Genomic DNA, 113046 nt, shown 5'->3' with positions numbered 1-113046 from the left:
GGCACGACGAGAAGATCACGGTCTATGTCTCGGCCGAGGAGCTGATGGACCTCGAGCACGCGCGTCTGGTGCTGCGGGGCGAGCACGGGCTCGCGGTCGACCGCGGGCGGATCGTGCGCGAGGCCGTCGCCGTGGTCCTTGCCGACCTGGAGTCGCGGGGCGACGCGAGCATTCTCGTACGGCGGCTGCGCGGGCGCTGAGGCGTACCTCCGTACCCTGGACCGCGATGCCTCCGACGACCGACGAACCCGCGCAGCCCCGCCGCCGCTCCCTGGGGCGCGGTCCCGGGGCTGCGGCGGGCCCGGAGACGGAGATCTCCGCAGCGCCGCCTCCCGCTGTTCTTGATGCGCCGGAGCCTGGGCCTGGGCCGGAGCCCGAACCCGCCCCTGAGCCCGACGACGGGCGGTTCAAGGTGCGGCTGGCCAACTTCGAGGGCCCCTTCGATCTGCTGCTGCAGCTGATCTCCAAGCACAAGCTCGATGTGACCGAGGTGGCGCTCTCCAAGGTCACCGACGAGTTCATGGTCCACATCAGGGCCATGGGCAGCGACTGGGACCTCGATCAGATGACCGAGTTCCTGGTGGTCGCGGCCACCCTGCTCGATCTCAAGGCCGCCCGGCTGCTGCCGGCAGCCGAGGTCGAGGACGAGGCCGACCTGGCGCTCCTGGAGGCGCGGGACCTGCTCTTCGCGCGGCTGCTGCAGTACCGCGCGTACAAGAAGATCGCGGACATCTTCAGCGGGCGTCTCGAGTCGGAGGCCCGGCGGTATCCGCGGACCGTGGGGCTCGAGGCACATCTGGCGGAGCTGCTGCCCGAGGTCGTCATCAGCATCGGCGCCGAGGGCTTCGCGAAGCTGGCCGTGAAGGCGATGCAGCCCAGGGCCAAGCCTCAGGTGTACATCGACCACATCCATGCGCCGCTGGTGAGTGTGCAGGAGCAGGCCGGGATCGTCATGGCGCGGCTGCGGGAGCTGGGCGAGGCGAGTTTCCAGGATCTGGTGGCCGACACCGACGACACACTCACCGTCGTCGCACGGTTCCTGGCGCTCCTGGAGCTGTACCGCGAGAAGGCCGTCACCCTCGACCAGGAGACGGCACTGGGCGAGCTGCTCGTGCGCTGGACCGGCGGCGACGGTGCGGCGGAGCCGGTGGTGACGGACGAGTTCGACCGGGCCCCCGAGGTGCCCGACCGCAACAGCGAGCGGAAAGAGGGAGCGGTATGAGCACCGAGACGGACAGTGCGGTGAGCGGTGTGGCCGCGCTCGAGCTCAGGCCCGCGCTGGAGGCCGTACTGATGGTCGTGGACGAGCCGGCCACCGAGGAGCACCTCGCGAAGATCCTGCAGCGGCCCCGGCGGGCCGTGGCCGACGCCCTGCGGGCCCTTGCCGACGAGTACACCGTCCAGGGGCGGGGCTTCGAGCTGCGGCTGGTGGCCGGGGGATGGCGGTTCTACAGCCGGGCGCAGTACGCGGAGGCCGTGGAGGGCTTCGTGCTCGACGGTCAGCAGGCCCGTCTCACCCAGGCGGCGCTGGAGACCCTGGCCGTCGTCGCGTACCGCCAGCCGGTCAGCAGGTCGCGGGTCTCGGCGGTACGCGGAGTCAACTGTGACGGGGTCATGCGGACCCTCCTGCAGAGGGGCCTGGTCGAGGAAGTGGGCGCGGAACCCGAAACAGGTGCGATCCTGTACAGGACGACGAACTACTTTCTGGAGCGGATGGGCCTGCGAGGCCTGGACGAGCTCCCGGAGCTCGCACCCTTCCTCCCCGAGGCGGATGCGATCGAGGCCGAGACACAAGAGGGTGTGCCGTCGTTCGATCCGGATGCACCGGACGGTCCGGACACCGACGCAGACGACGACAAGACGGAATTTTGATGCGAAGCAACGACAGGAACAGCGGTAGCGGCAACCGGGACAACCGGGGTGCGGGCGGCAGGTCACAGTCCCCCCGGCCGAAGTCCCAGGGTGCGCGAGGCGACCAGCGCGGAGACCAGCGACCCGGTCCGCGCGGGGACAAGCAGGAGGAGCGCCCGCGCAAGCCCCGCCCCGAGGAGCGCCGCTACGACGTCGGCAACGACGCCCCCGGTGCGGGCCAGGGACGCCAGGGCGGCGCGAAGTCCGGCCGCGGCGCCTCGGCGCGCGGCGGTGCCAAGGGCGGTCCCAAGAGCCCGCAGGGCGGCACTCCCGTGCGCCGTGGTCCGCACGGGCAGCGGATCGGCCAGGCCCAGTCGCGCGAGCTCGACGCCAAGATCGAGCAGCGCAACCGGGACAGGTACGAGAACCGGCCGCCGCAGGTCAAGACCCCCAAGACCCACCCCGGCGCGGAGGAGGAGGGCGAGCGCCTGCAGAAGGTCCTCGCCCGCGCGGGCATGGGTTCGCGGCGTGCCTGCGAGGAGCTCATCGACCAGGCGCGCGTGGAGATCAACGGCGAGATCGTCATGGAGCAGGGCCGCCGTGTCCTGCCCAAGGACGAGATCAAGGTGGACGGCCTGACCGTCGCCACCCAGTCGTACCTCTTCTTCGCACTGAACAAGCCGGCCGGTGTCGTCTCCTCCATGGAGGACCCGGACGGACGCCAGAACCTCGGCGACTACGTCAACAACCGGGAGACCCGCCTCTTCCACGTGGGGCGTCTGGACACCGAGACCGAGGGCATCATCCTCCTCACCAACCACGGCGAGCTGGCCCACCGGCTGACGCACCCGCGGTACGGCGTGAAGAAGGTCTACCTCGCGGCGATCCAGGGACCGCTCCCGCGCGACCTGGGCAAGCGGCTCAAGGACGGCATCGAGCTGGAGGACGGGTACGCCCGCGCCGACCACTTCCGCGTCGTCGAGAACACCGGCAAGAACTACCTGGTCGAGGTGACCCTCCACGAGGGCCGCAAGCACATCGTCCGCCGGATGCTGGCCGAGGCCGGCTTCCCGGTCGAGAAGCTGGTGCGTGTCTCCTTCGGACCGATCGGTCTCGGAGACCAGAAGTCCGGCTGGCTGCGCCGTCTGACGAACACCGAGGTCGGCATGCTGATGAAGGAAGTCGGCATGTAGGCGTCGCCTGTCACGCTTCGTGACCCGGTTCCCGCGTTTTCGCGGGGACCGGGTTTTTTGCTTGTCGGGCTCCGCTTCCCGCTTTATAGTCAGAGTGACCATTAAAGCGGAGGCGTGCAGATGACCAACCCGGCGAAGGACTACGACCCTTATGCCTTCGAACCCTTTGCCGTGACCGTCGACCTTGCCGTCTTCACCGTGCGGGACGGGCAGTTGCATGTGCTGCTGATCCGGCGCGGGCAGGAGCCGTACGCCGGATCCTGGGCGCTGCCCGGGGGATTCGTACTGCCGAGGGAGTCCGCCGAGGAGGCCGCCCGGCGCGAACTGGCCGAAGAGACCGGGCTGTCGGAGGCAGTTGTGGACGCGCTCCACCTGGAGCAGCTGCGCACCTACAGCGGACCCGACCGCGACCCCAGGATGCGGGTCGTGTCGGTGGCGTACACCGCGCTCGTGCCCGATCTTCCGGAACCGCACGGGGGTGGCGACGCGGCGCACGCGGAGTGGGTGGCCGCGGGCGCGCCGGGTGAACTCGCCTTCGACCACGGGCAGATCGTTGCCGACGCGCACGAGCGGATCGGCGCCAAGATCGAGTACAGCTGCCTCGCCACGACCTTCTGCCCGCCCGCTTTCACGCTGGGCGAGCTTCAGCAGGTGTACGAGACCGTCTGGGGCACCGTCCTGGACCGGCCCAACTTCCGGCGCAAGGTCCTGGCCACACCCGGCTTCGTCGAGCCGGTCGCCGGGGCCTCGCGCCTCACCGGGGGACGGGGGAAGCCGGCCTCGCTCTATCGGGCGGGGCCGGCCACCGCCCTCCACCCACCTCTTCTGCGCCCCGAAGGACGGACGGCATGAGCACTGGCATGAGTACGAAATGGGCGGCCACCGGATCGCTGATCGGCCTCGCGCTCGGGGACGCCCTCGGCTTCCCGACCGAGTTCAACACCGTCCCCCAGATCCTCGCCAAGTGCGGGCCGTGGCGCGAGATGGAGCTGATCAAGCCCGCGATCGTCAGCGACGACACCCAGATGACGCTGGCGCTGGGGCGTGGGATGCGCACCGCCATGGACCGGGGGCTGCTGGCGCCGCTGCGGATGGCGCGGCCGGTGCGCGAGGAGTTCGTGAACTGGTACCACTCGCCGGAGAACAACCGGGCGCCGGGGCGGACCTGTCTGAAGGCCTGTGGCCTTCTGGACAGTGACATGCCCTGGCAGGAGGCCAGCCAGATCGGGTCCAAGGGGTGCGGGGCCAATATGCGGGTCGCGCCGGTGGGTCTCGTGCCGGGGCTGAGCGTGGAACAGCGGGCGGGGGCGGCGCAGTTGCAGGCGGCGCTCACGCATGGGCATCCGACGGCGCTGGCCGCGAGTGACCTGACGGCGCGGGCGGTCTATCTGCTGGCGCACGGTGCCGATCCGACGGGGCTGGTCGGCCAGCTCCGCTCGTACGCCTTCGAGAACCGCAGCCACTACAACGCGCGCTGGCTGGGGGAGCTGTGGCGGCACTCCCAGGACCCGTCGCCCGAGGCCTTCATCTCCCGGGGCTGGGACGACTGCCTCACCGCGCTCGACCGGGTCGTCAAGGCGATGCGGTCGCCGTCCCCGGAGACGGATCCGTGCCTGGAGACGGGGGAGGGGTGGATCGCGGAGGAGGCGCTGGCCACCGGGCTGCTGTGCTTCCTGCTCTTTCCCGATGAGCCTGTGCTGGCTTTGCGCCGGGCGGCGTGCACGGAGGGGGACTCCGACTCGATCGCCTGTCTTACGGGGGCCTTTGCGGGGGCGCATCTGGGGGCGCGGGCCTGGCCTCAGGAGTGGGAGGAGCGCATCGAGTACCGGAGCGAGCTGCTGACGCTGGGGGCGCTCTGGGATGCTTGATCCATGATGGACATATCCGGTCTCGACCTGGGCGACGTGGTCACGGAGCAGCCTGATCCGCTGCTCTTCGCGACCGTCTCCGGCGCACACCTGTACGGCTTCCCCTCGCAGGACTCCGACGTGGACCTGCGCGGCGTCCATCTGCTGCCCGTGGAGGCCCTGGTGGGGCTGCGGGAACCGGAGGAGACCCGGTCGCTCATGTGGGACCGCGAGGGTGTCGAAATGGATCTCGTCACGCACGACCTGCGGAAGTTCGTGAGGCTGATGCTCAAGCGCAACGGCTACGTGCTGGAGCAGCTGCTCTCCCCGCTCGTCGTGCACGCGTCGGACGCGCACGCCGAGCTGATCGCCCTCGTGCCCGGGGTGCTGACCAGCAACCACGCTCACCACTACCGGGGCTTCGCCACCACACAGTGGCGGCTCTTCGAGAAGACCGGCGAACTCAAGCCGTTGCTGTACACCTTCCGGGTGCTGCTCACCGGTATCCACCTGATGCGCAGCGGCGAGGTGCAGGCGGATCTGCGCGCGCTGGCGCGGGAGGTGGACGAGGGGCCGGCGTATCTGGCGGAGCTGATCGCGGTGAAGGCCGAGGCCGAGCACGGGAGAGCGCCGGTCGAAACGGGGCGGGTGCGGGCCGACGTCGAGGCACTGCACGGTGTCCTCGACGAGGCGCAGGCCGCGTCCGCGCTGCCGGAAACAGCCTCAGCGCACGACGCCCTGCACGATTTCGTCGTACGGACCCGACTCCAGCGCTGAGGCGCGGCGGACCCGGTACAGGAACTCCTCCACTCGCGCACGGTCCGGGGCCGCCGGGAGCGGGGTCGTGGCCGCCGCGCGGTCGCACTCCTCGGCCAGGCGGGTCATCCGGGTCTCGAACTCCGGCCACGAGACCTCGCCTCGTTTGACCGCCAGCAGGGACTCGCGGTCCTCGCCCACGTCGATCACCAGCTCGCCCGTGCGGAGCAGGTCGCGGCAGGCTGCGAGGAGGCGCAGCAGGTGCATCGCGTGCTTCCAGCGCGGGGCGCCGTGCAGTCGTACGTCCGCGTCCAGCTTCTTGCGCTGGCCGAACGCGTAGTTCGCGAACGTCCGGTGCACTTCGCGGGAGAGGAACGCGCCGCGCAGCGCGAGGAGTTCGCGGCCCGTTGTGGTGATGTGGTCGACGAGCGGGGAATGCAGGCACTCCAGGATGTTGGGGTTGGCGCGCAGGGCGAGTTCGCAGAAGCGCTCCAGCTCCCAGGAGAACTGCTCCTCGGCCGGGCCGTCGACGTGGGTGACCGGCTTGTCGAAGTGCCAGAACAGGGGTGTGGGGGCGAGGAAGACGCCCCGGCGGTCCGTGTCGCTGGTGTCGGTGGCCAGGCCGAAGGCGCGTGAGCCCATCACGCAGGAGTAGACGGTGTGGTCGCGTACCAGCTCTTCGGGAGTGACGTGCATGGACCGGGACGTTACGCCAGGGTGATCGAATCGCCGGTGACTTTTATCGCCTGGGGGGCGAGCGGGCGGGGTGCCGGGCCGCCCGCCACCGACGCGTCCGCGATGCGGTATTTGGAGCCGTGGCAGGGGCAGTTGATGGTGCCGCCCGAGACGCTGCTGACCGTACAGCCCTGGTGGGTGCAGACCGCGGAGAAGGCCTTGAAGTCGCCCGCTTCGGGCTGGGTGACCACGACCTTCTTGTCGGCGAAGATCTTTCCGCCGCCGACCGGGATCGCGGAGGTCTTGGCCAGCTCCGGAGCACCGCCACCGCCACCGCCGCCCCCGGAAGGCTTCGCGCTGCCCGCGTCGGACGTGGGCGGGGCCTCCGGCTGCGGCGACTCGTCCCCGTACTTCGTGCAGCCCGCCAGGGCCGCCAGTGCGGCGCCCGTCGCGAGGACGGTGCGGCGGCTCGTCGGGCTGCTCATGTCGTGACTCCGAACGTACGGAAGAACCAGAGCGCCGAGGTCAGCCAGATGACGGTGAGCACGACGAGGACGAGGCCGCCGACGACCGGGATCAGCCAGCCGGGCAGCCGCTGGGCACGGAGCAGCAGCATTTTGGCGCTGAACGCACCGAAGAAGAAGCAGCCGAGGAGCGAATGCCACATCACGCGGGTGTTGTACGTCTGGTAGCCCAGCGCATAGAGGCAGTGGACCGCGACGGGCACCGCCAGCAGGAAGGCGATCCTGCCCGACCAGCGGTGCAGGGGTGCGGTCCAGGTGGTGCCGCCCAGGCCCGGCAGCCGGCCGTACATCGCCAGTGCCGAGAGGAGCTGGACGAGCGCGAAGGCGACGGCGGTGGTGGCCAGCCAGGACTTGACCGCGCCCGTGCTGTTGAAGCCCGCGATGTTGAAGGCGGTGCCCGCGGGGTCGTGCTCCTTGCCGTACACACCGAGTCCGACGGCGACCGCCGCGGCCACGAGCGCGGGCACCAGGTAGCGGGCGGCGCCAGGGCGGGCGTGGCCGTCCGGCTGGGCGGGGAACGAGGCGGTGGGGGCGTTGGGGTCGACGCTCATGGCGTACTCACTCCCTGCACTCAGGGGACGGCGGGGGCAGCGGTGATCTCGGTGCCGTTCACGGTCACGGCGCCGGTCTGCGGGTCGATCGGGGGTGCGGCAGCGGGCTCGCCGTCGCTGTCGACGATGCCGACCTGACGGCCGTCCTGCAGGACGATCCAGCCGCCGTCGATCTTCGCGCCGCGCACCTCGGTGGTGGCGCGGTAGAGACCGGAGGGCTTGACCGCCTTCGCCGCGGTGAACTGCCAGGCCTGCTTGCGGACGGTGACCGTGCCGTCGACCTTGTTCCCGCGCAGGGTGCCGTCGAGCTTCGCGCCGTCGCTGCCGGTCAGCCGCATGGTGCCGTCATCCTTGACGTCGCCCTTCAGCCAGGCCTCCTTGGTGCGGCCGTCGCAGAAGTACGCGATGGCTTTGCCGCCCTTGAGCGAGATGGCGACGGAGGCCTTGTCGTCCTTGGTGCGGCCCGCGTACGAGGCGTCCGGCGGCGGGGTCGCGGTCCGCGACGGTTTCGGCGCCGCGGTGGTCGCGGCGGGAGAGGGCTTCTCCGTGTTCGGCACGGCGCTGGGCGCTGGGGCCGGGCTGTTTCCGTACGAGGACGTGCCCTTCCCCGTCGCGGCGTTCAGCGACAGCATCACGAGGGCCAGGAGCAGGCCGGCGAGGAGTGTGAACAGGGGTCCTGAACGCTTCATGGAAGGCCTCCCCCGAGGCGCCGAGTGGTGCAGAACCACCATGAGAGCGGACCTGGACCCCCGGCGTCCATAGCGCGAACAGGTCTGTGTCGCCCAAGTGGCGGCATAGGGATGTTTACGCCAGATTGTCTGGTACTGGTGTCGGGCATTCCGCGTACCGCGGACCCGGCTGTCCTTCCTCGAAAGGCAGAACCATGGCGGGAAATGACCTCGGCAGTCTGCTCGGCGGCCTCCTGGGCGGCGGCGGCAAGAGCGCCGAAGGGGGAACCGCGGCCGGCGGCGGAGCCGGAGACATCCTCGGCTCGCTGCTCGGCGCGTTCAGCGGCAAGGGTGGCAGCAGCGGGAGCAACCCCCTCGAAGGTCTGATGGGGATGCTGACTAAGTCCGGGCTGATGGACCAGGCGCAGTCCTGGGTCGGCGGCGGCGACAACAAGCAGGTCAGCGGCGAGCAGATCGCCCAGGCGCTGCCGGACGAGACCCTGCAGAAAGTCGCCGACGAGGCGGGCGTCTCCACGCAGCAGGCGGCCGACCAGATCGCCCAGTCGCTTCCGCAGGCGGTCGACAAGCTGACCCCGGGGGGCGAGGTCCCGCACGGCGGCTCCATGGAGGACCTCATCAAGCAGCAGCAGCTCTGACGCTGCTGCACCACCGCGGCGGCTGCTCCCGGGACGTGTCTCGGAGGGCGGTCGCCGCAGTGGTGTGCCGGTGCGGCTGACTACTCTTGACGGAGCAGCCGAACCTGAGCAGCCGAACCTTTTGCGATCAAGGAGCATCACGTGGCGGTACGAGCGGTCCGCGGAGCCGTCCAGCTGGAGCGGGACGACGCCGGACACATGGACGAGCAGGTCAGCGAGCTGCTCACCGCCGTCCTCGAGCGCAACGGGCTTGTCGCCGACGACCTGATCAGCATCTGGTTCACGGCCACCCCTGACCTGCACAGCGACTTCCCGGCGGCTGCCGCCCGCAAGCTCGGCATCGTGGACGTACCGCTGATCTGCGCCCAGGAGCTCGACATCACGGGCGCCATGCCCAGGGTCGTACGGGTCCTGGCGCACGTGGAGACGTACCTGCCCAGGTCGGAGATCGCCCACGTCTACCTCGGTGCCGCGGGCGCCCTGCGCAAGGACATCGCCCAGTGAGAACCGCCCTCGTCATCGGCACCGGCCTGATCGGCACCTCCGCCGCGCTCGCTCTCGCGAGCCGGGGCGTCACGGTCCACCTCGTCGACCACGATCCCGGGCAGGCGCGTACGGCCGCAGCCCTCGGGGCCGGTACGGACGATCCGCCCGAGGGGCGCGTGGACCTGGCGATCGTCGCCGTACCGCCCGCACACGTGGCCAGGAGCCTGGCCGACGCGATGGGGCGCGGGGCGGCGCGCGCCTACATAGACGTCGCGAGTGTCAAGGGCGGTCCGCGGCGCGAGCTGGAGGCGCTGGGCTGCGACCTCACCGCGTACATCGGCACGCACCCGATGTCGGGCAAGGAGCGCTCGGGTCCGCTGGCCGCGACCGCCGACCTCTTCGAGGGGCGGCCCTGGGTGCTCACGCCGACCAGGGACACCGACACCGAGGTCCTCAACCTGGCCCTGGAGCTGGTCGCGCTCTGCCGTGCCGTGCCGGTCGTCATGGACGCCGACGCGCACGACCGGGCCGTGGCGCTGGTCTCCCACACCCCGCAGCTGATCTCCTCCATGGTCGCGGCCCGTCTCGAGGAGGCGGACGACACCGCGGTACGGCTGTGCGGCCAGGGCATCAGGGACGTGACCCGGATCGCCGCGTCCGACCCGCGGATGTGGGTGGAGATCCTGTCCGCCAACCCGGGGCCCGTGGCCGATGTGCTGGCCGGGGTCGCCGCCGACCTGGACGAGACCGTCCTGGCCCTGCGCGCGCTGCAGTCCTCGGACGAGGAGAAGCGGCGGGGCGGCGCCGAAGGCATCGAGGACGTACTGCGGCGGGGCAACGCGGGGCGGGTGCGGGTGCCGGGCAAACACGGTGCGGCCCCGGCGACGTACGAGATCGTGGCGGTGCTCATCAGCGACCAGCCGGGCGAGCTCGCCCGGATCTTCGCCGATGCGGGCCGGGCCGGGGTCAACATCGAGGACGTACGGATCGAGCACGCGACCGGGCAGCAGGCGGGTCTGGTCCAGCTCATGGTCGAGCCGGGGGCGGTGCCGGGGCTCTCGGCGTCGCTGCGGGAGCGGGGCTGGGCGCTGCGGCAGTAGGGCCGTGGCACGGGCGGCGTAACCAGGGTGCCCGGGCGGCCGGTAACCTGGTGCGGGGCACTTCTGCGCCCTGATGTCTTTTCCCGTGAACCAGGAAGGTGTCCGTCACCGTGGAAACCGCCGCCCGGACCGCTCCGGCAGCAGTGATCGTCGCCATCGACGGCCCCTCCGGCACGGGCAAGTCCAGCACCTCCAAGGCCGTCGCCGCCAAGCTCGGCCTCAGTTACCTGGACACCGGCGCCCAGTACCGCGCCATCACCTGGTGGATGCTGAACAACGGCATCGACGTCGACGACGCCGCCGCCGTGGCCGACGCCTCGGCCAAGCCCTCCATCGAGTCCGGCACCGACCCGTCCGCCCCGACCATCACGGTAGACGGACAGGACGCCTCCGGGCCGATCCGTACGCAGGAGGTCACCTCCAAGGTCAGCGCGGTCAGCGCGGTCCCCGAGGTGCGTGCGCTCATCACCGAGCTGCAGCGGGCCACCGCCGCGGGCGCCGAGCTGGGCATCGTCGTCGAGGGGCGGGACATCGGCACCACGGTGCTGCCCGCAGCCGACCTCAAGATCTTCCTGACGGCCTCGCCCGAGGCACGCGCCGCCCGGCGCAGCGGCGAGGTCAAGGGAGCCGATGTCGCGGCCACCCGGGAGGCGCTCGTCAAGCGGGACGCGGCCGACTCCAGCCGTAAGACCTCGCCGCTCGCCAAGGCGGACGACGCGGTCGAGGTGGACACCACGGATCTGACCCTTGACCAGGTCATCGAGTGTGTCGTCACCCTCATCGAGGAGAAGCGGGCAGCCAAGTGACCGCTGGCGCCCAGCGCGGTGCGGCGGTCGGCCGGTCCATCGGCATCGGGCTCATGTACGGGTTGTGGAAGCCCCGGGTGCTCGGCTCCTGGCGGGTTCCGGCGAGTGGCCCCGTGATTCTCGCCGTCAACCACTCGCACAACATCGACGGTCCCATGGTGATGGGGACCGCTCCGAGGCCGGTGCGCTTCCTGATCAAGAAGGAAGCGTTCGTGGGGCCGCTCGATCCGTTTCTGCGCGGAATCGGTCAGGTCAAGGTGGACCGGACGAGCGTGGACCGCAATGCGATCGGCGATGCGCTCGGAGTGCTGGATGATGGAGGGGTGCTGGGGATTTTCCCCGAGGGCACCAGGGGCGAAGGAGACTTCGCCTCACTGCGCGCCGGGCTCGCGTACTTCGCGGTACGCGGCGGGGCGCCGATCGTGCCGGTGGCGGTGCTGGGAAGTACGGAGCGCCGCGGCCGGTTGATAGGTGGGCTGCCGCCGCTGCGCAGCCGCGTCGATGTCGTCTTCGGTGACGCCTTCGACGCGGGAGACGGAAGCGGACGGCGTACGCGCAAGGCCTTGGACGAGGCCACCGTACGGATCCAGGCGCGGCTGACCGCCCACCTGGACAGCGCCAGGCGCCTCACCGGGCGCTGAGCGAGACTTGAACTTGAGTAGTGGGCTGTGGGATCACGGGCCACCGATGATGAGCAACACAGAGGAACGGACTTCATGAACGACCAGCTGGATCCCGAGTATGCAGAGTTCATGGAGCTCGCCGCGGAAGAGGGCTTCGACGTCTCGGACGTCGAAGGCGCGATCGACGAAGCGGTCGGACCGCCGCTTCCCGTCCTCGCCGTCGTCGGCCGTCCGAACGTGGGCAAGTCGACCCTGGTGAACCGCATCATCGGCCGCCGTGAAGCCGTCGTCCAGGACAAGCCGGGCGTCACCCGCGACCGGGTGCGGTACGAGGCCGAGTGGGCGGGCCGCCGCTTCATGGTCGTCGACACCGGCGGCTGGGAGCAGGACGTGCTGGGGCTCGACGCCTCCGTCGCCGCCCAGGCCGAGTACGCCATCGAGACCGCCGACGCCGTGGTCTTCGTCGTCGACTCCACAGTCGGCGCCACCGACACCGACGAGGCCGTCGTCAGGCTGCTCCGCAAGGCGGGCAAGCCCGTCGTGCTCTGCGCCAACAAGGTCGACGGCCTGAGCGGCGAGGCGGACGCCACCGCCCTGTGGTCGCTCGGTCTCGGCCTGCCGCACCCCGTCTCCTCGCTGCACGGCCGCGGTACGGGCGACATGCTCGACGCCGTCCTCGAAGCGCTGCCGGAGGCACCCGCGCAGACCTTCGGCACCGCGATCGGCGGGCCGCGCCGTATCGCCCTCATCGGGCGCCCCAACGTCGGCAAGTCCTCGCTGCTGAACCAGGTCGCGAAGGAGGACCGTGTCGTCGTCAACGAGCAGGCCGGCACCACCCGCGACCCGGTCGACGAGCTGATCACCCTCGGCGGCATCACCTGGAAGTTCATCGACACCGCGGGCATCCGCCGCAAGGTGCACCTCCAGGAGGGTGCGGACTACTACGCCTCGCTGCGTACCGCCGCCGCCCTGGAGAAGGCCGAGGTCGCGGTCGTACTGATTGACACCAGCGAGTCCATCAGCGTGCAGGACCAGCGCATCGTGACGATGGCCGTGGAGGCGGGGCGCGCGCTCGTCATCGCGTACAACAAGTGGGACACGCTCGACGAGGAGCGCCGCTACTACCTCGAGCGCGAGATCGAGACCGAATTCGGGCAGATCGCCTGGGCGCCGCGGGTGAACGTCTCCGCGCTCACCGGCCGCCACATGGAAAAGCTGGTCCCGGCGATCGAGACGGCCATCGCGGGCTGGGAGACGCGCGTGCCGACCGGCCGGCTCAACGCCTTCCTCGGCGAGATCGTCGCCTCGCACCCGCACCCGGTCCGCGGTGGCAAGCAGCCGCGCATCCTCTTCGGTACGCAGGCGGGCACCAAGCCGCCGCGTTTCGTCCTCTTCGCCTCGGGGTTCCTGGAGGCCGGCTACCGGCGCTTCGTCGAGCGTCGGCTGCGCGAGGAGTTCGGCTTCGAGGGCACCCCGATCCACATTTCCGTGCGGGTGCGCGAGAAGCGCGGGCGGAACAAGTAGGCCCCAGCGGACCTACAGCCCCCTTCGGGGGCCGGGCGGCAGCGCTGCCGGGAGATGGTTCCCGGTGTGCTGCCGCCCTGTTGTGTGTCCGGGTGTGTGACCGGGCGTGTGCCAGGACCCGGTGTGCCCCGGGTAGTGGCCGGTGCGGCCTCCGGGGTGGGCTCCGTTGCCGAAGGCCGTGAACCCCAGGTTCTCCTCACCGCTGCGGTCGCCCGGGAGCGCCCGGAAGGATCTGAGGTACTCGGAGTACAGGGCGTCGTAGATCGGGGTGGGGGACGGGGCGTGCGATGGGTCCTGGGACGGGCGCATCGCTGGGATCTGGTTCTGATACGGCTGGCGGCTGGAGTCGTATGAGTGCACGTATCTGCCAACGACACCATCGCCGGTCGGATGCGGGCTCGGCGAAGAAATCGCTGATCGGCAGGGGTGCGAGCGGGGTGCGCGGGGCGTGAGCGGGGTGCGGATCAGGTGCCGGCCAGCGGGAGCGCCGCCGCGACCAGGTAGCCGCCCGCCGCGGCCTTTTCCAGGGCGCCGCGGAGCAGGTCCTCGCGGGGCTGCTGGCCGATCGATCCTGCGGGGGCCGCGAACAGCAGGACCGTGTGCGACTTGTTCGCCGCCGCGCGCCAGGCGTCGGTGACCTGGAGCGGCTGATGGGCCTGCCACCAGGAGACCGGGCTGCCGCCGCCGGTGCCCGGCTGGAGGATCGCGTGCAGCTGGCCCATGGCGAGGAGTACGGACCAGCCCGCGAGCGGGGCGGGCGGGCGGTTCACGTCGCCCGCCGGCTGGAACCCCTGCTCGATGAGGAGCGGAAGGAATTCGTCGACGCCGGCGATGGAGCCGGGGCGGGCGATCGGGCCGGTCGGCTCGACGACCAGCGCCGGCCGGAGCTCGCCCTCGACGAGGACAAGACCGCTGGTGATGCCGAGGACGGCCTGCTCGGGGGCCGAAGAAGCCGTGTCGCTGTCGCCGGTGATCGACCGTACGGCGCCCTGGAGCTGGTCCTCGGAGACCTGGACCACCTGGGACGGGATGCAGGTCGCGTGGGCGAAGGCGAGCACGGCGGTCTCGTCGCCGACGAACAGCACCGTGCTGGTGCGCTCCTGGTCGGAGTCGCCTGGGGTGCGACAGGAGGTGCAGTCGTAGCTGCCCGCGGCGTTCTCGCCGGCGAGCAGCAGGTCGGCCTCTTCATCGCCGATCTCGGCGCGTACGTCCTGGCTGACGTCGAGCATGCGCGGCACGGGTGGCTCCTCGAACTCGGTTCGTGGGCCGGGCAGTTCCCGGCTCATAAAGAGAACAACGGATGATCTGTGTCCGGGGTCACGCGCAAAGGCGAACGGAATCGAACCATCCTCAGCACACCGTGAGAGGGCCGCCGGAATCTCTCACTCCCTGTCAACTCATGCTGAGTGCATGGAAGTTGAAGGGGTGAGGTGGGTCACAGATCACTTCGTTCGCAGGTCGACAAATGACGAAATCTCCGAATCAAGTGGGCGGCCGAAATTCGCTGATACTCCGGGTAACGGTCAACTGGCCTGGAATGACAAGCAATTGGTTGATACCACCGGCCCGCCCTCCATAGATTCCATCGCCGTGTGCACCGAGCACCCCTGGGGCGACCGCAGCCGGCGGCCGGACCCGGGTCCTGCGAGAGGGAATCCATGTCCGAATGTTCCAGTTCCATACGCAGTCGTGAGAAAGCAGCGCTCGTAGCGGTCACCCTGGTGGCGCCGCTGGCACTGCTCGCCGCCACCGCCGGACAGGCACAGGCGGCGGACACCGGGGTGTGGGACCGCATCGCCAAGTGCGAGAGCGGCGGCAACTGGCACATCAACACCGGCAACGGCTACTACGGCGGACTGCAGTTCTCCGCCGGTACGTGGCGGGCGCACGGCGGCGGGGCGTACGCGTCCACCGCCGACCGGGCCAGCCGTGCCGAGCAGATCGCCGTCGCCACCAAGGTGCAGCGGGCCCAGGGCTGGGGGGCCTGGCCCACCTGTTCCGCGAGGGCGGGGGCGTACGGAAGCGCGCCGGCCTCGGGTACGCCCAAGGCCCACAAGGCCCATAAGGCGGCCAAGGTCCACAAGGCCGCCAAGGCGCCGAAGGTCGTCAAGGCGCCCGAGGCGCCCGTGACCACCAGGTCCGCGCCGTCCACCACCCCGTCCGCCCCGGCAACGACGCCGGACCGCGGAAACGGCACGTACAAGGTCAGGAGCGGCGACACCCTGAGTGCCATCGCCGCCGTCCACGGCACCACCTGGGGTGCGCTCTACGCCGCCAACAAGGCCGTCATCGGCAGTGATCCGGACCTCATCCTGCCCGGCCAGCGGCTCGCACTCTGACACTCCGAGCAAGCGGGGAGGTCCCACCCGGTCACCCGACCGGGTGGGACCTCCCTCCGCACCGCGCGGCATGATCGCCGCAGGCTCCGCCGCTGCTTAGCGTGACCCGATGCATAGCCCCCGTTCCCGTCTGTGGCCCGCCGCACTGCTGGCCCTCCTGCTCGCCCTCGTGCCGATCGGCGCGCAGGCCGCGGCCCCGCCCCCGCCCGCCCCCGGATCGCGCGCCACCGACGCGGGCTTCGGCCCGTACGGCTGCGCAGCCACTCAGTGGCCCTGGAGCTGCCTCGCCGAGTGTGAGAGCAGCGGCCGCTGGGACGTGAACACCGGCAACGCCTACTACGGCGGGCTGCAGTTCTGGCAGCCCACCTGGGAGGAGCACGGCGGCCTCGCGTACGCCCCGCGCGCCGACCTCGCCACCCGCGCCGAACAGATCGCGGTCGCGCAGCGGGTGCTGGCCGACCAGGGCTGGGAGGCCTGGCCCGTCTGCTCCAAGAAGTACCGGCTCGAAGGACGCATCCACACGGTGCGGTCCGGAGAGACGCTCACCTCGATCGCCCGCAAGTACGGGATCAAGGGCGGCTGGCAGGCGCTCTACCGGGCCAACGCCCAGATGATCGGCTCCCACCCGGACCGGCTGAACGTCGGGACGCTGCTGGTCATTCCGCCGGGATCTCAGCAGGCTCGCCGCTGAACACCACGGCTCCGCGCCGGAGTTGATGCACCACCACCGTCACCGCTGCTGCCGTCCGGCCGTCCAGGCCGGGCGGCAGTCTCTGTTCCGCGATCACCACGGCCGCCGAGCGGGCGGCGAGAGCGGTGAGTATCGTGTACGTGGCCGCCGCGACCGGCGGCGACATGCCGAGGGCGGGTTCGTCCACCAGCACGACCCGGGCGTGCGCCAGGACCGCGCGGGAGAGGGCGAGCATGCGCTGCTCGCCTCCGGAGAGGGTGCCGGCGCGGCGGGCGAGAAGCGGGCGCAGGGCCGGATAGACGGTCAGGGCCGGGGTGACATCCCCTTTCGCGGCCGCCAGCCGGAGGTTCTCGGCGACCGTGAGGGTGGGGTGGACCGCCTGCTGGTCCGGTACGGAGCACAGGCCGCGGCGGGCGCGGAGATGGGCGGGGGTGCGGGTGATGTCCTCGCCGCGGCGCAGGACGCGGCCCGAGGTGAGGGGCACGGTTCCGGCGAGGGCGCGCAGGGCGGTCGTACGGCCGGAGCCGTTGCGGCCGAGCAGGACGGTGACGGCGCCTGCCGGGGCGGGGAGGTGCACTCCGTGCAGGGCTTCGAGAGGGCCGTAGTGCACGCGGGCGTCGCGCAGTTCGATCTCGACGTTCATGGGGTGATCCGTCCCGCCTCCATGGTGTGCACCCGGTCGGCGATCCCGGCGACCAGGTCGAGGTCGTGCTCGACGACGAGTACGGCCGTGCCGTGCGCGGCGAGGGCGGCGAGCGTCGCTGCCAGGGCCCGGGCCTCGTCGGCGTCCAGGCCTGCGGCGGGCTCGTCCAGGAGGAGGGCGTAGGGCTGTCCGGCCAGGGCTCTGGCGAGCTCCACGCGGCGCAGGATGCCGGTGGGGAGCCCGGCGGTGTGCCGGTTTCGGACCGGACCGTCCAGGTCGAGGAGGCGCAGTACGGAATCGACCGTGCGGCCGGGGTCGCGGACCCGGCCCTGCTCGGCTCCGATCCGTACCTGCTCGGCGATCGTCAACGAGGAGAAGACGGCGAGCTGTTGGAACGTCCGGGCCACGCCGAGCCGGGTGCGCGCGTGGGCGCTTCTGCGGGTGATGTCGGATCCTGCGAGGGTGACGCGGCCCGATGCGGGGCGGAGCGTGCCGCAGAGGCAGTGGAACAGGGTGCTCTTGCCGGCGCCGTTGGAGCCGATCAGGGCCGTGATGCGGCCGGGCTCGACGGTGATGTCGACGCCGTCGAGGACGGTGAACGCCCCGTAGGAGAGACGGAGTTGGTGGGCGACCAGGGGGCCCGGGGGAGTGACGGCGCGTATCCGGGGGGCCGGGGACCGGGTGGGGGCGGGCGGGGTCGGCTGTGCCGGTTGCGCCGGGGGGCTCAGGCGGGCTCGTGCGCGCTCGCCCAGCGGGGTCAGCGTGCGGCTGCGGCGGGGCGGGCGCAGGGCCGGGCGGAAACGGGTGAGCAGCAGGGCCAGGGCGCCGACCGCGGTGGCCGCCAGGCCGGTGCGGGACCCGGAGTCCAGGGCGGTGAGCAGCGCCGCTGCCGCCGGGGCGGCGAGCAGGATGTCCGCGCCCAGGATCATCAGCGCCGCGAACCACAGGAGGCCGCGCACCGGATCGTACGCCGTCGGGTCGAAGGCGCCCGCCCCCATCGACAGCAGCCCGCCGCCGAGCGCCGCGAGGGCGGCGCCCAGGGTGAAGGCCAGGAGCTTGAGGCGGGGCACGGGGACCCCGGACGCCGCAGCGCCCTGTTCGTGGTCGCGCATCGCTGCGAGCGCGCGTCCCGAGCGGCCGCGGCGCAGCGCCGCTACGGCGAGCAACGCGCCGATGAGGACGGCGAGTTCGAGGGAGTAGAAGGCGCGGTCCGATGTGAATCCGGCCGGCCGGGAAAGCGTCACGCCGGACGTCGCGTACGGCTGGTCGAGGACGAAGCGGCTCACCGCGGTCCCCACGGCGAGTGTGGTGAGGGCCAGCGCGAGACCGCGCCGACGGATCGCCGGCCAGCCGGTGAGGAGGCCGAACGGGGCCACGAGGACGACGGCCGCGGCGAGTGCGGCGAGCTCGGGCAGGCGGACGCCGAGCCGGGCCGTGAAGAGCGCGCCGAGACCCGCGTACGCGGCCTGCCCCAGGGCGAGTTGACCACTGCGGCCCGTCACGACGACGAGGGAGAGCAGGACGACGGCGAGCGCGGGAACGGGGAGGGCGGCGTGCGGTCCGAAGACGAGGGGGAACGACAGGAGCGCCCCGGCGGGCACCCAGAGGGCGTCCCGGATCCGCGGGGACGCAGGTGGCCGGCCGGCGCGGGCGGTGTGGGCGGTCCGGGCTCGGAGGGCCCGAAGGCGCCGGCGAGCGCCCGGCGCGAGGGCGAGGCGTGTCGCTGCGGAGGGTGAGGGCGATGGTTCCGGGGCGCCCGGTGCCGGTGCTTGCGTGGCGCCGTCCGTGGTCGAACAGGGGGTGCCAGGGCCCGCGACGACCGTCGGTTGCGCGGTGTCGGCGGACCGGGCCTGGCCTGTCCTGGTGGCGTGCGGGTTCGGTTCGGCGGTTGTGGTGGGCCGCTCGGCGGCGGTCGGTGGGGAATGGGGGGCCTTCTGCGCAGCGGCAGGGCGCCGGGCCCTGCTCTCGGTCCTTGAGGGCGGCGTGAGGTCGACCATCGGCTCCGGTCCGGACATGGCGGCTCGCCGTTCCGGCTTGGCTATGGAGTCGGGTTCCGGTGGCTGGGGTGTGGTCCGTCGGTCCGTGGCCTCCGGCGCGGGGGCTTGCCCGGTCCGGCCGGTGGCGGCTGTCCGGCGGGCCGGCTCGTCCGTGGTCGGACGTGCGTGGGATGTACGGGTCGCAGGGCCGCCGCTCTCCGCGGCCGGTGGACCAGGGTGCTTCGCCGGAGCCGGTACGGGCGGCCCCTCCCGAGGCCCCGTCGGCGAGAGGCGTGGTGTGCGGACAGTACGGGGGCCTCCGTGCCTCGTCCGGGCGCGGACAATGTGCCATGCACGTAAGGGAGTTGGCTCCCCGGCCCCGCCCCATCGCACCGTCAGCGCCGCGATCAGCAGCGCTACCACGAACAGGTTCGAGCCCACTGCCTGAAGCAGCGGGTCGAGGCGGCCCGGTGGGTGCAGGCGCGTCAGCTGGGCCTGGGCCACTCCCAGTGCGAGCGCCGTGGCCACCGCGACCGGCAGGCTCCGCATCCGGGCCGCCACCGCCACCGCCATCACCTCCATGACCAGCAGCGGGAGACCGTACGGGTCCAGGCGTACGTACGGAGCCAGCAGCACCCCCGTCAGGCCTGCCGTGAACGACCCGAACGCCCACCCCGCCGCCGCCACCCGGCCCGCGTCGATGCCGCCCAGCTCGGCCAGGGCGCGGTTGTCGACCACCGCCCGCAGCTCCTGTCCGAAGCGGGTCCAGCGCGTCACCGCCGTCACCGCGCCCGCCAGCACGCCCACCGCGGCGAGCTGGATCCACGGGTTGTCGGGGAGCAGGGCCGGTGCGTCCGCCCGGGCCCCGGGACCCCAGACCAGACCCGCGACACCGATCAGCAGCACGAAGACCCCGATCGACGCGACCAGCGCGCGCGTGGGGTCGCCGCCCAGGAGCGACATCAGCAGCCCGAGGCCCGGTGCGGCGACCAGCAGGGTCAGACAGGCCGCGAGGGGCAGCGGCCAGCCCCAGCCCACCGCCAGCTGCCGGAGCAGGAAGGCGCAGATCATCGCGATCGCACCGTGCGCGAGGTTGAGCACGCCCGTCGCCCGGTAGGTGACGATCAGGCCGATTCCCGTGAGGGCGGCGGCACTTCCGACGGCCAGTCCCGCCAGGACGAGGTCGTACGTCAGGGAGTCCACGGCGTCAGGGTTCGCACACCGGGCAGGGCGCCAGCTCCCGGCCGTCCACCGGCACCGCATCGGGTTTGCCCGCGACGAGCAGACAGCCCGGCCGGTGGGCCAGGGTCCCGCCCGGCAGGCACAGCAGTACGCCGCCTTCCTCAACCGGCCCCGGGGGCAAGGGAGTCGGGTCATCGGCGACCAGCAGCCCGTACACCTCGGCGAGCGCGAGCAGCACCGCGCCCGCCACGATCAGCGCCGCGCCCGGCACCGTACAGGAGGCGAGGTAGGGGACCTGGCGTGCGGTGAAGCGCTCGCCCGAGACCCCGTACCAGCCGGCCGCGCAGAGCAGCACGCCGCCGCCGAGGGCCGCAAGGCCCGCCCAGAGCAGTCGGGAGGTGCGCATCAGGCCCCCGTAGGTCTGTGCAAGGACGCCAATCCCTTGCACTATGCCCCCTATGGACCTCTTCAGGTACCCACGCGCCGCACTCGGTGTGGCCGTCGCGGCACTCCTGCTCGCCGGGTGCTCGGACAACTCGCCGTCCAAGTCCCCGCCGAGCACCAGCAGTTCGGGCACCGCCACCACAGTTCCCGCCACGAGCGCACCCGCAGGCGGAGCTCCCGCCGACCAGGCCGCCGCCAAGCAGCAGATCGAGAAGAACTGGGCCGTCTTCTTCGATCCCGCGACGTCCACGGAGGACAAGGTCAAGGTCCTCGAGAACGGCAGCACCCTGCGCCCCCTGCTCGCCCTCTTCAGCGGTGACAAGAACGCCTCGCAGGCCAAGGCCAAGGTCACCGCCGTGCAGTTCACCTCGGCGACGTCCGCCGACGTCACGTACAACCTGCTCGTCGGCAACGCGACCGCGCTGCCGGACAGCAAGGGCACCTCGGTCCTCCAGGACCAGACCTGGAAGGTCTCGGTCAAGTCCCTCTGCGCGCTGGTCGCCCTGAGCGGCAATGCGGCGGCACCGGGCTGCTGAGCGGGTTCTCGCGGCGGCGCTCCTCCTGCTGAGCGCCGCCTGCGGCAGCCGCTTGCCCGAGCGCGACTTCGAGCAGGGCCCTTCGCCGACGGCCGCCTCGGCTCCCTTGCGTATCGGCATCATCACCAGCATCACCAGCCCCGTCGGGGGAGCCGCCTTCACCGGCACGAGGGACGGCGCACAGGCCTATTTCCGGCAGGTCGATGCGCAGGGCGGCATCGCGGGCCGCCCGGTCGAGGTCCTCACCTGCGACGACGGCGGCAGCCCTCTCGGCAACACCGAGTGCGTGCACCGACTCGTGGCGGAGAAGAAGGTCTTCGCGCTGGTCGCCACGACCGCGCTGGCCTACGCCGGGGCACCGCAGGTCTCCCGGGCCGGCGTTCCCGACATCGGCGGACAGCCCATCGGCCCCGCGTACGACACCTATCCGCACCTCTACGGGATCTACGGCAGCCAGGCGCCCCGCACCGGCACCCCCGGCTGGGACGGCGAGCTCTACGGCGGCACCGAGATCTACCGCTACTTCAAGCAGACCCAGGGCGCCCGCACCGCGGCTGTCGTCTCCTACAACCAGGCCGCGTCCGCCGCGTACGCCAGGCTCATCACCCAGGGACTGCGCAAGGAGGGGTACGAAGTGGTCCCCGAGCAGGTCGACTTCGCGCTCCCCAACTTCCGCGCGGTCGCCGCCGACCTGCGGGAGCGCGGCGCCGATCTGGTCTTCGACGCCCTGGACACGCACGGCAACGCCCAGCTGTGCGAGGCGATGGACGCGGTCGGGGCCCGCGTCACCGCCAAGGTCACCAACGTCCAGAACTGGACCGACTCCGTCCCCGCGGACTACCGCGACTCCCCGCACTGCCGCAACGCGCTCTGGGTGACCGGCTCCAGCCGCAACTACGACGAGACCACCGACCCCCAGGTCCGCGCCTTCCGCGCCGCCCTGCACGGCAAGCCGCTCTCCCAGTGGCAGCTGGAGGGCTGGGCGGCCGCCATGTGGTTCACGGATGCCGCCCGCTCCTGCGCCGCCGACCTCACCCGCGCCTGCGTCGAGCGCTTCGTCGGGCGCCCTGAGCCGTATACGGCCCGCGGGCTCCTGCTCCCCGTGCGCTACGAACAGCTGGCGCGGCCCCCGGCGACCCGGCGCACCTGTCTGTCGGTGGCCCGCTGGCGGGACGGCACCGGGTGGGTCACCCGGAGTGGCCCCATGGACACGAACTGTTTCACCGTGCCTCAGCTGCCCTATCGTCCGTGAACCGTCGTGAACCGTCCGTGACGACCGCCCGGAGCGGGCCCTAGTAAAGTTCACAGCAGACGCACAAGCAGACCGGCATGCCGACCACATGCAGGCCTGCGGACCAGTGTGGAGACCCAGGGGGATCGGCCGGCTCATGCACATATCGTTTCTGCTGCACAACGGGTACGGGATCGGCGGCACGATCCGTACGACGTTCAATCTCGCCGAGACTCTCGCCGAACAGCACGACGTCGAGATCGTCTCCGTCTTCCGCCACCGCGACCTGCCGGCCCTGGGCGCCCCCGCCGGCGTGACGCTGCGCCATCTCGTCGACATGCGCAAGACGAGCGCGACCTTCGACGGGGACGCTCCCGAGCACGCCCGCCCGGCGACGGTCTTTCCGCGCGGGGACGGGCGCCACACGCAGTACAGCCGCCTCACCGACGCCCGGATCGGCGCCCACCTGAAGGCGCTGCGGGCGGACGTCGTGGTCGGCACCCGGCCCGGGCTCAATGTGCAGATCACCCGGCAGACCCGGCAGGGTCCCGTCCGCGTCGGCCAGGAGCACCTCACCCTGGACAGCCACAGCTACCGGCTGCGCCGCGAGATCGCCCACCGCTACCGGCTCCTCGATGCGGTCACCACCGTCACCGAGGCCGACGCGCGCGCGTATCGCACCCGGCTGAAGCTGCCCGGCGTACGGATCGAGGCCGTCCCCAACAGCGTCCCCGCGCCGGTGCTCCCGCCCGCCGACTCCACCGGCAAGTGGGTCATCGCGGCGGGCCGCCTCACCGACGTCAAGCGCTACGACCTGCTCGTGCGGGCCTTCGCCAAGGTCGTCGCCGCCCGCCCCGACTGGCGCCTTCGTATCTACGGAAGCGGGGACGCCAGCGGGAACGAGAAGGACGCCCTGCGCGCCCTCATCGACGAACTCGGCCTCTACAACCACGTGTTCCTGATGGGCTCGGCCAACCCCATCGAGCCCGAGTGGACCAAGGGCTCCGTCGCCGCGGTCACCTCACGCCTCGAGTCCTTCGGCATGACCATCGTCGAGGCCATGCGCTCCGGGCTCCCCGTCGTCTCCACCGACTGCCCGCACGGCCCCGGCGAGATCATCACCGACGGTGTCGACGGCCTTCTCGTACCGGTCGGCGACGTGGACGCGATCGCCGGCGGGCTGCTCTCCCTGATCGACGACGACGAACTCCGGCGCAGGATGGGGCAGTCGGCACAGGAGAACGCCGCGCGGTTCGACCCGTCCCGTATCGCCGAGCGGCACGAGTCGCTCTTCACCGAGCTCGTCGCCGGAGCGGGTTCGGGGCATTGCCGCGGCGGTCTGCGCGATTCCGTGCACCGCGCCCGCTCGACGGTTCTCGACGGGGCGTACGGGCTCCGCTACAGAGCAAGTGCCGCGCTCCGGAAGGGCAAGTCCTCATGACGATCATTCCCGCGCCGCGCGCCGACTGCACTACTGCCGCAGACGGTTCGATCACCTTCGTGGTCGACGACACCCGCGCCACGGCCCTCGTGCTCCAGAACCGCAGGACCGGCGAGCGTCTCCGTCTCGAACTCGCCCCGCACGCCGTGCTGGCCACGGCGACCGGCCTCGCCCAGGGACGCTGGGACGTCCTCGCCGACTGCGGCGACGACGGCGAACAGAGCGTCGAATCCGGCATCAGGGACCTGCGCACGCTCCTCGACCGCGTCCCCGAGCCGCCGGCCGCGGCCGTCGCGGTCCGTATCCCGTACCAGGCCAAGGGCGGCGCGCTGGCCGTCCGCAGCTGGCTGCGCGCCCCGCACGCCGAGGTCGGCGAGATCGGCTTCGTGCAGGGCGCGATGACGGTCGAGGGCCGGCTGTACGGGGCCGGGCTCGGCCCCGGCGCGGTCGTCGAGGCCCGGCTGCGCGGGACGCCGGGCGAAGTGCACCGCGAGCCCGTCACCGGGGAGTCCGGGGCCTTCGCCTTCACGCTGCCGTACGCCCCGCTGGCCGCCGCGGGCATCGTGAAGGAGACGTTCCGGGACCTGTGGCTGCTGCCCTCGGGCGAGGGCGGCGGGGCGGTACGCATCGCGCGCATCCTCGACGACATCGCGGACCGCAAGGGCATCTACGTCTACCCGGCCCGTCCCGCCGACGCCCAGGGGCGTGCCACGGCGGTCCCGTACTACACCGTCGAGAACGACCTCAGCGTCCGGCTGGACCCGGTGGCGGGCTGAGCGGTGCTGGACACCTCGGCCCGGCTGCTGCGCCTCCTCTCCCTGCTGCAGGCCCACAGGGAGTGGTCGGGGGCGGACCTCGCGGACCGGCTCGGCATCACGCCCCGTACGGTGCGGCGCGACGTCGACCGGCTGCGCGAGCTCGGCTATCCCGTCGACGCCAGCCCGGGCACCGGCGGCGGCTACCGGCTCGGTGCGGGCGCGGAACTGCCGCCGCTGCTCCTGGACGACGACGAGGCGGTGGCCGTCGCCGTAGGCCTGCGCACGGCTGCGGGCAACGGCGTCGAGGGGATCGGCGAGACGTCCGTACGGGCCCTGGCCAAGCTGGAGCAGGTGCTGCCGCACCGGCTGCGCCGCCGCATCGGCGCGCTCAACGCCTTCACCGTCCCGATGCTGCGCGGCAACGGCTCGGCGACCGTCGAGCCGGAGGTCCTCACCGAACTCGCCAATGCCTGCAGGGACATGGAGCGGATGCGGTTCGAGTACCGCGACCACGGCGGGACTTCGAGCAGGCGCACCGTGGAGCCGCACCGGCTGGTCTGCACCGAGCGCCTCTGGTATCTGGTCGCCTGGGACGTGGACAGGGGCGACTGGCGCACCTTCCGGGCCGACCGGATCACCCCGAAGCCGCCGCACGGACCGCGCTTCGAGCCGCGTACGCCCCCGGCCGACGACCTCGCCGCGTACGTCTCCCGTGGCGTGTCCACGACCGCGTACGCCAGCAGCGCCGTGGTGCGGCTGCTGGTGCCGATGGAGGCGGCAGCGGAACGGATCTCGCCCACCGCCGGGGTCCTGGAGGCCGTCGACGCGCAGAGCTGTCTGCTGCGCTGCGGGGCGGCGAGCCTCGATGTGATGGTGATCCATCTGATGCTCCTGGGCGTCGACTTCGAGGTGATCGAGCCGCAGGAGCTGAAGACGCGGATCAGGACGGCTCGGGACCGGCTTTCGAGGGCTCTGGAGCCTCCGGAGTCCCCGTCTCCGCAAGCGCACTGAGCGCCGCGAACTCCGGATGGTGCAGGTCGAAGGCGGGTGACTCGGAGCGGATCCTGGGCAGCGTCAGGAAGTTGTGGCGCGGTGGCGGGCACGAGGTCGCCCACTCCAGTGAACGCCCGTACCCCCAGGGGTCGTCGACGTCGACCTTCTTGCCGTACTTCGTGGTCTTCCAGACGTTGTAGAGGAACGGCAGCGTGGACAGGCCCAGCAGGAAGGCGCCGATCGACGAGATGGTGTTGAGCAGCGTGAAGCCGTCGGCCGCCAGATAGTCCGCGTACCGCCGTGGCATGCCCTCCGCGCCCAGCCAGTGCTGGACCAGGAAGGTGGTGTGGAAGCCGACGAAGAGCGTCCAGAAGTGCAGCTTGCCCAGCTTCTCGTCGAGCATCTTGCCGGTCAGCTTGGGCCACCAGAAGTAGAAGCCGCCGAAGGTGGCGAAGACGACCGTGCCGAAGACGACGTAGTGGAAGTGGGCGACCACGAAGTACGAGTCGGTGACATGGAAGTCCAGCGGTGGCGAGGCCAGGAGCACGCCGGTGAGACCGCCGAAGAGGAAGGAGACCAGGAAGCCCACCGACCAGAGCATCGGTGTCTCGAAGGACAGCGAGCCCTTGAGCATCGTGCCCGTCCAGTTGAAGAACTTCACCCCGGTCGGGATCGCGATCAGGAAGGACATGAAGGAGAAGAAGGGCAGCAGCACCCCGCCGGTGGCGAACATGTGGTGTGCCCAGACGACCACGGAGAGCCCGGTGATGGACATCGTCGCGGCGACCAGCGTGGTGTAGCCGAAGATCGGCTTGCGCGAGAAGACCGGGATGATCTCGCTGATGATGCCGAAGAACGGCAGCGCGATGATGTAGACCTCGGGATGGCCGAAGAACCAGAAGAGGTGCTGCCAGAGCAGCGCACCGCCCGACTGGGGCTCGAAGACGACCGAGCCGAACCGCCGGTCGGCCTCCAGGACCAGGAGCGCCGCGGCCAGCACGGGGAAGGCGATCAGCACCAGGATCGAGGTGAAGAGCACGTTCCAGGTGAAGATCGGCATACGGAACATGGTCATGCCGGGGGCGCGCATCCCGATGATGGTGGTGATGAAGTTGACCGCGCCCAGGATGGTGCCGAAGCCCGCCAGCGCCAGGCCCATGATCCACAGGTCCGCGCCGATGCCGGGGGAGTGGTTGAGCGAGTTGAGCGGGGCGTAGGCGAACCAGCCGAAGTCGGCAGGGCCCTCCGGAGTGATCTCCGAGCCGAGGACGATCAGTCCGCCGAAGAGGAACAGCCAGTACGAGAACATGTTCAGCCGCGGGAAGGCGACGTCGGGCGAACCGATCTGCAGCGGCATGATCTCGTTGGCGAATCCCGCGAAGGTCGGGGTCGCGAAGAGCAGCAGCATGATCGTGCCGTGCATCGTGAACATCTGGTTGTACTCGGTGTTCGACATGATCTGCAGGCCCGGTCGGGCCAGCTCGGCCCGCATGAGCATGGCCATGAGCCCGGCGATCAGGAAGAAGACGAACGACGTGATCAGGTAGAGATGCCCGATCTTCTTGTGGTCCGTGGTCGTCAGCCAGTCCACGAGCACCCGGCCCGGCCGGCGCACCCGTGCCGGGCCGTCGGCCGTCGCCTCCGCGGTCGTCGTACCCATCACGTGCCCCCTCGATGGCCGGGTGTCGGGCAGGAGACATGATGCGCGCGTTGGGGCCCACTCCAACAGGGGGCGTACGCAACGGGATCAGCGCGCGGGGCCGTGGAACCGGTCGGCCAGGGGTGCGAATGATGTAAGGAATCCGTGAATCCCCTATGCGCCGTCAACTCATGTGCGGCGGCCTGGACGTGTGAATTCAAACGCCGCTCGGAGGGCGTTGTCCCGGAATTCACCGTGGATATGGATGACGTCCCCGGGGGCGGCGGAATTCCTGGGCGAAGAACGCCTTGACTCCACGAACGGGTGAAGGAGTTCGATACAAACACTCGTCGTGATCTTGTGACACAAGTGTGACCGATGGGGTACGGAACCCGGCCTTCCCTCTGAGTGGCCCGCCGCCTACGGTGACTGTCATGGCACCTGTACCGACCCCTCCCGCACAGCCCGACGACGCCCCCGCCTCCTATGTGGGCCTCGATGCCGCAGGCGCGGAGCAGCTGGCCCGTGAGCGCGGCTGGTCCACCGTGAGGTCGCTGCCGCCGGGCGCGATCATCACCATGGAGTACCGCCAGGGACGGCTCAACTTCGAGGTCGAGGACGGCAGGGTCAACCGCTGCTGGCAGGGCTGACGGCGCGCGTCCGCGCCGGCGGCACGGCAAAGGCCCCGACCACAGGGTGGTCGGGGCCTTCTGGCGTACTAGTTGACCGGGCGCGCCTGCGGATTGCGCGGCGCGCGGTCCGCGTGGGGCGGTCGCCGGCTGCCCACCGGGGTGACCGGCGTACGTTCCGAACGGGCCCCGTGCGGGCGCTGCACGGTGGTCCTGAGGGCCGTCGCGGTGCGCCCCGAAACAGCGCCCACCGGCTCACGCAGCGGGTCCGTGTCCGCTGCCGGACGGCGCGGCGGGAACAGTGCGGGACTGGTGGGAACGGGCGAGGGCAGTACGGGTGCGAGCCTGCGCCGGGCGCGCCAGCGTTCCCGTACGGCGAAGATCATCGCTTCGGCACGGGCGATCAGCGGCTCGAACCAGGGCAGGGCCAGCAGGATGAGCAGGCCCGCTGCCCAGCCGAGCAGAACATCGCTCAGCCAGTGCGTACCGAGGTAGACCGTGGTCGCACCCACACCGAGCGCGATGACCGACGACACCACTGACAGATAACGCCTGGTCAGCGGCGTGGAGGCGAGGTAGGCGAGGATTCCCCAGGTCACGACCGCGTTCGCGGTGTGCCCGGACGGAAATATGTCCCCGCCCTGGTAGAGCTCGGCGGAGCCGATGCTCGTGGCGTAGTGCGGGCCGAGCCGGCCGAGGCCGATCTTGACCGCGCCGACCGTGACGTTCAACAGCAGCAGTGAGGCGCCGAGCGTGAGCAGCGGGCGCAGTGTGTGCTGGCGCCAGGAGCGCCAGCCGAGCCAGGCGGCGACCATCACGGCGGTGGGGCCGCGCTGGCCGAGCACCACGAAGTAGTCCAGGAAAGCGTGCAGTTCCGGCCACTGCTGGAAGGGCCGGAACATGAAGACCTTCCAGTCCAGATCCACCAGCCAGGACGTGGACAGTACGGCGACGACGATGGCCACGTAGAAGGCCAGCGTCGCGCTGAAGAGGACCGCGCGGGTACGGGTCATCCGCGGGGTCTCTATCTTCGGCGGCTCCGGTTCCCGGTCCAGACGGGCGAAGAGCCGCTCCAGTCGGGTGATGGATCGGTCGGTACGCACCCAATCGACGTTACAGCGGGTGAGATGCGGACTAGGCCGATCCGGTGTCTTTGTGATGACGATGTGATGTGGAGTATGTCTCACACGAGAGTTTGTTCCCGCTTATTCGCACGTCATGTAGGACTTTTGGCACTGGTGGTGTTGATCGTTTTTATCGGAGCCTTACGGTCATTGAATTCATTCACCAAAAGGAAGTGTTGAATTCTCGGCCCCTTCATGGGGGACCCGATCCGTTCAGCCAGAACGCCCCGTACGCAGCCGAGGCCAGCGCCACCGAACCGAGCACCAGCACCGCCCGCGACCTGCGCAGACGCGCCAGGGCCAGGGCGATGGGGAACAGCAGCGGGAAGGCGGGGAGCAGCAGGCGCGGCTTGGAGCCGAAGTAGCCGGAGGCGCAGAGGGCCAGCGCGACGACGATGCCGCAGTAGACGAGCAGGGGCGGCGGCTGGCGCTGTCGTACGCACTTCACGTACAGCCAGATCACCAGGGCCACCCCGACGATCAGCCCGATCCCGGCCAGGATGCCCGGGCCGCCGTCGCCCAGCTTGTCCCCGACGAAGCGGGCGAAGGCCAGGCCGCCGTCGAAGCCGTTGCCCCAGCCGGCCTGGACGTCGAGATAGCCGAGCAGCCCGCCCCCCGTGCGTCCGCCCACCCAGAGCACGTACGCCGCCGCACCGAGCGGTGCGAGCACCGCGCCGGCCACCATCCGGGCGCGCGGCCCGTCGCCCCGGCGCAGTGCCAGGGCCGCCGCGACCCAGACCGCCGCGACGACCGCGGCCCCCACCGGGCGGGTCAGTCCCGCCAGCGACGCCAGCAGACCGGCCGCGATCCAGCGCTCGCCGAGCACCGCGTACAGCGCCCAGGCGGCCAGCGCCGTGAACAGCGATTCGCTGTACGCCATCGACTCCACGATGCCCACCGGCAGCACCGCCCAGAGCACGGCCGCCGCCGTGCCCGCCGCCCGTCCGTAGAGCCGGTCGGCGACCGCGAAGATGCCCCAGGCCGCGAAGAGCGAGGCGATCCAGCTCACGGCGAGCCCGGCGTCCGCGTACCCGAGCGGGGTCACGGCCGACACCAGCCGCTCCAGCCAGGGCAGCAGCGGGAAGAACGCCAGGTTGGAGTGGAGGTCGCCATTGGGCAGGTGGACCTCGTAGCCATAGCCGAGGTCTGCGACGCGGGTGTACCAGAGCGAGTCCCAGCGGGCCGAGAGCAGCGTGTGCCAGCTCTTGTCGTTCGCCGCCGACCAGATGGCCAGCACGGCGATTCCGGTCAGCCGCACCGCCGTGAAGGCGAGCAGCGCGGGCCCCGCGCGGCGCAGCGCGGACCGGGCCGGAGCGGGGGGTCGTGCAAGATCAGTCACGGCCACGATTATCGGGGTGCGGAGCGCAGGAGGGCGGACAGGGTGTGGCGTACGACACGACACCACCTGACGCCTACATGAACTCGCGTACGCTGGCTGCTCACTCGCCCATCGATGCCGGGCCCAGGGGTACTGCCCCTCAGACCTGCCGAACGCGAGGGATTTCCACCGGGAGGTAGTTGCATGTCCAGGACGTCCATGGCCGGTGCGCGCCTTCGCGCCGCCTCCAGCGGTGGAAACCGCTGGGTCGTCCTGATCGTCCTGTGCATCAGCCTCCTGCTCGTCGCGCTGGACGCGACCGTGCTGCACGTGGCCGTGCCCTCCGTCACCCAGGACCTGAACCCCGGTGCCGTCCAACTGCTCTGGATCGTCGACGCCTATCCGCTGGTCTGCGCCTCGCTCCTGATCCTCTTCGGCACGCTCGGGGACCGCGTCGGCCGCCGCCGCGTCCTGCTGTTCGGCTACGCGCTCTTCGGCCTGGCCTCCGCCGTCGCGGCCCTGGCGACCACCCCGGAGATACTGATCGGGGCCCGCGCCCTGCTCGGCGTCGGCGGCGCGATGATCATGCCCGCGACGCTCTCGCTGCTGCGCGCGGTCTTCCCCGACCGGCGTGAGCGGGCCGTCGCGATAGGGATCTGGACGGCGGTCGCTGCCGTCGGCGCGGCCGTGGGCCCTGTGCTCGGCGGTTTCCTGGTCGAGCACTTCTGGTGGGGCTCGGTCTTCCTGATCAACATCCCGCTGATGGCGGTGATACTCCCGCTCGGCCGCTGGCTGCTGCCCGAGTCCAAGGGGAGCGCCGAAGGGCCCTGGGACGTGCTCGGTGCGCTGATGGCCGCGGCCGGCGTGCTCGGTGTCGTCCTCGGAGTCAAGCGGCTGGGCGCCGGCGAAGGTGTGGTCGGACCGGGAACGCTGGGTCCGCTGTGCATCGGCGCCGCGCTGCTGGTCGTCTTCGTACGGCGGCAGAAGCGGCGCGAACACCCCCTCATCGACATGCGGATGTTCTCCCGCCCCACCTTCACCACTGCCGTCGGGTGCATCGTCCTGGCCATGCTGGCCCTGGTCGGTCTCGAGCTGATCGCCGTGCAGTACCTGCAGCTGGTGCTCGGCCTGAGCCCGCTCGAAACCGGCCTGCGGCTGCTGCCGCTCACCTTCGCCGCCATGGCGGCGGGCGCGACGGGGTCGTACACCCTGCGCCGGATCGGGCCGCGCCGGATGGTGAGTTACGGCTTCGTGCTGACGGCTGCCGCCGTGCTGTGCCTGGTCGCGATGGGCCAGCACGACAAGCCGTGGCTGCTGACGGGCGCCTTCGTCCTGCTCGGCCTCGGGCTGCAGACCACGCTCTTCGGGGCGTACGAATCGATGCTCAGCGAGGCCCCGGCCGAAAGCGCCGGCGGGGCGGCGGCTATCGGCGAGACCTCGTACCAGCTGGGTGCGGGGATGGGGATCGCGCTGCTCGGCAGCGTCATGAACGCGGCGTACGCGCCCGCGCTCGCTTCGGTGCAGGGGGTTCCCTCGGGGGCCAGCGCCCATGCGGCGAACTCGCTCGGCGAGGCGTACGAGGTGGCCGCCGGTCTGGGCGGGCCCGCCGGTGCGGCGCTGCGCAGTGCGGCGCGGCACGCGTTTGTGCACGGGCTGCATGTGACGCTGGTCGTCAGTGCGGGTTTGCTGCTGCTGGGGGCTCTGGCCGCGCTGCGGCTGCCACGGGTGATGGAGTGCGGGGCGCCTGCGGCGTGCGCCGCGGAGGTGCCGGCGCCTCGGGACCGGACGCGGGTCGAGGCGGAGTCGCCGGCCTGACCCCCGCCCCGGGCGTTCCTGGTGGACTCTTGGGCGGGCTCGGTCGTACGCTCGGCCCAGCTATTAATTAGCAGCGCTAGTTTTGCTTGAGCCGCCGGAGGTCCTGCCATGTCCGCTTCCTCGAAACTGCCGCCTTTCGACCCCGCCGACCCCATCGGCATCGACGATCTCCTCAGCCCTGAAGACCTTGCGATCCGGGCCACCGTGCGTGCCTGGGCCGATGACCGTGTCGTGCCGTACGTCGCCGAGTGGTACGAGAAGGGCGAGCTGCCCGGCATCCGTGAACTGGCCCGTGAGCTCGGCTCCATCGGGGCGCTCGGGATGTCCCTGGAGGGCTATGGCTGCGCCGGCGCGAGCGCCGTGCAGTACGGGCTGGCCTGCCTGGAGCTGGAGGCCGCCGACTCGGGAATCAGGTCGCTCGTCTCGGTGCAGGGGTCGCTCGCCATGTACGCGATCCACCGCTTCGGCTCCGAGGAGCAGAAGCAGCAGTGGCTGCCCGGCATGGCGGCCGGCGAGATCATCGGGTGCTTCGGGCTGACCGAGCCCGACCGCGGCTCCGACCCCGGCGACATGCAGACCCGCGCCAAGCGGGACGGCGGCGACTGGGTGCTCAACGGGCGCAAGATGTGGATCACCAACGGCTCGGTGGCGGGCGTGGCCGTGGTCTGGGCGCAGACCGACGAGGGGATCCGGGGCTTTGTCGTACCGACCGATGCACCCGGCTTCTCGGCTCCAGAGATCAAGCACAAGTGGTCCTTGCGCGCCTCCGTCACCAGTGAGCTCGTTCTGGATGACGTGCGGCTGCCCGCCGACGCCGTACTGCCGGAGGTCGTCGGGCTGAAGGGGCCGCTCGGCTGCCTCAGCCATGCCCGGTACGGCATCGTGTGGGGCGCGATGGGCGCCGCCCGCTCCAGCTTCGAGACAGCGGTGGCGTACGCGAAAACCCGCGAGCAGTTCGGGAAGCCCATCGGCGGCTTCCAGCTCACCCAGGCCAAGCTCGCCGACATGGCCGTCGAACTGCACAAGGGGATCCTGCTCGCCCATCACCTGGGCATGCGCCTCGACGCGGGCAAGCTCCGTCCCGAGCAGGTCAGCTTCGGCAAGCTCAACAATGTGCGCGAGGCGATCGAGATCTGCCGCACGTCGCGGACGATCCTCGGCGCCAACGGGATCTCGCTGGAGTACCCGATCATGCGGCACGCCACGAACCTCGAGTCGGTGCTCACCTACGAGGGCACCGTCGAGATGCACCAGCTGGTGCTGGGCAAGGCGCTCACCGGTCTGGATGCCTTCCGGTAAGCCGCCTTGCCCAGATCAGCTCTGGTTGAAGAAGCCGCTGTTGGCCCGGCCCGCGGACTCCCCGCTGACGATTCGAGTGTCGGCGGGGGTCAGCAGGAAGACCCTCGTCGCCACGCGCTCGATGGAACCGCGCAGACCGAAGGTCAGACCCGCGGCGAAGTCCACCACGCGCTTGGCGTCGGCGGCGTCCATGGTCGTGAGGTTCATGATCACCGGGACGCCGTCCCGGAACATCTCACCGATGCCGCGCGCATCCCGGAAACCGTCCGGGGTGATCGTGGCGATCCTGCGCCCCTTCTCCTCGGCCGCCTCGGCGACGACCCGTACGCGCGGGTCGGTCACCCACGCCTCGCCACCGGAGGTCTCGGTCCCCTCCGGGTATTCGTCGTCGTAGTAGCGGTCGTCACTGTCCTCGACGAGCCCCAGCCAAGCACTCGCCTTGCGCACCGAACCCATGGACGCCTCCTTTCACCGCGGTCTGTCTGCGTTCCGCACCCCTATGGTCGTCCATGATGCGGATACCGCGCCAAGTGGATAGTCGCCGCGCAGGTGATTCGTGACGGTACTGGTGCAGAACTTGTGGTGGTTCGTCAGGGATCTTCCTGAGTACGGCTGGTGTGAGGATGAAAATAAGATTCTCGGGCCAAGTGGGTGACGTGGGGGACGTACGGGTGAACGGGTCACTCGATACGATGCGTGCCGCACTGTTGAACGAGGCTCGGGGGAGCGCTGTGTTCGGAATCGTCAGGCCCTGTACGCACCGGCTCGGTGAAGGTCTCAAGGCCGAGTGGATGGCCCATCTCTGCGGACTCTGTCTGGCACTTCGCGGAGACCACGGGCAGTTCGCCCGCATCGTCACCAACTACGACGGCCTGATCGTCTCGGTTCTGACGGAGGCTCAGGCCGAGCGGTCGACGGGATGGCGCAGGACCGCGGGCCCTTGTCCGCTGCGCGGAATGCGCACCGCACCGGTGGCCCAGGGCGAGGGGGCGCGGCTCGCGGCCGCCGTCTCCCTGGTGCTGGCCTCGGCGAAGGTACGGGACCACGTGGCCGACCGGGACGGCCTGTTGGCCCGCCGGCCGGTGGCCGCCGCCGCCCGCCGGGTCGCCGCCGGCTGGGATCGCGCCGGTGCCCGTACCGGCGCCGCACTCGGCTTCGACACGTCGGTGCTCGTCGACGCCGTCGACCGGCAGACCGGCATCGAGGAGCTCGCGGGCCCCGGCACCTCGCTGCTGTACGTCACCGAGCCGACCGAGACGGCCACCGCGGCCGCCTTCGCGCACACCGCCGTTCTCGCCGGGCGGCCCGGCAACGCGGCGCCCCTCGCCGAGGCGGGGCGGCTCTTCGGGCGGCTCGCGCATCTGCTGGATGCCGTGGAGGACCGGGAAACCGACGCCTTGTCGGGTGCCTGGAACCCGCTGGCGGTCACCGGTACCGATCTGGCGGAAGCGCGGCGGCTCTGCGACGACGCGCTGCACGGGATCCGTCTTGCGCTGCGCGAGGTGGAGTTCACCGAAGGACGGCTGGCGCATGTGCTGCTCTCGCATGAGTTGCGGCGCTCCGTCGACCGGGCGTTCGGCGCGAGCTGCGCGCACCAGACGCCGACGCCCAGTCCGTTCGGACCGCCTCCGCCCCCGTTCGGCGGAGAGCCGCCGGAGCCCACCAAGGGGAAGCGCGGGCTGCTGGCCGGATGTGCGGTGGCCCTCGGGCTGTGCTGCACCTGCAAGGTGTGCTGTGCCGACGAGTTCGAAGGGCCCTGGTCGCGCAAGAAGCGCAAGGGCTGCTGCGACGACTGCGGCAACTGCGACTGCGGCGGCTGTGACTGCGACGGGTGCGACTGCTGCTGCCCCTGCGACGGATGCTGACCGGAGGCCTCGGCCATCGGTCGTATGCAATGCGGTCCGCGTCCGCGGTCCGCAGCGCACGGACCTGGGGCGGCCGGGGGAGTGTGTTTCGGCGCGGTAAAACAATTCGATGATCGGGTGACCCCTGGATCGTGAACCTCGTTGGCCTGGACGCAGAACCATTTCTGCCCAACCATCACTTGGCTCCCTCCTAAGGGTTATCAGTGGAAGCAGACACCTCGACGGCGGTCCTCCGCCGTCTCCCAGGCATGCGCCGCGCGACGCTCTCCGGTCCCCGGACCATTCGCGCCAGGCTCGTCCGGATCCTCGTACTCTCCCTCGTCCTGCTGCTGACGCTGCTCGGCATCTCGGCGGGGCAGCAGATCGGCGGGTACCGGAACGCCGCAGCCACCGCGCAGAACGCACGGCTCGAAGTGACCCTGCAGGGTCTGATCCACGAGCTGCAGAAGGAACGTGGACTGACCACCGGTTACGTCGGCGGGGTCGACCAGTTCCGGGTGAAGTTCCCTGCCCAGCGGGCGGCCACCGACACCGCGCGCACCGTGCTGGAGCAGGCACTCGCCGGACGGGACGATCCAGCCGCTCGTTCCGTACGCGACGAGATGAGCCGGCTCGACGGACTCGCCGGCATCCGCAGCGCCGCCGACAACGGCAGCGGCAAGGTCACCGAGACCTTCGACTACTTCACCTCCACCATCACCGTGCTCAACCGGCTCGGCCTCGGGCTCGACGACGTACGCGACGGGCGGCTCCGCAAGGACTATCAGGCGCTCCAAGTGCTCGGTAATTCAAAGGAGTTCATGGGAGAGGAGCGCGCCATCGTCCTCGGCTCCGTGCGCGCGGGGCGGTTCCGCGGTGACGACTACAGCCGCTTCATGGAGATCCGTTCCGGACGGCTCGCCGCCCTGGAGGCCTTCCCGCAGTCGGCGACAGGGGCTCAGCAGCACCGGCTCACCGGGGCGCTCTCCACTCCCGACGCCGTACGCGCGCTGGGCTACGAGTCGGCCGCCGTGCGCGGCGGCGGCAAGCTCGCGCAGCGCGACATCGCGGCCATGGGCTGGTGGGACGCGATGACCTCGACCATCAACGGGCTGCGTACGGTGCAGATCTCGATCGGCACCGACATCAAGAACCGTGCGGACGAGCTGGAGAGCGATGCCCTCCGGCAGCTGCTGATCTTCGCGCTGGTCGCGATCGGTGCCGTCGTGGCACTCGGCGGGCTCGCGCTCGGTTGCGTACGGTCCGTGTCCGGGCCGCTCGACAGCCTGGCCAGGCAGGCGCGCGAAGTGGCGGGCAGCCGTCTTCCCCAGGCCGTCGCACAGGTGCAGTCGGCGGGTGGCAAGCAGCCGAAGCCGCCCGCACCGCTGGCCCTTCCCGTCCACACGGGCGAGGAGGTCAAGCTTGTCGCCGACGCCTTCGACCAGGTCCAGCGGGCCGCCTTCGACCTCGCCACCGAGCAGGCCGTACTGCGCCGCAACGCCACCGACTCGCTCGTGAGTCTCGGTCGGCGCAACCAGAACCTGGTGCGCCGTCAGATCAGCTTCATCAACAAGCTGGAGCACGAGGACGCCGACCCGGCGACGCTGGCCAACCTCTTCGAGCTGGACCACCTCGCGACCCGTATGCGACGCAACGCGGAGAGCCTGCTGGTCCTCGCCGGGGAGTCCTCGCCGCGCACCTGGGCCACTCCGCTCTCGGTCACCGACGTCCTGCGCGCCTCGCTCTCCGAGGTGGAGGAGTACCGGCGCGTCACGCTGCGCCGGGTCGAGCCCGCTCACCTCAGCGGGTCCGTCGTCTCCGAGATCGCGCACCTCCTCGCCGAACTGGTGGAGAACGCGCTGAGCTTCTCGCCGCCCGACTCGGAGGTCGAGATCGAGGGGCGCCGTACGAGCGCCGGATACCTCATCGCGATCGTCGACCACGGCTTCGGTATGGACGCCCAGCAGATCGCCGAAGCGAACGTACGGCTCTCGGGCACGGCCAGTTTCATGGCCGAACCCACCCGATTCCTCGGCCACTTCGTGGTCGGCGCGCTCGCCAGGAAGTGCGGGATCGAAGTCCGGCTGGGCGAGGCGCCCGCCGCCGGGGTCGTCGCCCGCGTACTGATCCCGGCCGCCCTCCTGACGGAGGAAGCGATCGCGGCGGTGCCGGGGCCGCGCACCGGGGACTCGGTGGATCCGGCGGCAGCCCCCGTGGCCGTGACCGGCGCAACCGAAAAGGCGGTGAAGCCGGTGAAGCCGGCCAAGGAGGAGCGGACCGGGGCATCCAACGGTGCGGCCCGTACCCGCAACGGGCTCGTCAAGCGGCCCCAGCGCAGCGGCATTCCGTCGGCGGTCAGCGAGGGCGGCGCACCGCGCTGGCAGCAGGAGGCCGAGCCGACGCCGGACCGCAGTCCGGAGGAGATCTCCGGGATGCTCTCGACGCTCCGCAGCTCGCATCTGCGCGGCGGCATCAGCGTCGAGAAGGAGAAAGAGAAAGCGGAGAAGGCGGAGCAGGCGGAGAACGCCGTGAAGGCCGACCTGGCCGAGAAGGACAGTGCCAAGTGACCGTCGACCTGCACAACGACTCGCAGACCTTCAACTGGCTGCTCGCCCAGTTCGTACGGCACACCGACGGTGTGCGCGACGCGGTCGCGGTCTCCTCCGACGGGCTGCTGATCGCGGTCTCCGAAGGACTCGGACGCACGGACGCCGACCATCTCTCGGCGATCGTCTCCGGACTCTCCAGCCTGGCGCGCAGTGCGTCGCGGCGCTACGAGTTCGACGGCGTGAAGCTCATCATGATCGAGATGGGGCGGGGCTTCCTCCTCGTCTCGGCGATCCGGGACGGCAGCTGTCTGGGCGTACTGGCCGACAGCAGCGGTGAACTCGGTCTGGTCGGCTACGAGATGGCCGTCCTCTCCGAGCGTGCCGGGGACCTGCTCAACCCGACGCTCATCGCCGATCTGCGGACGGCGCTGCCACGATGAGCGAAGGTTCCGCCGAGGATGCGCTGTTCGTACGGCCGTTCATCATGACCGGCGGCCGGTCGGAGCCCGTACAGACGGGGCTACGGCTCGAGACGCTGGTTGTCGCGGTCGACGATGCTCAAGTGCGGGGCGCGGGCCTGGAGTTCGAGCGACAGCGGATCGTGGCGCTGTGCGCACAGCCGAAGACGGTCGCCGAGGTCGCCGACGGCATCGGAGTGCCGCTCGGTGTCGCCAAGGTACTCATCGCCGACCTGATGGTCGGCGGACTGCTGGCCGGCCGGCAGCCGACGGAGCTTCCGCTCCATATGCTCGAGAGGATCAGGGACCATGTCCGGGCGCTCTGACAAGTCCGTGCCCTTCGCCGTCAAAATCGTGGTCAGCGGCGGTCTGGGAGTCGGCAAGACGACATTCATCGGTGCGGTCTCGGAGATCGAGCCGCTGGACACCGAGGCGGCGATCACCCAGGTTTCGGTGGGAGTCGACTCCCTCGCGGGAGTGGAGGGCAAGACGACGACCACCGTCGCCCTCGACTTCGGGCGGATCTCGCTCGATTCGTCGATCGTGCTCTATCTCTTCGGCACCCCGGGGCAGGACCGGTTCTCCTTCCTCTGGGACGACCTGGTGGAGGGCGCGCTCGGCACGGTGATCCTCGCGGACACCCGGCGGATCGAGGACTCGTTCCCCGCGCTGGACTTCTTCGAGGAGCGCGACGAGCCGTTCGTCCTGGCCATCAACCGCTTCGACGGAGCCCAGCACTTCGACCTCGAAGAGGTGCGCGAAGCCCTCGGCCTCGGTGACCGGGTCCCGGTCGTCGCCTGCGACGCCCGGGACCGCAACTCCGTACGCGATGTGCTCGCCGCCCTGATGGATCAGGTCATCGGCAAGCACCTCGCGGCACGGTCCGGCGGGGGGCGGGCCAGGGCGCTGGCCCGCTGACCTCGTCGTCGGGGAGGGAGGCCGGTCCGTCAGTGGGTGCGGACCGGCCTCCCTGCACGTCCCTTACTTGGCCTCGGGCGGCGAGATCTGCGACTCCTTGATCGCCGACTCGCTGGTGCGCCACTTCTTCAGGATGCGGTCGTACGTGCCGTCCTTGATGAGCTGGTTCACCGCGGCCTGGAACGCCGGGGCCAGCTTGCTGCCCTTCTTGAGCGCGAAGCCCACGTCGAGCCGGTGGAACTCATTGAGGAACTTCAGTCCCTGCTGCTGCTCCACCGCGAACCGCAGCCCGTTGATGGTCGACATCACCACATCGCTGCGGCCCTGCTGGAGCGAGATCCACAGGGCCCCCGAGTCGGAGTACGTCTGGACCTTGTACGCCTTCTTGCCGGAGGTCGCGCATACCTTCTTGTTCTTCTCCAGCGTCGCCTCGAAGGTGGTCCCCGCGCCGGTCGCCACATTCAGCCCGCACAGCTGCGACAGCTCTGTGATCTTGTCGAGCTTGCTGTCCTTGCGGGTGGCGAAGCCCTGGCCGTCGTTGATGTACGTCACGAAGTCGATCACCTTGCGGCGCTCGTCCGTCACACCGAAGTTGCCGGTGCCCAGGTCGTACTTGCCGCTGCCGAGCGCCGGGAGGATCACCTCGAAGGCCGCCGCCTCACGCTTGAGCTTCAGGCCGAGCACCTTGGCCGCCGCGTCGGCGAAGTCGATGTCCTGGCCGACGATCGTCTTCCCGTCGGGAAGATAGAGGGCGCCGGGAGGGGTGCCCCCGACGGCCGAGGCGATCCGGAGCGTGCCGTCCTTGCGTACGTCCGCAGGCAGCAGGGCCGCCGCGGCCTCGTTCTTCTTGACCGACGAGACCACATCGGTGGTGGGGATCTTGGCTGTGTTCGCCGCCGGTGCGGCGTCGGTTCCGGTGGTCGCGGGATCGCCCGAGCCGCAGGCCGTCAGGGTGAGGGCGGCCGCAGTGATCAGGGCGAAGGCTGCGCCGATTCGGGTGGTGCTCATGGCTGCGGGGTCTCCAGGTGTTTCTCGAACGGCAGAGGGCCGATCGACTCCGGATCTGCGGACAGATCGAAGAGCGGACGGTAACCGGCAGCCAGATAGAGGCCCTTGGCCTCGGGCTGTCGCGGGCCGGTGGTCAGATAGATGCGCCCGTAGCCGCGGTCCGCCGCATCTCTTTCGAGTACGTGCAGAACACGCCGGGCCAGTCCCCGGCGCCGGTGGGCGGAGTGCGTCCAGATCCGCTTCAGCTCGGCGGTCGAGGCGTCGTACTGGCGGTACGCGCCTCCGGCGATCGCTTCCCCGCGCTCCAGGAGCAGCAGGAACGCGCCGCCGGGCGGGGCGAATTCGACCGGTGGATACCGCTCCAGGTCGAAGGCGGATCCGTAACGGCTGATGTATTCACGGGCCAGCTCCTCCAGGAGCGGGCGGGCCAGGGGGTCTTCGACCGTGGTCCGGTGCACGGACAGCGCGGATCCACGGCTCGGGGTGAGCGTCATGTGCGCCCTTCTTCGGGCAGGCGGAAGGAAGGCAGGTCAGGGCAGAGCGAGGGGAGGGCGGAGCTCAGGCGTGTGAAGGCAGGGGAAATCGGCGCGAATGCGCGGAAAAGAGGCGGAGCAGGGAGTCAGCTCAACAGGAAGAGGACCACACTCGACCGAAGTCGATGTGGGAGCGCGTGACCAGCCACTGCTGCGAATGCATGGGCTCAGTGGAACAGGCGATCCGCTCCCCGTCAACTGTGCTGAGACGCGGTGCTCACCATCCGGACGCCCTTGACAGCGGCCCGAAGTGGGGACGTACTCTCGGATCCGGATCGTGCTGAGGGGCTCGGTCCACGTTGCGTTTCGTGTGTGTGAAGGCATCACCGTGTTCGATCTCAGCATCCACGGAGCCTTCCTATGTCCGCGTCGCCGGATACCCTCGCCAAACCTTCCCCCGCACCGCCGCCCGACGCGCTCGACGCGGGCCGGCTGCGCATCGTCCCCGTACGCCGAACAGGCCAGTGGGCGGCGGCAGTCGTCGTCCTTGCGCTGCTCGCGCTGGCAGCCAATTCGGTCGTACGCAACGACGCCTTCCAGTGGGGAGTCGTCGGCGACTACTTCGCCACCACCGCCGTCCTGCGCGGCCTCGGCCTCACCCTGTGGCTCACCGCACTCGTCATGGCGCTCGGCTTCGCGCTCGGCACTCTGCTCGCGATCATGCGGCTCTCCGACAACCCCGTGCTGCGCAGCGTGAGTTGGGGCTATGTCTGGCTCTTCAGGTCCACGCCGATCCTCGTCCAGCTGCTCTTCTGGTTCAACATCGGGGCGCTCTACCCGCAGATCCTGGGCGTGAAGACGGTCAATCTGCTCTCCCCGGTCGCCGTGGCCGTGATCGGACTCACCCTGCACGAAGCCGCGTACGCCGCCGAGGTGGTGCGCGGCGGCATCCTCTCCGTCGAGCGCGGGCAGATCGAGGCCGCACAGTCGCTGGGGCTCGGCCGATGGCGCCGGCTGCGCAGGATCGTGCTGCCGCAGGCCATGCGCTCCATCGTGCCGCCGGCCGGAAACATGCTGATCGGCACCCTCAAGGGCACCTCGATCGTCTCCATCATCGCCGTCCAGGACCTGCTCTACTCCGTGCAGCTCGTCTATCACCGCACGTACCAGGTCGTCCCGTTGCTGCTCGTCGCCACCCTCTGGTACGTCGTGGTGACCTCGCTGCTCTCCGTCGGCCAGTACTACCTGGAGCGGCACTACGGGCGCGGTGCCCGATGAAGCCCTCCATAGTCGTCATCGGAGCCGGTCCGCGGGGGACCGGCTTCCTGGAGCGGCTCGCCGCCAACGCGCCCGAGCTGTACGGGGACCGCGAACTCGACATCCATCTGGTGGACCCCTTTCCGCCGGGCGGCGGCCGGATCTGGCGCGAAGAGCAGTCGCCGCTGCTCTGGATGAACTCCATGGCCGAGGACGTCACGATGTTCACCGACGCCTCGGTGACCCCCCTCGAAGGGCCGGTGCGCCCCGGTCCGACGCTCGCCGAATGGGCGGGGCTCGACGGCCAGCACTTTCCCGGACGACGGGCCCAGGGCGCCTATCTGCGCTGGGTCTTCGAGCAGGCGGTCGCCGCGCTCCCGCCCACCGTGACCGTGCACGAACACCGGACCAGGGCGCTGCGGATCGACGGCGGGCGTGACGGCGGCCAGCAGGTCCGGCTGGAAGGGCGCCCCGAACCGCTCGATGCCGACCTGGTGCTGGTGACCATCGGGCACCTGGACGCCGAACTCGACGACGAGCAGGCCGAGTTGGAGCGTTTCGCCGACCGGCACGGCCTCGTTCATCTGCCACCCGACTTCACGGCGGACTCCGACCTCTCCGCCCTCCCGGCCGGTGAGCCGGTCCTCGTACGCGGCTTCGGGCTCGCTTTCATCGACCTGATGGTCCTGCTCACCGAGGGGCGCGGGGGAAGCCACGGCGAGGACGGCGAGTACCGCCCGTCCGGACAGGAGCCGGTCCTGTACGTCGGCTCACGGCGCGGCGTCCCCTACCACTCCAAGATCGGCTACACCTGGCAGGGCGAACGCCCGCCGCTGCCACGCCACTTCGGGCTCCAGCAGATCGACGCACTCCTCGCCGGCCCTGTCCCGCCCGACTTCCGCCGCGACATCTGGCCCCTCATCGAGAAGGAGCTGGGCTTCGCCCACTACCACCGGCTGTTCACCGCACACGCGGACCGCACCACCGTCGGCTGGCCGGATTTCGAGGAGAAGTACGCCGCCGCCGAACCCGGCAGTGCCGCCCTCGACGCCCTCGTATCCGCCTCCGTCCCCGACCCCGCGGACCGCCTCGACCTGGACGCCTTCGACCACCCCCTGCAGGGGGTGCGCTTCGACTCGTACGACGCACTCCAGGACGGTCTGCGCAGCTACATCACCGCCGATCTCGACCGCCGCCACGACCCCGCGCACAGCCAGGACCTCGCCGTCTTCCTCGGCGCGCTCTCGGTCTACGGCCAGGTGTCGCGGCTCGGCGACATCGGCACCTGGTGGCACGGCTTCTTCAGCTATCTGGCCTCGGGCCCGCCGGGACCGCGACTGCGCCAACTCCTCGCGCTCTCCCGGGCCGGAGTCGTCCGCTTCCTCGGTGCGGAGATGGCCGTGGAGGCCGACGAGACGGCAGGAGTGTTCCGGGCCTCGGGCGCCAGTGTGCCCGGGGAGCGGATCGAGGCCCGCGCCCTCGTCGAGGCGAGGCTGCCCGATCCGACCCTGGAACGCACCCGCAGCCCCCTGCTGCTCGCCCTCCACCGGGACGGAGCCGAGGCCACCGCGGCCGGACTCCTGGTCGTCGACCCCGCCGACGGACGCATCGTCGAACACGGCCGGGGCCCGCACCCGCGCCGTTTCGCGCTCGGCCCGCACACCATCGCCCGGGCCGGCGGAGCCTTCGCCCGCCCCGGCACCAACGCCCCCGCCTTCCGGCAGAACGACGCCACCGCGCGCGCCGCGCTCACCTTCCTGCGCGACCTCTCTCTCGTACGTACCTGACTGCCGCGCACCTGATCCCCGAGGACCCCCATGACGCTCACCAGCGCCACCGATCCACCCATCGACACAACGACCTCGCCACCACCGGAGCCCCTCGACTACAGCACCCTCAAAGTCGTCCCGCTGCGCCATCCCTGGCGCTGGGCGGCCGTCGTCGTCACCGCGGTCCTGCTCGCCCAGTTCACCCACGGACTCATCACCAACCCCGGCTGGGACTGGGAGGTCTTCGCCCGCTTCTTCACCGCGGAGACCATCCTCAAGGCGGTCTGGGTCACCCTCCAACTGACCTTCTACGGCACGGCATTGGGCTTTGCGCTCGGCATCGTGCTGGCCTTCATGCGGCTCTCCGCCAGCCCCTTCCTGAAGTCCGTCGCCTTCGCCTACATCTGGGCCTTCCGCTCCATCCCGCTCATCGTGCAGCTGCTCTTCTGGTTCAACCTCGCCTACCTCTACAAGGAGCTGCAGTTCGGGATCCCCTTCGGTCCCGGCTTCTTCACCTTCGACACGATGGGCCTGGTCGGCGCGATGAGCGCGGCCGTCCTCGGGCTCGCACTGCACCAGGCGGCGTACGCGGCGGAGATCGTGCGCGGCGGTGTACTGGCCGTGGACAGCGGCCAGCTGGAGGCCGCGGCCGCCCTCGGCATCCCCCGGCTGCGCCAGCTGAGGCGGATCGTGCTGCCGCAGGCGATGCGCTCGATCCTCCCGAATGCGGCCAACGAGATCATCTCGCTCTTCAAGGGCACCTCGATCGTCTCCGTGATGGCGATCGGCGAGCTCTTCTACCAGGTCCAGGTCGTCTACGGACGCAACGGCCGGGTCGTCCCGCTGCTGATGGTCGCCACGGTCTGGTACATCCTCCTGACCACCGCGCTCTCCGTCCTCCAGCACTACGTCGAACGTCACTACGCCAAGGGGGCCGCGCGATGAGCGCCATGGTCGAAGTCAGGTCCGTACACAAGAGCTTCGGCTCGCTCGAAGTCCTGCGCGGCATCGATCTGGAAGTCCGTACGGGCGAGGTCACCGTGATCCTCGGCCCCTCCGGATCCGGCAAGTCCACACTCCTGCGCACCATCAACCACCTGGAGAAGGTCGACCAGGGCTGGATCAGCGTCGACGGCACACTGGTCGGCTACCGGCGCTCCGGCGACAAGCTCTACGAACTGCGCGAGCGCGACGTCCTCAAGCAGCGCACCCACATCGGCTTCGTCTTCCAGAACTTCAACCTCTTTCCGCACCTGACCGTGCTGGAGAACGTCGTCGAGGCGCCCGTCGCCGCCCTCGGCCGGCCGAAGAAGGAGGCCGTCGCCGCGGCCGGGGACCTCCTGGCGCGGGTCGGTCTCGCCGACAAGGCCGCCTCGTACCCCAAGCAGCTCTCCGGCGGCCAGCAGCAGCGCGTGGCCATCGCCAGGGCGCTCGCCCTGCAGCCCAAGCTGCTCCTCTTCGACGAGCCGACCTCGGCGCTCGACCCCGAGCTCGTCGGTGAAGTCCTCGATGTCATCAAGGACTTGGCGCTCCAGGGCACCACCATGATCGTCGTCACCCATGAGATCGGCTTCGCCCGTGAGGTCGCCGACACCGTCGTCTTCATGGACGAGGGCCGGATCGTCGAGCAGGGCCCGCCCGCCGACGTACTCGACGCCCCGCAGCACGAGCGCACCCGCGCCTTCCTCTCCAAAGTCCTCTGAAGGAGTCCGTACGTGAAGACAGTCCGCCCCCTCGCCGCCACCGCCCTCGCCGCAGTCCTGCTCAGCGGCTGCTCCACCGCCGACGCCACCACCGACACGGTGAAGCCCGCGGGGAACAAGGGCGCCGGTGTGAACATCGGTCCCGACCAGCACCGCATCCGAGAGAAGAAGGTCGACGCGATCGCCGCCCAGGTCCCTGAGGCGATCCGCAAACGCGGCACGCTGCGCCTCGGTGCCAGCGCGGGTGCTTCGCCGCCGCTCGGTTTCTACGCCACCGACGACAAGACCCGTATCGGCTCCGAGATCGACCTGGCGACCCTGATCGCGGACACGCTCGGGCTCGAGCCGGACTTCGACGAGGTCTCCTGGGAGAACCTCTTCGTCGGCCTGGACAGCTCGAAGTTCGACGGCGTCCTCTCCAACGTCACCGTCACCGAGGAGCGCAAGGAGAAGTACGACTTCGCCACCTACCGCCTCGACAACATCGCCTTCGAGGCCAAGAAGGGCAGCGGCTGGAAGGTGAAGAGCGCGGCCGACGTGGCGGGCCGAACGATCGCGGTCTCCTCCGGAACCAACCAGGAGAAGATCCTGGTCGACTGGAGCGAACAGAACGAGCGGGCCGGCCGCAAGCCCGTGAACATCAAGTACTTCCAGAAGGACACCGACTACTACCTGGCCCTGCAGTCCGGCCGGATCGACGCCTACCTCGGCCCGAACCCCTCGGTCGCCTACCACGTCGCCTCCGCGGGCCAGAGCGAGGTCATCGGCACGCTGTCGGGGGCCGGTGCCGGGATCCAGGGCAAGATCGCCGCCACGACCAAGAAGGACAGCGGCCTGGTGGACGCGTACGCGGCCGCGATCGACCACATCATCGAGGACGGCTCCTACGCCAAGGTCCTCAAGCGGTGGGGCCTGTCCGGTGAGGCAGTGACGAAGTCGGAGGTCAACCCGCCGGGTCTGCCCAAGGTGTGACGACCCGTCAAACCGCTCTCCCTGACCACCGAAAGGCCGCAGGCCTCATGTCAGCCACCCGATCGCTCCATCTCTCCGCCGAGATCGGCGGACCGGCCCACTACGACGCCGACCATTACGTCACCCTCGCCCGGCTCGCCGAGCGCGGCACCCTGGACTTCGTCACGCTCTCCGACACCTTCGCCCGCCCCGGACCCGACGCGCTCGCCGTGCTCTCCCGGGTCGCTCCCGCCACCGAGCGGATCGGGCTCGTGCCGACCGTCACCACCACCCACACCGAGCCGTTCCATGTCTCGGCCGCCGTGGCCACCCTGGACTGGGTGAGCCGCGGACGCGCCGGGTGGGCCGTCGACGTGTCGTCCACCGAGGCCGAGGCCCGGCTCTTCGGGCGCAGGCCCGCCGCCCACGACGCGGAGCTGTGGCACGAGGCCCGTGAAGTCGCCGATGTGGCCGTCAAGTTGTGGGACAGCTGGGAGGACGACGCCGAGATACGCGACTCCTCGACAGGTCGCTTCATCGACCGCGACAAGCTGCACTACGTCGACTTCGAGGGGCGCACCTTCTCCGTACGCGGCCCCTCCATCGTCCCCAGGCCCCCGCAGGGCCACCCCGTCACGGTGATCGACGCGACCGCGGACGCGGCACGCGCGGCAGCGGTCCGCCGCGCCGACGTCGCGCTCGTACGCACCGGGGACCAGGCCGTCGCGCGCGCGGCCCGCGAGGAGATACGCGACCGGGCGCGCGCCCACGGCCGCGACCCCGACCGGGTGCGCGTCCTGGCCGCACTCCCCGTCGAACTCCACACCACAGCAGATGCGGTGGACCTCGCCGGGCTCATCGGGGACTGGTACGAGCAGGGGTCCGTCGACGGACTCCACCTCCTGCCGGGCGACGTGGAACGTGACCTGGCGTACGTCGTCGACGGGACGGTCCCGCTGCTGCAGCACCGAGGTCTGCTGCGGCGCTTCTATCCGGGCGCGACGCTCCGCGAACACCTGGGGTTCGCCCGGCCCGCCAACCAGTACGCACGCGCAGGGGACCTCTCATGACCGGAGCCAGAAGGCAGATGCATCTCGCCGCCCACTTCCCCGGCGTCAACAGCACCACCGTCTGGACCGATCCCCGATCCCGCAGCCAGATCGACTTCTCCTCCTTCGAACAGCTCGCCCGCACCGCCGAGCGGGGCAAGTTCGACTTCTTCTTCCTCGCCGAGGGGCTGCGGCTGCGCGAGCACAAGGGGCGGATCCATGACCTCGACGTGGTCGGCAGGCCCGAATCGATCACCGTGCTCAACGCCCTGGCCGCCGTCACCGACCGTCTCGGCCTGGCCGCCACGGTGAACGCGACCTTCAACGAGCCCTTCGAGCTGGCGCGCAGGCTCGCCACCCTCGATCACCTCAGCGCCGGCCGCGCCGCCTGGAACGTCGTCACCTCGTCCGACGCCTTCACGGGCGAGAACTTCCGTCGCGGCGGCTATCTCGACCGGGCCGACCGCTACACGCGTGCGGCCGAATTCGTCGCCACAGCAAGGGAGTTGTGGGACTCCTGGACCCCTGACGGCGCCCCGCGCCCCTTCTCCCACCACGGCCGGCACTTCGCGATCGAGGGCGAGTTCACCGTCCCGCGCTCCCCGCAGGGCCACCCCGTCGTCATCCAGGCCGGGGACTCCGACGAAGGCCGCGAGTTCGCGGCCGCCTCCGCCGACGTCATCTTCACCCGCCACGGCACCCTGGAGGCGGGCCGCACCTTCTACGCCGACGTCAAGGCGCGGCTCGCCGCGTACGGCCGCGAGCCCTCGGACCTGAAGATCATGCCCGGCGTCACGTTCGTCCTGGGCGACACCGCGGCCGACGCCCAGGAACGGGCAGCCGAGATCCGCAAGCAGCAGGTCTCCCCGCAGAACGCGATCCTCGCCCTGGAACAGGTCTGGGGCCGCGACCTCTCCGCGTACGACCCGGAAGGACCCCTCCCCGACATCGACCCCGACCCGGACTCCGGGCTGGTCCAGGGCCGGGTGAAGATCGCCGACCCCCTTGCCGTCGCCGCGAAATGGCGGGCGCTCTCCGAGGAGAAGGGCCTCTCCATCCGGCAGACGGTCATCGAGACGACGACCAGGCAGTCCTTCGTGGGGACCCCTCAATCGGTCGCGGACGAGCTGGACATCTTCGTCCGGGCCGGGGCGGCCGACGGCTTCATCCTCGTCCCCCACCTCACACCCGGCGGCCTCGACGACTTCGTCGACCAGGTCGTCCCGCTCCTCCAGGAACGCGGCGCGTTCCGCAGCGAATACACCGGCTCGACGCTGCGTTCCCACCTCGGGCTGCCCGAGACCGTATGGAAAGGCTGACCGACATGAGCACCACCACCGACGCAGTGCAGGACTGGAAGATCTGGCACGAGCACCGCACCGAAACGGTCTCCGCCCCCTACGGACCCCTCGCTCTCACCGGTACGCACTGGCTCGACGACGCGGTGGAAGGGCGAATTCCGGACGTCCCCGGGCAGTGGACCGCGGACGGCGACGAGATCGTCCTGACCGCCGTCGCCGAGGACGCACTCAGCCTCGACGGCGCGCCCTTCACCGGCAGGACCCGCCTCGCCGCGGACGGCGGCCCGGTCGCCACCGCACGCCTCTCACAAGGGGAAACGCGTCTGGTCGTCCTGCGCCGCGAGGGGCTGTGGGCGGTCCGTGTCTGGGACCCCCGGTCGGAGGCGCGCCGCTCCTTCGCGGGCATCGAGGCCACGCCGTACGACGAGAGGTGGGTGCTGCCGGGCCTCTTCCGGCCGTACGCGCAAAGCCGCACGGTCCAGGTCCCCAACGCGGACGGCCGCGACCGGGGCCTGGCCCTCGGCGGTGAACTCGCCTTCCACCGGGACGGGGATGAGCACACCCTCCAGGTGGCCGTCGAGGAGGACGGTTCGCTCTGGGCCGTCTTCGCCGATGCCACCAGCGGAAGCACCAGTTTTCGCTTCCGTTTCCTGCGGCCCTCCGCTCCGGCCCCCGACGGGCGGGTCCAGGTCGACTTCAACCGGTCCCTGCTGCCGCCCTGCGCGTTCGCCGCGCACTTCATCTGCCCCTTCCCTCCCCCCGGCAACACCCTTCCGTTCGACATCGCCGCGGGCGAGCGAGCGGTCCGTACGCGCTGAGCAGCAGTTCAGTACAGAGTGATCGGCGGCCCGGCCGAAAGGCGCCCTTGCGCCCCACGGCCGGGCCGCGCTTGACTCCCGAACAGCGCTTGTCAGGGGCACGGAGGATGCGGAATCCTCCTTGCCCTTTGGCTGCGCCTCACGGGTCCCCCCACCTTGCGGACCCTCGATTCCTTTCGGGAGGAACTGAAGTGAGGATCAAGCGCACCACCCCCCGCAGCGGTCTTGCGAGACGTGCACGGCTGATCGCCGTGACTTCCGGCATGGCAGCGGCAGTTGCCCTCACCGTGCCGAACGCGAACGCTGACCAGAACCACGCGTACAGCGCCAACCAGCTCTCCGCGGCGAGCGAAGCCGTGCAGGGCGCAGATGTGGCAGGCACCGCCTGGTACGTCGACCCGGCGACCAAGAAGCTGGTCGTCACCGCCGACTCCACGGTCTCCCAGGCGGAGATATCCCAGATCAAGCAGGAGGCAGGGGCCAACTCGGGCGCCATACGCGTCGAGCGCACCTCGGGCCGGATCAACAAGCTCATCGCCGGCGGAGACGCCATCTACACCTCCCAGTGGCGCTGCTCGGCAGGCTTCAACGTCCGCAGCGGCTCCACCTACTACTTCGTGACCGCCGGCCACTGCACCGAGGGGCGTCCGGCCTGGTACACGAGCTCCTCGCGCACCACGAGCATCGGTCCGACCACCGGCACCAGCTTCCCGGGCAACGACTACGGCATCGTGCAGTACACGAACACCTCGCTCGCCCACCCGGGCACCGTGGGCAGCCAGGACATCACCAGCGCGGCCAACCCCACCGTGGGCCAGACCGTCACCCGGCGCGGCTCCACCACCGGCATCCACAGCGGCCGGGTCACCGCGCTCAACGCGACCGTCAACTACGGCGGCGGTGACATCGTCTACGGCCTGATCCAGACCACCGTGTGCGCCGAACCCGGCGACAGCGGCGGCCCGCTCTACGCCGGCAGCACCGCACTCGGACTCACCTCGGGCGGCAGCGGCAACTGCTCGTCCGGTGGCACGACCTTCTTCCAGCCCGTGGTCGAGGCGCTCAACGCCTATGGCGTGAGCGTCTACTGACCGACCCTGCGGCCCAGAAGTGAGGAGCCCTCGCCCGGAACGCCGGGCGAGGGCTCTTGCGTCCTTTGAGAAGATGGCAGGGGAGCTGTGCCCGCACGGAGGCAGGAGGCGTATGAAGCGCATCGGAGTGACCGGTCACCGCAGCATTCCGTACGAGGCACTTCCCCATGTCCGCGACCGCATGCGCGAGGTGCTGCGCGGCAACGGCGGTTCCATGCAGGCGCTCTCCAGCCTGGCGACCGGCGCGGACCAGATGTTCGCCGACATCGCCCTCGAGTGCGGCGCCGAACTCATCGCGGTCATCCCCAGCGACGACTACGAACTGGGCTTCGACACCCCCGACGAGCTGGACAGCTACCACCGGCTCAAGGCCCGTGCCTCCCAGGAGATCTGGCTGGACCACGCGCACGCCACCGACGAGGCGTACTACGCGGCGGGCGCGTACATCGCCGACAACTGCGACCGTCTCCTCGCCGTCTGGGACGGCCTGCCCGCCCGCGGCCTGGGCGGCACGGGAGACATCGTCAACTACGCGCTCGACGTAGGCAAACCCGTAACGGTGATCTGGCGCGAGGGCGTCCACCGTACGTAATCGGACCGCTCAACCCCCGTGCCGGGCAAGCCAGTCGGTGTGCTGGGGCGAGACGATCCGCTCGGTTTCGTAGACCGCCGACGACCATTGCGCCTCGGTGATCCTGCTCTCCAGCGCGGTGTGCATGGCCTTCAGCTCCTCCTCCACCAGTGCGTGGGCGGAGATCAGGGGCTGGTGGCGGCGGAACTCGGTCCAGGCGACACACGCGGCGGCCGCGGCCGAGAACACCCCGGCGATTCCGGCGCTCTCCGCGACCGAGAAGGCCCGCAGTGTCCCGAAGACCAGGGCGGTCAGCGTCAGGAGCGTGAAGGTGGCCGACCAGAGCAGCGTGCCGCGCCGGGAGGCCTCCTGTTTGCGCCGGTACCAGTTGCGCTGCTCGATGAGACGGTCCCGTACGTACGTCTCCCTGCGGACGCCGAAGGACTTGGCCCGCAGGGCGCGCATGGCCGGCGTGATGAGGCCGTCGGGCGGCGTCCTGGGCTCCCAGCCCACCTTGCGCAGCTCGTGCAGCCCCTCCTCCAGACGCGTGGTGAACTCCTCGTCCACGTCGGGGGATTGGGCGTCGAAGGGGGCGCCGTGCACGGCGTAGCGCCAGCACATCGACTTGATGAAGTCCGCTGCGGAGCGGTTCAGTTGCCAGTGCGACTTCGCTTTGCGGCGCGAAGCGAGAAAGGTGAGAAGGAGCACACCGGCGTACGCCAACACGCTGAGCGCGCCGATGACTTGGAGCGAGCCCCCGACCTTCCCGTGCCAGGGCAGCGCGGCCACCGCCGCACCCGCCACCAGCAGCAGAAGCTGGGCACGGGTGGCGGTGACGGCTTCGCGCTGCCGGGAGATGGCGACGGTGTCCGCGCGGTGGAACAGTTCGGGCAGATCGGCATTCCGGAAGACCATGCTCCGCACCGGGCCGGGAATCGCCGCCACGTGTACCCCCGTCTGCGATTTTGACGTTCACTCTTTCGATGGAACGCGTCACTCCGAATTTCCCGAGCACACCCCGTGCAACGCTCGTGTTTCATGCGACCGAGTTCAGTTGCCATCAGTGTGCATGAGAGTAAAGTCGACCCGCCGACACTGCAACGGTGCAAGTGTCTGCTTTCCTGACCATGTCCAGAAAACACCCATCAAGGACTCAAGGACGGCCGTGAAGACCTCCGTAAATTCCGCCTCCTTCGCGATTGCGAAGAAGAGCCGTGTGCCGCTGACCGAGATCGACGTACGCGGTGCCGAGGCCGCACAACAGCTCGGCCGCATTCTCCCCGCGTCAACCGGCCGCTCCCTGCGTGCCTCGACCTTCAACTCGGCGCTCTAGACTGGCGGAATGACTGGACCCCTGGTCCCATTCCGCGAGATCGTTCTGAAAGTTCACAGCAGATGCGATCTTGCCTGCGATCATTGCTATATCTACGAATCCGCAGATCAGAGTTGGAGCACCCGCCCCAAAACGATCTCTGATGAAGCGATTCGCCAGACTGCTCTGCGACTGGCGGAGCATGCCAGGACCCATGCACTGCCCTCCGTGTCAGTGATCCTGCACGGAGGGGAGCCTCTTCTTGCCGGCCCCGCGCGTCTGCGCCGCGTCTGCGAAGAGCTCACCGAGGCGCTGGGTCCCGTGGCCGAACTGGATCTGCGCATCCACACCAACGGCCTGCAGCTGAGCCCCCGCTATCTCGACCTCTTCGACGAGTTCAACGTGCGGGTCGGTATCTCCCTCGACGGCGATCAGGCCTCCAACGACCGCCACCGCCGCTTCGCCGACGGCCGCAGCAGCCACCCGCTGGTGCTCAGAGCCGTCGACCTGCTGCGCCAGGACCGGTACGCGCATCTCAATCTCGGGCTGCTCTGCACCATCGACGTGGAGAACGATCCGGTCGCGGTCTACGACGCCCTGCTCGAACTCGACCCGCCGCGCATCGACTTCCTGCTGCCGCACGCCACCTGGGACGAGCCTCCGCACCGCCCGACGGGATCGCCCACCGCGTACGCCGACTGGATCCTGGCGGCGTACGACCGCTGGGACGGCCAGGGCCGCCCGGTGCCTGTGCGGCTCTTCGAATCGGTGATCTCCACCCTCAACGGCGGCCCCAGCCTGACCGAATCGCTCGGTCTGGCCCCCACCGATCTGGTGGTCGTGGAGACCGACGGAACCCTGGAGCAGGTCGACTCGCTGAAGACCGCCTATGAGGGCGCCGCCGCCACCGGATTCGACGTGTTCCGCAACGCCTTCGACGAGGTCGCCGCCCACCCCGGCGTCCAGGCCAGGCAGCTGGGGCTCGACGGGGTGAGCGAGACCTGCCGTGCGTGCCCGGTCGTGCGCTCCTGCGGCGGAGGTCTGTACACCCACCGCTACCGCGACGGCTCTTTTGATCATGAATCGGTCTACTGCACCGATCTGGAAGCTCTGGTACGCGGCATCGAGGAGCGCACCCCGTCGGCCCTCCCGGACAACGAGGAGCTCGCCGCGGCTCAGCTGGAGCTGACCCGCACCCTGCTCGCCCGGCTGAACGCCGATCTCGCCGGACGCGGAGGCGCACGCTGGGACGAGGCGTGGGCGCTCGCCTGCCTCGTCGAGGAGCGCTCGCCGGAGGGGCTCGACCCGGTCCTCTCCCGCCCGTACGCGCGCAGCTGGCTGCTCGGCGCCCTGGACGCCCTGCGCGAGGGACGCGCCCCGGAGCTGGACGCGCTGGACGGCCTCGTCGCGGCGGCGCGCGGAGACGGCGGCCTGCCGCCCCTGCGCACCATCGGCCGCGACGGCGCGCCCGCTCTCGTCATCGACGACCTCGATCCGTACCGCGACTGCTTCGGTACGCCGCCGGCCGGGCGGCTGGGCGAGGCCGCGTCCGAGGAGTGGGGCCGCGCCTTCGCCGGAGTCTGGGCCGCGCTGCGCCGGGAACTGCCCGCGGTCGCGGAGGACGCCGAGCAGTGGCTGACCACGCTCACGCCGCTGGCCGCGGGGGAGCCCGCGGCCGGGCGGCACGCTCTCGGCGCCCTCGGTCTCGCGGTCGAGGGTCTGAGCGTGGACGGGCTGGCACGGGGCCTGCGGCGGGCGAAGCTGCGGGCGCTGGTGGAGGTGGCCGATCTCTATGCGCAGGACGGGGCCTGGTTGTACGCGGCGGGCTGGGCGACGGAGCCGCTCACCGTTTCGGAGTTGCTGGCCGGGGCGTACGAAAGGGTGGTGCTCGGTGCGTACAGCGGCGAAATCCGGCAGGCTCTCGAGCTGCTCGACCGGGCTCCCGAGCTGACCGTCGACGGCAAGAGCCTGGTCGCGGACCTCTGGAAGGAATGGGGAGCCGCTTCGAGGTTGACCGAAAAGCGGCGCTGATTGACCGAACGTCTAGGGGATGGAGCAGGGTCTGCTCCGGAATGATGTCTTCATTGGAGGACGGGGGGCGTGTGGCAGGAACAGCGCAACCGCGATCAGCGGATCATCGGCCGTACTTCTTTCTCAGTTATGCGCACACACCGAAGCACGGAGCCGGTGGTCCCGACCCGGATATGTGGGTCGAGAGGCTCTTCCGCGATCTCTGTGGCCATGTGATGGCCATGACCGACCTCCCGGCCGGAGCCCCCGCGGGCTTCATGGACCGGGAGATACGCTCCGGCGAGGGCTGGTCGGAGCGGCTCGGGGACGTTCTGGCCAATTGCCGCGTTTTCGTCCCGCTCTTCTCGCCGCGCTATTTCGCCAGCGAAATGTGCGGCAAGGAGTGGTATGCCTTCGCCCAGCGGGCCATTCAGCACCAGGCCCGCTCCAACCGGCCCACCGAGGCGATCGTCCCCGCACTCTGGGTCCCGGTGCCGCCACACCAACTCCCCGGCCCTGCCGAGCGGTTGCAGTTCAACCACGGTGACTTCGGGGAGCGGTACGTCACCGACGGGCTCTACGGGCTGATCAAGCTCAAGATATTCAACGAGCAGTACGAGCACGCCGTCTACGAACTGGCCAAGCGGATCGTGAGCGTCGCCGACGACACGGCGGTCCGCCCGGGGCGCCCCGTCGACTACCGCGTGGCCCCCAGCGCCTTCGGCCCGCCCAGCGCGGGACCGCGCCCCATGCAGCTGACCGTCGCGGCCCCCACCCGGCACGAACTGCCCGAGGGCAGGATCGCCGACTACTACGGAGACAGCCCGCTGGACTGGAACCCGTACCACCCGATAGCCGTCCGGCCGCTGGTCAACATGGCCGAGGACCTGGTACGCGCCCTCAACTACCAGGCGAGCACCGTCTCCTTCGACGAGGCCGTGCTCCATCTCGACGGGAAACAGCCCCCGTCCCACCCCGAGGTCCTGATCGTGGACCGCTGGGCCCTGCACGACGAGGACCGGCGCGCCCGGCTCGCCGCCTTCGACTCCGAACAGCGGCCCTGGGTCAGCGTGATCGTCCCGTGGAACCGCGAGGACCACCAGTCCAGAGCCGCCGAGAACGACCTGGCGGCCAAGCTCGAGGACACCATGCCCGCCAAGCTCCGTGAGGGCCGGGCCACTTCGCGGGCCGCGGCCAAGGGCGTACCGAGCATGGAGGCCTTCGGGCAGATCCTGCCGCAGGTCGTCGAGGCCGCCGCCCAGCAGTACCTGAGACACGCCGCGGTCTACCCGCCCGCACCACCCGCCGGAGGCGGACGATCCGAACGGCCCCGGCTCGAAGGGCCGATGGCGGGCGGCTACGGCACCACGCATTACAGCCCCGGCATGCACGATTTCGCTCCCGACACGGAGGACACGGATGACAGCCAGTCGTGACGCAGCCGCTCCTGAGGGCCGCATCATCACCTTCTACTCGTACAAGGGCGGTACGGGACGGACGATGGCCCTGGCCAACACCGCCTGGATCCTCGCCGCCAACGGCAAGCGGGTGCTCGCCGTCGACTGGGACCTGGAAGCGCCCGGCCTGCACCGCTTCTTCCACCCCTTTCTGGATCCCTCGACCCTCGGCGCCACGACCGGCGTCATCGATCTGATCACCGAGTACGCCTGGGCCGCGACCAGCCCCGTGCCCCGCCCCGACGACTGGCACCGCGACTACGCGCGCATCCAGCAGCACGCCGTCTCGCTCACCCCCGAAGCCCTCGGCTGGGAGTTCCCCGACGGCGGCACCCTCGACTTCGTCTCGGCGGGACGGCAGAACCGTGAATACTCCGCCACCGTCTCCACCTTCGACTGGGACAACTTCTACGACCGGCTCGGCGGCGGCCACTTCTTCGACGCCCTGCGCGACGACATGAAGGCCAACTACGACTACGTCCTCATCGACAGCCGCACCGGCCTCAGCGACATCGCCGACATCTGCACCGTCCACCTCCCCGACGTCCTGGTCGACTGCTTCACCCTCTCCGACCAGTCCATCGACGGCGCGGCCTCCGTCGCCCGCCAGATCGACGAGCGCTACAGCTCCATCCGCTCCATCCAGATCCTCCCCGTCCCCATGCGCATCGACGAGGGCGAGAAGGAGAAGGCCGACGCCGGACGGGCCCTGGCGCGGCTGAAGTTCGACCGGCTGCCCCGCGGCCTGTCCGCCGAGGAATCGACGGCCTACTGGGGTGCGGTGGAAATCCCTTATCGCCCGTATTACGCCTATGAGGAAACCCTGGCCACCTTCGGCGACGAGGCAGGGCTCACCAACTCGCTCCTCTCCGCCTTCGAACGGCTCGTGGCCGAGGTCACCGGCCGGGCGATCACCTCCATGCCCGCGATACCCGAAGAGGCCAGGCTGCGCATCAGGGACGCCTTCACCCGGCGCAGGCCCGCGCTCCCCGCCGATCTGCTGCTCAGTTACGTGGCCGAGAACCGGATGTGGGCCGACTGGGTCGAGTCGGTCCTCAGCCGTGCCGGCTTCCGCGTCGTATCGCGCGACGTCTCGGTCGAAGAAGGAGCCGCCGACGCCGAGCCGGCGTCCCACGAGGCCGCGGCCCGTACCGTCGTCATCCTCTCCAGCGCCTACCTCAAGTCGGCGCGCGCCATGGAGTTCTGGGAGCGTACGGCCGCCGAGGACCCCACCGGGGCCCGCCGGCAGCTGCTGCCGCTGCGCGTCGGTGACGTACGGCTGACGACGCCCTACATCGACCGCAACCCCGTCGACCTCTTCCGGCTCGACGAAGTGCACGCCACCAATGCGCTCCTGCGTGCGCTGGAGAGGCCCGCACAGCTCGCCGACCCGGTCGCGCCCGGCCCGCGCTTCCCCGGCACCGTGCCGAAGATCTGGAACGCGCCCGCCCGCAACTCCGGCTTCACCGGACGCTCCATGGTCCTGGAGAAGATGCGCGACCAGCTGGGCGGCGGCATGGCCGTCGTGCTGCCCCAGCCGCAGACCCTCTACGGCCTCGGCGGCGTCGGCAAGACGCAGGTGGCGCTCGAGTACGTACACCGCTTCATGGCCGACTACGACCTGGTCTGGTGGATCTCCTCCGAGCAGACCGACGACGTGGTCGCGGGCCTCGCCGAACTCGCCACCCGCATCGGTGCGCAGGGCGGCGAGGATATGGCCGCCGCCTCGCAGGAAGCCGTCGATCTGCTGCGGCGCGGGGTGCCCACCTCGCGCTGGCTGCTCGTCTTCGACAATGCGGACGACCCCGAAATGCTCAAGCGGTTCTTCCCGCCGGGCGGCCCGGGACACATCCTGGTGACCTCCAGGAACCAGAGCTGGTCGCAGTACGGCGACGCGCTGCCCGTCGACGTCTTCCTGCGCGAGGAGTCCATCGAGCACCTGCGGCGCAGGGCGCCGGGACTCACCGTCGAGGACGCCGACCAGGTGGCCACGGCGGTCGGCGACCTGCCGCTCGCCGTCGAACAGGCGGCGGCGTGGATCGCCGAGACCGCGACGCCCGTCGGCGCCTATCTGGAGCAGCTCAGCGAGCAGGCGACGGGCGTCCTGGCACTCAACCAGCCCGCGGGCTACCCCGAGCCGGTCGCCGCCACCTGGAACGTCTCGATCCGGCGCCTCAAGGAGCGCTCACCCGCCGCGGTGCGCCTCCTGCAGCTCTGCGCCTTCTTCGCACCCGAGCCGATCCACGCCAATCTCCTCTACAGCAAGGAGATGATCGAGGCGCTCAAGCCGTACGACGCCACCCTCCAGGAGAAGCTGGTGCTCGGCCGCGTCATCCGGGAGATCGGCCGCTTCGCGCTCGCCAAGGTGGACCCCGTCGGCGGTTCCATCCAGGTGCACCGCCTCGTGCAGGCCGTCATCCGCGCCCAGCTGACCGAGGAGGAACAGCGCGACGCCCGACACGCCGTGCACCGCATCCTCGCCGGCGCCAGGCCCGATGCGGACGAGCCGATAGACAACCCCGAGACCTGGCCCAGGTTCGCCACCATCTGGCCGCACCTGGGCCCCTCGGAGGCCAGGCTCTGCAGGGAGCCCGAGACCCGCCGGCTGATGATCGACCGGGTGCGCTACCTCTGGAAGCGCGGCGACTTCGTGGCGGCCTCGACCCTGGCGGGCGAGCTGCGCGACACCTGGCGCGAGACGCTGGGCGACGACGACCTCCAGTACCTCTATCTGCGCTTCCATCTCTCCAACATCCTTCGCTCGCGCGGGCGTTACGTGGAGGCGAGGGATCTGGACGAGGAGACGCTGCGCAGGCAGCAGGAGGTCCTGGGGGAGTCCCACCCGCACACGTACATGACGACGAGCTCCCTCGCGATGGACCTCGGGGCACTCGGCTTCTACGGCCGGGCGATGGAGCTCGCCACCGAGGCGCACGAAGGGTTCCGGCAGATCTTCGACGAGTCGCACCCGAGGACGCTGGCCGCGGCCAACAACCTGGCCCTCAACCTGCGGATGGCCGGGCAGTACGCACGGGCCCGCGAGATCGACCAGGACGTGTACGACCGGCGCACCGAAGTCCTCGGCCCGGAGCACCCGTACACCCTGTCCTCCGCCCAGAACCTGGCGCGCGACCTGCGCGAGGTCGGACGGTACGAGGACTCCGTCGCCCTGCTCAGCCGGACCTACGACATCTTCAAGGACCAGCTGGGCCGCGCCTTCCCGGGCACGCTCGCCGCCGCCAAGTCCCTTGCCGTGTCGCTGCGCAGGGCCGGCAGGCTGGAGGACGCACGGCGCCTGACCATCGCCACCCGGGGCCGCTACCGCGCCAAGTACACGACGGCCAACCCCGACTGGATCGCCTGCGACCTGAACCTGGCGGCGGACCTCTTCGCCGCCGGGGACGCGGTCGGGGCGCGGGACACCGCCCAGGAGGTCGTCGACCAGTACATGAAGGTGCCGGGCGAACACCACCCGTACACCCTCGCCGCCATCAACAACCTCGGTATCTACCAGTGGGGTTGCGGGTCGCTGGACACCGCGGAGACGCTCCTGCGCGGCACCATCCTCGGCATGGAGGACGTCCTGGGGGAGACCCATCCGCACACGGTCTTCGCCACCGTCAACCTCGCCAACGTCACGGCGGACCTGGGCGATCTGGACGGCGCCCTGGAGATCGAACGCCGGGCCGTCGCCACCCTGCGCACCGTGCTCGGCGCGCACCATCCCGAGACGCTGGCCTGCGCCTCCAACCTGTCGGTGACGCTGGACGCGATCGGCCGCAAGGAGGAGGCACAGCAGATCCGTTACGAGGTCGTCGACGAGCTGCAGAGACTGCTCGGCGACGACCACGCGTACGTACGGATCGCCCGCGACGAGCGGCGGGTCAACCGCGACCTGGAGCCGCTCGCCGTGTGAGGATCCACCCGCTCACGCCGCCAGCCAGGTGAGGACCCCGGGCAGCGCGTGCAGCGCGTCGAAGTGCGCGGCGGCCGGTTCCAGAACGGCCGTCGCGCCAGGGATCCGCCGCGCCAGCCAGCGTGAGTGGCCCACCGGCGAGAAGACGTCCTGCACCCCGTGCCAGAGCATCACAGGGCCCGGGATGTCCGCCGGGTCGAAGCCCCAGGGCGAGGAGAGCGCCAGGGCGTCGTCGATCCAGCCGTATGCCGAAGTACGCAACGCCTCCTGGTAGTTGCGCAGCAGCATGGACCGCACCCCGGCATCGGAGACGATCCGCCGGTCGGAGACGGTGAGGTCCCTGCGCAGCTGGTCCAGCAGCCGGATCGGATCCTTGCGGATCTCGTCCGAGCGCGGGATCAGCCGTGCGGCGAGCTCTTTCGGGTCGTCGGTGGCGATGGTGTACTCCGTGACGTTGTACTCCGCCATCCCCTCGAACCAGTCGAGCCCCTCCGCGTCCCGTGGCGCGAGCGCCACCAGCGCGGCCGCCTTGGTGACACGCCCGGGCAACAGCGCCGCGCAGGCCAGCGCGTGCGGCGCACCGCCCGAGCGGCCCACCACCGCGAACTTCTCCAGCCCCATGGCATCCGCGATGGCCGCCACGTCCGCCGCCGCATCGGCGACGGTGCGGCCCTCCATCCGGTCGCTCCGGCCGTAGCCGGGACGGTCGTACGCGATGACCTGCATCCCCCGCTGATAGAGGACCATCCCGCGCGGAGCAGGACCCAGCCTGCTGCCGGGCGTCCCGTGCAGCAGGAAGACCGGCGCTCCTTGCGGATCACCGAGCCGCTCCACCATCAGAATGCGTCCGTCCGGGGTGCGGACACTGCCGCGGATCCCCGATATCCCCTTGTCGTGCGCCTGCATGGTCTGCACCGGCACTCCCCCTTCGGCTCGATGATTGCTCATCGCGGCTCCCAGGCCCATAGGGCCACGACCGGTACTCCCCACGGCGGGGCGAGCGGGGTTACGGTCAATGGGCACGTCCAATTCGGACCCTGGGGGGCCGTGATGGTCGAGGAACTGGTGTCGGCGGGGGCGGCCGTGGTGGCCGTGGGCGCTGTCTATGTGATGGCTGGGGCCCGTGTCATCAAACAGTACGAGCGCGGTGTGGTCTTCCGGTTGGGACGGCTCAAAGATTCCGTGCGGGGTCCCGGATTCACGATGGTCGTCCCCTTCGTGGACCGCCTGCGCAAGGTCAACATGCAGATCGTGACCATGCCCGTGCCGGCGCAGGACGGCATCACCCGCGACAACGTCACCGTCCGGGTGGACGCCGTCATCTATTTCAAGGTGGTGGACGCGGCGGAGGCGCTGGTGGCCGTGGAGGACTACCGCTTCGCGGTGTCGCAGATGGCGCAGACCTCGCTCCGCTCCATCATCGGCAAGAGCGACCTCGACGATCTGCTGTCGAATCGCGAAAAGCTGAACCAGGGGCTGGAGTTGATGATCGACAGCCCGTCGATCGGCTGGGGCGTTCAGATCGACCGGGTGGAGATCAAGGACGTGTCGCTGCCCGAGACCATGAAGCGGTCGATGGCACGCCAGGCCGAGGCGGACCGCGAGCGGCGCGCGCGGGTCATCAACGCGGACGGCGAACTCCAGGCCTCGAAGAAGCTGGCCGAGGCGGCGGAGGTCATGTCCGACCAGCCCGCGGCACTCCAACTGCGACTGCTGCAGACGGTGGTGGCGGTGGCGGCGGAGAAGAACTCCACCCTCGTGCTGCCCTTCCCGGTGGAGCTGCTGCGCTTCCTGGAGCGTGCGGCACCGCAGCCGACCGTTCAGGCCGCACCCGCGAAAGAACAACTCCCGCCGGAATCCGGTCGGGGAGAGTCGATATCCGGACAGGACTAGTCCTCACCCGCTGCCCGCACACGGACGCGGTCAGTGTTCGCAGAGGTAACCGACAAGGTCCGAGCCGCGTTCGTGAACGCGCTGAGGTTGCTTTGGTGTTGTCGTGTGCGCGTCCGGAAGTCGGTCTTGTGTGTTCCCTGTGCGTGTCGGAATAGTGGGCGGCCCATCCTCCGTGTCCGGACACCCCACTTGCCCGGATACGGCCCCCACAGGAAGGCGACGAGTTGAAGCACCGACGCATACCCAAGCGCCGTGCGGCCCTGGCGGCTGCCGGCGTGACCGCACTGATAGCCGCGGGAGTGACGTTCCAGACTGCGAACGCCAGCGAGTCCCCCGCCGCTCCCACGCTCAAAATCCTGTCCGCGACGGCGGCCGGAAACCTGGCCTCGACGCTGGAGGGGAAGCTGGGCGGAGACGCGGCAGGTTCGTACTACGACGCGAAGTCCCGTGCCCTGGTGGTCAATGTCCTCGACGAGGCCGCGGCCGACGGGGTCCGTGCGGCGGGCGGCCGGGCGAGAGTCGTCCAGAACTCCCTGACGGAGCTCAAGAGCGCCCGGCAGACCCTCACCGACAAGGCATCCATCGGCGGTACGTCGTGGGCGCTCGACCCGGTGAGCAACAAGATGGTCGTCACCGCGGACCGCACCGTCTCCGGCGCCGAGTGGACCAAGCTCGGCTCCATCGTGAAGGGCCTCGGCTCCACGGCCGAACTCCACAAGAGCGCGGGGGAGTTCAAGCCGCTGATCGCGGGCGGCGACGCCATCTGGGGCTCGGGCGGGCGCTGCTCGCTCGGCTTCAACGTGGTCAAGGACGGTGCGCCGTACTTCATCACGGCGGGCCACTGCACCGAGGCCATCACCAGCTGGTCCGACTCCCAGGGCGGCGCGGAGATCGGCGCCAACGCCGCCTCCGACTTCCCCGGGCACGACTACGGCCTGGTGAAGTACACCTCGGACACGGCACACCCGAGCGAGGTGGACCTCTACAACGGCTCCACGCAGAAGATCACCAAGGCGGGCGAGGCCACGGTCGGCATGGCGGTGCAGCGCAGCGGCTCCACCACCCAGGTGCACGGCGGTACGGTCACCGGGCTCGACGCCACCGTGAACTACGGCAACGGTGACGTCGTCAACGGGCTCATCCAGACCGATGTCTGCGCCGAGCCCGGCGACAGCGGTGGCTCGCTCTTCGCGGGCGACACCGCGATCGGGCTGACCTCGGGCGGCAGCGGCGACTGCACCTCGGGCGGGGAGACCTTCTTCCAGCCGGTGCCGGCGGCACTGGCGGCCTTCGGGGCGACGATCGGCTGAAATCAAGGGGTCCGGAGCGCCTTTCCAGGCGGTCCGGACCCCTTTTTTCGCATTTCTTGTGAAAGTTTTCACAAGCGCGCACAGGTCTTTGGTCCTCTCATATCCGTGCAGGTCGAAGCGGCTTTTGGTGAGGGGCTGCGATGCGTCGAAGGACCTTCGGCCCTGCTATTGGGGCCCTTTTCGTCCGTATCGGCCGGGCGATCAGGTGTCGAATTGAGGCATCAGCGAACAGGTCGTACCGAAGGAGAACCTGCCATGGAGGCCAACGCGATGGTGGACGGACTGGTCGAGGGGGCGCTGGAGGCGCTCGACCGGTTCGAGTCGTTCACCCAGGAGCAGGTCGACCACATCGTCAAGAAGGCCTCGCTGGCCGCGCTCAGCCACCACGGGGAGCTCGCCAAGCTCGCCGTCGAGGAGACCGGCCGCGGCATCTTCGAGGACAAGGCGGTCAAGAACCTCTTCGCCTGCGAGCACGTCACCAACTCCATGGCCGGGCTGAAGACCGTCGGCGTCATCAACCGCGACGAGCTCAACGGCATCACCGAGATCGCCGAGCCGGTCGGCGTCATCTGCGCCATGACCCCGGTGACCAACCCGACGTCGACCACCGTCTTCAAGGCGCTGATCGCGCTGAAGACCCGTAACCCGATCGTCTTCGCCTTCCACCCCTCCGCGCAGAAGTGCTCCTCCGAAGCCGCCCGCATCGTCCGCGACGCCGCGATCGCCGCCGGTGCCCCGGCCGGCTGTGTGCAGTGGGTCGAGGAGCCCTCGATGGAGGCGACCGGGCTGCTGATGAACCACGAGGGCGTCTCCACCATCCTCGCCACCGGCGGCAACGCCATGGTCAAGGCCGCCTACTCGTGCGGAAAGCCGGCCCTCGGCGTAGGCGCGGGAAATGTCCCCGCTTACGTCACCAAGAGCGGCAAGCTGCAGCGCGCCGTCCACGACATCGTGCTCTCCAAGGCCTTCGACAACGGCATGATCTGCGCCTCCGAGCAGGCCGTCATCTTCGACACCGAGGTCTACGAGCAGGGCATCGCGGAGCTGCGGCGGCTCGGCGCACATGTCGTCACCGCCGCCGAGAAGACCAAGCTGGAGGAGTTCGTCTTCGGTACGACGGCCTTCGCCGCGGACTGTGCGGGCGGCAAGCTGAACGCCGCCGTCGTCGGCAAGTCCCCCCAGTGGATTGCCGAGCAGGCCGGATTCGAGGTCCCCTCGGACACCGCGATCCTCGTCGCCGAATGCGCGGAGGTCGGCACCGGTGAGCCGCTGACCCGCGAAAAGCTCTCCCCGATCCTCGCCGCCCTGCGCGCGGGCTCCACCGAGCACGGGATCGAACTGTCCGCGCAGATGGTCGAGTTCAACGGGCTCGGGCACAGCGCGGCCATCCACACCGAGGACGAGGAGCTGGCCGAGGAGTTCGGCAAGCGCGTCAAGGCGATCCGCGTCATCGTCAACGCCCCCTCCACCTTCGGCGGCATCGGCGACGTCTACAACTCCTTCCTCCCCTCGCTGACCCTCGGCTGCGGCTCCTACGGCCACAACTCGGTCTCCAACAACGTCACCGCGGTCAACCTGGTCAACATCAAGCGGATCGGACGGCGCAACACGAACATGCAGTGGTTCAAGGTCCCGCCGAAGATCTACTTCGAGCGCAACTCCATCCGCTACCTCGGCGAGATGGACGGCCTCAAGCGCGTCACGCTGGTCACCGACAAGACCATGGGCAGGCTCGGCTTCGTCCAGAAGGTCACCGACATCCTCAACTCCCGCGAGAGCAAGGTCGTCCTGCAGGTCATCGACAATGTCGAGCCCAACCCGGAGCTGTCGACCGTGCAGAGCGGCGCCGCGATGATGCGGGACTTCGAGCCCGACACGATCATCGCGCTCGGCGGCGGCTCGGCGATGGACGCGGCCAAGATCATGTGGCTGATGTACGAGCACCCCGAGATCGAGTTCGCGGACACCAAGGAGAAGTTCTTCGACATCCGCAAGCGCGCCTACAAGTTCCCCTCGCTGGGCGCGAAGGCACAGCTGGTGGCCATCCCGACCACCTCGGGCACCGGCTCGGAAGTCACCCCCTTCGCGGTCATCTCCGACCCGGCGGCCGCCCAGAAGTACCCCCTCGCGGACTACGCGCTGACCCCGAACGTCGCGATCGTCGACCCGGTCCTCCCGATGGGGCTGCCGGCCACCGTCACCGCCGACTCCGGCTTCGACGCCCTGACGCACGCCACCGAGGCGTATGTCTCGGTCTACGCCAACGACTACACCGACGGCCTCTGCCTCCAGGCCATCAAGCTCATCTTCGAGAACCTGGAGCGCTGCGTCGTCGACGGCGCCCACGACGCCGAGGCCCGCGAGAAGATGCACAACGCCTCGACCGTGGCCGGCATGGCCTTCGCCAACGCCTTCCTCGGCCTGGTGCACGCCATGGCGCACACCCTCGGCAACACCTTCCACGTCGCCCACGGCCGCACGAACGCGCTGCTCCTGCCGCACGTCGTACGCCACAACGGCCAGGTCAGCGGCAAGGCCACCCCGTGGCCGAAGGCCGAGGTCTACCGGGCCCCGGAGCGCTTCCAGGAGATCGCCAAGATGCTCGGCCTGCCGGCGTCGACCCCCGAGGAGGGCGTCGAGTCCTACGCCCGCGCCATCGAGGAACTGCGCGTCAAGTGCGGCATCCCCGCCTCCTTCCAGGAGGAGGGCGTCGACGAGGCGGCCTTCATCGAGGCCCTCCCGCAGCAGGCGATGAACGCCTACGCCGACCAGTGCGCGCCCGCCAACCCGCGGATGCCGATGATCGACGACATGACGCGGCTGATGACGCAGGCCTACTACGGCAAGTAGGCCCGAAGCCGACCAGCGACAAGGGCCGCCCGGCACTCCGGGCGGCCCTTTCGCGTACGTACCGGCTTCTAGGTCTCCGGCAACTCCGGTGCCACGAACCGGCCCATCGGCAGCACCGGCCGGCCCCACGTCGACGCCATGATCTGACCCGCGAGCAGATACAGCGCACCGGCCGCCGCACACAGGCCCGCCCAGCCCGCGATCCGGTTCCAGATCACCTCACCGGTGAAGCCGTTGCAGGTCATCGCGATGAACACCACCAGCACACACGTGAAGGTGGACAACAGCGCCAGATGGATCCGCAGACTGCCCAGCCACAGGACGAACACCACGAACACCCAGGGCAGCGTGAACAGCCCCATCGTGTCGCCGCGCAGCGCGGGGTCGACCGTCGGCAGTACGAACTGGATCATCAGCCCCTTCGCCATCCAGAAGAGCCCGAACCCGCCGAAGACCGTGGCGTGCCAGGTGTCACCGCGCTGTGCCTGGAAGAGCCCGGCGAGCAGCTGCGCGAGACCGCCGATGAAGAAGCCCACCATCGGGAGCTCCGAGCCCGCCAGTTTCTCGGGGAAGATGCCCGCGTCGATGCCGGTCGCGATGGTGGTCACCACGATGAAGCCGGTCAGTCCGAGCGGCCCCAGCTGGGCCTGCGCGGTGGGCTCCATCCGCTTGACGGAGACCGCCTGTTCGGCGGGTCCCCAACGGTGCAGGATGTTCATTCGGCGACCTCGGCAGGCGTCCTGTCCTTACGGAGCGAGGACATGACCAGCGTGATGACGGTACCCACCACCGCCCACGCGGAGAGCACGAGCAGCGGCCCGGTGACCGCATTGCCCTTGAAGTACGCGATGGAGCGCGCGACCCAGGTGCCCGCCCCCGGTGGCAGCGCGGGCCCGATCGCCTGCCAGAACGGCGGGAGCATCGGCAGCGGGAAGGCGCCGCCCGCGCTCGGGTTGCCCGCGACCACGATGATCAGCACGGCGAGTCCGATGCCCACGATTCCGGTGAGCGCCTGCAGGGCGAGCGTGATGGCGCCGACCGCGAAGACCACCAGCGCCCCGAGCCCCCACAGCGCCAGGATGGAGCCGGGCAGCGCGCCCAGGACCGGGCCGACGATCACGGCGCCGCCCAGACCGCTGACGATCGAGTAGAGCGCCATCGAGCCGAGCCGGATCGCCGCACGATCGCGGTTGGCGGCACGCGAACCCGCGCTGATCGCGAGGATCGAGGCGCAGAGATAGCCGCCGACGCACCAGCCGACGACCAGGTAGAAGGCGGAGAGGCCGTCGAAGTCCTGGCCGGAGGCCGGAGCGACGTCCACGGTCTTCACGGTGCGGTGCTGGGCCGCGTCGACCGTGGTGGCGATCTTGGTGAGCGTCGTCGCGAGCACGGTGCCGCCGCCGGACGCGACGAGCAGGGTGTCGGTCGTCGAGGCGGGGTCGACGACGAGCGCGCCGTCGATGTCGCGGTTCATGATCTGCTTGCGGGCCTCCGCCTCGCTGCCGACCGCGCGCGGGTCGAGCGGCTTGCCGGGGAGCTGCCCCAGTTCGGCGACGAGCTTCGGTGCGGCCTGTGCGGGCGCGACCACACCGAAGGCGACGTCCTTCGGCTTGGGATTGTGCAGCGCGCCCACGTAGGACGTGATGAACAACAGCTGCAGTACGAGCACACCGATCACGAGCAGCGCGGCTCGCGGGGTGACGGCGCTCTTCATCTCGTCGACGAAAGTCATGCCCCCACGCTCAAGGGCTCCCGGTGATCGTGCAGGCCGGGTGGACCGAATGGCTGATCCTCCATCAGTTCTTTACCGACGCGTAGCTTCCCCCGCCGCGTTACCGGCGCGTAATTTAGCGTGTGCACATCAATCTTGTGGTCCGGGCCGCAGGTCGTACAGACATCGCAACTCCCTTGAGCCGCAAGGAGATCACTCGATGCTGGCCTGGAAACGTGCCCTGAGACCGCTGTCCGCACTGCTGCTGGGCGTGGCGGCCGCCGCTCTGCCCGCCGCCCCCGCGACCGCTGCCACCGCCCCGTCCGCGGGGTGGAACAACTACTCCTGCCGTCCGTCCGCCGCCCATCCGCGTCCCGTCGTCCTCGTCCACGGCACCTTCGGGAACAGCGTCGACAACTGGGTCGCCCTCGCCCCGTACCTGGTCAACCGCGGGTACTGCGTCTTCTCTCTCGACTACGGCCAGCTCCCCGGCGTACCGCTCTTCAACGGTCTGGGTCCCATCGACCGGTCGGCCGGGCAGCTGAGCACCTTCGTCGACACGGTCCTGGCCGCGACCGGCACCGCCAAGGCCGACCTGGTCGGCCACTCGCAGGGCGGCATGATGCCCCGCTACTACCTCAAATTCCTCGGCGGCGCCGCCAAGGTGAACTCCCTGACGGGCCTGGCCCCCGACAATCACGGCACCACCCTGGACGGCCTCGCCAATCTGCTGCCCTACTTCCCCGGGGCGGCCGACATCCTGCGCAAGGGTGCGCCGGGTCTCTCCGACCAGGTGGCGGGCTCCCCGTTCGTCACCAAGCTCAACGCGGGCGGCGACACCGTCCCCGGGGTGCGCTACACGGTCATCGCCACGCGCTACGACGAGGTGGTCACCCCGTACCGCAGCCAGTTCCTGTCGGGCCCTGACGTCACCAACGTCCTGCTCCAGGACAAGTGCGGGGCCGATGTCTCCGAGCACGTGACCATCGGGACCGTCGACCGGATCGCCTTCCACGAGGTGGCGAACTCTCTCGACCCGGCGCACTCGTCCCCGACGACCTGCGCTTCGGTCGTCGGCTGAGCCGCGGGTCAGCGGCTGTGACGGCCGCCCGAAGGAACCGCCCTGCGGCGCAGGGTGGAGAAGAGCACGGCCGCACCGATCGCGAGGGCGGCAGAACCGCCGATCGTGAGATATGAGGTCGCGGAACTGCCGCCGGTCTCGGCGAGGTTCTCGGCGCCGGCGGTGCCCGCACCCGGGGCCGCCGCCGTCGGGGACGAAGCGCCGTTCGCCTCGGGCTGGTTGGCCGCCTCGGTGGGCGTCGCGGTGGGCGCCGCCGAGTGGTTGTGGTGCACGGTGGACTTGCCCGCACCCGCCGCGATCTCCTTCTCGGAGGGGGCGGAGGCCGAAGGCTCGGCGGTGCCGGCGCCGGCACCGCCCGCGGAGCCGGTGTCCTGGCCGAAGACCACGTCGGAGCAGGTGTAGAAGGCCTCCGGGGAGTCCGAGCGCTGCCAGACCGAGTAGATGAGGTGGCGGCCCGACTTCTTCGGAACGGTGCCGTTGAAGACGTAGTCGCCGTTCTCCATCTTCGGGTCGGTGACCTTGAGGAAGGGGGAGGCCTCCAGGTCCGACCACTTGAGCGGCTTCGAGGGGTCGTAGCCGTCCTTGGTGACGTACAGCTCGAAGGACCCCTTGTGCGGGGCGGTGCCCTTGTAGCGGAAGGTGTGGCTGCCCGAGGAGAGCTTGCTGGCCGGCCAGTCCGCGCGGGCCAGGTCCAGGCCCTTGTACTTGTCGTTGCCGGCGCTGCACAGCTTGCCGTCGGGGATGAGCTGCTTCGAATTGCCCGCGGCGTTGGCGATGTTGACCGCGTTCCAGTCGTAGAAGGCCTGGACGCCGCTGGCGGCGACCGCTGCCTTGCAGGCCGCCGACTTCGGGCTCTCGGGGCCCTCCGCGTAGCAGCCCGCGACCCGGCTGACCGGGTCCGTCATCGACCCGTGGGCGGCGGCCGGGGACGCGACCAGGGCGGTCAGCGCGAGCGGCGCGACACCGAGAGCTGTGAATGCGGCGGCCTTGCGACGAACGGTCATCGTGTCGATCTCCTCGAGAGGGTGTGGGGGGATACGAGGCAGGGTTCGATCCGGCGGCGCGGCCCCCCGAGCCATGCGGCGCCGACAGGCTGAACCCCGCCCCGGCGATGAGCACGCTAGCCGCCCGGAATGGCGAAATCGGCTGCTGGGACGGGGTGATGGAGATCCTTACGGTCCGCTTAAGGAAGCACTCAGCGATCGTTAATGTGGGCGCATGAATGACGACATCCGTCCCGCCGTGGACAGCGACACGGCAGCGGTGAAGGCAGTGACCGACGCGGCCTACCACCACTACATCGCGCGCATCGGCGTCGTCCCCGCGCCCATGCAGGCCGACCACGCGGCGAACGTGGCGGCGGGGCGGGTCTTCGTCACCGGCGATCCGGTGCACGGTGTCCTGGTGCTCGTCCCCGAGGCCGACCACCTCTACCTGGACTCGATCTCGGTGAGCCCGGAGGCGAAGGGCACCGGTGTGGGGCGGCGGCTCCTGGAATTCGTCGAGGAGCGTGCGCGGGAGCTGGGGCTGCCGGAGGTGCGGCTGCTCACGAACGCGATGATGTGGGAGAACCAGAAGCTGTACGTCCACTTCGGCTACGAGCTCGTCGAGCGGACCGTGACCGGTGTCTATGACCGGTTCCACTACCGCAAGCGGGTCTGAGGGCAGGACGTGCGTTATGCGGTGGTGCGGAGCGACTGGGTCAACGTGCCTTTCTCGGCGAGGAGTTCGAGCTCGTCGAGGGCCTGGACCGCGCGCGCCGCCGACTGCGGGTCGCGCTCGGTCAGACCGCTGTCGGCGAACTCGTCCTCGTCGAGACGGATGATCTCGGAGTGGTCGGCCGACACCCAGAGGTCGAGATCCAGGTCCTCTACGGTGAGTTGATCGCCGTCGAGTACGGCCGGGCGCGTCACGTCGCAGTACCAGCCCTTGAGCACCCCGGTGGCGGTGCGGACCTCCTTGACCGAATACCAGCGGTCGCGCCAGTAGTGCTCGGTGAAGACGTCGCCCGGCTCGAAGCGTACGAAACCGAAGTCGCGGACCCCGGTGCCCGCCCACGCGGCGCGGACCGCGAGATGGGTGCCGTCGTCGGTGAGCAGCTCTGCCGGGTAACCGACCTTGATACGACCGGCCTTGGTGAGGGTGACCTCAACCGAGCTCGCGGACATGGCGTACCTCCGTTGCGCAGATCTGGTATCCGAACCACGTGTTGATCGCCAGCATCGGGCCGTTGCCGGCGTCGTTGCCGGTGTACGCGTCCGTGTAACCGGCCGCCCGGGCGCGGTGCAGGGAGTCGTTCTTGACCAGCTTCGCCAGCCCTCTGCCGCGGTGCGCACGACGGGTGCCGGTCATGCCAGACCAGTAGCGGGTCAGGCCGTCGGTCTGCGCGGCGCTGAACGCGGCCACTTCGCCGCCCACCACTGCGACCGAGGTCAGGTCGTGGTCCAGGGCCGGATTGCGCCAGGTGTGGTCGAGCCAGTCGTCGTAGTCGGAGAGGACCGTGGAGACGTCGCTCGGCTCGTCGGCGGTGACCTCCGCGTCCGCCTCGAAGAGGGGGCGCGGGTCGTCGGCGAAGTCCGCCGCGGTGCACAACTCGACGCCCTCGGGCGCACGTCGGGGTGTGGGCAGCGGAGTACCGGCCAGGTCGAAATGGAGGAAATGGGCCGCCCTGCTCGGGCGGTAACCCCTGCGCTCGGCGAAGGTGCGGTTGGCCGGCTCGTCCAGGACCCAGGTGTAGACGGCCGTGGCGCCCGCCTCGGCGAGATGGGCCTCGCCCGCCTGGGTGATGAGCGTTCCCACGCCCCGGCCCTGATGGCCGGGATGCACATACGGGTTGAGGAACCCCTGGCCCGGTTCGTCAGCGTCGTAGGCGATGCCGACCTGGGCCGTGCCGATCACCTCGCCGTCCTCCTCGGCGACGAGCAGGCGAAAGCGCTTGTCGGGGTGGGCGTGGGCCAGGTCGAAGGCGACCTGTTCGGGGGTGGTCACCATGAAGGGGAGCGCGGCCCGTCGGACCCGTACCCACCCCTCGCCGTCGGCCGGGCGGAAGTCGCGGACGATCACAGTCATGGGCGGGAACGTTACGCAGGGGGCGGCCGGGTCGCCTCTCATTTTCCGGTGGAGGAGAATCGGGACGTGACCTTGAGGATCGTTGTGGATACGAATGCCGGAGACGCCCCCTTCGAGCAGGTGCGGGCCCAGATCTCGGAACAGGCCCGCTCGGGCCGGCTCCCGGTGGGCTACCGGCTGCCGACCGTACGAGGGCTGGCCGAGGAACTGGGGCTCGCCGCGAACACGGTGGCGAAGGCGTACCGGGCGCTGGAGGGCGACGGGGTGATCGAGACGCGGGGCCGCAACGGCACGTTCGTGGCGGCGGCGGGCGATGCGGCCGAGCGGGCGGCGGCGTCCGCCGCCCAGGTCTTCGCGGAACAGGCGGTCCGGCTCGGCCTGAGCCGGAGCGCGGCGGCCGCGGCGGCGGAGCATGCGATTCGCGCGGTGTACGCGAAGTAGGGCGTCCGGGGCGGAGCCCCCCCGGGCGGGGCTAGAGGTACATGCCCTCGTTCGTGCCCAGGGGCTGTGACGGCACCGAGCGCGGCGTCGTGCCGCGGCGCAGTGCGTACAGCTCCGCCAGCGTCGCGCCCTCGCGGCCGATCCCGTCCTCCGTACCCAGCCAGGCCACCGACTCCTTGCGGGTCAGTGAGCCGACCTCGATGCGCGCCAGGCAGCGGCCAGGGCGGACCACCGCGGGGTGGAGGCGTTCCAGGTCCTCGTTGGTGGTGACGCCCACGAGGACGTTGCGGCCCTGGCCGAGGAGGCCGTCCGTGAGGTTCAGGAGGCGGGAGAGCGCCTGGCCCGCCGTGTGCTTCGCCTCGCCGCGGATCAGTTCGTCGCAGTCCTCCAGGAGCAGCAGACGCCAGCGGCCCTTCGCCGTGCCGTCGTCCTCGCCGATCGCGATGTCCATGAGGTAGCCGACATCGTTGAAGAGACGCTCGGGGTCCAGTACGCAGTCGACCTGGCACCAGTCGCGCCACGACCGGGCCAGGGTGCGCAGCGCGGACGTCTTGCCGGTGCCCGGCGGCCCGTGCAGGAGGAGCAGCCGGCCCGAGATGTCGTCGGGCGTCACCTTCATCAGGCTGTCCATCGCCCCGGCCACCGGCTCCGTGTAGTTGGAGCGCACCTCGTCCCACGTGCCGGCGGCGATCTGCCGGCTGGTGCGGTGCGGGCCGCGGCGCGGGGAGACGTACCAGAAGCCCATGGCGACGTTCTCCGGCTGCGGTTCGGGCTCGTCCTGGGCGCCCTCGGTGACCTCCTTGAGCACGGAGGCGGCCAGGTCCTCGGAGACCGCGGTGACCGTCACGTCCGCGCCCCGGTTCCAGCGGGAGATCAGCATCGTCCAGCCTTCGCCCTCGGCGAGCGTCGCGCTGCGGTCGTCGTCGCGGGCGGCCCGCAGCACCTTCGCGCCGGACGGCAGCAGGGTGAGGCCCTTCTTCACCCGGTCGATGGACGAACTGTGCGAGTACGGCTGTTCACCCGTCGCGAAGCGGCCGAGGAACAGCGCGTCGACGACATCGGACGGCGAGTCGCTGTCGTCGACGTTGAGCCGGATCGGCAGGGCGTCCTCAGGGGTGGCTGACATGGCGCCCATGATCCGCCAACGGGCCCTCCCGTGCACCCGCTTTGTGCGTCGCGGCGCTGCGTACCTTTTCCGGAGAACCTGTCGCCATCGCTACGAGGTGAAGTGGATGACGCGCTGAACGAGCGCGCCCAGCAGGACCAGCACCAGCGGCAGCGAGATCCGGTGGAGGGTACGCATCCGGTACAGGGCCCGCGGCCCTGGCACCGCGTACACGCGCAGCAGCTCCCGGGCAAGGAGCAGGGCGATCAGGGCGAGTGCCGACTCGGCGCCCATGAGGGGCCAGCCGCTCCAGGTGAAGTGCGGCCAGCCGGGCCCCGGCGAAGCCGACGCGGCAGCCGCCAACGGCGCGGGCCGCCCGGTCAGTTCGTAGAGCGTCACATCGTCGTTGGTCAGGGCGCGCCGCAGTTCGGGGCGCGCGTCCAGGGTGCGCTGCAGTCGTGGCTGCCAGGTCGACGAGTAGCCGTCGGCGACCCGGAGATACTCCACCTGGCTGCGGTTGACGACGAGGTACGCGCGGGGGCCCGCACCGCGCAGCGCCCCGATCAGGCCGTCGACGAGGACCGGATCGTGCGGTGCGCGCGTCGGTACGTAGCTCACCTTCTCCAGGTCCTTCGCGCCGCCGGGCAGCGTCGGCCTGGAATCCCCGGGCGTGTCGACGAGCAGGATCAGCCGGACCGAAGGCGTGTCGTGGGCGTAGACGTACTCCATCGCGGCGACCTCGCCGGGCGGCACGCGCTCGTACGACTCGCCGCCCCAGCGCGCCACCAGGAAACCGCCGACCAGGAGCAGCCCGGCCAGCAGAGCGGCGAGCGGTGCCAGGCTGGCCCGGTCGCGTTCCCGTTCGTCTGCGGTGATCCCGGCGCGCGGGAAGAGGGCGAGCGCGGCGAGTATCGCGAGGCCGGGCAGGGCGAACGTCCAGATGCGCAGGTCCAGTTGACCGCCGTACGACTGGAGCAGGAGCCCCGGCAGCGGTACGAAGGCCAGCACGAGGAGCGACCGCTCGGCGTACCCGGCGAAGCGCCGCCGCCACCAGCCCCAGACGGCGAGTGCCAGAATCCCGCCGGCGAGGAACAGGCGGGCTCCGAGCACCAGTTGGTGGCCCGAATCGCCGGCCGAACCCCAGAGGGAGTCCGGCACGGGTGAGCCCGGGCCCGCGAAGAGCTTCGCGGGGGCGCCGGACCAGTACGGCTCGGAGAGCAGGACGGTCCAGGCGGCGGCCAGGACGCCGATGAGCAGCGGCAGTCCGCGCAGCTCGCAGCGGCGTACCAGGACCAGGCCGGTCACCACGGCGCACAGCACCACCGGCGCCAGCGGATGGACGGTGACGAGCGCCAGCAGGACGGCGAGCAGCACGCCGAGCAGCACGGTCTTCTCGCGTCGGCCCGCCGGCAGCGCCTCACTCTCGCCGGAGCCGCGCCGCAGGGCCCAGGTGCGCGGTGAGCGGAACCAGGTCAAGAGCACGGCCAGGAAGGCCGGATACAGCAGCAGGGACAGGCTCAGCGGCGAGAAGTAGTCCTGGCCCGCCCAGCCGCTCAGGGCGAAGAACCAGGCCCCGGTCCACTTCGCCTTCCAGCCCGCGCGCACCATGCGGAGCAGCAGGAACAGCGGTATCAGGCACAGGAGTTGGAAGACGGTGGGCCACCAGCGCAGCACGGCCGACAGGTCGGAGACGCCGCAGGCCTCGGCGAGGAAAGCGGCAGCGGAGTAGAAGCCCGGCCAGCTGCTGTGGGTGTCCAGGTGGGGCGAGACGGAGCCGGTCCTGCCGATGTGATCGAGGAGGCCGAGGTGCTGCCAGGCGCCCCCGAGGCGCGGCTGCGACTCCAGTACCGCGGGGAGTGCGTGCAGCGACACCACCGTGGCCAGCAGCGACGAGGTCAGCAGTGCGGTGCGCGGCCGGTCGAGCCACAGCAGCGAGGCGAAGGAGAGGACGAGCAGACCGGCGCCGATGAGGGTCGCGGCCGGGAGTACGGAGATCAGCCCGAGGCCGGTCATCCGGTCGAGGTCACTCGCGCCGACGGTCGTCGCGGGCACCCAGTAGAGCGCGAGTGCGGCGAGCAGCAGCAGCCCCACGCCGAGTTCGGGGATGTGCTCGGTGAGGGCGAACGGGCGCGCGGGAGGTCTGCTGTTGCTCGCCGGTCTCTCCGGTTCGGGCGGCTCCGCAGGCCCGTCCGTTCCCGTGTGCCGGCGGCTGCGGGGGTACGGCGAGGAGACCCGCGGGCCGTCCCCGGGTGCGGGGCGGGAGCCCCGTCCGGTGGGCAGTTCGCGCTGGGCCCAGGTGGGCCGCCGGTCGTCGACGTCCGGGCGCCGCTCGAGGTGGTCGAAGTCGAGTCGTACGCCGCCCGCAGGCGTGCCGTTGACCAGCACCTCGGAGCGCACGGATGCCTGCTCGCCGCTCTCCTTCCCCGGCTCCGGCTCCGGCTGCCCGTCGGCCGCCTCACCGGCCGGCGCGAGCCTCAGCACCCCGTACAGCCGGAAGGCCGCGATCGAGGTGATCACCGCCAGGCTGGCCACCTCGGCGACCCCCACGCCCGTGAGTCCCATCGGTCCGAGAAGTGCCAGCGTCGAGCCGAGCACCAGCACGCAGAGCCCGCCCTGCAGATAGGCGAGCGGAGCGGTACGGCTCTGGGCGCGCAGCACCGCGAAGTACAGCTCGATGACGACCCGCAGCAGCGCACCGACCACCAGCCAGCGCAGCAGCGGCGTCGCGCGGCTGGAGTACCCCTCGCCGAAGACATGCAGGATGTGCGGGGCCAGCACGAAGAGGAACAGGACGATCGGCACCACGATCTTGACCATCCGCAGCAGTGCAGCGCGCGCGTTGCGCCCCAGCCGTGCCGGGTCGTGCGCGCCCTCGACGGTCAGCGACGCGCCCATGTTGATCGCGAGGAGTTCGACCGTCCCGCCGATGGTCGCGGCGATGTAGAAGTACGCGTTGTCGGCGGAGCTGATCTGCGATGCGACGATCACCGGGATCAGATAGACGACCGCGAGAGCGAAGAGCGACCCCGTGTAGTCCCCGGCCAGGAAGCGCCCCAACTCCCGGTAGGACGGCGGGTCGGCGGTCTCCGCGGTCAGTTCCACATGGCGTGGCACCAGCCTGCGGAAGACCAGCCAGCCGAGCGGCAGCACCGAGGCCGCGATGGCCGCCACCCAGGAGACGAAGACGCCCGTGGTCGGGAGCGCCACGGCGATCGCGACCAGCAGGAGGAGCTTCACCGCGGAGAAGACCGTGTTGCCGACCGGCACCCAGAAGGCGCTGCGCAGCCCGGTCAGCACGCCGTCCTGGAGGGTGAGCAGCGACCAGGCGACGACCGCCACGACGAAGCCGAGCTTGTTCACCGGTTCGTGCAGGAAGCGGTACGAGGGACCCCATACGTCCAGCGTCAGCAGGAAGATCACCGCGGCGACCCCGACGACCGCCGAACTCCCGGCATACGTACGGAAGATGAGCGCGCCCGTGCTCTTCCCCGCCACCGGGATGAACCGGGCGAGCGCCCCCGTCAGCGTCACGGCCGTGATGCCCGCCAGGAACTTCATCGCGGCGATGGCGGCCGAGCCCTGGCCGACGGCGGACGCGGAGTAGTAATGGGCGGCGGCCAGCCAGAAGCCGAGTCCCAGTACCGCGCTGACGCCCGTATTGATCATCAGGGCGTAGGCGTTGCGGAAGAGCGGGAGCCCGCCGCGTTTCTCCTTCACCTCCGCCTGAGGTGGCTGGGGAGGGGCCTCTACCTGGGTGGCTCGCGTGTCAGACACGACTCCTGGTGACCTTCCGGCTGGCCGACGTGGCTCTGCGGACCAGGGCGTACCCCTTGGTCAGGGCACGGTCCCTGGCGAAGTTGCGGGCGATCGAGCGGCCTTCGACCAGCCGCTCGAACTCCTCGATACCGGTGCTGCGCCGTACGGTGACCCGCTCCAGGGCGTACGGTCCCTGCCCGCGCACGGCGAGCGAGTTGCCCACGGCGAGGGCCTGGGCGAAGCCCGCCTCGCGGACCGTGCGGCGCACGCCGCGGCTGGAGTAGCCGTACGGGTAAGCGAACGAAGCGGGCTCCGTGCCGAGTTCGTCGGTGATCAGCTGCCGGCAGCGCAGCGTCTCGAACCACACCTGCTCGCCGCTGAGCTGGTCCATCTGCGGATGGCTGTGGGTGTGCCCGCCGATCTCCGTTCCTGCCGCGGCGAGGTCGCGCACCTGGTCCCAGTCGAGCATGGTGTCCAGGGCGCCGCCGCTCTCGTACGGTCCGCGCAGCCAACCGGTCGAGACGAACAGCGTGGAGGCGAAGCCGTGTTCGGCGAGAGCGGGAAGGGCGTGGCGGTGCACGCCTTCGTAGCCGTCGTCGAAGGTGATGAGGACCGGGCGCTGGGGGAGCGCTCCCCCCGAGCGCCAGGCCGCGGCCAGCTCCGCCGTGGTGAGCGGGGTGAAGCCGCGTTCGGCGAGCAGGTCGAGCTGCTCGCCGAACGCCTCGGGGGAGACCGAGAGCCCGTGCACCGCCTTGGCCGGGCGGTGACCGACCGCGTGGTACATCAGGATCGGGACGGGCCCGCTCACGCGGCCTCCTCCCGCGCCGCGTCCTCCTCGGCCGCCGCGGACCCGGGCGCGCCGGCGATCGGCGCGACCTGGAAGACGGCGGCACCCCGGCGGGCGCGCAGCGACCCCAGGACGTAACCGCCCGCGGCCACCGCGACCCCCGTCACGATGGCGCCCGCCCGGCCCGCGCCCCCCGGGCGTCCGAGCGTGAAGTCGCGCAGCCCGCGCACCACTCCGCCCGGCAGGACCCGGGTGGTGTAGCGGCGCTCGGACTCAAGTCCCTTGTCCGCGCCGACACTTCGCGCGACGAGCGCCTTGGAGAGACCCTCCGCATAGGCCCGGGTCCTGAAGTACCCGAACCGCATCCGTGCGTGCGGCACCTTGTGGTGGATGACCGCGCGGTCGTCGATCAGGAGGACCGCGTCGGGCAGCGCCCTGGCGAGCCGGATGCAGAGTTCGGTCTCCTCGCAGCCCAGCGGCCGCTTGTCGCCGTCCCGGCCGATGCCGGTGGCGAAACCGCCCGCGGCGTCGAAGGCCTCCCTGCGGAAGGAGGCGTTCCCGCCGAGGACGTTGCGCACCCGCACCTTGCCCGGGGGCAGTCCTCGGTACGTACACCCCACGACCCAGTCGAACTCCTCGGGGAACCAGGCCGGCCTGCGCCCTGATGCCCAGGCCGGCACGGTCCTTCCCCCGACGGCCATCACCCGCGGATCGTCGTACCCCGCCGCGAAGTACAGCAGCCAGTCGCGCTCGGCCACCGCGTCGTCGTCGAGGAAGGCGATGATTCCGCCGCGGGCGGCGGCGATGCCGGTGTTGCGGCCCGCGGAGAGGCCACGGGGGCCCGCGTTGGCGAGCACCCGCACCTCTCCCTCTCCCGCATGCTCCTTGTACTCCTGGCCGAGTCTGACCAGGAGCGCCGGATTGTGGTCCACGACCAGCAGCGTCTCGGCAGCCGGCAGCGACTGGTGTGCCACCGATTCGACGGCCGCCAGGATGTCCTCCCAGCGGTCCTCGGTGTACACGCAGATCACCACGGAGATGTTCTTCGTGCTCAAGACACCTCTCCCCGCCCGGAGTTGAGACCGATCGCCTGCGGGCGGCTCTTCGGGCGACGGCTCGCCTTCTCCGAGAGGATCACCTTCAGCACGCGGATGCCGTCGCGCACGGCGCTGAGGTTGGAGACGCCGTGGATGCGGTTGTACTCGTAGCTCGGCACCTCCTGTACGCGCAGCCCGGCCTTGACCACCCGGATGTTGAAGAGGGTCTCGATCTCGAAGCCGGTGCAGTCCAGGACGACGTCGTCCAGGACGTGCTTCCAGAAGGCGTTGTAGCCGTAGCAGAGGTCGGTGTAGCGGGCGCCGAACTTGCGGTTGACGATGGTGCAGAGCGCCCAGTTGCCGAGCTTGCGGATCGGCGTCATGTCGTCCGTGCCGCCGCCGTTGGCGAAGCGCGAGCCCTTGGCGAAGTCCGCGCCGCCGACGAGCGCCGAGACGTAGCTGACGATCTCCTGGCCGTCCGCCGAGCCGTCGGCATCGACCATCACGATGATCTCGCCGGAGCAGGCGGCGAATCCGCTGGTGAGTGCGTCCCCCTTGCCCTTGCCGACCTGTTTGACGACCACCACGTCGGGCCATAGTTCGCGGGCGACTCTGACGGTGTCGTCCGTGGAGTTGCCGTCGACCAGGACCACTTCGTGGATCCAGTCGGGAAGTGACTTGAAGACGTAGGGAAGATTCTCCGCCTCATTCATGGCGGGAATCACGACGCTCACCAGAGGCGCAATGGCCAGGTGCGAGGAGACCGGCTTGTACTGTGCGGGTATTCGAACTACCGCGGTCTCGATCGAATTTCCGTTCGCCGACGGCGTGGATAACGGATCTTGTCCCGGAACTGCCGGGCGCAGAAATGAACTCATGGTTCTTTTCCCTCTCCACCGGTGGACCGCCCGCCCCCGGGCGGTCCGGATGAATGTCCGGTTCGAAAGGGGGGTTTCCCCCCGGGCATGACGAAAAAGCGCTCCGTGCATGCTGGGTGAGCTGGCATTACTGCTTGCGCGGCCCGTATCTCGGCAGTACTTCGGTCACCGAGTACGGCACCCCCCTACCGCGCTCCCTCACCGGCTTCCATCGCGACGCTTGAGCCCTCCCCTAGAGCCGCTTTGCATGATGGACCGATGCGGGTGGATGTACGACGGTATTGACAATTGGGACTGTATGGCAAGACCTGGAACGCAGCCTCACCTTTTTGTGATTTGGACCGTACTTTCACGGTCGCTTACGGAGTTCACTGTTCCTTTTTTGCGCCGTACCAGAGCCGGCAGGAAGAGGAGCGAACTGATCACGGCCACGGCCGCGACTCCGCCCCGGACCGACCACATGTGCGCGGCCAGCATGGTTTCCGCGATGAGCAGATTCAGTGCGACTGCCCCTCCTGAAGACGCCACCAGGCGTCCGAATGGTTCCAGTCCGCGCAGATTCGTGGAGAGTGCGGCGGCGGGAGCCGTCAGAAGGAAGAAGAGCGCAAAGGGCGCACGCAGCGGAGAGGCCAGATCGGCGAGCGCCAGGACGGCGCCGACCGCCGAGACGGCCAGTGCCGCACCCGCGAGCGCGGGCAACGATTCACTTGATCTACTACCAAGGGTCTGCATAGGCGACGATTCCCCCCGAAGCGTCGGATGCCGGGATTCAATGTGGCGCAGTCCGCCGGTTGCCGTCAAGGATGCAGCCGATACGCACAGTCACCCCGGAGGTGTGGGCCGCCTCGTGGGTCACAGCGCTCCCGTGCGTGCAACTCCGTTTCATCACAAGGGTGTTAAGCGTCGGAAGGTTGAGCAAGTCATGAAGTTATTGACATGAACACTTCCGGGATCTGGTGGGGCCTGGTACGACAGATGAGGCAGAGATCCTGCTAAGGGAGGTTCCATGAAACTGTCCCGAATCGCGGCATACGTCTCCTCGCTCGTCCTCGCCGTCGTCTTCGCCCTCACCGGGGCGGGCACGGCACACGCCGCCCAACAGGCCGACTCCACCGACTATGTGGCGCTCGGGGACTCGTACTCCTCGGGTGTCGGCGCCGGCAGCTACGACAGTGCCAGCGGTTCCTGCAAGCGCTCCACCGTGGCCTACCCGGCCCTCTGGGCCGCCGCCCATTCACCCTCCACGTTCGCGTTCGCCGCTTGCTCGGGCGCTCGTACGGGTGATGTTCTCTCCGGCCAGCTCGGCTCCCTCAACTCCTCGACCGACCTCGTCTCGATCACCATCGGCGGCAACGACGCCGGCTTCTCGGACGTCATGACCACCTGTGTGACCTCATCGGACGCCACCTGCCTCAACCGGGTCGCCACGGCCCGCGGTTACGTCGACACGACCCTCCCGGGCAAGCTCGACCAGGTGTACTCGGCGATCAGCGCCAAGGCCCCCGCGGCGCACGTCGCCGTCCTCGGATATCCGCGCTTCTACAAGATCGGCGGCAGCTGCGTCGCCGGTCTGAGCGACACCAAGCGCGCCGCCATCAACGGCGCGGCCGACTACCTCAACGCGGCGACCGCGAAGCGGGCGGCCGACCACGGCTTCTCCTTCGGCAGCGTCACCGGGACCTTCACCGGCCATGAGATCTGCTCGTCGAACTCCTGGCTGCACAGCCTCAACTGGCTCGACATCGGCATCTCCTACCACCCGACCGCCGCAGGGCAGTCGGGCGGCTACCTGCCCGTGCTCAACTCGACGGACTGACGCTTCCGTCCGGGGAGGAGGCCCCGCCCGTCGGGGTCTCCTCCTCGCACGTCACCGAGAAGTGCACCGGGTTGGACGTCACCTGTTTCGGACTGCGGACCTCCAGCCTGATCTGGTCCTCGTACGCCGCGTTCGCCTGGTAGGCCAGCTCCGTGTGGTTGACCTGCTGGGTCGTGGAGCCGCCTGCGGGGAAGTCCAGGGTCTTCCAGTCGGGATCCGAGCTCCGCCCGTTGGCGAGCAGCCAGCGGTACTCCACCGTGACCGGCGCACGGCCGACGGTGAAGACCGCCGTGAAGGCCGGAGCTCGGCCGTCGGGCGGCGGGCAGGTCCCCTTGTAACTCCCGCGCACCGTCTGCAGATACACCTTGACCGACTGAGCGGGCTGGTGACTCTTCGTGGGGCCCCCTCCGCCGCCGGCCGGGGTGCTCGCGCCGCTGCTCGCCGTGGGCTCGCTGCTCTGTGACGGGGTGGTGCTTCCGGCCGAGGGCGACGAGGCCGAGGGTCCGCCCGCGGACGAGGGTCTGTCGTTGTTCGAGTCACCGCCCTTGTCGTGCAGCAGGGACCAGGCGATCCCGCCACCGGCCAGCAGCAGTACGGCGATTCCTGCCGTCAGCACCAGCCCGGCCCGGCGTGACCGTGCCTGCGTCATCGGCGTGGTCGGACCCGTGGAAGCCGCGGCGGGATACGCGGCCGTCGGACGGGGCGGGATCGGCGCGGGCCGGTACGGCGGGGGAGTGTTCGACGTCATCGTCGGGCCGAACGGCCCCGCGGCGGCCACCGTCGGCGCCGCCGTCGTACCGCCCGCGGCGACCAGACGCAGCATCTGCGCCGCCTGCGCCCCGCCGATCCGGTCAGCCGGACTCTTGCGCAGCAACCCTTCGATCACCGGTGCCAGCGCGCCCGCCCGGTGCGGGGGCGGCAGCTCTTCGTCGACCACCGCACGGAGCGTGGAGAGCGGGGTGTCCTGGCGGAACGGCGGGCTTCCCTCCACCGACACGTACAGCAGCACGCCCAGAGCCCAGAGGTCGGACGCGGGCCCCGCCGCCTGCCCCAGCGCCCGCTCGGGGGCCAGGTAGTCGGGGGAGCCGATGAGTTCGCCCGTCATCGTGAGCGCCGAGGTGCCCTCGACCATGGCGATGCCGAAGTCGGTCAGCACCACCCGCCCGTCATTGCCGATCAGCACGTTGCCCGGCTTCACGTCGCGGTGCAGGACGCCCGCCGCGTGCGCACTCTGCAGAGCGGCGAGGACCTCCGCCCCGACGTGCGCGGCGCGCTGCGGCGCGAGCGGCCCGTCCGCGTCCAGTACGTCGGAGAGCGAGAGCCCGCGCACCAGCTCCATCACGATCCACGGGCGGCCGTCGTGTGCGGCCACGTCGTACACCGTCACCACATTGCGATGGGTGATCCGGGCCGCGGCCCAGGCCTCGCGTTCCAGGCGGTCGTAGAGCCTGCGCACGTCGCCGGAGGGCAGACCGCCGGGCGCGCGCACCTCCTTGACCGCGACCTCACGGCCCAGGACCTCGTCGCGGGCGCGCCAGACGACGCCCATACCGCCTTGGCCCAGTTGGCCCAGTAGTCGGTAGCGGCCTGCCACCACCCGTTGGTCGTCCGGTACTTCGGTCACGGGTGAGCCCCCATTCCCCCAAGGAAATCACTCAAAGTTAGCTCAACTCGGGGTTGTCGAAGCCACTTTGGGTACAAGGCCCGTGTCAACCGGATACCGGTGAGGTGAATCCTGTGCCCGGGATACACGAGTGTCTCGAGGGGGCGATAGGGTTACCCTGCCCGGGCCGGGTGCCCTCGAACGGGTGGGGAGTGACATGGAACAGATAACGGTGCGCAGCAGGCCGCGAGTGCCTGCGATCACGTGCGGGAGCAACGCGACCAGCTCGCGCCTCGACCGCCATCTCTCGGTGCTCGGCGGCCCTGCCGTCCCGCAGCGCGAGACGGCGGAGGCGACGCTGCTGATGCGTGAGCTCACCTCGCGTGATGTCGCGCACTCGCGCACTGCCAAGGGAGCGCGGGTCAAGCTCTTCGCGCCGCTGCGGCGGCTGCGCCGCACGCTGTTCGGCAGCCGCGGCTGACCTTTCGCATTCGTCGGTAGCAGACGCTCAGGCGATCACACCGTCCCGGCGCAACGCTGTTCGCTGCCCTAGTGCCCACCCAGGTGAGCCGGCCCCAGGGCGCTCAACAGTGTGTCGGTGTGCTCGCCCGGAGTGGGAACCACCCCCGTCGAGGAGTTCTTCGCCTCCTCCACCCTCCAGCTTCCCCCAGCTGTCCCGTGCCGCCCGCTCACAGGAGCGCGAACTGGCCCTCGGGGCCCTCCTCGTGATGGTCGAGCACCGACGCGGGGCGACGGGCGGACGCGGGCGCCGGCAGCACTCCCGCTGCCCTCAGCTCGGCGCGTGTCAGCTGTGGCCCCTTCAACTCCGGTCGGGAAGCGTTCAGTTCGGCGATGAGGGTCAGTACGGTGATCAGCTCCAGGAGCTCCGACGTCCACTCCTGCGGCCAGTCGGGCAGGTCGGCCACCGTCGTACGGCGGTGGAACCAGAGCTCCAGCATCCGGATGTCGCCGACATGGAAGTCCCACGCCTCGGGCGGTACGGGCGAGATGCGGCCCTCGCCGACCAGGAGCGACTCCTCCTCGGCGTCGTAGCCGACTTCGGCGGGACGGGCGGGGAGCGGAGCGCGCACATAGGGGCGCCGCCCGCCCGGCAGCCGGGGCCGCCCGCCGCCGTGTGCGCCGCGCAGCTGGATGCGGAGCATCTCCCGGCCCCACCGCACGCCTTCGGCCCAGGGACCGGGATCCGCGGGCAGGGCAACCGTCGCCGTACCCGACGCCAGGCACCAGGCCAGCACATCCTCGGGGGCCACCTCATGGCCGTACCGCGCGCTCAGCAGCGGCAGCAGACCCGGCGCCAGATTCGGCTCCCGCCCGCCCGGCCGCCGGTACAGCGGCCTGATGCGGCCGGGGGATCCGGCCGGCAGCAGCCCGGTGACGGTGAAGTCGTCCACCAGGAAGAGCTGCCGGGCGTCGGCCACCCGCCACAGCTCGGGGCGGGCGGAGTCGATCAGCCGGTGGTCCGGTATCAGCCACTGCTCGTCGTAGGGGCCGTACGCGACCCGGACCGGCGCGGGACAGGGGCCCGACTCGCGGGCGAGGCGGCCCGTACCCGTGGACCGGCCCGGCAGCGCGGCCACCGAACTCGCCGTCGTACGCGACCGGGTGGGCCCGAAGAGCCGCTCGCGCTCCGGTCCCGTCGCGGCCATCAGCGCACCCCACCGCGCCCTGAGCACCCGCGCATCGGGCGCCACCACCCAGCCGCGCCCCAGCCGCAGGGGCGTCACCGACCAGGGCATCAGCTCGTCGAGCAGGGGCGCGTCATCGGTCACCGAATCATGCTACTGACGGAAGCCGGGGGGCGTCAGGGGGCTTCCACCGTGACGGAGAAGGAGAAGCGGTCGCCGCGGTAGCGGATGCGGGCCACGTCCGCCACCAGGCCGTCCTCGTCGTACGTCACCCCGGTGTAGTGCAGGATCGGCGACAGCAGCGGGACGTTGAGCAGCTCGGCCGTCACCGGGTCGGCGAGCCGGGCCTCCACGGTGTCGGTGACCCGGCTGATCTTCACGCCCACCATGTCCCGCAGCACCTTGGTCATCGGCCAGCGCTCCAGATCGGCGAGGTCGAGCGCGGCGGCCAGCTCCGGACGCAGCGCGTTCTCCGCCCAGTTGGTGGGCTCGCCGCTCTCGCCGTCGCAGCGCAGCCGCTTGTACGTGACGACCTCGTCGAGGCCGGGGAAGTGGTCGGCGATCTCGCCGGGGACCGGGCCGAGCCCATGGTCCAGGATCGTCGTCAGCTCGCCCGACTGCTGCGCCACGATCGCGTCGATCGAGCCGAGCAGCCGGCGCGGGGCGCTGCGGCGCGCTCCGGGTTCGATGAAGGTGCCGCGCCGCCGGTGCCTGCTGATCAGCCGCTCCTCCTCCAGCTCCTTGAGCGCCTGGCGCATGGTGAGCACGCTCACGCCGTAGTGCGCGGCCAGCTGCTCCTCGGTGGGCAGCCGGAGCGGGTCGTCGGGGCGGCGGCCCAGTATCGAGGCGCGCAGCGACTGCGACACCTGGTACCAGAGCGGCAGTTTGCGGTTGAGGACCAACGAGTCGGGCGCAAATGAGGACACAGGCCTCTCCCCTCCCAGCGGCTACGACCCGAAATGACGTGGGAGACCCTGCCACACATCGTCGTACCCCGGCTGCAGGTGGGAGGCGTTCGCCGCCTGCGAGGTGGCCGTCACCGGCCAGCGCGTCTCGAACATGAAGGCCAGACCGTCGTCGATCTTCTGCGGCTTCAGCTCGGCGGCGCTCGCGCGCTCGAAGGTCTCACGGTCGGGGCCGTGCGCGGACATCATGTTGTGGAGCGAGCCGCCGCCGGGTACGAAGCCGTCGGCCTTCGCGTCGTAGGCGCCGTCGATGAGGCCCATGTACTCGCTCATCACGTTGCGGTGGAAGTACGGCGGCCTGAACGTGTCCTCGCCGACCAGCCAGCGCGGCGCGAAGACCACGAAGTCGACGCCCGCCAGACCGGGGGTGTCGGACGGGGAGGTGAGGACCGTGAAGACCGACGGGTCGGGGTGGTCGTAGCTGATGGTGCCCATCACGTTGAAGCGGTGCAGGTCGTAGACGTACGGAACGTGATTGCCGTGCCAGGCGACGACGTCCAGCGGGGAGTGGTCGTAGGTCGCGGTCCAGAGGTTTCCGCAGTACTTGTTGACCACTTCGACGGGGCCTTCGACGTCCTCGTACGCAGCGGTGGGAGTCAGGAAGTCCCGTGCGTTCGCCAGTCCGTTGGCGCCGATCGGGCCGAGCTCGGGGAGCTCGAAGGGCTGCCCGTAGTTCTCGCAGACGTATCCGCGGGCGCTCGCGTCCAGGAGCTCGACGCGGAAGCGGACGCCGCGCGGGATCAGCGCGATGTGGCCGGGCTCCGCGTGCAGCAGCCCGAACTCGGTGCGGATCAGCAGGCCGCCGTGCTCGGGGACGATCAGCAGCTCGCCGTCGGCGTCGCTGAACACGCGGCCGGCCATGGCGACATTGGCGTGGTAGAGGTGAACGGCCATGCCAGTGCGCTGTGTTGCGTCGCCGTTGCCGCCCAGCGTCCACAGCCCGGCCAGGAAGTCGGTGCCCGGCGCGGGTTCGGGGAGCGGGTTCCAGCGGAGCCGGTTGGGGTCGGGGACCGACTCGGTGAAGGGGGCCGTGCGCAGCGTTCCGTTGTCGGTCCGTACGAAGGGGGGATGCGCGGCCGAGGGGCGGATCCGGTACAGCCAAGAGCGCCGGTTGCTTGCCCGCGGCTCCGTGAAGGCGCTTCCGCTGAGCTGCTCCGCGTACAGGCCGAGCGGGGCGCGCTGCGGGGAGTTGCGGCCGTGCGGCAGGGCGCCGGGGACGGCCTCCGAGCTGTGTTCGTTGCCGAAGCCCGAGGAGTACGTGAGGGACTCCGCGGTCTTCCGCGCCTGCTCGCTGCCGTTCATGGTCCGCTCCCACTCGCCGCATCCGTAATCCTATGCTCAACAGTAGGATTACGGATGCGGCCCGTCAACGGGAGGGCCCGGGCCGCGGTGCATGATGGGGGCTGTGCCTGACGATCACGAGAACAGCCTCCGCCGTGCCCCCGTGCAGCAGCGCAGCGCCGAGCGGCTCGACCGGATACTGGAAGCCTGTGCCGTACTGCTCGACGAGACGGGGTACGAGCAGCTCTCCACCCGTGCCGTCGCCGCCCGCGCCGGGGTGCCCATCGGCTCCGTCTACCGCTTCTTCGGCAACAAGCGCGCCATGGCCGACGCCCTCGCCCGGCGCAATCTGGACGTGTACGCGGAGCGGGTCACCGCCCGTCTCGGCGGACTTCCCGCCGCCGACTGGCGTGCGGCGATCGATGCCGTACTGGACGAGTATCTGGAGATGAAGCGGACCGTCCCCGGATTCGCGCTGGTCGAGTTCGCCTCCCAGGGCACGCCGAACGAGGGGAACCCCCTGGTGGCGGACCGGCTCACGACCCTGCTCGCCTCGCATCTGGGCCGCGCCGCCGACGAGGCGCTGCACCGTACGTTCCTGGTCGCGGTCGAGGCCGCCGACGCCGTGCTCCAACTCGCTTTCCGTACGCGCCCCGAGGGCGACCCGGGCTTGGTGGCGGAGGTGCGGGTCCTGCTGCGCGCGTATCTGGCAAAGACTCTCGACTGACTCTCGCCGACGAGCATACCGGTCGGTATGCTCGGGGCCGACTGCGCGTCACGCCGCCGCCCCGGGAGAAACGATGTCTCGTACCGCCCTGCGCATCTGCCCGCTCTGCGAAGCCACCTGCGGACTCACCCTCACCATCGAGGGCACCCGCGTCACCGGAGCCCGCGGCGACCGCGACGACATCTTCAGCCAGGGCTTCATCTGCCCCAAGGGCGCCTCCTTCCCCGAGCTCGACGCCGACCCCGACCGGCTGCGCACCCCGCTGGTCCGCAGGGACGGCGAGCTACAGGAGGCGAGCTGGGACGAGGCGTTCGACCTGATCGCCGCCCGGATCAGGCCGCTGATCGAGACGTACGGACCGAACGCGGTCGGCGTCGTCCTCGGCAACCCGAACGTCCACACCATGGCCGGCGCCCTCTACCCGCCGGTCCTCCTCGCCGCACTGGGCACCCGCAGTCTCTTCACCGCGAGCACCCTCGACCAGATGCCCAAGCACGTCTCCAGCGGGCTGCTCTTCGGCGACGCCCTCGCCATCCCGGTCCCCGACCTGGACCGCACCGACCACCTCCTGATGCTCGGCGCCAACCCCCTCGATTCCAACGGCAGTCTCTGCACGGCGGGCGACTTCCCAGGCCGGCTGAAGGCGCTGCGCAAGCGCGGCGGCACACTCACCGTCGTCGACCCGCGCCGCACCCGTACGGCCAGGACCGCCGACCGGCACCTGGCGATCCGCCCCGGCACGGACGCCCTGCTGCTCGCCGCGATCGCCCACACCCTCTTCGACGAGAAGCTCACCGACCTGGGCGCACTCGAAGGCCAGGTCGAGGGCGTCGAGGAAGTCCGCGACGCCGTAAGCGAGTTCACTCCCGAAGCCGTCGCGGACGCCTGCGACCTCACCGCCGACGACATCCGCTCGCTGGCCCGCGAACTCGCCGCCGCACCGACGGCAGCCGTCTATGGGCGCGTCGGCAGTTCCACCGTCCGGTACGGCACCCTCACCAACTGGCTGGTCGACGTACTGAACATCCTCACCGGCAACCTCGACCGTCCCGGCGGCGCACTCTTCCCGCTCTCCGCCACCGACCGTGCCCCCCGCCCCGCAGGCCCAGGACGCGGCTTCGCGCTCGGCCGCTGGAAGAGCCGGGTGAGCGGCCACCCCGAAGCCAAGGGCGAACTCCCCACCGCCGCCCTCGCCGAAGAGATCGAGATGCCGGGCGAGGGCCAGATCCGCGCCCTGATCTCCATCGCCGCCAACCCCGTCCTGTCCGCCCCGGACGGCGACCGCCTCGACCGGGCGCTGGCCGGACTCGACCTCATGGTCAGCGTCGACCCGTATCTCAACGAGACCTCGCGCCACGCGGACGTCGTCCTGCCCCCGCCGCCGCCCTCGCAGAGCGCCCACTTCGACTTCGCGTTCAACACCTTCGCCGTACGCAACCAGGTCCGCTACTCCCGCCCCGCCGTCCCCCTCGAAGCCGGCCGCATGGACGAGAGCGAGATCCTGGCCCGGCTCGTCCTCGCGGTCAGCGGGATGCACGGCGCCGACCCGGACTCCGTCGACACGATGGTCATCGAACAGACCCTCGCCAAGGCCGGAGCGCCCAAGGAGCTGGCCGCGCAGCTCACCGGCCGCACCGGACCCGAGCGGCGCCTCGACCTGATGTTGCGCCTGGGCCCCTACGACCTCACCCTCGACCAGCTCATCGACCACCCGCACGGCATCGACCTCGGTCCGCTGCAGCCCCGCATCCCGCAGATCCTCAAGACCCGCAGCGGCCGCATCGAGCTGTTCCCGGCGCCCATCGCCGCCGATCTGCCGCGCCTGCGCGGCGCCCTTGCCGGACGGCCCGCCTCCTCGCTGGTCCTGGTCGGCCGCCGCCATCTGCGCTCCAACAACAGCTGGATGCACAACGTCCCGGCCCTGAACGGCGGCTCCAACACCTGCACCCTCCAGGTCCACCCCGATGACGCCGCACGTCTGGGCCTCGCCGACGGAGTTCCCGCCCGTATCAAGGGAGAAGGAGGGGCGCTGGAGGTCCCGGTGGAGGTGACCGACGCCGTACGCACGGGAGTCGTGAGCCTCCCGCACGGCTGGGGCCACGACCGCCCGGGGACCAGGTCCGCGGTCGCCGCCGCACGCCCCGGAGTCAACGTCAACCAGCTGCTCGACGGCTCGCTCCTCGATCCGCTGTCGGGCACCTCCGTGCTCAACGGCTTCCCCGTCGAGGTGAGCCCGCTCTCGTGACACCGCTGTGACCTGGTGTTTTGCTCGTATTGCTCACGCGTCAACATCTTGTTAACGCTTCTGGACGCGCCCTAACGTCATCCGGACCGCCGCCCCGGTGGGAGTTCAACGGTGAACGTTAGGTAGCCCCCATGCTGACCATCCTCGGCTTCGCCATGATCGCGACCTTCCTGGTCCTGATCATGCTGAAGAAGATGTCGCCGATCGCGGCGCTCGTTCTGATCCCCGCCCTCTTCTGCGTCTTCGTAGGAAAGGGCGCGCACCTCGGCGACTACGTCATCGAGGGGGTCGGGAGCCTGGCGCCCACCGCCGCGATGCTGATGTTCGCGATCGTCTACTTCGGCGTGATGATCGACGTCGGCCTCTTCGACCCGATCGTCCGGGCGATCCTGCGCTTCTGCAAGGCGGATCCGCTGCGCATCGTCGTCGGTACGGCGCTCCTCGCGGCGATCGTCTCCCTCGACGGCGACGGCTCCACCACCTTCATGATCACCGTCTCGGCGATGTATCCGCTCTACAAGCGCCTCAAGATGAGCCTGGTCGTGATGACCGGTGTGGCCGCCATGGCCAACGGCGTGATGAACACCCTTCCCTGGGGCGGCCCGACGGCCCGAGCGGCGACCGCGCTCAAGGTCGACGCCTCCGACATCTTCGTGCCGATGATCCCGGCGCTCGCCGTCGGCCTGCTGGGCGTCGTCGTCCTCTCGTACGTACTCGGCCGCCGCGAGCGCAAGCGCCTGGGCGTGCTCACCCTGGACGAGGCGCTGGTGGTGGAGCCGGAGACCGTCCTGGTCGGCGGCGGTTCGGTGACGAAGCCGGGTGCGGGAAGTGCCGGTACGGGCACCACATCCGCGGGGGACGACGGCGACGACGAGGGCTTCCAGGGGCTGGACCCCGACCGCCCCACCCTGCGCCCCAGGCTCTACTGGTTCAACGCCGCGCTCACCGTCACACTGCTCACCGCCATGATCATGGAGTGGCTGCCGATCCCGGTGCTCTTCCTGCTCGGCGCGGCCCTCGCCCTGACCGTCAACTTCCCCCACATGCCCGACCAGAAGGCCCGCCTCGGCGCCCACGCCGAGAACGTGCTCAACGTGGCGGGCATGGTCTTCGCCGCAGCAGTCTTCACCGGGGTGCTCACCGGCACCGGCATGGTCAAGCACATGGCGGACTGGCTGGTCGGCGCGATCCCCGACTCCATGGGCTCACAGATGGGCCTGGTCACCGGCCTGCTCTCCATCCCGCTCACCTACTTCATGTCCAACGACGGCTTCTACTTCGGCGTCGTCCCCGTCCTCGCCGAGGCCGGCGCCGCGCACGGCGTCTCCTCGCTGGAGATCGCCCGTGCCTCGCTCGTCGGCCAGGCGCTGCACATGTCGAGCCCGCTGGTCCCGGCCGTGTACGTCCTGGTCGGCATGGCCAAGGTCGAGTTCGGTGACCACACCCGCTTCACCGTGAAGTGGGCCGTGCTCGTCTCGCTCCTCGTCCTCGTCTCCGGCATCCTCTTCGGCATCATCTGATGCTCTCCCGGGCCTGGTTGCTGCGCCTCGTCATCGCCTTCGGCTTCGCGCAGGCGGCGGTGTCGATGGCGCGGCCCGCCGTGTCCTACCGGGCCCTGGCGCTGGGTGCGGACGAGCGCGCGATCGGTGTGATCGCGGGGGTGTACGCGCTGCTGCCGCTCTTCGCCGCCGTACCGCTGGGGCGCCGTACGGACCACGGAAGGTGCGCGCCCCTCCTGCCCGCCGGAGTCGCGCTGATCGCCGTCGGATGTGCGCTCAGCGGCCGGGCGGACTCGCTCGGTGCGATCGCCGCGTGGAGCGGGGTGATGGGCCTGGGCCACCTCTGCTTCGTGATCGGCGCCCAGTCGATCGTGGCCCGGCAGTCCGCACCGCATGAACAGGACCGCAACTTCGGGCACTTCACCATCGGCGCCTCGCTCGGCCAGCTGATCGGACCGGTCGCCGCCGGCCTCGTCATCTCCGAACACGACGGAGCCATGGGGCGTACGAGCGCCACCGCGCTGCTCGTCTCGGCGGCCGTCGCGGCCTTCTCCCTCACCTCCCTGTGGCGGATCGAGCACCGCAAGGGGCCGGACTCCCGCCGCCCGCAGGCCTCCAAGGTCCCCGTCGCCCGGATCCTCCGTACCCGGGGAGTGCCCGCGGGGATCTTCATCAGCCTCGCCGTGCTGTCCGCGACCGACATCCTGACCGCCTACCTCCCGGTCGTCGGCGAACACCGGGGGATCGCACCGGCCACGATCGGTGTGCTGCTGAGCGTGCGGGCCGCCGCGACCATCGCGTGCCGTCTGGTGATGACCCCGCTGCTGCGGCTGCTCGGCCGCACCGTACTGATCACGGCCACCTGTCTGCTGGCCGCCCTGCTCTGCACCGGCATCGCACTTCCCGTCCCGGTGTGGGGACTTGGCGTCATGCTGGCTCTGCTCGGATTCTGTCTCGGGGTCGGCCAGCCGCTCTCCATGACCACGGTCGTCCAGGCCGCCCCCGACGACGCCCGCTCCACCGCGCTGGCCCTGCGGCTGACCGGCAACCGGCTGGGACAGGTGGCGGCGCCGGCATCGGCCGGACTCGTCGCCGGGACGGCGGGAGCGGCGGCCCCGTTCGTCATGCTCGGCGGACTGCTGCTGATCGCGGGGGTGTTGGGGCTGCGCGACGGCCATGGGCGGGCGGGGGCGCGTCAGGTCCCCGTACGGAAAAGGCCGGTTCAGGCCATTCCCGACCCGCCGGTAACCCGCTAACTTGCGGCGCAGCCGCCACTTCAGGCCGGTGCCGTCGCTCGATTCCCACGGGTGGAACCATCATGTCGCGCGCCATCTCTCTGCAGAACGTGACCAAGCGGTACGGCCGGGGCGCTCCCGCCGTCGACCGCCTCTCCCTCGACGTCGAACCGGGGGAGTTCCTGGTCCTCCTGGGACCTTCGGGCTGCGGCAAGTCCACAGTGCTGCGCATGATCGCCGGTCTGGAGGAGATCACCGAGGGCGAACTCCAGCTGGACGGCGAGTACTCCAACCATCTGCCGCCCGGCGGACGCGGCATGGCGATGGTCTTCCAGAACTTCGCGCTCTACCCGAGCATGACCAGCCGCGACAATATCGGCTTCCCGCTCCGCTTCGAGGCGCCGGGCGAGGACCCCTCGCCCCGCGTCGAGGCCACCGCCCGCCTCCTCGGCATCGCCGACCTGCTCGACCGCTACCCCGGCCAGCTCTCCGGCGGCGAACGTCAGCGCGTCGCCATGGGGCGGGCCATCTCGCGGCGCCCCTCGGTCTTCCTGATGGACGAACCGCTCTCCAACCTCGACGCCAAGCTCCGCAACCACCTCCGCGCCGAAATAGCCCAGCTCACCCGGGAGTTGGGGGTGACCACGATCTACGTCACCCACGACCAGTCCGAGGCGATGTCGCTCGGCGACCGGGTGGCCGTGATGCGCGGCGGGGTCCTGCAGCAGATCAGCCGCCCCCGCGAGGCCTACGGACTGCCCGAGAACGTCTTCGTCGCCGCCTTTATCGGCACCCCGCGGATCAATCTCCTGCAGGCCGTCGTCCATGCCCCGCTGGAGGGCCGGATGTCGATCGACCTCGGCCGCCAGCGCCTCGCCCTGCCCGAACCGCTCAGCGCCGACCACCAGTTGCTCCGGATCCAGCAGGGCCGCAGGCTCATCGTGGGCCTGCGCTCGGAGGCCGTACGGATCGCACCGCCGAGCCAGGCCCGCGCCGGCGAGGTGGCCATCAGCGGCATCGTCGAGCATGTGGAGTTCCAGGGCCACGAGGCGCTGGTCCACCTCAACACCGGCTCGCAGCCCGCCCTCGTACCGGACCTGGAGTCGCCGCGCCCCCAGCCCGCCCCGCGCCGCCGCCAACTGCAGGGTGTCGGTGTGCTGTCGCGGCTGCGAGAGCGCACCGGCATGGGACCCGTGGTGGTCCTGGACGAGCCGGAGGCCCCGGGCGCCACCCCGGACCGGCCCGCGCTGTCCTCCGGGGATCTGGTCGTACGCACCGGGCCCGATCTGCGGCTGCGCACCGGTGCGCAGGTGCCGCTGCTCGTCGATCTCGCCCATCTCTACGTCTTCGACCACTACGGGCGACGGATCTGTCCCACTCCAGCGGAGCTGCCCGGGTTCGAGATCTGAGCCCGGACGCTCAGAGCAGCGCGCGCACTTCGCAGACGCGGCGCAGTCCCGCCGGGTAGGGGAGCGTGCGGGCCAGGTCCTCGGCGAGGGCGAGGGCGGCAGCCGACTCCGCCGCTCTCCCCAGCCGGGACAGGGCCAGTGCGTGCACCGCCCGTACCTCGGTCTCGGTGATGCGCTCCCCGGTCCGCGCGGCCCGTTCGGCCTCGGCGGCCGCGATCCGCCCGGACTCCTCGTGGCGCCCCGCGGCCGCGTGCGCCCACGCGGTCAGGAGCGGCGACTGGGCCGCGTCCATGCCGCCGAGCAGCCTCAGCGCTTCCGCTGACTGCCCTTCGCGCAGGGCGAGTTCGATGCGGGCGGTACGCGCCTCGTGATGGGCCTGGCGGTCGTTGCGGTCGGTGGCGGCCTTCTCGGCGCGCTCCAGGAGCTCGGCGGCCTCGGCCTCGCCGCCCGTACGCATCCGTACCCGGGCCAGGGCCGCCAGCGCGTACGCCAGACACCACTCACCGTTCGACTCCGCGCCCCGTACCGCCTCCTCGGCGTGGGTCAGCGCCTCGTCGAACTCCTCGCAGAGCAGATGGAGTTCGGCCAGATTGGCTCGCTCGAAGGCTTTCGCGGTGGGGTCGCCGGAGCGCTCGGCCAGTTCCAGGGCGCGCTGCCCGGTGGAGATCGCCTCGCGCAGCCTGCCGCCCCGGCGGGCGTTCTCGCGCAGGATCGACAGCACGCTGGTGAGAAGGGTCGGGTCGCCGTACGCCTCGGCCGGGGCCAGTGCCCGGTCGGCGGCCGCCCGCGCCTCTGCGAGCCGCCCGGCCAGACCGAGGTTGCTGGCCTGTATCGCGAGCGCCCTCGCCGCAAGATGCTGTCCGGCCGGACCTGCCACGCCCCGCGCCGAGTCCAGTGCCTGTCCGGCGGCGGTGTACCCCTCCTCGTACCGGCCTTGCACGAAGTAGACCACCGAACGGGACGTGTGGTGTGTGGCGGCGGGTTCGGCGGCGGTCCCGGGGCCCGGTGGGTAGCTGCGCAGGATTTCCATGCCCGCCCGCGGAGTCCTGGCCTTGACCAGGGTCTCGGCGAGATGCGCTGCGGCCAGCACCTCGTCGTCGTGCTCACCGCGTCGTCCGAACTCGGCGAGGGCCTCCCGCAGCGCCTCGGCGGCCTCCGCGAAGTGGCCCATACGGCGCAGCACATGGCTGTGCGCGAGCCGGGCGCGGGCGGCGTCGACGTCGAGGCGGGCGACCAGGTCGCGGTAGTAGCGGTCGGCGGTGTCGTTGGCGTACAGGGCCGCCGCGCGCTCGGCGGCCCGGCGCAGATACTCGGCTGCCCGCGGGTCGTCGGCGCGGGCGAAGTGCGAGGCGAGTGCGTCCACGGCGTCGGGCCGGTGGCGCAGCACGGCCTCGGCGAAGGCGGAGTGGAGCTGTCTGCGGCGGACGGTGCTCAGCTGCTCGTAACAGGTCAGCCGGACGATCGGATGGCGGAAGGCGAGCCCGGCCTCCGGCCGTCCGGCGACCACGACCTGCCGCTCGACGACCAGCGAGGCGCCAATGGCGGCGTCCAGGGCGTCGGCCGCCTCCGCGCCCGAGAGCCGCAGCCCGCGCCCGGCCACGTCGAGGACCTCGGAGAGCGAGGTCTCTCCGCCGGAGGCCGACAGGGCCTCGACCATCCGGCGTGCCGCAGGGGCGATGCGGCCCAGCCGTTCGGCGACCAGCTGGCGCACGGTGTCGGGGGCGGTCGACGCGCCGGAGGAGCGGGCCAGCTCGACCGCGAACAGCGGATTGCCCAGCGAGAGTTCCCAGACCCGGTCGGTGGCGGTGCCGACATCGGCGGCCACGGCAAGACAGGCGTCCCGGTCGAGACGGGTCAGTGCCACGCGCCGGGCGAGCCCCTGGCGCACCAGGGCGGCCAGCCCCGTCCTGCGCGGATCGGTCTCCGCCAGCTCCTCCTCCCGGCAGGTGACCGCGAAGCGCCAGGGCGCACCGGAGTCGGCCGCGCGGCGGGCCAGGTGGCTCAGCAACTGGAAGGAACCGGCGTCCGCGGCGTGCAGATCGTCCAGGACCACCAGGACCGGGCGTACGGCGGCCAGTTCGCCCAGGAGACCCGCCGTCGCCCGGAAGAGCCGGTCGCGCTCCTCCTCGGGGCTGCGGTCGGCGAGGCTGCGGACCTGCCCCAGCGAGGGGAGCAGGGAGGCGAGCTCGGGGTATTCCGCGCCCGCCCTGGCGCGTTCGGCGGCCGGCCGGTCGGCCAGCCAGCCGTCCAGGGCCTCGGCGAAGGCGCCGTACGGAGTGTGCCCCTCGGCGTCGTGACCGGCGCCCCACAGCACCGCCGTCCCCTCGGCCGCGGCGCGCCGTGCCGCCTCGCCGACGAGCCGGGTCTTGCCGAGGCCGGCCTCCCCGGTGAGGAGGTGGACCGGCGGTGTGTCGGGGGAGAGCAGGGCGCGCAGAAGGTCGTCGCGGCCGCGCAGGGGAGCGGGCGCCGGGTTGCGTATCGCGGCAGGAAGCACCGGTGCGGAAGGCCGGGGCACGGGCGCCGACGCCGACAGTGCCGACTGGTGCAACTGCTCGGTCTCGGGTCCTGGCCGTACGCCGAGCTCCGCGTCCAGCGCCTCCCGGCACAGGTGGTACTGGCGCACCGCCTTGCGGCGCAGCCCCTGGCGGGCATAGGCGTCGATGAGCACCTGGTGCGCCTGCTCCTCGGCGGGGCTGGTCACCAGGACCTGCTCGGCGGCGGCGGCCGCCTCCTCCGGTGCGCCTTCCGACAGATGCGCCTCGGCCAGCCCCAGGAGCACCCGCTCGCGCAAGGACCTGAGCCGTTCGCGCCGGGCCTCGGCCCAGACCGCATACCGGTCCTCGGGGAGCAGCTCGCCCGCGAAAGCGGCGAGCGCCGAGGCCAGCGCCTTCGACCCGCCGTCGCCGAGCGCGCTCCCGGCCAGGGATTCGGCGTGGTCGGCGTCGATCCACACCGTCCGTGGATCCAGCCGCAGCAGCGCGCCGTCGCCCAGGAGGTACGAGGAGGCGGCGCGTGGCGCGAGTTCGGGTTCCATGGCCCGCCGGGCGGCGTGCAGGGCGACCCGCAGACTGCCGGTGGCGGAGTGCGGGTCGGCGTCCGGCCAGCAGATGTCCATGGCCTGCTCGCGGTGGAGGCTGTGGCCAGGGGAGACGGCGAGCAGTTTGACCAGGGCGCGGGCGCTGGGGCGGGGCCACCGTTCGGCGAGCGGAGGACCGCTGTCCCGATCCACCCGGAATCCGTCGAAAAGGTACAGACGAAGGAGCGGAGGAGCGGAGCCTGTGGTTCCGTCCGATATTTCCGCGCCCATAAGGGCGTCACTTTAACCCGGTCCGCCGGTGTATTGGCGAGTCCTGGAGTGACGAGGGCGACCCCCGGGTGACCCTGGCGCCGAAAAACTAACAGCGCTAGTTTGGGCGTGGACGACACCCGCAGTCTCTGGAGGAGTGCCATGAAGGCCCACGACGGCATGTACATCGGCGGCGCCTGGCGCCCCGCCGCCACCGCGGACACGATTGTGGTGGTGAACCCCGCGGACGAGCAGGTCATCGGCCACGTGCCGGCCGGCACGGCGCAGGACGTCGACGCCGCGGTACGCGCCGCCCGCGAGGCCTTCCCCGCCTGGGCCGCCACCGCGCCCGCCGAGCGCGCCGCGCTGATCACCGCGCTGCGCGACCAACTGGCCGCCCGCAAGGACGAGATCGCCGAGACGGTCACCGCCGAGCTGGGCGCACCGCTGCAGTTCTCGCAGATGGTGCACGCGGGGGTGCCGGTCCTCGTCGCGGGCTCGTACGCCGAACTGGCCGCCACGTACGCCTTCGAGGAGAAGGTCGGCAATTCCACGGTCTACGCGGAGCCGCTCGGCGTGGTCGGTGCGATCACCCCCTGGAACTACCCGCTGCACCAGGTCGTCGCCAAGGTCGCCCCGGCGCTCGCGGCAGGCTGCACGGTCGTACTGAAGCCCGCCGAGGACACCCCCCTCACGGCGCAGCTCTTCGCCGAGGCCGTCGACGCGGCAGGCATCCCGGCCGGTGTCTTCAACCTGGTGACGGGCATCGGCGCAGTCGCGGGCCAGGCCCTGGCCGAGCACGAGGGCGTGGACCTGGTCTCCTTCACCGGCTCCACGGCCGTCGGCCGGCAGATCGGTGCCACGGCGGGCGCGGCCGTCAAGAAGGTCGCCCTCGAACTCGGCGGCAAGTCCGCCAACGTCATCCTGCCTTCCGCCGACCTGGCCAAGGCCGTCAACGTCGGCGTCGCCAACGTCATGGGCAACTCCGGCCAGACGTGCAGCGCCTGGACCCGCATGCTGGTCCACGCCGATCAGTACGAGGAGGCCGTCGAGCTGGCGAAGACGGCCGTCGCCAAGTACACGCCCGGCGAGCGCGTCGGCCCGCTGGTCAACGCCAAGCAGCAGGCGCGGGTCCGCGGTTACATCGAGAAGGGCATCGAGGAGGGCGCGCGCCTGGTCGCGGGCGGCCCCGAAGCCCCCCTGGCGATTGGCTACTACGTCAGCCCCACCGTCTTCGCGGACGTCACGCCCGAGATGACGATCGCCCAGGAGGAGATCTTCGGCCCGGTCGTCTCGATCCTCAAGTACGAGGACGAGGACGACGCCCTGCGCATCGCCAACGGCACCGTCTACGGTCTCGCGGGCGCGGTCTGGGCGGCCGAGCCCGCGGAGGCCGTGGCCTTCGCCCGCCGCATGGACACCGGCCAGGTCGACATCAACGGCGGCCGCTTCAACCCCCTTGCCCCCTTCGGCGGTTACAAGCAGTCGGGCGTGGGCCGCGAGCTCGGCTCGCACGGCCTCGCCGAGTACCTCCAGACCAAGTCCCTCCAGTTCTGAGCCAGGAGACCCCCTTTCATGGTCCGCGCCGCCATCCTGCCCGCCGTCGGCTCCCCGCTGGAGATCGCCGACATCGACCTCCCCGAGCCCGGACCCGGCCAGGTCAGGGTCCGCCTCGCCGCCGCCGGCGTCTGCCACTCCGACCTCTCCCTCACCAACGGCACCATGCGGGTACCGGTCCCCGCAGTCCTGGGCCATGAGGGCGCCGGTACGGTCGTCTCCGTCGGCGAGGGCGTCACCCACGTCGCCCCCGGCGACGGTGTGATCCTCAACTGGGCCCCGTCCTGCGGGAGTTGCCACCCCTGCACCCTCGGCGAGGTCTGGCTCTGCGCCAACGCGCTCTCCGGCGCGGCCAACGTCTACGCCCGTACGGCGGACGGCACGGACCTCCACCCCGGCCTGAACGTGGCCGCGTTCGCCGAAGAGACGGTCGTCGCGGCCAACTGCGCCATCCCCGCCCCCGAAGGCATCCCGCTCACCGATGCCGCGCTGCTCGGCTGCGCGGTCCTCACCGGTTACGGCGCGATCCACCACTCCGCGCAGGTCCGCGAGGGCGAGACGGTGGCGGTGTACGGAGTCGGCGGCGTAGGCCTGGCCACCCTCCAGTCCGCCCGCATCGCCGGCGCCTCGAAGATCATCGCGGTCGATGTCTCCCCGGAGAAGGAGGAGTTGGCCCGGGCCGCGGGCGCCACGGAGTACGTCATCGCTTCCGAGACGACCGCCAAGGACATCCGCAAGCTCACCGGCGGCCAGGGCGTGGACGTGGCGGTCGAGTGCGTGGGCCGCGCGATCACGATCCGCACCGCCTGGGAGTCGACCCGCCGAGGCGGCCGCACGACGGTGGTGGGCATCGGCGGCAAGGACCAGCAGGTCACCTTCAACGCCCTGGAGCTCTTCCACTGGGGCCGCACCCTGGCGGGCTGCGTGTACGGCAACTCCAACCCGGCGGCGGACCTCCCGGTCATCGCGGACCACGTACGGGCAGGCCGCTTCGACCTGAGCGCGCTGGTGACGGAACACATCGCCCTGGACGGCATCCCCGCGGCCTTCGACAACATGACCGCGGGCAAGGGCGGCCGCGCACTGGTGGTTTTCTAGTGCGCCCAGGGGGCGGAGGGAGCTGTCACCGCAGCGACTCCGCCCCCACCCCCAGCGCCGCACCCAGCGCCCGCTCCCCGGCCCCGGTCACCCGCACGGCCCGCCCGCTCCCCACCCGCTCGCACCACCCCGCGTCCAGTGCGTGCCGGCACAGCGCCGCCCCGGCGACCCCCGCCAGATGCGGCTTCCGCTCGGTCCAGTCCAGACAGGTCCGTACGAGCGGCCGCCGCCCCGGCGCCTCGAGCGCGATCCCCAACTCCGCGAACCAGTCCAGCCCTTCACCGCTGAGCGCGACCCCCGCATCCGTCACGAGCAGCCCCCGCCCCGCCATCGCCTCGGTGATCGCGATGCCCAGGCGTCCCGCGAGATGGTCGTAACAGGTCCGCCCCCGCGCCAGCGCGGCCTCCACGTTCACCGCCCGCAGCCCGCGCGGCGACGCGGTCTCGCCGTCGCCCGCGTACGAGGTCAGCTCCTCCACCAGGTGCGCGATCCGCTCGTCCGCCAGGCGTACGTACCGATGCCGCCCCTGCCGCTCCTCGGCCAGCAGCCCGCCCGCGACGAGCTTGCCGAGATGCTCGCTGGCGGTCGAGGCGGCCACCCCGGCGGAACGGGCCAGCTCACCCGCCGTCCAGGCCCGCCCGTCGAGCAGCGCGAGGCAGAACCCGGCGCGGGTCTCGTCGGCGAGCAGTGCGGCGAACGAAGCAAGTTCCCTGGCAGCCATGGCCCCAGTCTGCGTCAGCGACTCTTCGGCGCGGACCGAACTGTCTCGTACTGCAGGGCAAGCCCGTCCAGAAGCGCCCGCAGCCCCGTCTCGAAGGCCCCTTCGTCGACCTTCTCCTGCCGCTCGGCCAGCAGATGCGCCTGCCCGAGGTGGGGATAGTCGGCCGGATCGTAGGCGTCGCGGTCGTCGACGAACCCGCGCGCGAAGGACCCCAGCGCGGAGCCGGTGATGAAGTACCGCATCAGTGCGCCGATGTACGTGGCCTGGGCGGGCGGCCATCCGGCCCGCACCATCGCCCCGAAGACCGCGTCGGCCACCCGCAGCCCCGCGGGCCGCCGCCCGGGACCGCGGGCCAGCACCGGGACCACATGCGGATGGTCGGTGAGCACTGCCCGGTAGGAGACGGCCCAGTCGTGCAGGGCGCCGCGCCAGTCCCGGGCGTCGCCCTCCTCGAACATCGACAGGTCGATCCGGGCGGACAGCGCGTCGGCGACCGCGTCCAGGATCTCGTCCTTGTTGCGGAAGTGGTTGTAGAGCGAGGGTCCGCTGACCCCGAGCTCGGCGGCGAGCCGGCGCGTGGAGACGGCGTCGAGCCCTTCGGCGTCCACCAGGGCGCCTGCTGTCTCGACGATGCGCTCCCGGCTGAGCAGGGGCTTGCGTGGGCGGGCCATGGCGCACATAGTAGGCCCTGAAGCCAAGAAACTAGCAGTGCTAATTAAAAGAGGTGTCCGAGGATGAACCTGGAGCTCAGCGAGGAGCAGTCCGCAGTCCGGCAGCTGGCCAAGGACTTCGTCGACCGCGAGATCACCCCGCACGTCGTCGAGTGGGACCGCGCCGAGAACGTGGACCGCTCCATCGTCAAGAAGCTCGGTGCACTCGGCTTCCTCGGCCTCACGATCCCCGAGGAGTACGGCGGCTCCGAAGGCGACCACCTCGCGTACTGCCTCGTCACCGAAGAGCTCGGCCGCGGCGACTCCTCGGTCCGCGGCATCGTCTCGGTCTCGCTCGGCCTGGTCGCGAAGACGATCGCCCACTGGGGCACCGAGGCCCAGAAGCAGCAGTACCTCCCCGGCCTCACCTCAGGCGAACTGATCGGCTGCTTCGGCCTCACCGAACCGGGCACGGGGTCCGACGCGGGCAACCTCACCACCCGCGCGGTCCGTGACGGCGACGACTACGTGATCAACGGCTCCAAGATGTTCATCACCAACGGCACCTGGGCCGACGTCGTCCTCCTCTTCGCCCGCTCCACCGACGCCCCCGGCCACAAGGGCGTCTCCGCGTTCCTGGTCCCCACGGACACCCCGGGCCTCACCCGCACCACCATCCACGGCAAGCTGGGCCTGCGCGGCCAGGCCACCGCCGAGCTGAACTTCGAGGACGTCCGCGTCCCCGCCTCCGCGATGATGGCCCCCGAGGGCAAGGGCTTCTCGGTCGCCATGTCGGCCCTGGCCAAGGGCCGGATGTCGGTCGCGGCCGGCTGCGTCGGCATAGCCCAGGCGGCGCTGGACTGCGCACTCAAGTACTCCACGCAACGCGAGCAGTTCGGCAGGACCATCGCCCACCACCAACTGGTCCAGGAGATGCTCTCCGACATCGCGGTGGACGTGGATGCGGCCCGCCTTCTCACCTGGCGCGTCGCCGACCTGATCGACCGGGGCAAGCCCTTCGTCACCGAGGCCTCCACGGCGAAGCTCTTCGCCTCCGAGGCGGCGGTACGGGCCGCCAACAACGCCCTCCAGGTCTTCGGCGGCTACGGCTTCATCGACGAGTACCCGGCGGGCAAGCTGGTGCGCGACGCCCGTGTGATGACCCTGTACGAGGGCACCAGCCAGATCCAGAAGCTGGTCATCGGCCGCGCCCTGACGGGGGTCTCCGCCTTCTGAGGCCCCAACTCCCCAGGTACGTAAGTGAGTACGAGAGCGGATGCGGCCCGGGCCGCATCCGCCTCGTGCTGTCGGACATGAGTGAGACACCGGTCAAACAGCAGACCACCGGGGCGTACTACGGCCAGGCCGTCGCCTCCTTCGGCATCGCCATGGCCGCCACGGCCATCGGCATCTTCCAGCTGGAAGCCAGCGCCTGGGTGCGCGCCTTCCTCGCCATCGCCGTCCTCTACCTCACCACCTCCGCCTTCACCCTCGCCAAGGTGATCAGGGACCGGCAGGAGGCCGGACAGATCGTGAACCGCGTCGACCAGGCACGCCTGGAGGAACTGCTCACGGCGCACGACCCCCTGCGGAAGCTGTGACCCGCCCCGCGGGAAACTGCGCCTAAGCGCTTGCTCACCCTCCGGGGTAAGGTGTTCCTCCTGGACAGACGCCGGAAGGGGCGAGCAATGGGCACGGCGGAGGAGACAGTCGGCGGCGAGGACGTGCCGTGGGCCGAGGTCGGTCCCGAGGCTGCCCGGAGGCTGCTCGTCGCCGCCGTGGAGGCCTTCGCCGAACGCGGCTACCACGCGACGACCACCCGTGACATCGCGGGCCGCGCCGGCATGAGCCCCGCCGCGCTCTACATCCACTACAAGACCAAGGAAGAGCTGCTCCACCGGATCAGCCGGATCGGCCACGAAAAGGCCCTGGAGATCCTGGAGACGGCGGCGGACGCCGAGGGCACGGCCGCCGAGCGGCTCGCCTCGGCCGTGCGGCAGTTCGTACGCTGGCACGCCGGACACCACATGACGGCGCGCGTCGTCCAGTACGAACTCGACGCGCTCGCCCCCGAGCACCGCACCGAGATCATCGAACTGCGCCGGCGCAGCGACGCGGCCGTACGCCGCATCATCGACGACGGTGTGGAAGCAGGGGAGTTCGACGTCCCCTACGTCCCCGGGACCACTCTCGCCGTGCTCTCGCTGTGCATCGACGTCGCCCGCTGGTTCAAGACGGAGGGCCGCAGAACGCCCGACGAGGTCGGCGCGTTCTACGCCGACCTCGTCCTGCGGATGGTCTCGGCCCCGACCGCTCAGAAGTAGTAGCGCGACACCGACTCGGCGACACAGACCGGCTTGTCCGCGCCCTCGCGCTCGATGGTCACCGTCGCCGTCACCTGGACGCCGCCCCCGCCGACCTCGGTGGCGTCGGTCAGCACGGCCGTCGCGCGCAGCCGCGAGCCGACCGGCACGGTGGCGGGGAAACGGACCTTGTTGGTGCCGTAGTTGATGCCCATCTTCATGTTCTCGACGCGCATGACCTGCGGGACGAGCGCGGGCAGCAGCGACAGGGTGAGATAGCCGTGCGCGATCGTCGTCCCGAAGGGACCCGCGGCGGCCTTCTCGGCGTCCACGTGAATCCACTGGTGGTCACCGGTGGCCTCGGCGAACAGATCGATCCGCTTCTGCTCGATCTCCAGCCAGTCGCTGTAACCCAGCTGCTCGCCGACCCCGGCCCGCAGCTCCTCCGCCGACGCGAAGATCTTCGGCTCTGCCATGTCCCAGTCCCTGCCTTTCCCGTGTCCATCACCATGTCTAAGCGCTTGCTCAGCATCGTCGGACCCGGCCGTATCTGTCAACGACGGGCAGTAGGGTTCCAGGGGTGCCGCAGATTCCAGAGAAGATCCACGAGCTCACGGTCGGCCAGCTGTCCGCACGCAGCGGCGCCGCCGTCTCCGCCCTCCACTTCTACGAGGCCAAGGGCCTGATCAGCAGCCGTAGGACCTCGGGCAACCAGCGCCGGTACAGCCGCGACGCGCTGCGTCGCGTCGCCTTCGTCCGCGCGGCGCAGCGCGTCGGCATCCCGCTGGCCACCATCAGGGACGCCCTCGCCGAACTCCCCGAGGGGCGTACCCCCAACAAGGAGGACTGGTCGCGGCTCTCGGCGGCCTGGCGCTCCGAGCTCGACGAGCGCATCACCCGGCTCGGCCGCCTCCGCGACCACCTCACCGACTGCATCGGCTGCGGCTGCCTCTCCCTGGAGACCTGCGTCCTGTCCAACCCGGACGACGTCGTCGGCGAGCGCATCGCCGGCTCGCGGCTCCTCCCGGAACGCCCGGCCGCCCGGTCCTAGGAACGGGCCCTGGGTACGGGCCCTGGGTACGGGCCCTGGGTACGGCCATGGGCACAGGCGTCCCAGGAGTTCAGGCCACCGACGCCAGTTCCCTGCGCTGTACGTCCCTGCGGCGCTTCGAGCGGAGAAGAGCCTCGGAGGTCAGAACGGGCTGCGGCACCAGAATTCCGCAGCCGGTGCAGCCGGGACCCGACCACGGTTCGTGGGCCAGATCCTGGACCCAGATCACGGCGTTCCCGTCACAGACGGGGCAGCTTGCGCCCGGATCGGCCCGAAGGGCGGAAATCAGCCGTCGCAGAACCTCGGCCAGGGGCGCCGAAGGGTGCACGGCGGGGTCGGCGCACCACGCCACCCCGCACCCTCCCCAGGTGCGCCGGTGCCAGTCGTCGAAGGATCCTGGCCGCCGCAGACCGTCGTGCTTCTCGCGCTTGCGGCGCTCCGCGAACTCCGCCTCGTAGGCGAGCCAGACGGCTCGCGCCTCTTCCAGTTCGTCGAGCGCGGCCACCAGCCGCGCCGGATCCGGATCTCGGTCCTCGGGTTCGATGTGATGCCTGGAACACAGATGGTCCCAGGTGGCGCGGTGCCCGTAGGGGGCAAACCTCTCCAGGCACTTGCGCAGCGAATACCTCCGCAGCGCAAGGTCGTTGCGCGGATCGCGCACCTGTCTCGCGAGACTCCGGAATCCGGCCATCGCACGTCCACCTCCGTCGCTTGTACTTCGGCGTTGAGGGATAGACGTACGACTGCCCGTTTTGGCTCCATCCAATTTCGGATGGCTGCCATCACCGATGCGCCCTTCCGGGTGGCAGTGTGGCGATTCCGAAAAGGTGACGCATGTTCACCTTACTGACGGGTCACCTCGCCAGTAACCTCCCGCGCATCGGCCCTCACAAGGAGCACGCATGCGACCACGCACCGCAAAGCTCAGAACTGCCGTCGCGGCAACGGTGTTTGCCCTCGGTACGGCGCTTCTCGCTCCCCTGCCCCAGGCGACAGCGGCGGATCCCGCCCCGGTCACCGACTACTGCACGGGTCAGTGCAACGACATCCTGCCGCCCGGCGAGAACGGCAACGCCACCCTCGCCGCGATCCTGGCCCACCGCGCACTCGGCACCCGCCCGGCCCACAGCGCCGACCAGATGGGTCCCTACGACGCCCTGGCGGCAGGAGCGGGATCCCTCACCGACGCGAAGCTGAGCGACTTCTTCAACGACGCCTCCTTCGGCGTCCCCGGCGACCAGGTCGAGTCCGTCACCAGGCCCCGCGACGATGTCTCGATCACACGCGACAAGAAGACCGGCGTCCCGCACATCAAGGGCACGACGCGCTACGGAACCGAGTTCGGCGCCGGTTACGCGGCAGGCCAGGACCGTCTCTGGCTCATGGACCTCTTCCGCCACATCGGCCGCGGCGAGCTGACCTCCTTCGCGGGCGGCGCCCTCGCCAACCAGGGCCTGGAGCAGGAGTTCTGGCCGCAGGCCCCGTACACGGAAGCGGACCTCCAGGCGCAGGTCGACTCCATCTCCACCACCCAGGGCGAGCGCGGCAAGCAGGCCATGGCCGACGCGCAGGCGTACGTCGACGGCATCAACTCCTACCGCCAGAAGTCCAAGGACGGCCGCTACTTCCCCGGCGAGTACGTCCTGACGGGCAAGATCAACGCGATCACCAACTCCGGTGAGATCCAGCCCTTCAAGGTCACCGACATGATCGCGCTCGCCTCGGTCGTCGGCGGCCTCTTCGGCGGCGGCGGGGGCGGCGAGGTCCAGTCCGCCATCTCGCTGCTCGCCGCGCAGCAGAAGTACGGCGTCGCGGAGGGCACCAAGGTCTGGGAGACCTTCCGGATGCGCAACGACCCGGAGGCCACCCTCACCGTCCACGACGGCACGAGCTTCCCGTACGCGGGCAAGCCCGCCGACCCGCGCGGCGCCGCGCTGCCCGACCCCGGCTCGGTGAAATCCGAACCGCTGGTCTACGACCGCACAGGCGGCGCGAAGACCGCGGCCCGGACCCCGGTGAAGGCCCCCGCGAAGCTCAAGCCGCTGCAGGGCATGTACGACAAGGGGGTGCTGCCCGCCGACCTGTTCAGCCAGAAGAAGGGCATGTCCAATGCCCTGGTCGTCTCCGGGCAGCACACCGCGAGCGGAAACCCGGTCGCCGTCTTCGGCCCGCAGACCGGCTACTTCCTGCCCCAGCTCCTGATGCTCCAGGAGCTCCAGGGTCCGGGCATCAGCGCACGCGGCGTCTCCTTCGCGGGCGTCGGCATGTACATCCAGCTGGGCCGCGGCCAGGACTACGCCTGGTCCGCCACCTCCGCGGGCCAGGACATCACCGACACCTATGCCGTCGAGCTCTGCCAGGACGACACCCACTACCTCTACCGGGGCGTCTGCACCCCGATGGAGAAGATGGAGAAGACCAACTCCTGGACGCCCACGGTCGCCGACTCGAGTGCCGCGGGCTCCTACCGCATGCAGGTCTGGCGCACGAACTACGGCATCGTCACCCACCGCGCCACGGTCGGCGGCAAGCCCGTCGCGTACACCTCACTGCGCTCCACCTACCGCCACGAGGCCGACTCCATCGTCGGCTTCCAGATGCTCAACGACCCCTCGTACGTGAAGGACGCCAAGACCTTCCAGCAGGCGGCCGACCACATCGGCTACGCCTTCAACTGGTTCTACGCGGACTCCCGTGAGGCGGCGTACTTCAACAGCGGGATGAATCCGGTGCGCGCCGCCGGAGTCGACGCCTCGTTCCCCGTCAAGGCCGAGCAGGCGTACGAGTGGAAGAACTTCGACCCCGCCCGCAACACCATGGACCTCACCCCGGCCGCCCAGCACCCTCAGTCCGTGGGCCAGGACTACTACGTTTCCTGGAACAACAAGCAGGCCAAGGAGTTCACTTCGGCCGGCTTCGGCAACGGCCCCGTCCACCGCGTCGATCTCCTGGAGGACCGCGTCGCGGCCCTGGTGAAGCAGGGCGGCGTCACCCGCGCCTCGCTGACCCGGGCGATGGCGCAGGCCGCCGTCACGGATCTGCGCGGCGAGGACGTCCTGCCCGAACTGCTCAAGATGCTGCGCTCCAAGCCGGTCACCGACCCGGCCGCAGCCCAGGCGGTCCAGCAGCTGGAGTCCTGGTCGGCCGCCGGCACTCAGCGCAAGGAGAACGCACAGAGCTCCCACGTCTACAGTCACCCGGACGCGGTACGGATCATGGACGCCTGGTGGCCGCTGCTCGTGGAGTCGGAGTTCAAGCCGGCCCTGGGCGACGACCTCTACGCCAAACTCACCGCGAACCTCTCCGTCGACCAGTCGCCGTCCGCGAGCCAGGGGCCGACCGGCGGGCACGCCGGGTCGGCGTTCCAGTACGGCTGGTGGAGCTATGTCGACAAGGACATCCGTACGGTGCTCGGGCAGCCGGTGAAGGGCTGGCTCCCCAAGTCCCTCTGCGGCAGCGGCGATCCGGGCGCCTGCCGCGATGCCCTGCTCGCCACACTCGCCCAGGCGGCGGCGAAGACCCCGGCCCAGGTCTACCCGGGGGACGACAGTTGCTCCGCCGGTGACCAGTGGTGCGCGGACGCGATCATCCACCGTCCGCTGGGTGGCCTGAAGTTCTGGCCGATGCAGTGGCAGAACCGCCCGACGTACCAGCAGGTCGTCGAATTCCCCTCCCACCGCTAGGAGGCGCGGCGGCGGGCCGGCGGATCAGGCAGTGCCGATCCGGCCCGCCGCCAGCACCACCTTCGCCAGCTCCTCGTGCAGGATGTCGCCGTGCGCCCCGCCGGGCGGGTCGCCGTTGCGTACGACGGCGGCCGCATCGATGTTCACGCACCCCGACTTCGGGAACTCCCCGCCCAGCGCGTCGGCGAGGGTGAGCTGCGCGATGTGTTCCACGGCCTGGATCCCGTCGTGTCCGAGCGCCCCCCACCGCTGGTCGTCGGCGGCCAGGCTCGCCGAGTCGCCGGTGAGCTTCGAGGCCAGCGGATAGATCACCCCGAGCGCCGTGTCGAAGTGTGAGTAGCAGCAGACCACGGGCCCGTCGACGCGCTCCTGCATCCCGCCCAGCGCGCCGCCCGTGCCGACGGTGTGCGGCAGATGGCCGGTGAACGCGTAGTGCGAGAAGGCCCCTTGGAGCATCGTCAGCGACTTCACGTTGCGGACCCCGTCCGGCAGCCCGCGCAGCGAGAAGCCGACGAGCCGCGCCCCGAAGCTGTGCCCGACCAGATGGACCCGCATATCGGGCCTGGTCTGCGCCAGGTGCCCGAGCAGCGGCCCGAGCCCCAGCTGGCCGATGGTCCCGGCCCGTCGCTTCATCGCGTAGTACGTCGCCTGCCGCAGCAGCTCCTTCGCCCCGGCCCAGACCCGCTTCAGCCCGCCCTCGCCGAGGAACATCTCCTGCGCCGAGGCCGTCTCCTGCTCGACCCCGGTCTCCTCCAGTGCCTCGGTGAAGGCCGTGCATGTGGCGAGGGTGTCCTCGTAGAGCATCGCCGGATCGCTCTGCGGCATGTCGTCGGGCCCCATGTCTGGGGCGAAGCGCGAGTCCAGGCTGCCGAACGGCACATCGACCAACTGCCGGACGAGCAGCCCGAATTCGTCGAAGGCGCCACGCTCCTGTGGCTGCTCGTCCAGCAGTTGCGCGAGCCGCTCGACGGTGCTGTCCCGGCCGGGGAACACCCGGCGCAGCGCCTGCACCGTGTCCGGGTCGAGGGCCGGTCCCTGGGAGAGGATCGACCGGTGCGGGAAGTTCGGGATCGGCTGGTCCGCGAAGGCCATGGACGGCCAGATGACACCCGCGAAGCCGATGCGGACGGAGCGGGCGCCCGAGAGCAGCCCCGGGATGGGCGCGAAGAAATGCTCGTAGAGAGCGGTCGCGACCGGCCTGCTGTTGTTCCAGCCGTGCGTGAACATCACCAGATCGGTGACGTCCAGCTCGGCCAGCCTGTCGCGTTCACGGGGGTCCACGTCCCCGTCCGCGTCAAAGGTGATCTCCCGGTACGGTTCCACGCCCGCGTCTGTCATAGACCTCAGCATCCTGCGGAAGACGGCTCAGTGATAGGCCAGATACCGCTTCCGTACGGCACGGAACGCGGCCAGTTCGTCCTGCCAGGCCGCGACCGCCTCGTCGGTGGAGGCCCCCGCGTCGATCATGGTGCGGAGCGTGGTCGAACCCGTCAGCTTGTCGATCCAGTTGTCGGGTCTCCAGGCGAAGCCGTTCCACACCTGCTTGGCGGTCACCAGCAGTCCCACGGCGGTGCGCACCGGGTCGAAGGACTCCCGGTCCTGGACGTGCAGTTGGACCCCGCCGACCGTCTTGCCCTGGAATTTGGAGAAGGTCGGAGCGAAGTACGCCTCCCGGAAGCGCACCCCGTCGAGCCCCAGCTCATTGGCCGCCGCGGCCCACTTCCCGTCGATCCCCTCGGCGCCGAGCAGCTCGAACGGCCGTGTGGTGCCCCGTCCTTCGGAGAGGTTCGTCCCCTCGAAGAGGCAGGTGCCCGAGTAGACGAGCGCCGTGTCGGGTGTCGGCATGTTGGGGCTCGGCGGCACCCACGGCAGCCCGGTCGCGTCGAAGAAGTCGCGCCGCCGCCAGCCGGACATCGCCACGGTCTCCAGCTCGACCGGCTGCGCCAGGTACTCGCCGTTGAAGAGCCGGGCCAGTTCGGTCACCGTCATCCCGTGAGCCTGGGAGATCGGCTTGCGCCCCACGAACGTCGCGAACTCCGGGTGCAGCACGGGCCCCAGAGCGGCGCGCCCGGTGACGGGGTTGGGCCGGTCGAGGACCACGAAACGCTTGCCGGCGAGGGCTGCCGCCTCCATGCAGTCGTAGAGCGTCCAGATGTACGTGTAGAAGCGCGCGCCCGCGTCCTGGATGTCGAAGACGACGGTGTCGACGCCGGACGCGGTGAAGATGTCCGCGAGGGGCTGCCCGCTCTTGGTGTACGTGTCGTAGACCGGAAGCCCGGTCGCCGGGTCGTCGTAGCGCCCCTCGGAGCCGCCCGCCTGGGCCGTGCCCCTGAACCCGTGCTCGGGCCCGAAGACCGCGGTCAGCTCGATGCGGGGGTCGGGGTGCATGACGTCCACGATGTGCCGTACATCCTGGGTGATACCGGTGGGATTCGTGACGATCCCGACCTTCTGTCCGGCGAGCAGCCGGTACCCGTCACCGGCCAGCCGGTCGAATCCGGTCCGCACCCGGCCGTGCGCGGCGGCCGTACCCGCACCGGAAGTCGCCACGCCGGCGGCTCCGAGCGCCCCGCTCGCGGCCAGCAATCCCCTTCTGGACAGGCTCACTTGACTACCTCCTTGATCGCACCGACTGTCATGGCCACGCAGGGTAGTCCGCGAACCCCTTCCATCGGCACATACCGACTGGTTAGTCTGCTGAGGCACTCAAGGGAGAGGCAGGTCCAGATGAGTACCGTCCAGGGCGCGGGCGTCGTGGTCACAGGAGCAGGCGGCGGGATCGGGGCCGCGCTGGCCCGCAGGTTCGCCGCCGAGGGGGCCAGAGTCGTGGTCAACGACCTGGACCCGGTCAAGACCAAGGCGACAGCCGAGGCCATCGGCGCGATCCCGCTCCCGGGCGACGCCTCGGGAATCGTCGCCGAGGCCCGTGAGGCGCTCGGCGGGACCATCGACATCTACTGCGCGAACGCGGGCCTCGGCTCGGGCGGCGACGCCTTCGCCGACGAGGACGTCTGGGCCTCCGCCTGGGACGTGAACGTCATGGCCCACGTCCGGGCGGCCCGCGCACTGCTCCCCGACTGGCTGGAGCGCGGCGAGGGCCGCTTCGTCTCCACCGTCTCGGCCGCCGGACTGCTCACCATGATCGGCGCGGCTCCGTACAGCGTCACCAAGCACGGCGCGCTCGCCTTCGCCGAGTGGCTCGCCCTCACCTACCGCCACCGCGGCATCAAGGTCCACGCGATCTGCCCGCAGGGCGTACGCACCGACATGCTGACGGCATCGGGCACCGCGGGCGACCTCGTCCTGGCACCGACCGCCATCGAGCCCGAGGACGTGGCCGAAGCGCTCTTCGCGGCGATCGCCGACGACCGCTTCCTGGTGCTGCCGCACCCCGAGGTCGCGGACTACTACCAGGCGCGCGCCGCCGACCCCGACCGCTGGATCGGCAACATGAACCACCTCCAGCAGAAGTGGGAAGGGACCGCCAAGTGACCGAGCAGGCAACCACGTCGATCTACGCCGCCAAGCCCTGGCTCGGCCGGCTCACCGAGGCGCAGCGCGCCCCGCTCGACCCCCGCGCGACCGTCCTGCACGCCTTCCGCGACAGCGTGGCCCGCACCCCCGACCACCCCGCCGTCGCGTACTTCGACGGCCGGCTCAGCTACCGCGAGACCGACGCGCTCTCCGACTCGGTGGCCGGACACCTCGCCGCCGAGGGCATCCGGCAGGGCGACCGCGTGGCGATCATGCTGCAGAACAGCCCGCACTTCGTGCTCGCGCTGCTCGGCGCCTGGAAGGCCGGGGCGGTCGTGGTCCCGCTCAACCCGATGTACAAGTCGGGCGAGGTCGGCCATGTCCTGCGCGACGCCGAGGTCTCGGCCCTCATCTGCTCGGACCGCGCCTGGGAGTCGTATCTGCGCGAAACAGCGGCCGGCTCCCCGGTCCGTACGGCCCTCACCGCCTGCGAGCGCGACCTCCAGACCCGCAACGACGAGCGCGTCCTGAACTTCGAGCGCCTGGAGCAGGCGGCCGACGCGGCAGATCTCCTGTCCGTCGCCCGCCAGGGCCACACCGCGCCCGCCGACCGCGAACCGGCCGCCAGCGACGTCGCGTTGATCAGCTACACCTCGGGCACCAGCGGCACCCCCAAGGGCGCCATGAACGCCCACGGCAACATCATGGTCAACGCCGAGCGCCAGCGCACCGGCCACCCCATAGCCGAGGGCTCGGCCTACTTCGCCCTGGCGCCCCTCTTCCACATCACCGGCATGGTCTGCGAACTCGCCACCTCCATCGCCAACGCGGGCACCCTGGTCCTCGCCTACCGCTTCCACCCGGGCGTCGTGCTCGACGCGTTCCTCGAACACCGCCCCGCGTACACGGTGGGCCCCTCGACCGCCTTCATGGCGCTCGCCGCGACCCCGGGCGCCACGCCCGACCACTTCGCCTCCTTCCAGGTGATCTCCTCGGGCGGAGCGCCGGTCCCGCCGGCCCTGGTGGAGAAGTTCCGGGCGGGCTTCGGCCCGTACATCCGCAACGGCTACGGACTCACCGAGTGCACCGCGCCCTGCGCCTCGGTC

At 70.5% G+C, this 113046-nt stretch carries 103 protein-coding genes (2 of these 103 running past the window's edge); 64 read left to right on the top strand and 39 right to left on the bottom strand.

The genetic code is table 11. From position 1 onward, the window contains the following. The 7 genes from AB0H78_RS16775 to AB0H78_RS16745 all read left to right on the top strand — a co-directional run. A protein-coding gene (locus AB0H78_RS16775; RefSeq protein ID WP_363235125.1) for a hypothetical protein crosses the window boundary here: on the top strand, positions 1-200 show its final stretch. The gene continues 334 nt to the left of window position 1, outside the view; 200 of the gene's 534 nt are visible here — the last part of the coding sequence; its start codon lies beyond the left edge, outside the window; its stop codon occupies positions 198-200. Positions 201-226: 26 nt separating this feature from the next. Further along, entirely contained in the window at positions 227-1222 is a 996-nt protein-coding gene (locus tag AB0H78_RS16770; protein WP_363235124.1) for a segregation/condensation protein A, read from the top strand. Further along, a complete protein-coding gene (gene scpB, locus AB0H78_RS16765) occupies positions 1219-1872 on the top strand; it encodes an SMC-Scp complex subunit ScpB (protein ID WP_363235123.1) in 654 nt (217 codons plus the stop codon). The genes AB0H78_RS16770 and scpB overlap by 4 nt, the downstream gene beginning before the upstream one ends. Continuing rightward, entirely contained in the window at positions 1872-3044 is a 1173-nt protein-coding gene (locus tag AB0H78_RS16760) for a pseudouridine synthase (RefSeq protein WP_363235122.1), read from the top strand. The genes scpB and AB0H78_RS16760 overlap by 1 nt, the downstream gene beginning before the upstream one ends. A gap of 120 nt (positions 3045-3164) precedes the next feature. Beyond that, on the top strand, positions 3165-3896 hold the full coding sequence (locus AB0H78_RS16755) for an NUDIX domain-containing protein (protein ID WP_363235121.1): 732 nt from the start codon (positions 3165-3167) through the stop codon (positions 3894-3896). Beyond that, a complete protein-coding gene (locus AB0H78_RS16750; RefSeq protein ID WP_363235120.1) occupies positions 3893-4912 on the top strand; it encodes an ADP-ribosylglycohydrolase family protein in 1020 nt (339 codons plus the stop codon). The genes AB0H78_RS16755 and AB0H78_RS16750 overlap by 4 nt, the downstream gene beginning before the upstream one ends. 3 nt (positions 4913-4915) lie before the next feature. Continuing rightward, positions 4916-5668 carry a nucleotidyltransferase domain-containing protein gene (locus AB0H78_RS16745; protein ID WP_363235119.1) on the top strand — a complete coding sequence of 251 codons (753 nt, stop codon included), beginning with the start codon at positions 4916-4918 and terminating at the stop codon, positions 5666-5668. On the opposite strand, the gene AB0H78_RS16740 is transcribed toward AB0H78_RS16745, so the two are convergent. The 4 genes from AB0H78_RS16740 to AB0H78_RS16725 are packed head-to-tail and all read right to left on the bottom strand — an operon-like array spanning position 5615 to position 8086. Further along, a complete protein-coding gene (locus AB0H78_RS16740; RefSeq protein WP_363235118.1) occupies positions 5615-6343 on the bottom strand; it encodes a nucleotidyltransferase domain-containing protein in 729 nt (242 codons plus the stop codon). The genes AB0H78_RS16745 and AB0H78_RS16740 overlap by 54 nt on opposite strands. 11 nt (positions 6344-6354) lie before the next feature. Then, positions 6355-6807, bottom strand: a complete 453-nt coding sequence (locus tag AB0H78_RS16735) for a Rieske (2Fe-2S) protein (RefSeq protein ID WP_363235117.1) — start codon at positions 6805-6807, stop codon at positions 6355-6357. Next, a complete protein-coding gene (locus tag AB0H78_RS16730) occupies positions 6804-7397 on the bottom strand; it encodes a DUF6529 family protein (protein ID WP_363235116.1) in 594 nt (197 codons plus the stop codon). The genes AB0H78_RS16735 and AB0H78_RS16730 overlap by 4 nt, the downstream gene beginning before the upstream one ends. Before the next feature lie 20 nt (positions 7398-7417). Next, entirely contained in the window at positions 7418-8086 is a 669-nt protein-coding gene (locus AB0H78_RS16725; protein WP_363235115.1) for a hypothetical protein, read from the bottom strand. 194 nt (positions 8087-8280) lie between these two features. Here AB0H78_RS16725 and AB0H78_RS16720 point away from each other — a divergent pair, with 194 nt between their 5' ends. The 6 genes from AB0H78_RS16720 (at position 8281) to der (ending at position 13260) form a co-directional block, all read left to right on the top strand. Further along, positions 8281-8721 (top strand): YidB family protein, encoded by a 441-nt coding sequence (locus AB0H78_RS16720; RefSeq protein ID WP_363235114.1) that lies wholly within the window; start codon positions 8281-8283, stop codon positions 8719-8721. Between the two features lie 141 nt (positions 8722-8862). After that, positions 8863-9225: a chorismate mutase gene (gene aroH / locus AB0H78_RS16715; protein WP_363235113.1), complete on the top strand. Its 363-nt coding sequence runs from the start codon at positions 8863-8865 to the stop codon at positions 9223-9225. Beyond that, positions 9222-10307, top strand: a complete 1086-nt coding sequence (locus AB0H78_RS16710; protein WP_363235112.1) for a prephenate dehydrogenase — start codon at positions 9222-9224, stop codon at positions 10305-10307. Before aroH ends, AB0H78_RS16710 begins: the two co-directional genes overlap by 4 nt. Positions 10308-10405: 98 nt before the next feature. Beyond that, positions 10406-11113, top strand: coding sequence for a (d)CMP kinase (cmk, locus tag AB0H78_RS16705; RefSeq protein ID WP_363235111.1), 708 nt, complete (start codon positions 10406-10408; stop codon positions 11111-11113). Positions 11114-11166: 53 nt separating this feature from the next. Next, on the top strand, positions 11167-11754 hold the full coding sequence (locus AB0H78_RS16700; RefSeq protein ID WP_363235166.1) for a lysophospholipid acyltransferase family protein: 588 nt from the start codon (positions 11167-11169) through the stop codon (positions 11752-11754). A 75-nt stretch (positions 11755-11829) separates the two neighbouring features. Further along, positions 11830-13260 carry a ribosome biogenesis GTPase Der gene (gene der / locus AB0H78_RS16695; RefSeq protein WP_363235110.1) on the top strand — a complete coding sequence of 477 codons (1431 nt, stop codon included), beginning with the start codon at positions 11830-11832 and terminating at the stop codon, positions 13258-13260. A 12-nt stretch (positions 13261-13272) separates the two neighbouring features. Here the strand turns inward: der and AB0H78_RS16690 are convergent, their stop codons facing one another. Together AB0H78_RS16690 and AB0H78_RS16685 are read right to left on the bottom strand one after the other, a co-directional pair. Continuing rightward, on the bottom strand, positions 13273-13620 hold the full coding sequence (locus AB0H78_RS16690; protein ID WP_363235109.1) for a hypothetical protein: 348 nt from the start codon (positions 13618-13620) through the stop codon (positions 13273-13275). Positions 13621-13724: 104 nt separating this feature from the next. Further along, a complete protein-coding gene (locus tag AB0H78_RS16685) occupies positions 13725-14498 on the bottom strand; it encodes a hypothetical protein (RefSeq protein ID WP_363235108.1) in 774 nt (257 codons plus the stop codon). A gap of 420 nt (positions 14499-14918) precedes the next feature. Here AB0H78_RS16685 and AB0H78_RS16680 point away from each other — a divergent pair, with 420 nt between their 5' ends. Further along, positions 14919-15599, top strand: a complete 681-nt coding sequence (locus AB0H78_RS16680; protein WP_363235107.1) for a transglycosylase family protein — start codon at positions 14919-14921, stop codon at positions 15597-15599. A gap of 109 nt (positions 15600-15708) precedes the next feature. After that, the gene (locus AB0H78_RS16675) at positions 15709-16290 is read left to right on the top strand and encodes a transglycosylase family protein (protein ID WP_363235106.1); all 582 of its coding nucleotides are present in this window, start codon (positions 15709-15711) and stop codon (positions 16288-16290) included. Here the strand turns inward: AB0H78_RS16675 and AB0H78_RS16670 are convergent. From AB0H78_RS16670 to AB0H78_RS16660, 3 genes are read right to left on the bottom strand one after another with little or no spacing between them, the layout of a single operon-like run. Continuing rightward, a complete protein-coding gene (locus AB0H78_RS16670) occupies positions 16256-16933 on the bottom strand; it encodes an ATP-binding cassette domain-containing protein (RefSeq protein WP_363235105.1) in 678 nt (225 codons plus the stop codon). The two genes, AB0H78_RS16675 and AB0H78_RS16670, sit on opposite strands and share 35 nt — an antisense overlap. Beyond that, the gene (locus AB0H78_RS16665; protein WP_363235104.1) at positions 16930-20112 is read right to left on the bottom strand and encodes an ATP-binding cassette domain-containing protein; all 3183 of its coding nucleotides are present in this window, start codon (positions 20110-20112) and stop codon (positions 16930-16932) included. The genes AB0H78_RS16670 and AB0H78_RS16665 overlap by 4 nt, the downstream gene beginning before the upstream one ends. Positions 20113-20116: 4 nt before the next feature. Further along, a complete protein-coding gene (locus tag AB0H78_RS16660; RefSeq protein WP_363235103.1) occupies positions 20117-20497 on the bottom strand; it encodes a hypothetical protein in 381 nt (126 codons plus the stop codon). 52 nt (positions 20498-20549) lie between these two features. On the opposite strand from AB0H78_RS16660, the gene AB0H78_RS16655 reads away from it, so the two are divergent. The 5 genes from AB0H78_RS16655 (at position 20550) to AB0H78_RS16635 (ending at position 25512) form a co-directional block, all read left to right on the top strand. Further along, on the top strand, positions 20550-21071 hold the full coding sequence (locus AB0H78_RS16655) for a hypothetical protein (RefSeq protein ID WP_363235102.1): 522 nt from the start codon (positions 20550-20552) through the stop codon (positions 21069-21071). After that, positions 21049-22323 (top strand): ABC transporter substrate-binding protein, encoded by a 1275-nt coding sequence (locus AB0H78_RS16650; RefSeq protein ID WP_363235101.1) that lies wholly within the window; start codon positions 21049-21051, stop codon positions 22321-22323. Before AB0H78_RS16655 ends, AB0H78_RS16650 begins: the two co-directional genes overlap by 23 nt. Positions 22324-22459: 136 nt before the next feature. Beyond that, on the top strand, positions 22460-23743 hold the full coding sequence (locus tag AB0H78_RS16645; protein ID WP_363235100.1) for a glycosyltransferase family 4 protein: 1284 nt from the start codon (positions 22460-22462) through the stop codon (positions 23741-23743). Beyond that, complete coding sequence (locus AB0H78_RS16640; RefSeq protein WP_363235099.1) at positions 23740-24519, top strand: hypothetical protein; 780 nt, start codon at positions 23740-23742, stop codon at positions 24517-24519. The genes AB0H78_RS16645 and AB0H78_RS16640 overlap by 4 nt, the downstream gene beginning before the upstream one ends. A gap of 3 nt (positions 24520-24522) precedes the next feature. Next, complete coding sequence (locus tag AB0H78_RS16635) at positions 24523-25512, top strand: YafY family protein (RefSeq protein ID WP_363235098.1); 990 nt, start codon at positions 24523-24525, stop codon at positions 25510-25512. On the opposite strand, the gene ctaD is transcribed toward AB0H78_RS16635, so the two are convergent. Continuing rightward, positions 25442-27154 carry a cytochrome c oxidase subunit I gene (gene ctaD, locus AB0H78_RS16630; RefSeq protein WP_363235097.1) on the bottom strand — a complete coding sequence of 571 codons (1713 nt, stop codon included), beginning with the start codon at positions 27152-27154 and terminating at the stop codon, positions 25442-25444. The two genes, AB0H78_RS16635 and ctaD, sit on opposite strands and share 71 nt — an antisense overlap. A 413-nt stretch (positions 27155-27567) precedes the next feature. On the opposite strand from ctaD, the gene AB0H78_RS16625 reads away from it, so the two are divergent. Further along, positions 27568-27783 (top strand): I78 family peptidase inhibitor, encoded by a 216-nt coding sequence (locus AB0H78_RS16625; RefSeq protein WP_363235096.1) that lies wholly within the window; start codon positions 27568-27570, stop codon positions 27781-27783. Between the two features lie 68 nt (positions 27784-27851). Here the strand turns inward: AB0H78_RS16625 and AB0H78_RS16620 are convergent, their stop codons facing one another. Next, on the bottom strand, positions 27852-28865 hold the full coding sequence (locus tag AB0H78_RS16620) for a phosphatase PAP2 family protein (RefSeq protein ID WP_363235095.1): 1014 nt from the start codon (positions 28863-28865) through the stop codon (positions 27852-27854). A gap of 214 nt (positions 28866-29079) precedes the next feature. Continuing rightward, a complete protein-coding gene (locus AB0H78_RS16615) occupies positions 29080-30225 on the bottom strand; it encodes a mannosyltransferase family protein (RefSeq protein ID WP_363235094.1) in 1146 nt (381 codons plus the stop codon). 183 nt (positions 30226-30408) lie between these two features. Between AB0H78_RS16615 and AB0H78_RS16610 the strand changes: the two genes are divergently transcribed. Further along, positions 30409-32019 (top strand): MFS transporter, encoded by a 1611-nt coding sequence (locus AB0H78_RS16610; protein ID WP_363235093.1) that lies wholly within the window; start codon positions 30409-30411, stop codon positions 32017-32019. A gap of 108 nt (positions 32020-32127) precedes the next feature. Beyond that, complete coding sequence (locus tag AB0H78_RS16605) at positions 32128-33318, top strand: acyl-CoA dehydrogenase family protein (protein ID WP_363235092.1); 1191 nt, start codon at positions 32128-32130, stop codon at positions 33316-33318. Between the two features lie 15 nt (positions 33319-33333). Here the strand turns inward: AB0H78_RS16605 and AB0H78_RS16600 are convergent, their stop codons facing one another. Then, complete coding sequence (locus AB0H78_RS16600) at positions 33334-33774, bottom strand: cell division protein SepF (protein WP_363235091.1); 441 nt, start codon at positions 33772-33774, stop codon at positions 33334-33336. A gap of 236 nt (positions 33775-34010) precedes the next feature. Between AB0H78_RS16600 and AB0H78_RS16595 the strand changes: the two genes are divergently transcribed. The 5 genes from AB0H78_RS16595 (at position 34011) to AB0H78_RS16575 (ending at position 39087) form a co-directional block, all read left to right on the top strand. Then, positions 34011-35183 (top strand): DUF5685 family protein, encoded by a 1173-nt coding sequence (locus tag AB0H78_RS16595; protein WP_363235090.1) that lies wholly within the window; start codon positions 34011-34013, stop codon positions 35181-35183. Between the two features lie 203 nt (positions 35184-35386). Next, positions 35387-37729, top strand: a complete 2343-nt coding sequence (locus AB0H78_RS16590; protein ID WP_363235089.1) for a nitrate- and nitrite sensing domain-containing protein — start codon at positions 35387-35389, stop codon at positions 37727-37729. Beyond that, positions 37726-38151: a roadblock/LC7 domain-containing protein gene (locus AB0H78_RS16585; protein WP_363235088.1), complete on the top strand. Its 426-nt coding sequence runs from the start codon at positions 37726-37728 to the stop codon at positions 38149-38151. The genes AB0H78_RS16590 and AB0H78_RS16585 overlap by 4 nt, the downstream gene beginning before the upstream one ends. Then, positions 38148-38495, top strand: coding sequence for a DUF742 domain-containing protein (locus AB0H78_RS16580; RefSeq protein WP_363235087.1), 348 nt, complete (start codon positions 38148-38150; stop codon positions 38493-38495). Before AB0H78_RS16585 ends, AB0H78_RS16580 begins: the two co-directional genes overlap by 4 nt. Next, the gene (locus AB0H78_RS16575; protein WP_363235086.1) at positions 38479-39087 is read left to right on the top strand and encodes an ATP/GTP-binding protein; all 609 of its coding nucleotides are present in this window, start codon (positions 38479-38481) and stop codon (positions 39085-39087) included. The genes AB0H78_RS16580 and AB0H78_RS16575 overlap by 17 nt, the downstream gene beginning before the upstream one ends. A gap of 63 nt (positions 39088-39150) precedes the next feature. Here AB0H78_RS16575 and AB0H78_RS16570 read toward each other — a convergent pair whose 3' ends face one another. Together AB0H78_RS16570 and AB0H78_RS16565 are read right to left on the bottom strand one after the other, a co-directional pair. Then, positions 39151-40095 (bottom strand): ABC transporter substrate-binding protein, encoded by a 945-nt coding sequence (locus AB0H78_RS16570; protein WP_363235085.1) that lies wholly within the window; start codon positions 40093-40095, stop codon positions 39151-39153. Further along, positions 40092-40589, bottom strand: a complete 498-nt coding sequence (locus tag AB0H78_RS16565; protein WP_363235084.1) for a GNAT family N-acetyltransferase — start codon at positions 40587-40589, stop codon at positions 40092-40094. The genes AB0H78_RS16570 and AB0H78_RS16565 overlap by 4 nt, the downstream gene beginning before the upstream one ends. Before the next feature lie 399 nt (positions 40590-40988). Here AB0H78_RS16565 and AB0H78_RS16560 point away from each other — a divergent pair, with 399 nt between their 5' ends. The 10 genes from AB0H78_RS16560 to AB0H78_RS16515 all read left to right on the top strand — a co-directional run bounded on the left by AB0H78_RS16560 (position 40989) and on the right by AB0H78_RS16515 (position 51099). Then, on the top strand, positions 40989-41846 hold the full coding sequence (locus AB0H78_RS16560; RefSeq protein WP_363235083.1) for an amino acid ABC transporter permease: 858 nt from the start codon (positions 40989-40991) through the stop codon (positions 41844-41846). Then, a complete protein-coding gene (locus AB0H78_RS16555) occupies positions 41843-43612 on the top strand; it encodes an FAD/NAD(P)-binding protein (RefSeq protein ID WP_363235082.1) in 1770 nt (589 codons plus the stop codon). The genes AB0H78_RS16560 and AB0H78_RS16555 overlap by 4 nt, the downstream gene beginning before the upstream one ends. A 30-nt stretch (positions 43613-43642) precedes the next feature. Then, positions 43643-44539, top strand: coding sequence for an amino acid ABC transporter permease (locus AB0H78_RS16550; protein WP_363235081.1), 897 nt, complete (start codon positions 43643-43645; stop codon positions 44537-44539). Positions 44540-44544: 5 nt separating this feature from the next. After that, positions 44545-45297: an amino acid ABC transporter ATP-binding protein gene (locus AB0H78_RS16545; RefSeq protein ID WP_363235165.1), complete on the top strand. Its 753-nt coding sequence runs from the start codon at positions 44545-44547 to the stop codon at positions 45295-45297. 12 nt (positions 45298-45309) lie between these two features. Further along, complete coding sequence (locus AB0H78_RS16540; RefSeq protein WP_363235080.1) at positions 45310-46269, top strand: ABC transporter substrate-binding protein; 960 nt, start codon at positions 45310-45312, stop codon at positions 46267-46269. A 47-nt stretch (positions 46270-46316) separates the two neighbouring features. Further along, positions 46317-47318 (top strand): LLM class flavin-dependent oxidoreductase, encoded by a 1002-nt coding sequence (locus tag AB0H78_RS16535; protein WP_363235079.1) that lies wholly within the window; start codon positions 46317-46319, stop codon positions 47316-47318. A gap of 17 nt (positions 47319-47335) precedes the next feature. Next, complete coding sequence (locus tag AB0H78_RS16530) at positions 47336-48616, top strand: NtaA/DmoA family FMN-dependent monooxygenase (protein WP_363235164.1); 1281 nt, start codon at positions 47336-47338, stop codon at positions 48614-48616. Between the two features lie 5 nt (positions 48617-48621). Further along, on the top strand, positions 48622-49416 hold the full coding sequence (locus AB0H78_RS16525; protein WP_363235078.1) for a DUF1684 domain-containing protein: 795 nt from the start codon (positions 48622-48624) through the stop codon (positions 49414-49416). Between the two features lie 191 nt (positions 49417-49607). After that, the gene (locus AB0H78_RS16520) at positions 49608-50507 is read left to right on the top strand and encodes a S1 family peptidase (protein ID WP_363235076.1); all 900 of its coding nucleotides are present in this window, start codon (positions 49608-49610) and stop codon (positions 50505-50507) included. Positions 50508-50619: 112 nt separating this feature from the next. Then, entirely contained in the window at positions 50620-51099 is a 480-nt protein-coding gene (locus AB0H78_RS16515) for a hypothetical protein (protein WP_363235075.1), read from the top strand. Between the two features lie 9 nt (positions 51100-51108). Here AB0H78_RS16515 and AB0H78_RS16510 read toward each other — a convergent pair whose 3' ends face one another. Beyond that, complete coding sequence (locus tag AB0H78_RS16510; protein WP_363235074.1) at positions 51109-51993, bottom strand: DUF4231 domain-containing protein; 885 nt, start codon at positions 51991-51993, stop codon at positions 51109-51111. 250 nt (positions 51994-52243) lie between these two features. Here AB0H78_RS16510 and fxsA point away from each other — a divergent pair, with 250 nt between their 5' ends. Genes fxsA through fxsT form a run of 4 tightly spaced genes read left to right on the top strand, consistent with a single transcriptional unit; the run spans position 52244 to position 59773 of the window. Continuing rightward, positions 52244-52411, top strand: a complete 168-nt coding sequence (gene fxsA / locus AB0H78_RS16505; protein ID WP_363235073.1) for an FxSxx-COOH cyclophane-containing RiPP peptide — start codon at positions 52244-52246, stop codon at positions 52409-52411. Between the two features lie 9 nt (positions 52412-52420). After that, a complete protein-coding gene (locus AB0H78_RS16500) occupies positions 52421-54421 on the top strand; it encodes an FxsB family cyclophane-forming radical SAM/SPASM peptide maturase (protein WP_363235072.1) in 2001 nt (666 codons plus the stop codon). Positions 54422-54465: 44 nt separating this feature from the next. Then, positions 54466-55836: a TIR-like protein FxsC gene (locus tag AB0H78_RS16495; protein WP_363235163.1), complete on the top strand. Its 1371-nt coding sequence runs from the start codon at positions 54466-54468 to the stop codon at positions 55834-55836. Continuing rightward, a complete protein-coding gene (fxsT, locus tag AB0H78_RS16490; RefSeq protein ID WP_363235071.1) occupies positions 55820-59773 on the top strand; it encodes an FxSxx-COOH system tetratricopeptide repeat protein in 3954 nt (1317 codons plus the stop codon). The genes AB0H78_RS16495 and fxsT overlap by 17 nt, the downstream gene beginning before the upstream one ends. Positions 59774-59785: 12 nt before the next feature. Here the strand turns inward: fxsT and AB0H78_RS16485 are convergent, their stop codons facing one another. Beyond that, the gene (locus AB0H78_RS16485) at positions 59786-60679 is read right to left on the bottom strand and encodes an alpha/beta hydrolase (RefSeq protein ID WP_363235162.1); all 894 of its coding nucleotides are present in this window, start codon (positions 60677-60679) and stop codon (positions 59786-59788) included. Between the two features lie 144 nt (positions 60680-60823). On the opposite strand from AB0H78_RS16485, the gene AB0H78_RS16480 reads away from it, so the two are divergent. From AB0H78_RS16480 to adhE, 3 genes are all read left to right on the top strand, one after another. Then, positions 60824-61666 carry an SPFH domain-containing protein gene (locus AB0H78_RS16480; protein ID WP_363235161.1) on the top strand — a complete coding sequence of 281 codons (843 nt, stop codon included), beginning with the start codon at positions 60824-60826 and terminating at the stop codon, positions 61664-61666. Between the two features lie 224 nt (positions 61667-61890). Continuing rightward, positions 61891-62976 carry a S1 family peptidase gene (locus tag AB0H78_RS16475; RefSeq protein ID WP_363235070.1) on the top strand — a complete coding sequence of 362 codons (1086 nt, stop codon included), beginning with the start codon at positions 61891-61893 and terminating at the stop codon, positions 62974-62976. A gap of 255 nt (positions 62977-63231) precedes the next feature. Next, positions 63232-65826, top strand: coding sequence for a bifunctional acetaldehyde-CoA/alcohol dehydrogenase (gene adhE, locus AB0H78_RS16470; protein WP_363235069.1), 2595 nt, complete (start codon positions 63232-63234; stop codon positions 65824-65826). Positions 65827-65894: 68 nt separating this feature from the next. On the opposite strand, the gene AB0H78_RS16465 is transcribed toward adhE, so the two are convergent. After that, positions 65895-66545, bottom strand: coding sequence for an acetate uptake transporter (locus AB0H78_RS16465; protein ID WP_363235068.1), 651 nt, complete (start codon positions 66543-66545; stop codon positions 65895-65897). Beyond that, entirely contained in the window at positions 66542-67558 is a 1017-nt protein-coding gene (locus AB0H78_RS16460) for a DUF3533 domain-containing protein (protein ID WP_363235067.1), read from the bottom strand. Before AB0H78_RS16460 ends, AB0H78_RS16465 begins: the two co-directional genes overlap by 4 nt. A gap of 199 nt (positions 67559-67757) precedes the next feature. Between AB0H78_RS16460 and AB0H78_RS16455 the strand changes: the two genes are divergently transcribed. Then, on the top strand, positions 67758-68618 hold the full coding sequence (locus AB0H78_RS16455) for an alpha/beta fold hydrolase (protein ID WP_363235066.1): 861 nt from the start codon (positions 67758-67760) through the stop codon (positions 68616-68618). Positions 68619-68626: 8 nt separating this feature from the next. On the opposite strand, the gene AB0H78_RS16450 is transcribed toward AB0H78_RS16455, so the two are convergent. Beyond that, on the bottom strand, positions 68627-69622 hold the full coding sequence (locus AB0H78_RS16450; RefSeq protein WP_363235065.1) for a lytic polysaccharide monooxygenase: 996 nt from the start codon (positions 69620-69622) through the stop codon (positions 68627-68629). A gap of 214 nt (positions 69623-69836) precedes the next feature. Between AB0H78_RS16450 and AB0H78_RS16445 the strand changes: the two genes are divergently transcribed. After that, entirely contained in the window at positions 69837-70280 is a 444-nt protein-coding gene (locus AB0H78_RS16445) for a GNAT family N-acetyltransferase (protein WP_363235064.1), read from the top strand. Positions 70281-70294: 14 nt separating this feature from the next. Here the strand turns inward: AB0H78_RS16445 and AB0H78_RS16440 are convergent, their stop codons facing one another. Next, positions 70295-70786 carry a DUF402 domain-containing protein gene (locus AB0H78_RS16440; RefSeq protein ID WP_363235063.1) on the bottom strand — a complete coding sequence of 164 codons (492 nt, stop codon included), beginning with the start codon at positions 70784-70786 and terminating at the stop codon, positions 70295-70297. Then, complete coding sequence (locus tag AB0H78_RS16435; protein ID WP_363235062.1) at positions 70767-71687, bottom strand: GNAT family N-acetyltransferase; 921 nt, start codon at positions 71685-71687, stop codon at positions 70767-70769. Before AB0H78_RS16435 ends, AB0H78_RS16440 begins: the two co-directional genes overlap by 20 nt. A 66-nt stretch (positions 71688-71753) precedes the next feature. Here AB0H78_RS16435 and AB0H78_RS16430 point away from each other — a divergent pair, with 66 nt between their 5' ends. Further along, positions 71754-72128, top strand: a complete 375-nt coding sequence (locus AB0H78_RS16430; RefSeq protein ID WP_363235061.1) for a GntR family transcriptional regulator — start codon at positions 71754-71756, stop codon at positions 72126-72128. Between the two features lie 31 nt (positions 72129-72159). Here the strand turns inward: AB0H78_RS16430 and AB0H78_RS16425 are convergent, their stop codons facing one another. From AB0H78_RS16425 to AB0H78_RS16400, 6 genes are all read right to left on the bottom strand, one after another. Then, complete coding sequence (locus AB0H78_RS16425) at positions 72160-73254, bottom strand: DUF5925 domain-containing protein (protein WP_363235060.1); 1095 nt, start codon at positions 73252-73254, stop codon at positions 72160-72162. Between the two features lie 90 nt (positions 73255-73344). Next, positions 73345-76899, bottom strand: a complete 3555-nt coding sequence (locus tag AB0H78_RS16420) for an MATE family efflux transporter (RefSeq protein WP_363235160.1) — start codon at positions 76897-76899, stop codon at positions 73345-73347. Positions 76900-76999: 100 nt separating this feature from the next. Continuing rightward, positions 77000-77773: a polysaccharide deacetylase family protein gene (locus tag AB0H78_RS16415; RefSeq protein WP_363235159.1), complete on the bottom strand. Its 774-nt coding sequence runs from the start codon at positions 77771-77773 to the stop codon at positions 77000-77002. Positions 77774-77793: 20 nt separating this feature from the next. Further along, positions 77794-78831: a glycosyltransferase family 2 protein gene (locus tag AB0H78_RS16410; RefSeq protein ID WP_363235059.1), complete on the bottom strand. Its 1038-nt coding sequence runs from the start codon at positions 78829-78831 to the stop codon at positions 77794-77796. Further along, on the bottom strand, positions 78828-79691 hold the full coding sequence (locus AB0H78_RS16405; RefSeq protein ID WP_363235058.1) for a glycosyltransferase family 2 protein: 864 nt from the start codon (positions 79689-79691) through the stop codon (positions 78828-78830). The genes AB0H78_RS16410 and AB0H78_RS16405 overlap by 4 nt, the downstream gene beginning before the upstream one ends. A gap of 321 nt (positions 79692-80012) precedes the next feature. Continuing rightward, entirely contained in the window at positions 80013-80423 is a 411-nt protein-coding gene (locus AB0H78_RS16400; protein ID WP_363235057.1) for a hypothetical protein, read from the bottom strand. 274 nt (positions 80424-80697) lie between these two features. Here AB0H78_RS16400 and AB0H78_RS16395 point away from each other — a divergent pair, with 274 nt between their 5' ends. Beyond that, entirely contained in the window at positions 80698-81507 is an 810-nt protein-coding gene (locus tag AB0H78_RS16395; protein WP_363235056.1) for an SGNH/GDSL hydrolase family protein, read from the top strand. Here AB0H78_RS16395 and AB0H78_RS16390 read toward each other — a convergent pair. Continuing rightward, entirely contained in the window at positions 81491-83131 is a 1641-nt protein-coding gene (locus AB0H78_RS16390; protein WP_363235055.1) for a serine/threonine-protein kinase, read from the bottom strand. The two genes, AB0H78_RS16395 and AB0H78_RS16390, sit on opposite strands and share 17 nt — an antisense overlap. Before the next feature lie 196 nt (positions 83132-83327). Here AB0H78_RS16390 and AB0H78_RS16385 point away from each other — a divergent pair, with 196 nt between their 5' ends. Then, on the top strand, positions 83328-83591 hold the full coding sequence (locus AB0H78_RS16385) for a hypothetical protein (RefSeq protein WP_363235054.1): 264 nt from the start codon (positions 83328-83330) through the stop codon (positions 83589-83591). A 208-nt stretch (positions 83592-83799) separates the two neighbouring features. On the opposite strand, the gene AB0H78_RS16380 is transcribed toward AB0H78_RS16385, so the two are convergent. The 3 genes from AB0H78_RS16380 to hmgA all read right to left on the bottom strand — a co-directional run bounded on the left by AB0H78_RS16380 (position 83800) and on the right by hmgA (position 87023). After that, positions 83800-84867: a type ISP restriction/modification enzyme gene (locus AB0H78_RS16380; protein ID WP_363235158.1), complete on the bottom strand. Its 1068-nt coding sequence runs from the start codon at positions 84865-84867 to the stop codon at positions 83800-83802. A gap of 65 nt (positions 84868-84932) precedes the next feature. Further along, positions 84933-85682 carry a GntR family transcriptional regulator gene (locus tag AB0H78_RS16375; RefSeq protein ID WP_363235053.1) on the bottom strand — a complete coding sequence of 250 codons (750 nt, stop codon included), beginning with the start codon at positions 85680-85682 and terminating at the stop codon, positions 84933-84935. Between the two features lie 21 nt (positions 85683-85703). Then, on the bottom strand, positions 85704-87023 hold the full coding sequence (gene hmgA / locus AB0H78_RS16370; protein WP_363235052.1) for a homogentisate 1,2-dioxygenase: 1320 nt from the start codon (positions 87021-87023) through the stop codon (positions 85704-85706). Positions 87024-87117: 94 nt separating this feature from the next. Between hmgA and AB0H78_RS16365 the strand changes: the two genes are divergently transcribed. The 5 genes from AB0H78_RS16365 (at position 87118) to AB0H78_RS16345 (ending at position 94117) form a co-directional block, all read left to right on the top strand. Then, a complete protein-coding gene (locus tag AB0H78_RS16365) occupies positions 87118-87729 on the top strand; it encodes a TetR/AcrR family transcriptional regulator (RefSeq protein WP_363235157.1) in 612 nt (203 codons plus the stop codon). 73 nt (positions 87730-87802) lie between these two features. Then, positions 87803-89974, top strand: coding sequence for a molybdopterin oxidoreductase family protein (locus tag AB0H78_RS16360; protein WP_363235051.1), 2172 nt, complete (start codon positions 87803-87805; stop codon positions 89972-89974). A gap of 131 nt (positions 89975-90105) precedes the next feature. After that, positions 90106-91494 (top strand): citrate:proton symporter, encoded by a 1389-nt coding sequence (locus AB0H78_RS16355; protein ID WP_363235050.1) that lies wholly within the window; start codon positions 90106-90108, stop codon positions 91492-91494. Continuing rightward, positions 91494-92729, top strand: a complete 1236-nt coding sequence (locus AB0H78_RS16350) for an MFS transporter (protein WP_363235049.1) — start codon at positions 91494-91496, stop codon at positions 92727-92729. Before AB0H78_RS16355 ends, AB0H78_RS16350 begins: the two co-directional genes overlap by 1 nt. A gap of 62 nt (positions 92730-92791) precedes the next feature. Then, a complete protein-coding gene (locus AB0H78_RS16345) occupies positions 92792-94117 on the top strand; it encodes an ABC transporter ATP-binding protein (protein ID WP_363235048.1) in 1326 nt (441 codons plus the stop codon). Positions 94118-94127: 10 nt separating this feature from the next. Here the strand turns inward: AB0H78_RS16345 and AB0H78_RS16340 are convergent, their stop codons facing one another. Continuing rightward, positions 94128-97346 carry an AAA family ATPase gene (locus AB0H78_RS16340; protein WP_363235047.1) on the bottom strand — a complete coding sequence of 1073 codons (3219 nt, stop codon included), beginning with the start codon at positions 97344-97346 and terminating at the stop codon, positions 94128-94130. Positions 97347-97565: 219 nt separating this feature from the next. Between AB0H78_RS16340 and AB0H78_RS16335 the strand changes: the two genes are divergently transcribed. Both AB0H78_RS16335 and AB0H78_RS16330 read left to right on the top strand, forming a co-directional pair. Next, complete coding sequence (locus AB0H78_RS16335; protein WP_363235046.1) at positions 97566-98960, top strand: aldehyde dehydrogenase family protein; 1395 nt, start codon at positions 97566-97568, stop codon at positions 98958-98960. 18 nt (positions 98961-98978) lie between these two features. Continuing rightward, positions 98979-100058 (top strand): Zn-dependent alcohol dehydrogenase, encoded by a 1080-nt coding sequence (locus AB0H78_RS16330; RefSeq protein WP_363235045.1) that lies wholly within the window; start codon positions 98979-98981, stop codon positions 100056-100058. Between the two features lie 25 nt (positions 100059-100083). Here the strand turns inward: AB0H78_RS16330 and AB0H78_RS16325 are convergent, their stop codons facing one another. After that, a complete protein-coding gene (locus tag AB0H78_RS16325) occupies positions 100084-100779 on the bottom strand; it encodes a winged helix-turn-helix domain-containing protein (RefSeq protein WP_363235044.1) in 696 nt (231 codons plus the stop codon). Positions 100780-100793: 14 nt separating this feature from the next. Then, complete coding sequence (locus AB0H78_RS16320) at positions 100794-101450, bottom strand: TetR/AcrR family transcriptional regulator C-terminal domain-containing protein (protein ID WP_363235043.1); 657 nt, start codon at positions 101448-101450, stop codon at positions 100794-100796. A 63-nt stretch (positions 101451-101513) separates the two neighbouring features. Between AB0H78_RS16320 and AB0H78_RS16315 the strand changes: the two genes are divergently transcribed. The 3 genes from AB0H78_RS16315 to AB0H78_RS16305 all read left to right on the top strand — a co-directional run bounded on the left by AB0H78_RS16315 (position 101514) and on the right by AB0H78_RS16305 (position 103753). Next, entirely contained in the window at positions 101514-102665 is a 1152-nt protein-coding gene (locus tag AB0H78_RS16315; RefSeq protein ID WP_363235042.1) for an acyl-CoA dehydrogenase family protein, read from the top strand. 77 nt (positions 102666-102742) lie between these two features. Then, a complete protein-coding gene (locus AB0H78_RS16310) occupies positions 102743-103030 on the top strand; it encodes a YiaA/YiaB family inner membrane protein (protein WP_363235041.1) in 288 nt (95 codons plus the stop codon). Positions 103031-103117: 87 nt separating this feature from the next. Next, positions 103118-103753, top strand: coding sequence for a TetR/AcrR family transcriptional regulator (locus AB0H78_RS16305; RefSeq protein ID WP_363235040.1), 636 nt, complete (start codon positions 103118-103120; stop codon positions 103751-103753). On the opposite strand, the gene AB0H78_RS16300 is transcribed toward AB0H78_RS16305, so the two are convergent. Then, complete coding sequence (locus AB0H78_RS16300) at positions 103744-104208, bottom strand: MaoC family dehydratase (RefSeq protein ID WP_363235039.1); 465 nt, start codon at positions 104206-104208, stop codon at positions 103744-103746. The two genes, AB0H78_RS16305 and AB0H78_RS16300, sit on opposite strands and share 10 nt — an antisense overlap. 104 nt (positions 104209-104312) lie before the next feature. On the opposite strand from AB0H78_RS16300, the gene soxR reads away from it, so the two are divergent. Continuing rightward, positions 104313-104783, top strand: a complete 471-nt coding sequence (soxR, locus tag AB0H78_RS16295) for a redox-sensitive transcriptional activator SoxR (protein ID WP_363235038.1) — start codon at positions 104313-104315, stop codon at positions 104781-104783. A 70-nt stretch (positions 104784-104853) separates the two neighbouring features. On the opposite strand, the gene AB0H78_RS16290 is transcribed toward soxR, so the two are convergent. Continuing rightward, positions 104854-105474, bottom strand: a complete 621-nt coding sequence (locus AB0H78_RS16290) for a hypothetical protein (RefSeq protein WP_363235037.1) — start codon at positions 105472-105474, stop codon at positions 104854-104856. 211 nt (positions 105475-105685) lie between these two features. On the opposite strand from AB0H78_RS16290, the gene AB0H78_RS16285 reads away from it, so the two are divergent. Beyond that, positions 105686-108466: a penicillin acylase family protein gene (locus AB0H78_RS16285; protein WP_363235036.1), complete on the top strand. Its 2781-nt coding sequence runs from the start codon at positions 105686-105688 to the stop codon at positions 108464-108466. A gap of 24 nt (positions 108467-108490) precedes the next feature. Here AB0H78_RS16285 and AB0H78_RS16280 read toward each other — a convergent pair whose 3' ends face one another. Next, positions 108491-109804 carry a serine-threonine protein kinase gene (locus AB0H78_RS16280; RefSeq protein WP_363235035.1) on the bottom strand — a complete coding sequence of 438 codons (1314 nt, stop codon included), beginning with the start codon at positions 109802-109804 and terminating at the stop codon, positions 108491-108493. A gap of 27 nt (positions 109805-109831) precedes the next feature. Next, on the bottom strand, positions 109832-111073 hold the full coding sequence (locus AB0H78_RS16275) for a DUF1343 domain-containing protein (protein WP_363235034.1): 1242 nt from the start codon (positions 111071-111073) through the stop codon (positions 109832-109834). A gap of 120 nt (positions 111074-111193) precedes the next feature. On the opposite strand from AB0H78_RS16275, the gene AB0H78_RS16270 reads away from it, so the two are divergent. Beyond that, positions 111194-111958 (top strand): SDR family oxidoreductase, encoded by a 765-nt coding sequence (locus AB0H78_RS16270; protein WP_363235033.1) that lies wholly within the window; start codon positions 111194-111196, stop codon positions 111956-111958. Next, on the top strand, positions 111955-113046 hold the 5' portion of the coding sequence (locus AB0H78_RS16265) for an AMP-binding protein (RefSeq protein ID WP_363235032.1). 576 nt of this gene lie beyond the right edge of the window; 1092 of the gene's 1668 nt are visible here — the first part of the coding sequence; the start codon lies at positions 111955-111957; its stop codon lies beyond the right edge, outside the window. Before AB0H78_RS16270 ends, AB0H78_RS16265 begins: the two co-directional genes overlap by 4 nt.

Source organism: Streptomyces sp. NPDC050738, from assembly GCF_040654175.1.
Classification (GTDB): domain Bacteria; phylum Actinomycetota; class Actinomycetes; order Streptomycetales; family Streptomycetaceae; genus Streptomyces.
This window is presented reverse-complemented; position numbering and strand designations above follow the sequence as displayed.

What these genes read in the sequence shown, in the direction of transcription:
- AB0H78_RS16770 (WP_363235124.1), top strand. Translation starts at nt 227, where the DNA reads ATGCCTCCGACGACCGACGAACCCGCGCAGCCCCGCCGCCGCTCCCTG.
- scpB (WP_363235123.1), top strand. Translation starts at nt 1,219, where the DNA reads ATGAGCACCGAGACGGACAGTGCGGTGAGCGGTGTGGCCGCGCTCGAG.
- AB0H78_RS16760 (WP_363235122.1), top strand. Translation starts at nt 1,872, where the DNA reads ATGCGAAGCAACGACAGGAACAGCGGTAGCGGCAACCGGGACAACCGG.
- AB0H78_RS16755 (WP_363235121.1), top strand. Translation starts at nt 3,165, where the DNA reads ATGACCAACCCGGCGAAGGACTACGACCCTTATGCCTTCGAACCCTTT.
- AB0H78_RS16750 (WP_363235120.1), top strand. Translation starts at nt 3,893, where the DNA reads ATGAGCACTGGCATGAGTACGAAATGGGCGGCCACCGGATCGCTGATC.
- AB0H78_RS16745 (WP_363235119.1), top strand. Translation starts at nt 4,916, where the DNA reads ATGATGGACATATCCGGTCTCGACCTGGGCGACGTGGTCACGGAGCAG.
- AB0H78_RS16740 (WP_363235118.1), bottom strand. Translation starts at nt 6,343, where the DNA reads ATGCACGTCACTCCCGAAGAGCTGGTACGCGACCACACCGTCTACTCC.
- AB0H78_RS16735 (WP_363235117.1), bottom strand. Translation starts at nt 6,807, where the DNA reads ATGAGCAGCCCGACGAGCCGCCGCACCGTCCTCGCGACGGGCGCCGCA.
- AB0H78_RS16730 (WP_363235116.1), bottom strand. Translation starts at nt 7,397, where the DNA reads ATGAGCGTCGACCCCAACGCCCCCACCGCCTCGTTCCCCGCCCAGCCG.
- AB0H78_RS16725 (WP_363235115.1), bottom strand. Translation starts at nt 8,086, where the DNA reads ATGAAGCGTTCAGGACCCCTGTTCACACTCCTCGCCGGCCTGCTCCTG.
- AB0H78_RS16720 (WP_363235114.1), top strand. Translation starts at nt 8,281, where the DNA reads ATGGCGGGAAATGACCTCGGCAGTCTGCTCGGCGGCCTCCTGGGCGGC.
- AB0H78_RS16700 (WP_363235166.1), top strand. Translation starts at nt 11,167, where the DNA reads ATGTACGGGTTGTGGAAGCCCCGGGTGCTCGGCTCCTGGCGGGTTCCG.
- der (WP_363235110.1), top strand. Translation starts at nt 11,830, where the DNA reads ATGAACGACCAGCTGGATCCCGAGTATGCAGAGTTCATGGAGCTCGCC.
- AB0H78_RS16680 (WP_363235107.1), top strand. Translation starts at nt 14,919, where the DNA reads ATGTCCGAATGTTCCAGTTCCATACGCAGTCGTGAGAAAGCAGCGCTC.
- AB0H78_RS16675 (WP_363235106.1), top strand. Translation starts at nt 15,709, where the DNA reads ATGCATAGCCCCCGTTCCCGTCTGTGGCCCGCCGCACTGCTGGCCCTC.
- AB0H78_RS16670 (WP_363235105.1), bottom strand. Translation starts at nt 16,933, where the DNA reads ATGAACGTCGAGATCGAACTGCGCGACGCCCGCGTGCACTACGGCCCT.
- AB0H78_RS16660 (WP_363235103.1), bottom strand. Translation starts at nt 20,497, where the DNA reads ATGCGCACCTCCCGACTGCTCTGGGCGGGCCTTGCGGCCCTCGGCGGC.
- AB0H78_RS16655 (WP_363235102.1), top strand. Translation starts at nt 20,550, where the DNA reads ATGGACCTCTTCAGGTACCCACGCGCCGCACTCGGTGTGGCCGTCGCG.
- AB0H78_RS16650 (WP_363235101.1), top strand. Translation starts at nt 21,049, where the DNA reads ATGCGGCGGCACCGGGCTGCTGAGCGGGTTCTCGCGGCGGCGCTCCTC.
- AB0H78_RS16645 (WP_363235100.1), top strand. Translation starts at nt 22,460, where the DNA reads ATGCACATATCGTTTCTGCTGCACAACGGGTACGGGATCGGCGGCACG.
- AB0H78_RS16640 (WP_363235099.1), top strand. Translation starts at nt 23,740, where the DNA reads ATGACGATCATTCCCGCGCCGCGCGCCGACTGCACTACTGCCGCAGAC.
- ctaD (WP_363235097.1), bottom strand. Translation starts at nt 27,154, where the DNA reads ATGGGTACGACGACCGCGGAGGCGACGGCCGACGGCCCGGCACGGGTG.
- AB0H78_RS16625 (WP_363235096.1), top strand. Translation starts at nt 27,568, where the DNA reads ATGGCACCTGTACCGACCCCTCCCGCACAGCCCGACGACGCCCCCGCC.
- AB0H78_RS16610 (WP_363235093.1), top strand. Translation starts at nt 30,409, where the DNA reads ATGTCCAGGACGTCCATGGCCGGTGCGCGCCTTCGCGCCGCCTCCAGC.
- AB0H78_RS16605 (WP_363235092.1), top strand. Translation starts at nt 32,128, where the DNA reads ATGTCCGCTTCCTCGAAACTGCCGCCTTTCGACCCCGCCGACCCCATC.
- AB0H78_RS16600 (WP_363235091.1), bottom strand. Translation starts at nt 33,774, where the DNA reads ATGGGTTCGGTGCGCAAGGCGAGTGCTTGGCTGGGGCTCGTCGAGGAC.
- AB0H78_RS16595 (WP_363235090.1), top strand. Translation starts at nt 34,011, where the DNA reads ATGCGTGCCGCACTGTTGAACGAGGCTCGGGGGAGCGCTGTGTTCGGA.
- AB0H78_RS16580 (WP_363235087.1), top strand. Translation starts at nt 38,148, where the DNA reads ATGAGCGAAGGTTCCGCCGAGGATGCGCTGTTCGTACGGCCGTTCATC.
- AB0H78_RS16575 (WP_363235086.1), top strand. Translation starts at nt 38,479, where the DNA reads ATGTCCGGGCGCTCTGACAAGTCCGTGCCCTTCGCCGTCAAAATCGTG.
- AB0H78_RS16570 (WP_363235085.1), bottom strand. Translation starts at nt 40,095, where the DNA reads ATGAGCACCACCCGAATCGGCGCAGCCTTCGCCCTGATCACTGCGGCC.
- AB0H78_RS16565 (WP_363235084.1), bottom strand. Translation starts at nt 40,589, where the DNA reads ATGACGCTCACCCCGAGCCGTGGATCCGCGCTGTCCGTGCACCGGACC.
- AB0H78_RS16560 (WP_363235083.1), top strand. Translation starts at nt 40,989, where the DNA reads ATGTCCGCGTCGCCGGATACCCTCGCCAAACCTTCCCCCGCACCGCCG.
- AB0H78_RS16555 (WP_363235082.1), top strand. Translation starts at nt 41,843, where the DNA reads ATGAAGCCCTCCATAGTCGTCATCGGAGCCGGTCCGCGGGGGACCGGC.
- AB0H78_RS16550 (WP_363235081.1), top strand. Translation starts at nt 43,643, where the DNA reads ATGACGCTCACCAGCGCCACCGATCCACCCATCGACACAACGACCTCG.
- AB0H78_RS16545 (WP_363235165.1), top strand. Translation starts at nt 44,545, where the DNA reads ATGGTCGAAGTCAGGTCCGTACACAAGAGCTTCGGCTCGCTCGAAGTC.
- AB0H78_RS16535 (WP_363235079.1), top strand. Translation starts at nt 46,317, where the DNA reads ATGTCAGCCACCCGATCGCTCCATCTCTCCGCCGAGATCGGCGGACCG.
- AB0H78_RS16530 (WP_363235164.1), top strand. Translation starts at nt 47,336, where the DNA reads ATGCATCTCGCCGCCCACTTCCCCGGCGTCAACAGCACCACCGTCTGG.
- AB0H78_RS16525 (WP_363235078.1), top strand. Translation starts at nt 48,622, where the DNA reads ATGAGCACCACCACCGACGCAGTGCAGGACTGGAAGATCTGGCACGAG.
- AB0H78_RS16515 (WP_363235075.1), top strand. Translation starts at nt 50,620, where the DNA reads ATGAAGCGCATCGGAGTGACCGGTCACCGCAGCATTCCGTACGAGGCA.
- AB0H78_RS16510 (WP_363235074.1), bottom strand. Translation starts at nt 51,993, where the DNA reads ATGGTCTTCCGGAATGCCGATCTGCCCGAACTGTTCCACCGCGCGGAC.
- AB0H78_RS16500 (WP_363235072.1), top strand. Translation starts at nt 52,421, where the DNA reads ATGACTGGACCCCTGGTCCCATTCCGCGAGATCGTTCTGAAAGTTCAC.
- AB0H78_RS16495 (WP_363235163.1), top strand. Translation starts at nt 54,466, where the DNA reads ATGTCTTCATTGGAGGACGGGGGGCGTGTGGCAGGAACAGCGCAACCG.
- fxsT (WP_363235071.1), top strand. Translation starts at nt 55,820, where the DNA reads ATGACAGCCAGTCGTGACGCAGCCGCTCCTGAGGGCCGCATCATCACC.
- AB0H78_RS16485 (WP_363235162.1), bottom strand. Translation starts at nt 60,679, where the DNA reads ATGCAGGCGCACGACAAGGGGATATCGGGGATCCGCGGCAGTGTCCGC.
- AB0H78_RS16480 (WP_363235161.1), top strand. Translation starts at nt 60,824, where the DNA reads ATGGTCGAGGAACTGGTGTCGGCGGGGGCGGCCGTGGTGGCCGTGGGC.
- adhE (WP_363235069.1), top strand. Translation starts at nt 63,232, where the DNA reads ATGGAGGCCAACGCGATGGTGGACGGACTGGTCGAGGGGGCGCTGGAG.
- AB0H78_RS16465 (WP_363235068.1), bottom strand. Translation starts at nt 66,545, where the DNA reads ATGAACATCCTGCACCGTTGGGGACCCGCCGAACAGGCGGTCTCCGTC.
- AB0H78_RS16460 (WP_363235067.1), bottom strand. Translation starts at nt 67,558, where the DNA reads ATGACTTTCGTCGACGAGATGAAGAGCGCCGTCACCCCGCGAGCCGCG.
- AB0H78_RS16455 (WP_363235066.1), top strand. Translation starts at nt 67,758, where the DNA reads ATGCTGGCCTGGAAACGTGCCCTGAGACCGCTGTCCGCACTGCTGCTG.
- AB0H78_RS16450 (WP_363235065.1), bottom strand. Translation starts at nt 69,622, where the DNA reads ATGACCGTTCGTCGCAAGGCCGCCGCATTCACAGCTCTCGGTGTCGCG.
- AB0H78_RS16445 (WP_363235064.1), top strand. Translation starts at nt 69,837, where the DNA reads ATGAATGACGACATCCGTCCCGCCGTGGACAGCGACACGGCAGCGGTG.
- AB0H78_RS16440 (WP_363235063.1), bottom strand. Translation starts at nt 70,786, where the DNA reads ATGTCCGCGAGCTCGGTTGAGGTCACCCTCACCAAGGCCGGTCGTATC.
- AB0H78_RS16435 (WP_363235062.1), bottom strand. Translation starts at nt 71,687, where the DNA reads ATGACTGTGATCGTCCGCGACTTCCGCCCGGCCGACGGCGAGGGGTGG.
- AB0H78_RS16425 (WP_363235060.1), bottom strand. Translation starts at nt 73,254, where the DNA reads ATGTCAGCCACCCCTGAGGACGCCCTGCCGATCCGGCTCAACGTCGAC.
- AB0H78_RS16420 (WP_363235160.1), bottom strand. Translation starts at nt 76,899, where the DNA reads ATGATCAATACGGGCGTCAGCGCGGTACTGGGACTCGGCTTCTGGCTG.
- AB0H78_RS16415 (WP_363235159.1), bottom strand. Translation starts at nt 77,773, where the DNA reads ATGTACCACGCGGTCGGTCACCGCCCGGCCAAGGCGGTGCACGGGCTC.
- AB0H78_RS16405 (WP_363235058.1), bottom strand. Translation starts at nt 79,691, where the DNA reads ATGAGTTCATTTCTGCGCCCGGCAGTTCCGGGACAAGATCCGTTATCC.
- AB0H78_RS16400 (WP_363235057.1), bottom strand. Translation starts at nt 80,423, where the DNA reads ATGCAGACCCTTGGTAGTAGATCAAGTGAATCGTTGCCCGCGCTCGCG.
- AB0H78_RS16395 (WP_363235056.1), top strand. Translation starts at nt 80,698, where the DNA reads ATGAAACTGTCCCGAATCGCGGCATACGTCTCCTCGCTCGTCCTCGCC.
- AB0H78_RS16385 (WP_363235054.1), top strand. Translation starts at nt 83,328, where the DNA reads ATGGAACAGATAACGGTGCGCAGCAGGCCGCGAGTGCCTGCGATCACG.
- AB0H78_RS16380 (WP_363235158.1), bottom strand. Translation starts at nt 84,867, where the DNA reads ATGCCCTGGTCGGTGACGCCCCTGCGGCTGGGGCGCGGCTGGGTGGTG.
- hmgA (WP_363235052.1), bottom strand. Translation starts at nt 87,023, where the DNA reads ATGAACGGCAGCGAGCAGGCGCGGAAGACCGCGGAGTCCCTCACGTAC.
- AB0H78_RS16365 (WP_363235157.1), top strand. Translation starts at nt 87,118, where the DNA reads ATGGGGGCTGTGCCTGACGATCACGAGAACAGCCTCCGCCGTGCCCCC.
- AB0H78_RS16360 (WP_363235051.1), top strand. Translation starts at nt 87,803, where the DNA reads ATGTCTCGTACCGCCCTGCGCATCTGCCCGCTCTGCGAAGCCACCTGC.
- AB0H78_RS16355 (WP_363235050.1), top strand. Translation starts at nt 90,106, where the DNA reads ATGCTGACCATCCTCGGCTTCGCCATGATCGCGACCTTCCTGGTCCTG.
- AB0H78_RS16350 (WP_363235049.1), top strand. Translation starts at nt 91,494, where the DNA reads ATGCTCTCCCGGGCCTGGTTGCTGCGCCTCGTCATCGCCTTCGGCTTC.
- AB0H78_RS16345 (WP_363235048.1), top strand. Translation starts at nt 92,792, where the DNA reads ATGTCGCGCGCCATCTCTCTGCAGAACGTGACCAAGCGGTACGGCCGG.
- AB0H78_RS16335 (WP_363235046.1), top strand. Translation starts at nt 97,566, where the DNA reads ATGAAGGCCCACGACGGCATGTACATCGGCGGCGCCTGGCGCCCCGCC.
- AB0H78_RS16330 (WP_363235045.1), top strand. Translation starts at nt 98,979, where the DNA reads ATGGTCCGCGCCGCCATCCTGCCCGCCGTCGGCTCCCCGCTGGAGATC.
- AB0H78_RS16325 (WP_363235044.1), bottom strand. Translation starts at nt 100,779, where the DNA reads ATGGCTGCCAGGGAACTTGCTTCGTTCGCCGCACTGCTCGCCGACGAG.
- AB0H78_RS16320 (WP_363235043.1), bottom strand. Translation starts at nt 101,450, where the DNA reads ATGGCCCGCCCACGCAAGCCCCTGCTCAGCCGGGAGCGCATCGTCGAG.
- AB0H78_RS16315 (WP_363235042.1), top strand. Translation starts at nt 101,514, where the DNA reads ATGAACCTGGAGCTCAGCGAGGAGCAGTCCGCAGTCCGGCAGCTGGCC.
- AB0H78_RS16310 (WP_363235041.1), top strand. Translation starts at nt 102,743, where the DNA reads ATGAGTGAGACACCGGTCAAACAGCAGACCACCGGGGCGTACTACGGC.
- AB0H78_RS16305 (WP_363235040.1), top strand. Translation starts at nt 103,118, where the DNA reads ATGGGCACGGCGGAGGAGACAGTCGGCGGCGAGGACGTGCCGTGGGCC.
- AB0H78_RS16300 (WP_363235039.1), bottom strand. Translation starts at nt 104,208, where the DNA reads ATGGCAGAGCCGAAGATCTTCGCGTCGGCGGAGGAGCTGCGGGCCGGG.
- AB0H78_RS16290 (WP_363235037.1), bottom strand. Translation starts at nt 105,474, where the DNA reads ATGGCCGGATTCCGGAGTCTCGCGAGACAGGTGCGCGATCCGCGCAAC.
- AB0H78_RS16285 (WP_363235036.1), top strand. Translation starts at nt 105,686, where the DNA reads ATGCGACCACGCACCGCAAAGCTCAGAACTGCCGTCGCGGCAACGGTG.
- AB0H78_RS16280 (WP_363235035.1), bottom strand. Translation starts at nt 109,804, where the DNA reads ATGACAGACGCGGGCGTGGAACCGTACCGGGAGATCACCTTTGACGCG.
- AB0H78_RS16270 (WP_363235033.1), top strand. Translation starts at nt 111,194, where the DNA reads ATGAGTACCGTCCAGGGCGCGGGCGTCGTGGTCACAGGAGCAGGCGGC.